The 112,156-nt window shown below is 71.8% G+C and carries 86 protein-coding genes and 2 pseudogenes; 36 read left to right on the forward strand and 52 right to left on the reverse strand.

What is annotated here, in order from left to right:
* Positions 1-14 precede the first annotated feature (14 nt).
* The 3 genes from ABZ642_RS39805 to ABZ642_RS39815 all read right to left on the reverse strand — a co-directional run bounded on the left by ABZ642_RS39805 (position 15) and on the right by ABZ642_RS39815 (position 2,261).
* Positions 15-389, reverse strand: a complete 375-nt coding sequence (locus ABZ642_RS39805) for a hypothetical protein (protein WP_360494343.1) — start codon at positions 387-389, stop codon at positions 15-17.
* A gap of 51 nt (positions 390-440) precedes the next feature.
* A complete protein-coding gene (locus tag ABZ642_RS39810) occupies positions 441-1,448 on the reverse strand; it encodes a zinc-dependent alcohol dehydrogenase family protein (RefSeq protein WP_360494346.1) in 1,008 nt (335 codons plus the stop codon).
* 384 nt (positions 1,449-1,832) lie between these two features.
* Entirely contained in the window at positions 1,833-2,261 is a 429-nt protein-coding gene (locus ABZ642_RS39815) for a secondary thiamine-phosphate synthase enzyme YjbQ (RefSeq protein WP_360494349.1), read from the reverse strand.
* Positions 2,262-2,346: 85 nt separating this feature from the next.
* Between ABZ642_RS39815 and ABZ642_RS39820 the strand changes: the two genes are divergently transcribed.
* Positions 2,347-3,423: an NAD(P)-binding domain-containing protein gene (locus ABZ642_RS39820; protein ID WP_360494352.1), complete on the forward strand. Its 1,077-nt coding sequence runs from the start codon at positions 2,347-2,349 to the stop codon at positions 3,421-3,423.
* Positions 3,424-3,568: 145 nt separating this feature from the next.
* Here the strand turns inward: ABZ642_RS39820 and mltG are convergent, their stop codons facing one another.
* Positions 3,569-4,501 (reverse strand): endolytic transglycosylase MltG, encoded by a 933-nt coding sequence (gene mltG, locus ABZ642_RS39825; RefSeq protein ID WP_360494355.1) that lies wholly within the window; start codon positions 4,499-4,501, stop codon positions 3,569-3,571.
* 234 nt (positions 4,502-4,735) lie between these two features.
* Positions 4,736-6,523: pseudogene (locus ABZ642_RS39830) on the reverse strand (ABC transporter ATP-binding protein); the annotation flags it as partial.
* A gap of 95 nt (positions 6,524-6,618) precedes the next feature.
* On the opposite strand from ABZ642_RS39830, the gene ABZ642_RS39835 reads away from it, so the two are divergent.
* Positions 6,619-7,071 carry a MarR family transcriptional regulator gene (locus tag ABZ642_RS39835; protein WP_360494358.1) on the forward strand — a complete coding sequence of 151 codons (453 nt, stop codon included), beginning with the start codon at positions 6,619-6,621 and terminating at the stop codon, positions 7,069-7,071.
* 60 nt (positions 7,072-7,131) lie between these two features.
* Here ABZ642_RS39835 and ABZ642_RS39840 read toward each other — a convergent pair whose 3' ends face one another.
* Together ABZ642_RS39840 and ABZ642_RS39845 are read right to left on the reverse strand one after the other, a co-directional pair.
* Positions 7,132-8,544, reverse strand: a complete 1,413-nt coding sequence (locus ABZ642_RS39840) for a cation:dicarboxylase symporter family transporter (protein WP_360494361.1) — start codon at positions 8,542-8,544, stop codon at positions 7,132-7,134.
* Between the two features lie 186 nt (positions 8,545-8,730).
* Positions 8,731-10,335, reverse strand: a complete 1,605-nt coding sequence (locus ABZ642_RS39845) for a peptide-N4-asparagine amidase (RefSeq protein ID WP_360494364.1) — start codon at positions 10,333-10,335, stop codon at positions 8,731-8,733.
* 130 nt (positions 10,336-10,465) lie between these two features.
* Between ABZ642_RS39845 and ABZ642_RS39850 the strand changes: the two genes are divergently transcribed.
* Together ABZ642_RS39850 and ABZ642_RS39855 are read left to right on the forward strand one after the other, a co-directional pair.
* Positions 10,466-11,986: a M1 family metallopeptidase gene (locus ABZ642_RS39850; protein WP_360494367.1), complete on the forward strand. Its 1,521-nt coding sequence runs from the start codon at positions 10,466-10,468 to the stop codon at positions 11,984-11,986.
* A gap of 214 nt (positions 11,987-12,200) precedes the next feature.
* The gene (locus ABZ642_RS39855) at positions 12,201-14,192 is read left to right on the forward strand and encodes a peptidoglycan recognition family protein (RefSeq protein ID WP_360494370.1); all 1,992 of its coding nucleotides are present in this window, start codon (positions 12,201-12,203) and stop codon (positions 14,190-14,192) included.
* A gap of 24 nt (positions 14,193-14,216) precedes the next feature.
* Here the strand turns inward: ABZ642_RS39855 and ABZ642_RS39860 are convergent, their stop codons facing one another.
* Positions 14,217-14,984 carry a L,D-transpeptidase family protein gene (locus ABZ642_RS39860; protein WP_360494373.1) on the reverse strand — a complete coding sequence of 256 codons (768 nt, stop codon included), beginning with the start codon at positions 14,982-14,984 and terminating at the stop codon, positions 14,217-14,219.
* Between the two features lie 196 nt (positions 14,985-15,180).
* On the opposite strand from ABZ642_RS39860, the gene ABZ642_RS39865 reads away from it, so the two are divergent.
* The 4 genes from ABZ642_RS39865 (at position 15,181) to ABZ642_RS39880 (ending at position 19,829) form a co-directional block, all read left to right on the forward strand.
* A complete protein-coding gene (locus ABZ642_RS39865; RefSeq protein ID WP_360494376.1) occupies positions 15,181-17,064 on the forward strand; it encodes an ABC transporter ATP-binding protein in 1,884 nt (627 codons plus the stop codon).
* Entirely contained in the window at positions 17,061-18,842 is a 1,782-nt protein-coding gene (locus ABZ642_RS39870) for an ABC transporter ATP-binding protein (RefSeq protein WP_360494378.1), read from the forward strand. The genes ABZ642_RS39865 and ABZ642_RS39870 overlap by 4 nt, the downstream gene beginning before the upstream one ends.
* 195 nt (positions 18,843-19,037) lie before the next feature.
* On the forward strand, positions 19,038-19,508 hold the full coding sequence (locus ABZ642_RS39875; RefSeq protein WP_360494381.1) for a DUF5709 domain-containing protein: 471 nt from the start codon (positions 19,038-19,040) through the stop codon (positions 19,506-19,508).
* A 60-nt stretch (positions 19,509-19,568) separates the two neighbouring features.
* A complete protein-coding gene (locus ABZ642_RS39880; protein WP_360494384.1) occupies positions 19,569-19,829 on the forward strand; it encodes a type B 50S ribosomal protein L31 in 261 nt (86 codons plus the stop codon).
* A 17-nt stretch (positions 19,830-19,846) separates the two neighbouring features.
* Here ABZ642_RS39880 and ABZ642_RS39885 read toward each other — a convergent pair whose 3' ends face one another.
* Entirely contained in the window at positions 19,847-20,641 is a 795-nt protein-coding gene (locus tag ABZ642_RS39885) for a metal-dependent hydrolase (protein WP_351698647.1), read from the reverse strand.
* Positions 20,642-20,786: 145 nt separating this feature from the next.
* On the opposite strand from ABZ642_RS39885, the gene ABZ642_RS39890 reads away from it, so the two are divergent.
* Together ABZ642_RS39890 and ABZ642_RS39895 are read left to right on the forward strand one after the other, a co-directional pair.
* Positions 20,787-23,300 (forward strand): DUF3516 domain-containing protein, encoded by a 2,514-nt coding sequence (locus tag ABZ642_RS39890; RefSeq protein WP_360494387.1) that lies wholly within the window; start codon positions 20,787-20,789, stop codon positions 23,298-23,300.
* A 34-nt stretch (positions 23,301-23,334) separates the two neighbouring features.
* Positions 23,335-24,201 carry an acyl-CoA thioesterase II gene (locus tag ABZ642_RS39895; protein WP_360494390.1) on the forward strand — a complete coding sequence of 289 codons (867 nt, stop codon included), beginning with the start codon at positions 23,335-23,337 and terminating at the stop codon, positions 24,199-24,201.
* Here ABZ642_RS39895 and ABZ642_RS39900 read toward each other — a convergent pair.
* Positions 24,138-25,067, reverse strand: coding sequence for a DUF6397 family protein (locus tag ABZ642_RS39900; protein ID WP_360494393.1), 930 nt, complete (start codon positions 25,065-25,067; stop codon positions 24,138-24,140). The two genes, ABZ642_RS39895 and ABZ642_RS39900, sit on opposite strands and share 64 nt — an antisense overlap.
* Before the next feature lie 126 nt (positions 25,068-25,193).
* On the reverse strand, positions 25,194-25,607 hold the full coding sequence (locus tag ABZ642_RS39905) for a roadblock/LC7 domain-containing protein (RefSeq protein ID WP_360494396.1): 414 nt from the start codon (positions 25,605-25,607) through the stop codon (positions 25,194-25,196).
* 95 nt (positions 25,608-25,702) lie between these two features.
* On the opposite strand from ABZ642_RS39905, the gene ABZ642_RS39910 reads away from it, so the two are divergent.
* Entirely contained in the window at positions 25,703-26,131 is a 429-nt protein-coding gene (locus tag ABZ642_RS39910; RefSeq protein ID WP_360494399.1) for a PPOX class F420-dependent oxidoreductase, read from the forward strand.
* Positions 26,132-26,134: 3 nt separating this feature from the next.
* Here ABZ642_RS39910 and ABZ642_RS39915 read toward each other — a convergent pair whose 3' ends face one another.
* The 5 genes from ABZ642_RS39915 to ABZ642_RS39935 form a co-directional block, all read right to left on the reverse strand.
* Positions 26,135-26,740 carry an ATP/GTP-binding protein gene (locus tag ABZ642_RS39915; protein ID WP_360494401.1) on the reverse strand — a complete coding sequence of 202 codons (606 nt, stop codon included), beginning with the start codon at positions 26,738-26,740 and terminating at the stop codon, positions 26,135-26,137.
* Between the two features lie 270 nt (positions 26,741-27,010).
* Positions 27,011-27,424: a DUF742 domain-containing protein gene (locus ABZ642_RS39920; protein ID WP_360494404.1), complete on the reverse strand. Its 414-nt coding sequence runs from the start codon at positions 27,422-27,424 to the stop codon at positions 27,011-27,013.
* 16 nt (positions 27,425-27,440) lie between these two features.
* Entirely contained in the window at positions 27,441-27,878 is a 438-nt protein-coding gene (locus tag ABZ642_RS39925; protein ID WP_360494407.1) for a roadblock/LC7 domain-containing protein, read from the reverse strand.
* Positions 27,875-30,376, reverse strand: a complete 2,502-nt coding sequence (locus tag ABZ642_RS39930) for a sensor histidine kinase (RefSeq protein WP_360494409.1) — start codon at positions 30,374-30,376, stop codon at positions 27,875-27,877. The genes ABZ642_RS39925 and ABZ642_RS39930 overlap by 4 nt, the downstream gene beginning before the upstream one ends.
* Before the next feature lie 89 nt (positions 30,377-30,465).
* Positions 30,466-31,239 (reverse strand): MHYT domain-containing protein, encoded by a 774-nt coding sequence (locus ABZ642_RS39935; RefSeq protein ID WP_360494412.1) that lies wholly within the window; start codon positions 31,237-31,239, stop codon positions 30,466-30,468.
* A 150-nt stretch (positions 31,240-31,389) separates the two neighbouring features.
* Between ABZ642_RS39935 and ABZ642_RS39940 the strand changes: the two genes are divergently transcribed.
* A complete protein-coding gene (locus ABZ642_RS39940) occupies positions 31,390-31,989 on the forward strand; it encodes a class I SAM-dependent methyltransferase (RefSeq protein ID WP_360494415.1) in 600 nt (199 codons plus the stop codon).
* Here ABZ642_RS39940 and ABZ642_RS39945 read toward each other — a convergent pair.
* Positions 31,986-32,735, reverse strand: coding sequence for an alpha/beta hydrolase (locus ABZ642_RS39945; RefSeq protein ID WP_360494418.1), 750 nt, complete (start codon positions 32,733-32,735; stop codon positions 31,986-31,988). The two genes, ABZ642_RS39940 and ABZ642_RS39945, sit on opposite strands and share 4 nt — an antisense overlap.
* Positions 32,736-32,852: 117 nt before the next feature.
* Between ABZ642_RS39945 and ABZ642_RS39950 the strand changes: the two genes are divergently transcribed.
* The 3 genes from ABZ642_RS39950 (at position 32,853) to ABZ642_RS39960 (ending at position 34,762) form a co-directional block, all read left to right on the forward strand.
* A complete protein-coding gene (locus ABZ642_RS39950) occupies positions 32,853-33,386 on the forward strand; it encodes a PadR family transcriptional regulator (RefSeq protein WP_360494421.1) in 534 nt (177 codons plus the stop codon).
* Positions 33,387-33,488: 102 nt separating this feature from the next.
* On the forward strand, positions 33,489-33,785 hold the full coding sequence (locus tag ABZ642_RS39955) for a hypothetical protein (RefSeq protein ID WP_360494424.1): 297 nt from the start codon (positions 33,489-33,491) through the stop codon (positions 33,783-33,785).
* 134 nt (positions 33,786-33,919) lie between these two features.
* Positions 33,920-34,762, forward strand: a complete 843-nt coding sequence (locus ABZ642_RS39960) for a hypothetical protein (protein WP_360494427.1) — start codon at positions 33,920-33,922, stop codon at positions 34,760-34,762.
* Between the two features lie 52 nt (positions 34,763-34,814).
* Here ABZ642_RS39960 and ABZ642_RS39965 read toward each other — a convergent pair whose 3' ends face one another.
* The 3 genes from ABZ642_RS39965 to xylA all read right to left on the reverse strand — a co-directional run bounded on the left by ABZ642_RS39965 (position 34,815) and on the right by xylA (position 37,110).
* Positions 34,815-34,997: a hypothetical protein gene (locus tag ABZ642_RS39965; RefSeq protein WP_181809683.1), complete on the reverse strand. Its 183-nt coding sequence runs from the start codon at positions 34,995-34,997 to the stop codon at positions 34,815-34,817.
* Positions 34,998-35,234: 237 nt separating this feature from the next.
* Positions 35,235-35,705, reverse strand: coding sequence for a hypothetical protein (locus ABZ642_RS39970; RefSeq protein ID WP_360494430.1), 471 nt, complete (start codon positions 35,703-35,705; stop codon positions 35,235-35,237).
* Positions 35,706-35,943: 238 nt separating this feature from the next.
* Positions 35,944-37,110, reverse strand: a complete 1,167-nt coding sequence (gene xylA, locus ABZ642_RS39975) for a xylose isomerase (RefSeq protein WP_360494433.1) — start codon at positions 37,108-37,110, stop codon at positions 35,944-35,946.
* A 232-nt stretch (positions 37,111-37,342) separates the two neighbouring features.
* Between xylA and xylB the strand changes: the two genes are divergently transcribed.
* From xylB to ABZ642_RS40015, 8 genes are all read left to right on the forward strand, one after another.
* Complete coding sequence (gene xylB, locus ABZ642_RS39980) at positions 37,343-38,788, forward strand: xylulokinase (RefSeq protein WP_360494436.1); 1,446 nt, start codon at positions 37,343-37,345, stop codon at positions 38,786-38,788.
* Positions 38,789-38,842: 54 nt separating this feature from the next.
* Entirely contained in the window at positions 38,843-40,051 is a 1,209-nt protein-coding gene (locus ABZ642_RS39985; RefSeq protein WP_360494439.1) for an ROK family transcriptional regulator, read from the forward strand.
* Positions 40,052-40,248: 197 nt separating this feature from the next.
* On the forward strand, positions 40,249-41,754 hold the full coding sequence (locus ABZ642_RS39990; RefSeq protein ID WP_360494442.1) for an APC family permease: 1,506 nt from the start codon (positions 40,249-40,251) through the stop codon (positions 41,752-41,754).
* On the forward strand, positions 41,751-42,764 hold the full coding sequence (locus tag ABZ642_RS39995) for an acetamidase/formamidase family protein (protein ID WP_360494445.1): 1,014 nt from the start codon (positions 41,751-41,753) through the stop codon (positions 42,762-42,764). Before ABZ642_RS39990 ends, ABZ642_RS39995 begins: the two co-directional genes overlap by 4 nt.
* Before the next feature lie 48 nt (positions 42,765-42,812).
* A complete protein-coding gene (locus ABZ642_RS40000) occupies positions 42,813-43,418 on the forward strand; it encodes an N-acetylmuramoyl-L-alanine amidase (RefSeq protein ID WP_360494448.1) in 606 nt (201 codons plus the stop codon).
* 52 nt (positions 43,419-43,470) lie between these two features.
* Positions 43,471-44,763, forward strand: a complete 1,293-nt coding sequence (locus tag ABZ642_RS40005; protein ID WP_360494451.1) for a GAF domain-containing protein — start codon at positions 43,471-43,473, stop codon at positions 44,761-44,763.
* A gap of 94 nt (positions 44,764-44,857) precedes the next feature.
* The gene (locus ABZ642_RS40010; RefSeq protein ID WP_360494454.1) at positions 44,858-46,381 is read left to right on the forward strand and encodes an aldehyde dehydrogenase family protein; all 1,524 of its coding nucleotides are present in this window, start codon (positions 44,858-44,860) and stop codon (positions 46,379-46,381) included.
* 177 nt (positions 46,382-46,558) lie between these two features.
* On the forward strand, positions 46,559-47,266 hold the full coding sequence (locus ABZ642_RS40015; RefSeq protein ID WP_360494581.1) for a phosphatase PAP2 family protein: 708 nt from the start codon (positions 46,559-46,561) through the stop codon (positions 47,264-47,266).
* Between the two features lie 7 nt (positions 47,267-47,273).
* Here ABZ642_RS40015 and ABZ642_RS40020 read toward each other — a convergent pair whose 3' ends face one another.
* The 26 genes from ABZ642_RS40020 to ABZ642_RS40145 form a co-directional block, all read right to left on the reverse strand.
* Complete coding sequence (locus tag ABZ642_RS40020) at positions 47,274-48,599, reverse strand: glutamate-1-semialdehyde 2,1-aminomutase (protein ID WP_360494457.1); 1,326 nt, start codon at positions 48,597-48,599, stop codon at positions 47,274-47,276.
* A gap of 7 nt (positions 48,600-48,606) precedes the next feature.
* Positions 48,607-49,158 (reverse strand): dTDP-4-dehydrorhamnose 3,5-epimerase, encoded by a 552-nt coding sequence (gene rfbC / locus ABZ642_RS40025; RefSeq protein WP_360494460.1) that lies wholly within the window; start codon positions 49,156-49,158, stop codon positions 48,607-48,609.
* The gene (locus tag ABZ642_RS40030; RefSeq protein ID WP_360494463.1) at positions 49,155-50,387 is read right to left on the reverse strand and encodes a polysaccharide pyruvyl transferase family protein; all 1,233 of its coding nucleotides are present in this window, start codon (positions 50,385-50,387) and stop codon (positions 49,155-49,157) included. Before ABZ642_RS40030 ends, rfbC begins: the two co-directional genes overlap by 4 nt.
* Positions 50,384-51,331, reverse strand: coding sequence for a glycosyltransferase family 2 protein (locus tag ABZ642_RS40035; protein WP_360494466.1), 948 nt, complete (start codon positions 51,329-51,331; stop codon positions 50,384-50,386). Before ABZ642_RS40035 ends, ABZ642_RS40030 begins: the two co-directional genes overlap by 4 nt.
* Complete coding sequence (locus ABZ642_RS40040) at positions 51,328-52,626, reverse strand: hypothetical protein (protein ID WP_360494469.1); 1,299 nt, start codon at positions 52,624-52,626, stop codon at positions 51,328-51,330. Before ABZ642_RS40040 ends, ABZ642_RS40035 begins: the two co-directional genes overlap by 4 nt.
* 5 nt (positions 52,627-52,631) lie before the next feature.
* Entirely contained in the window at positions 52,632-53,915 is a 1,284-nt protein-coding gene (locus ABZ642_RS40045; RefSeq protein ID WP_360494472.1) for a DUF4910 domain-containing protein, read from the reverse strand.
* The gene (locus tag ABZ642_RS40050) at positions 53,903-54,928 is read right to left on the reverse strand and encodes an SDR family oxidoreductase (RefSeq protein ID WP_360494475.1); all 1,026 of its coding nucleotides are present in this window, start codon (positions 54,926-54,928) and stop codon (positions 53,903-53,905) included. Before ABZ642_RS40050 ends, ABZ642_RS40045 begins: the two co-directional genes overlap by 13 nt.
* Positions 54,929-54,934: 6 nt before the next feature.
* Complete coding sequence (locus ABZ642_RS40055; RefSeq protein WP_360494478.1) at positions 54,935-55,582, reverse strand: PIG-L deacetylase family protein; 648 nt, start codon at positions 55,580-55,582, stop codon at positions 54,935-54,937.
* A complete protein-coding gene (locus ABZ642_RS40060) occupies positions 55,579-56,373 on the reverse strand; it encodes a sugar phosphate nucleotidyltransferase (RefSeq protein WP_360494481.1) in 795 nt (264 codons plus the stop codon). The genes ABZ642_RS40055 and ABZ642_RS40060 overlap by 4 nt, the downstream gene beginning before the upstream one ends.
* Positions 56,370-57,620 carry a class I SAM-dependent methyltransferase gene (locus ABZ642_RS40065; RefSeq protein ID WP_360494484.1) on the reverse strand — a complete coding sequence of 417 codons (1,251 nt, stop codon included), beginning with the start codon at positions 57,618-57,620 and terminating at the stop codon, positions 56,370-56,372. The genes ABZ642_RS40060 and ABZ642_RS40065 overlap by 4 nt, the downstream gene beginning before the upstream one ends.
* On the reverse strand, positions 57,617-58,858 hold the full coding sequence (locus ABZ642_RS40070; RefSeq protein WP_360494487.1) for a glycosyltransferase: 1,242 nt from the start codon (positions 58,856-58,858) through the stop codon (positions 57,617-57,619). Before ABZ642_RS40070 ends, ABZ642_RS40065 begins: the two co-directional genes overlap by 4 nt.
* A gap of 2 nt (positions 58,859-58,860) precedes the next feature.
* Positions 58,861-60,105, reverse strand: a complete 1,245-nt coding sequence (locus ABZ642_RS40075; protein ID WP_360494584.1) for an O-antigen ligase domain-containing protein — start codon at positions 60,103-60,105, stop codon at positions 58,861-58,863.
* Positions 60,106-60,142: 37 nt separating this feature from the next.
* Positions 60,143-61,681 (reverse strand): right-handed parallel beta-helix repeat-containing protein, encoded by a 1,539-nt coding sequence (locus ABZ642_RS40080; protein ID WP_360494490.1) that lies wholly within the window; start codon positions 61,679-61,681, stop codon positions 60,143-60,145.
* Between the two features lie 6 nt (positions 61,682-61,687).
* Positions 61,688-63,646, reverse strand: a complete 1,959-nt coding sequence (locus ABZ642_RS40085; protein WP_360494493.1) for an alginate lyase family protein — start codon at positions 63,644-63,646, stop codon at positions 61,688-61,690.
* Complete coding sequence (locus ABZ642_RS40090) at positions 63,643-65,829, reverse strand: bi-domain-containing oxidoreductase (protein WP_360494496.1); 2,187 nt, start codon at positions 65,827-65,829, stop codon at positions 63,643-63,645. Before ABZ642_RS40090 ends, ABZ642_RS40085 begins: the two co-directional genes overlap by 4 nt.
* A 15-nt stretch (positions 65,830-65,844) precedes the next feature.
* Positions 65,845-67,779 carry an asparagine synthase (glutamine-hydrolyzing) gene (asnB, locus tag ABZ642_RS40095; protein ID WP_360494499.1) on the reverse strand — a complete coding sequence of 645 codons (1,935 nt, stop codon included), beginning with the start codon at positions 67,777-67,779 and terminating at the stop codon, positions 65,845-65,847.
* A gap of 3 nt (positions 67,780-67,782) precedes the next feature.
* A complete protein-coding gene (locus ABZ642_RS40100) occupies positions 67,783-69,303 on the reverse strand; it encodes a Wzz/FepE/Etk N-terminal domain-containing protein (RefSeq protein WP_360494502.1) in 1,521 nt (506 codons plus the stop codon).
* A complete protein-coding gene (locus ABZ642_RS40105; RefSeq protein WP_360494505.1) occupies positions 69,300-70,670 on the reverse strand; it encodes a Wzz/FepE/Etk N-terminal domain-containing protein in 1,371 nt (456 codons plus the stop codon). The genes ABZ642_RS40100 and ABZ642_RS40105 overlap by 4 nt, the downstream gene beginning before the upstream one ends.
* Positions 70,667-71,932, reverse strand: coding sequence for a glycosyltransferase family 4 protein (locus tag ABZ642_RS40110; RefSeq protein ID WP_360494508.1), 1,266 nt, complete (start codon positions 71,930-71,932; stop codon positions 70,667-70,669). The genes ABZ642_RS40105 and ABZ642_RS40110 overlap by 4 nt, the downstream gene beginning before the upstream one ends.
* Complete coding sequence (locus ABZ642_RS40115; RefSeq protein WP_360494511.1) at positions 71,922-73,247, reverse strand: nucleotide sugar dehydrogenase; 1,326 nt, start codon at positions 73,245-73,247, stop codon at positions 71,922-71,924. The genes ABZ642_RS40110 and ABZ642_RS40115 overlap by 11 nt, the downstream gene beginning before the upstream one ends.
* A gap of 82 nt (positions 73,248-73,329) precedes the next feature.
* Positions 73,330-74,808, reverse strand: coding sequence for a sugar transferase (locus tag ABZ642_RS40120; RefSeq protein WP_360494514.1), 1,479 nt, complete (start codon positions 74,806-74,808; stop codon positions 73,330-73,332).
* Between the two features lie 824 nt (positions 74,809-75,632).
* A complete protein-coding gene (locus ABZ642_RS40125; RefSeq protein WP_360494517.1) occupies positions 75,633-76,505 on the reverse strand; it encodes a TauD/TfdA family dioxygenase in 873 nt (290 codons plus the stop codon).
* A gap of 134 nt (positions 76,506-76,639) precedes the next feature.
* Complete coding sequence (locus ABZ642_RS40130) at positions 76,640-86,005, reverse strand: amino acid adenylation domain-containing protein (protein WP_360494520.1); 9,366 nt, start codon at positions 86,003-86,005, stop codon at positions 76,640-76,642.
* A complete protein-coding gene (locus tag ABZ642_RS40135) occupies positions 86,002-89,991 on the reverse strand; it encodes an amino acid adenylation domain-containing protein (protein WP_360494523.1) in 3,990 nt (1,329 codons plus the stop codon). The genes ABZ642_RS40130 and ABZ642_RS40135 overlap by 4 nt, the downstream gene beginning before the upstream one ends.
* Positions 89,992-90,585: 594 nt before the next feature.
* Positions 90,586-90,948: a signal peptidase I gene (locus tag ABZ642_RS40140; protein WP_360494526.1), complete on the reverse strand. Its 363-nt coding sequence runs from the start codon at positions 90,946-90,948 to the stop codon at positions 90,586-90,588.
* Between the two features lie 144 nt (positions 90,949-91,092).
* Positions 91,093-92,301 (reverse strand): glycosyltransferase, encoded by a 1,209-nt coding sequence (locus ABZ642_RS40145; RefSeq protein ID WP_360494529.1) that lies wholly within the window; start codon positions 92,299-92,301, stop codon positions 91,093-91,095.
* A gap of 307 nt (positions 92,302-92,608) precedes the next feature.
* On the opposite strand from ABZ642_RS40145, the gene ABZ642_RS40150 reads away from it, so the two are divergent.
* Complete coding sequence (locus tag ABZ642_RS40150; RefSeq protein ID WP_360494532.1) at positions 92,609-93,313, forward strand: hypothetical protein; 705 nt, start codon at positions 92,609-92,611, stop codon at positions 93,311-93,313.
* 158 nt (positions 93,314-93,471) lie between these two features.
* On the opposite strand, the gene ABZ642_RS40155 is transcribed toward ABZ642_RS40150, so the two are convergent.
* Complete coding sequence (locus ABZ642_RS40155; protein ID WP_360494535.1) at positions 93,472-94,989, reverse strand: FG-GAP repeat protein; 1,518 nt, start codon at positions 94,987-94,989, stop codon at positions 93,472-93,474.
* A 229-nt stretch (positions 94,990-95,218) separates the two neighbouring features.
* On the opposite strand from ABZ642_RS40155, the gene ABZ642_RS40160 reads away from it, so the two are divergent.
* The 4 genes from ABZ642_RS40160 to dhaK all read left to right on the forward strand — a co-directional run bounded on the left by ABZ642_RS40160 (position 95,219) and on the right by dhaK (position 98,694).
* On the forward strand, positions 95,219-96,079 hold the full coding sequence (locus ABZ642_RS40160) for a class II fructose-bisphosphate aldolase (protein WP_360494538.1): 861 nt from the start codon (positions 95,219-95,221) through the stop codon (positions 96,077-96,079).
* Between the two features lie 2 nt (positions 96,080-96,081).
* Entirely contained in the window at positions 96,082-96,945 is an 864-nt protein-coding gene (locus tag ABZ642_RS40165) for an HAD-IA family hydrolase (RefSeq protein WP_360494541.1), read from the forward strand.
* Between the two features lie 22 nt (positions 96,946-96,967).
* The gene (gene dhaL / locus ABZ642_RS40170) at positions 96,968-97,624 is read left to right on the forward strand and encodes a dihydroxyacetone kinase subunit DhaL (RefSeq protein ID WP_360494544.1); all 657 of its coding nucleotides are present in this window, start codon (positions 96,968-96,970) and stop codon (positions 97,622-97,624) included.
* A gap of 74 nt (positions 97,625-97,698) precedes the next feature.
* Complete coding sequence (gene dhaK, locus ABZ642_RS40175; RefSeq protein ID WP_360494547.1) at positions 97,699-98,694, forward strand: dihydroxyacetone kinase subunit DhaK; 996 nt, start codon at positions 97,699-97,701, stop codon at positions 98,692-98,694.
* Positions 98,695-98,764: 70 nt separating this feature from the next.
* Here dhaK and ABZ642_RS40180 read toward each other — a convergent pair whose 3' ends face one another.
* The 3 genes and pseudogenes from ABZ642_RS40180 to ABZ642_RS40190 form a co-directional block, all read right to left on the reverse strand.
* Positions 98,765-99,733 carry a D-2-hydroxyacid dehydrogenase family protein gene (locus tag ABZ642_RS40180; protein ID WP_360494549.1) on the reverse strand — a complete coding sequence of 323 codons (969 nt, stop codon included), beginning with the start codon at positions 99,731-99,733 and terminating at the stop codon, positions 98,765-98,767.
* A gap of 18 nt (positions 99,734-99,751) precedes the next feature.
* Positions 99,752-99,892: pseudogene (locus ABZ642_RS40185) on the reverse strand (hypothetical protein); the annotation flags it as partial.
* Between the two features lie 278 nt (positions 99,893-100,170).
* A complete protein-coding gene (locus ABZ642_RS40190; RefSeq protein WP_360494552.1) occupies positions 100,171-102,384 on the reverse strand; it encodes an MMPL family transporter in 2,214 nt (737 codons plus the stop codon).
* Between the two features lie 96 nt (positions 102,385-102,480).
* Between ABZ642_RS40190 and ABZ642_RS40195 the strand changes: the two genes are divergently transcribed.
* From ABZ642_RS40195 to ABZ642_RS40210, 4 genes are all read left to right on the forward strand, one after another.
* Complete coding sequence (locus ABZ642_RS40195; RefSeq protein ID WP_360494555.1) at positions 102,481-103,077, forward strand: TetR family transcriptional regulator; 597 nt, start codon at positions 102,481-102,483, stop codon at positions 103,075-103,077.
* Positions 103,078-103,376: 299 nt separating this feature from the next.
* A complete protein-coding gene (locus tag ABZ642_RS40200; protein WP_360494558.1) occupies positions 103,377-104,942 on the forward strand; it encodes a glutamate decarboxylase in 1,566 nt (521 codons plus the stop codon).
* Between the two features lie 165 nt (positions 104,943-105,107).
* The gene (locus ABZ642_RS40205) at positions 105,108-106,214 is read left to right on the forward strand and encodes an FAD-dependent oxidoreductase (protein WP_360494561.1); all 1,107 of its coding nucleotides are present in this window, start codon (positions 105,108-105,110) and stop codon (positions 106,212-106,214) included.
* Between the two features lie 336 nt (positions 106,215-106,550).
* Positions 106,551-107,174: a DedA family protein gene (locus ABZ642_RS40210; RefSeq protein ID WP_360494564.1), complete on the forward strand. Its 624-nt coding sequence runs from the start codon at positions 106,551-106,553 to the stop codon at positions 107,172-107,174.
* A 6-nt stretch (positions 107,175-107,180) separates the two neighbouring features.
* Here the strand turns inward: ABZ642_RS40210 and ABZ642_RS40215 are convergent, their stop codons facing one another.
* Entirely contained in the window at positions 107,181-107,303 is a 123-nt protein-coding gene (locus ABZ642_RS40215; protein ID WP_360494566.1) for a hypothetical protein, read from the reverse strand.
* A 249-nt stretch (positions 107,304-107,552) separates the two neighbouring features.
* On the opposite strand from ABZ642_RS40215, the gene ABZ642_RS40220 reads away from it, so the two are divergent.
* The 3 genes from ABZ642_RS40220 to ABZ642_RS40230 all read left to right on the forward strand — a co-directional run bounded on the left by ABZ642_RS40220 (position 107,553) and on the right by ABZ642_RS40230 (position 110,747).
* A complete protein-coding gene (locus ABZ642_RS40220; RefSeq protein ID WP_360494587.1) occupies positions 107,553-108,470 on the forward strand; it encodes an NADP-dependent oxidoreductase in 918 nt (305 codons plus the stop codon).
* 184 nt (positions 108,471-108,654) lie between these two features.
* Positions 108,655-110,079 carry an MFS transporter gene (locus tag ABZ642_RS40225; protein WP_360494569.1) on the forward strand — a complete coding sequence of 475 codons (1,425 nt, stop codon included), beginning with the start codon at positions 108,655-108,657 and terminating at the stop codon, positions 110,077-110,079.
* A 71-nt stretch (positions 110,080-110,150) separates the two neighbouring features.
* On the forward strand, positions 110,151-110,747 hold the full coding sequence (locus ABZ642_RS40230) for an isochorismatase family cysteine hydrolase (protein WP_360494572.1): 597 nt from the start codon (positions 110,151-110,153) through the stop codon (positions 110,745-110,747).
* A gap of 72 nt (positions 110,748-110,819) precedes the next feature.
* Here the strand turns inward: ABZ642_RS40230 and ABZ642_RS40235 are convergent, their stop codons facing one another.
* On the reverse strand, positions 110,820-111,269 hold the full coding sequence (locus tag ABZ642_RS40235) for a MarR family transcriptional regulator (RefSeq protein ID WP_360494575.1): 450 nt from the start codon (positions 111,267-111,269) through the stop codon (positions 110,820-110,822).
* Between the two features lie 83 nt (positions 111,270-111,352).
* Here ABZ642_RS40235 and ABZ642_RS40240 point away from each other — a divergent pair.
* A partial coding sequence (locus ABZ642_RS40240) for an ATP-binding protein (RefSeq protein WP_360494578.1) occupies positions 111,353-112,156 on the forward strand: 804 nt, incomplete at its 3' end.

The raw sequence follows: 112,156 nt of genomic DNA on the forward strand, positions 1-112,156 counted from the left end.
CGCCGAAGACGCACTCATGGCGCAGGCCGCCCCAGAGCACGCCCCGAGGGCCCCGGGGCACCCGGATCGGGACGGCGAAGGAAGCGCGGATCCGTTCCCGGCGCACGGCCTCGTCGTAGTCGTGGGTGATCCCGCTCCCGACAGTAGTCCTGGACCTGTACCGGTCTGGCCAGCAGCATCGCCTTGCCGCCCAGCCCTGCGCCGACGGAGATGCGCAGGTCGCGCAGGCCCTCGGTGGTCACACCCACGAGCCGGTCGATGACGAAGTGGTCGGCGTCGGCGACCATGAGTGCGCCCACGGCGAGGTCGACGCCCGACACGCGGCGCACGTCGTGGAGGAGTATGGTGAACGCTGACGACTGCGCTGCGGTGATGGCGGGATCGGTCATGTACTGCGCCTCCCGGACAGCTCGGTTCGGGCCCCCCTGATGCGGCCGGATTCACGCCTTCGTGTCGTCGTGGGTGACGGTGACGACGATCTTACCGACGTGGCCGTTGGCCGCCATGTAGCGGTGGGCCTCAGCGATGTCCGCGAGGTCGAAGGTGCGGTCCACGACCGGCGTGAAGGAGCCCGAGGCGAGACCGGCGTTGACGAACGCGACGGCGAGGCGCAGCCGCTCGGGGTCCGTGGTGATCTCGAAGAGGGTGTACGTGCTGCTGGTCAGCGCCGGGTAGGAGTGCGCGTTGGGCAGCGGGGTGGGGCGCGGGTCGAGGGCGCCGTAGACCACCAGGAAACCGCCGGGGGCGATGCCCTGGGCGAGGGTCTCGACGCCGGGGCCGGCGACCGGGTCGAAGGCCAGGCGGACGCCCTCGCCGTCGGTGATCTCCTTGATCCGGGCGGGCAGGTCCTCCTCGTCGGTGACGATCACATGGGCCGCACCCGCGTCCAGAAGACGCTGCTTCTTGTCCGCGCCGCGCGTGGTGGCGATCGGGATCGCGCCGACGTGGCGGGCGATCTGGAGGGCGGCCAGGCCGACACTGCTGGAGGCCGCCGCGATCAGGACATGGTCCCCGGGCCGCACCCGGCCGCTCTCGGCGATGGGGCCGTAGGCGGTGATGTAGGCCATCCACACGGCTGCCGCCCGGTCGGGGGCGAGGTCCGCGGCGCGCGGCACCACGGCCGAGGCCGGAACGACGACGTGGTCACCGTAGGTGCCGTACTCGCTCTGCAGGAACGCCGGCACGACCGCGACCGGGTCGCCCTCGGTGAAACCGTTCACGCCCTCGCCGACCGCGTCGACCACGCCCGCGGCCTCATAGCCGAGTGTGGAGGGGAAGCGCGGCCGGTCGAAGTAACTGCCCTCGCGGAACATGATCTCGGCCCGGTTCAGGCCGATCGCGTCGACGCGGATCCGTACTTCCCCCGCGCCGGGGGCGCCCACTTCGACGTGCCGGAGGGTCAGGACCTCGGGGCCGCCGAGCCGGTCGAACTGTACGAGTTTTGCCATGACGTATCCGTCCTGGGAGCGGGAATGGGGACGTGCACCGAACCTGCCCGGTGCCGATGTTCACCTTGCCCCAAGGTTCGATGACCGTCAAATCTTGATGGTCATCGAAGTAATCATTCGGCGGAGGCAGCCATCACGGCCGACAGCAGGCCGGGGAACCGCTCCTCCATCAGGCCTCTGGACCGACACGGGTCAGGACGCGGTGGCCCTCGCACAGCGCGCCCTGGCACGCGGAATCCGTCTCACCGCCGGACCGGCGTTCTCTCCGCACGGCGGGCACCGCACCTTCGTACGACTGCCCGTACGGCACCCGCAAAGCCGCTTCGCGGATGCGGCCCAGGTCATCGCCGACCTTCACAGCACACCAAGCGATCAGGGATGAGGTCAGGAACCCGCGAGAAAGGTGAAACGAACCTGTCGTGACGGATTGTCCGTGTTCGTGTCGACCAGGCACACCGACTGCCAGGTGCCCAGTGCCAGGTGGCCGTCGATCACCGGAAGGGTGGCGTGCGGGGGTACCAAGGCCGGGAGGACGTGGTCACGGCCGTGGCCGGGACTGCCGTGCCGGTGCTGCCAGCGGTCGTCGGCGGGGAGCAGGGTGTGCAGGGCGGCCAGCAGGTCGTCGTCGCTGCCGGCGCCGGTCTCGATGACCGCGATCCCGGCCGTCGCGTGCGGCGTGAAGATGTTCAGCAGGCCGTCGCGGCCGGCCGCGGCCTCGCGCAGGAAGGCCTCGCAGTCGGCGGTCAGGTCGACGACCCGCTCGCGGGTGCCGGTGGCGACTTGGAGCACTCGTGTGGTGAAGGCATCCGACATGCCCCCATCCTCGCCCATCCGCCGGGCCGCCGGCGCTGGCGGCCATGCCGGGAAGATCCCCGCCCGGCCCCCTGTTAGTGGAAGCGTGAACAACTTGGGCGAGGTCGAGGTAGTCGTCATAGGCGCTGGTCAGGCAGGTCTGTCCAGCGCCTATCACCTGCGCCGCACCGGTTTCGAGCCGGACCGCGACTTCGTGGTCCTGGACCACTCCCCCGCCCCGGGCGGCGCCTGGCAGTTCCGGTGGCCGTCGCTGACGTACGGCAAGGTCCACGGGATGCACGCGCTGCCGGGCATGGAGCTGACCGGGGCCGACCCGGCGCGGCCGTCCGCCGAGGTCATCGGTGAGTACTTCGCGGCCTACGAGCGCACCTTCGACCTACGGGTACGGCGCCCCGTGAACGTCCGCGCGGTACGCGAGGGCGAGGGCGGACGGCTGCTCGTGGAGACGGACGCCGGGGACTGGTCGGCGCGGGCGCTGATCAACGCCACCGGTACCTGGGACCGGCCGTTCTGGCCACGTTATCCGGGCCAGGAGACATTCCGCGGGCGGCAGTTGCACACCGCGCAGTACGCCGGGCCCGAGGAGTTCACCGGGAAGCGGGTGGTGGTCGTGGGCGGCGGGGCCTCCGGCACCCAGCATCTGCTGGAGCTCGCCCCGTACGCGGCCGCCACCACCTGGGTCACCCGGCGGCCGCCGGTCTTCCGTGAGGGGCCCTTCGACGAGGGCGTGGGCCGGGCCGCGGTGGCGCTGGTGGAGGAGCGGGTACGGCAGGGGCTGCCGCCACGGAGCGTGGTCTCGGTGACCGGACTGCCCCTCAACGACGCCATCCGGCAGGGCCTGAAGGACGGTGTCCTGGACCGGCAGCCGATGTTCGACCGCCTCACTGCGGACGGGGTGGCATGGAACGACGGCCGGCACGTCGACGCCGACGTCATCCTCTGGGCGACCGGTTTCCGCGCCGCCCTCGACCATCTGACGCCGCTGCGGCTGCGCGAGCCGGGCGGCGGGATCCGCGTCGAGGGGACCCGTTCGGTCGTGGATCCGCGGGTCCACCTCGTGGGGTACGGACCGTCGGCCAGCACCATCGGCGCCAACCGCGCGGGCCGCGCAGCGGTCCGGGACATCAGGCGACTGCTCGCGGGGGAGCCGGTCGCCGCGTGAGGCGCGCGGCCTTGTGCGTGACGCGTTACGCCTTGTCCGTGGCGCGCTGCACCCGACGCCTTGCGCCTTGCGCGTGACGCGTTACGCCTTGTCCGTGACGCGCTGCACCCGACGCCTTGCGCCTTGCGCGTGACGTGCCGGCGCCTCAGCCGGACGATGGTGAGGCCTGCGGCGACTGCGTCGACGGCTGGGCCTTGTTCTTCCGCTCCGCGTTGAACTCCGCGACATTGCGCTGGTGCTCGGCGTAGTCGGCAGTGAACCGCGTGTCCCCCGGCTTGACCGTGACGAAGTACAGCCAGTTCCCCGGCGTCGGGTTCATCGCGGCACGCATGGCGTCCTCACCCGGGTTGTCGATCGGGCTGGGCGGCAGACCCATGCGCTGGTAGGAGTTGTACGGGTTCTCGACACGGGTGTCGTTCGCCGTGGTGTCGAGGGTGCTGCGGTTGAGGCCGTAGTTGAGGGTGGAGTCCATCTGCAGCGGCATGCCGCTCTGCAGCCGGTTGAAGACGACCCGGGCCACCTTCCCCATGTCGGCCTTGTTCGCCGCCTCGGCCTGGACGATGCTGGCGATGGTCACCGCCTGGTAGACGTTCATCGCGTCGCGCTGCGCACCGGCCGCGACGGGCGCGCTGTCGAACCGCTGGTTGGCGGTGTCGACCATGAACCGCAGCACGGACTGCGGGGTCGCGTCCTTCTCCAGGGGATAGGTGGCCGGGAAGAGGTAACCCTCGGGGTTGCCCCCGGCGTCGCCGGGCAGCTTCAGGCCCGCGGTGCCGAGGGACCGCCTGGTGCTGCCGGCGGGCAGGGCGAGCGCCTTGTCGACGGCGTCGTAGACCTGGGACGCGCGCCAGCCCTCCGGGATGACCAGGGAGGCGGACCTGACGGCCGCGCCGTGGGCCAGGAACAGCAGCGGCACCGTCACGGCGGCGCCCGCCACGACGGCGCCGGCCGCGACGAGGAAGAGCCTGCCCCGACGCGTCAGCCGGATCCGGTTCCGCCGGATCACCCCCGGCCTGATCGTGTTCCGTCGGGCCGCGCTCCCTCGGACCGCTTTCCGTCGCGGAGTGTTCATCTGCATGCAGGAACGTTAGCCCGCACACAGCCGCAAACCCGACATATCGTCAGCTTGTCGGCCCCATCTTGCCGACTGCGGCCTGCCGACTGCGGCCTGCCGACTTCAGCCCGTCGGCGGAGTCACCGACTGACGACCCCGGTCGCCCCGTCGGCGCCCCGGCCGTCTCGCCGTCTCCCACTGGGCCGCGTCGTCGGTTCCGGCCGGCCCCTCCCCCGCCGTCTCCGCTGCCGCCGCCGTCTCCACTCGGGCGTCCCGGCGCACCAGCGCCGCGTACCGTCCGTCGAGTTCCAGCAGCTCCTCGTGCGTGCCCCGTTCGGTGACCTGGCCGGAGTCCAGGACGACGATCTGGTCGGCGCCGCGGATGGTGGACAGCCGGTGGGCGATCGTGACGGTCGTCCGGTTGGCCGACAGGGCGTCGATGGCCTCCTGGACGGCGTGTTCGGTGCGGTTGTCCAGAGCGCTGGTCGCCTCGTCGAGGAGGAGGACCGGCGGGTCGCGCAGGATGGTGCGCGCGATGGCCAGCCGCTGCTTCTCACCGCCGGAGAAGCGGTGACCGCGTTCGCCGACGACGGTGTCGTAGCCGTCGGGCAGGGCGGCGATGTGGTCGTGGATCTGGGCCGCGCGGGCCGCCGCGTGGAGTTCCTCGTCGGTGGCGTCCGGCTTGGCGAAGCGCAGGTTGTCGGCGACCGAGGCGTGGAAGAGGTACGTCTCCTGGGAGACGACGCCGACCGCGCGGGCGAGGGTGTCGAAGTCGAGGTCACGGACGTCGACGCCGTCCAGGGTGACCCGGCCGCCGGTGACGTCGTAGAGCCGGGGCACCAGGTAGCCGAGCGTGGACTTGCCGGCGCCGGTCGGGCCGACGACCGCCAGGCTGCCGCCGGCCGGGACGGTGAGGTCGATGCCGTCGAGGACGGGGCCGCTCTTGTCGTCGTAGCGGAACTCGACCTTCTCGAAGCGCACCTCACCCTTCACCCGGTCGAGGTGGACCGGCTCGTCCCGCTCGGTGATGTCGATGGGCAGGTCGAGGTACTCGAAGATGCGCTGGAAGAGGGCGAGCGAGGTCTGGATCTGGACGCCGGTCTGCAGCAGGCTCACGGCCGGGCGGAACAGGCCCTGCTGGAGCGAGACGAAGGCGACGATGGTGCCGAGCGAGATCTGCGGGCCGCTCAGGTGGAGGGCCATGCCGGCGGTCCAGTAGATGACGGCGGGCATCGCGGCCATCACGATCGTGATCACGGCCATCCGCCAGCGGCCGGCCATGTTGGAGCGTACTTCCAGGTCGACGAGTTGCTCGGACTCGTCCGAGAAGGAGGCGGTGAGCGAGTCGGCGCGGCCCATGGTCCGGCCGAGCAGGATGCCGCTGACGGAGAGCGACTCGGTGACCGTGGCGGCCATCGCGGCCATCTGCTTCTGGCGTTCGGTGGTGATCTTCTTGCGCTCGTTGCCGACCCGGCGGCTGATCCACACGAAGGCCGGGAGCAGGACCATCGAGACGACGGTGAGCCGCCAGTCGAGGGCGATCATCGCGACGATCGTGGCGACCACGCTGGTCAGGTTGGAGACCAGCGAGGTGGCCGTCGAGGTGACGGTGGCCTGCATGCCGCCGATGTCGTTGGCTATGCGGGACTGCACCTCGCCGGTGCGGGTGCGGGTGAAGAAGGCGAGCGACATACGCTGGAGGCGGCCGTAGACGGCGGTGCGCAGGTCGTGCATGACGCGCTGGCCGACGGTGGTGGATATCAGCGTCTGCAGAACGCCGAAGATGCTGGTGAGGACGGCACTGAGGATCATGCCCAGGGCCAGCAGGCTGAGCAGTCCGGTGCGGCCCTGCGGGATCGCGGTGTCGAGGATCGCCTTCAGGAGGAAGGGGGTGGCGACCGAGACCAGCGAGGCGGCGCCCACCAGCAGGCCGACGATCGCGAGCCGGCCGCGGTAGGGACGGAAGAGGCTGAGGATACGGCGCACCTGGCGGGGTTGTCCGGCCGAGGTGCCGTCGGGGGTCCAGTTGATCTCGTCTCGGGGCATGGCTCCTACGGATGGGTGTGGTGTGTACGGACTCACGGAGCATAGCTCACTGTTACCTATACTCACAATGAACATGGTCCTGATATTGTTCCCGTATGAGCACCCCCGACTCCGACGGCCCGCTCGCCGAGCAGTTGCTACGCCTGACACGCCGGGTGTGGCGTATCCAGAAGCGCCATCTGCAGGCGCGGGATCTGGGCGTCACCCCGGCCCAGTCTCGACTGCTGCGCACCCTCGCGCACTACGACACCCCCCCGCGCATGGCCGACCTCGCCGAGCGGCTGGAGGTGGTGCCGCGCGCGGTGACGACGCTGGTCGACGGCCTGGAAGCGAGCGGCAAGGTGTGCCGGGTGCCGGATCCGACGAACCGCCGGGTGACCCGGATCGAGATCACGGACGAGGGGCACGAGACCCTGCGCGGACTGCGGGCGGCCCGGAGGTCCGCGGCCGAGGAGATCCTGGCTCCACTGTCGGAGGAGCAGCGGGAGGTGCTGGGCGGCTTGCTGGACACGCTGGTCGACGGGGCGGCGGTCGCGAAGCACTGCTGAGACGCGACACGGAGCGGCTCCCCTCCGGAATCCGGAGGGGAGCCGCTCCGCTTCCGCACGTCAGCGTTCGGACACGGACTCCTTGTCCGGCACCTGCGCGGGCACCTCGGCCTCGGTGACCGCGGCGCCGGCGACCGCGTCCTCGGCAACCCCGTCCTCGACGACCGCGACTTCGGTGACCGCGACCTCACCGCCCAGCACCTTCTTCGCCCGCTCGACATCCAGCGCGCCCTCCCAGCGGGAGACGGCGAAGACGGCGACGCAGTTGCCGAGCAGGTTGGTGACCACGCGCATCGAGTCCATGATGCGGTCGACGCCGAGCAGCAGGGCGACGGCACCGGCCGGGATCGCCCCGAGCGAGGAGGCGGTGGCGGACAGGGCGAGGAAGGCCGAACCGGGGATGCCGGCCATGCCCTTGCTGGTGAGCATCAGCACCAGGACCACGGTGATCTGCTGACCCAGGCTCAGGTCGACTCCCACGGCCTGGGCGATGAACAGGGTGCCGATGGACAGGTAGAGCGAGGCACCGTCGAGGTTGAAGGAGTACCCGGTGGGCAGCACCAGGCCGACGGCGTCGTCGCGGGCGCCCGCCTTGCGCAGCTTCTGCATCACGCGCGGCAGCACGGACTCCGTGGAGGCGGTGCCCAGCGCGAGCAGCAGCTCCTCCCGGATGTAGCGGACGAACTTCCAGAGGCTGAGCCCGGTCAGCGCCTTCAGGGCTACCGCCAGCAGGGCGACGAAGAGCGCGGCGGCCACGTAGCACAGGACGATCAGCTTGGCGTAGGTCTCGATGACACCGAGGCCGTACTGGCCGATCAGCACGGCCATCGCGCCGAAGACGGCGATCGGGGCGAGGCGCATCACGAAACCGACGATCGCGAAGATGATCTCCTGCGCCTGCTCGATGGCCGGCAGCACCTGCGGCACCCTGGTGTGGCCGAGGTGGAGCAGGGCCGCGCCCACCAGGCAGGCCAGGACGAGCACCTGGAGCAGGGAGTTGTCGGCGAAGGCGCCGATGAAACTGGTGGGCAGGGCTTCGAGGACGAACTCGGCCGTCGAGGGCAGCGAGCCGCCACCCGTCTTCGCGTCGACCGCCTTGGCGCTCAGCGTGGCCGGGTCGACATGCATTCCGGAGCCCGGTTGGACGACGTTGGCGGCGACCAGGCCGACGACCAGCGCGAGCGTGCTCGCCGCCTCGAACCAGATCAGGGCCTTGAGCCCGATCCGCCCGAAGGCCTTGAGATCACCGGCCTTGGCGATGCCGACGACGACCACGCAGAACACCAGCGGGGAGATGATCGTCTTGATGAGCCGGGTGAAACCGTCGCCGAGCGGCTGCAGGTCCGAGGCGAAGCCGGGCCACAGCTTCCCGACGACGATTCCGAGCACGAGCGCGCAGGCGACCTGCGCGAAGAGAGAGGTACGCATGATGCGTGCGACGCGTCGCGGCAGGGACGGTACGGACTGCGGCACGGGCACTCCTGGTGTGGGGGTTCGACTCGCGGAAGCCGAGCGGGACTTCCGCGACAGCGGGACTTCTGCCATACGGAAAGCGGTTTCCGTGTCGATCACTCTGGAGGCCTTCTTGATCCCGTTCGAAACCACCGTGTGTCAGCCGCGTAAATCACGCGCCTGGTGACGCATCGCACACAACTCGGCTCAGCAGCCGCGGCGGTCCTCCGTCAGCACCCCCTGTTCGGTGGCCAGCGAACGGTCGTAGCATCCGCCGGACCCGTACAGCCGGTACCGCTCGCCAGACGTGCCGACCGCGTGACGCTGGTCGCGCGGCACATTCAGGGTGTACGCCGCGTCACCGCGGTAGATGTCGTCCAGCCGCGACCACCCGCGGCCGGGCCGGCTGACCGCCGCCCGGTCGCCGAGGGTGAGTTCGGTACGCAGGCGGTCGTCGGTGCCGACGGTGATGGCGCCGTTCATCGTGTACGTCCGGTCGGTGCGTGTCGTCCGGGACACCCCGGCCGCCCTCACCGTGACGTTCTGGTCGTCCGTCCAGACGGCGTCGAGCGCGTCCGTCGTCTCACCGTCGTTCCAGCGGTGCGCGGAGGTGTTGGCCAGCGTCCGGCTGACCGTGGTGGTCACCCTGCCGTGCGAGGTGTCGACGTAGCCGGAGACGGTCAGCCGGTGCCCGGCGTCGGTGTCGACCCGGTACTCCCCCGAACCCGGCGTGTACACCGATGAGTTGACGGGGTCGGAGGCCGTGGCCGCGGTGAGCCTGCCGGTGACGTGGGCGCGGTGCGCGTCCTGCCAGACCAGCACGTTCACGGGGGCGCTCCAGCCGGCCTGGCCCTCGGGCACCCCGGCGACGGAGACCTCGACCCGGTGCGGGCGGCCGTCGTCGAGAAGCCCGGCGAACGGCGTCAGGTCGTATTCGATCGGCTTGACGTCGAAGGCGCGGGGGCCCGGAACGACATACCAGAGGAAGGGGTTGGACCAGCCGCCGGTCCACACGTTCGGGAACGGCGCGGCGATTCCGGCGAGTCGGCCGTCCACCTCGATCTGCACCTCACGGTACGGCCCCTTGTCCGCCTTGCAGGAGTACGACGCCGGGTCGGCGACCGTCAGATACCAGAACTCCTCGCAGCCGCCGCCGGATCCGGTGGCGTACACCTCGGCGACGATGCGCTCGCTGTTGCGCGGGGTGGTGAGGGTGGTACCGCCGTCCAGGGTGAGCACCTTGTCGGGGACCGTGGCCCGGGGGCGCCCCGCGTAGAACGTGAGCGTGACCTTGACGTCGATGACGCCGGTGTACGTGTCGTCGACGACGTTGCCGATCAGCATCTCGACGTCCCGCGTGCCCCGGAAGGTGTCGCTGTAGCGGGTGACGTCCTTCTCCACGTGCCACTCGATGCCGTCGGGCGAGGGCTCGGGGGTGGAGGTGCGCAGCACCTCGACGCCTCCGACGTGCAGATAGCCGAGCCGGTCGTACTGACGGCCCTTCACCTTGCCGTCGAGCCGGAGCACCACCTTGCTCCACCGGTCGCCGCAGCCCCGGGGCGGCGTGTAGGTGCCCCGGTACGGTGTGAAGTCACGGAACTGGGCCTCGGCCAGGGTGACTTGGCAGGACTTGGCGCCCTTGGGCACGGACACCGGCGGGGCGGCGGTCACCGGGTCGTGCCAGTCGGTGCCGAACTCCGCCGGGACGTCGGCGGCTACGGCGGCGGAGGCAGCCGTACCGAGGAGCGCGCTCACCAGGAGGGGCACCCCGGCCAGCCCGGCAAGCATGGACATGACGATCCGTCTTCTCATGGCCGGTGTTCTACGGGGAGTTGACCGCCGACCGCAATGAGGAGATCGGCCGACCGCTCCGCGACCCGCGGGAACCCGTACCAGAGGAACAAAAAGTGCTATAAGGGGATCTTACTGCCACAGTGCTCCCATGGAGATCACGACCGCTCACGTCCGTCGCGCGGCTCTCGCCCTCGCCCTCGGCGGTGCCGTCGCCCTCACCTGCGACGCCGTGCTCGCCGACCTCCCACAACGGAGCCACGGCTCCCCCGCCCCCGGCCCCTCGGCCGCCGCCTCCGAACCGGCCCCGGCCCCCGGCGCCCCGGGCATCGGCGACCCGCTGATGCCGCTGGACGGCAACGGCGGCTACACGATGCGCCGTTACACGCTCGACTTCGACTGGCAGGCGCCCGGGACGCCGTTCGAGGCCGGCACCACCATCAGCGCCACCGCCACCCAGGCCCTGTCCCGCTTCGACCTGGACTTCGCCGGCAACACCCTGCACAAGGTCACCGTCGACGGCACACCGGCCATCGCCGTACGGGACGGCGACGAACTCGTCGTCACGCCCGCGCGACCGATCCCCCGCGGCCACGCGTTCGCGGTCCGCGTCACCTACACCGCCGACCCCACCCAGCGCCGTCGGCGCGGCGACGCGATCCGGGAGTACGGCTGGGTGCCCACCGCCGACGGAACCCTGCTCTGTGCGCAGCCCGACGGCGCCAAACTGGTCTTCCCGGTGGACGACCATCCCAGCCTGCGGGCGCCGGTCACCTTCCGCATCACCACCCCCGCGGGGCTCCGCGCGGTGGCCAACGGCCGGCTCGTCGACCGTGTCCAGCGGCCGGGCGGACGGGTGCGCTGGACTTACGACTCCGAGGAGCCCATCGCGGCCCAGCTGATCCAGGTGGCGATCGGGAAGTTCACGGTCGTCGACAGCACGGGCCCGCGCGGGCTGCCCGTGCGGGACGTGGTGCCGGACGGCCTGGTCGCGGACACCGAGGCCGACCGCGCGCTCACTCCGGAACACCTCGCCTGGCTGGAACGGCGGCTCGGCCCGTACCCGTTCCGCCGCTACGGCGTGCTGGTCGGGGACACCGACCTGCCGGTGGCGCTGGAGACGCAGTCGCTGTCCGTCGTACCCAAGGACGACCTGCTCGGCGACCGGGTCGACGCCGAACGCAATCTCGTCCACGAGCTGACCCATCACTGGACCGGGGACAGCGTCGCCATCCGGCGGTGGTCCGACCTGTGGCTGAGTGAGGGTCATGCCCGGTTCTACGAGCGGCTGTACTCCGACGAGCACGGCGGCGTCCGCATGGAGGACGCCATGCGGGACGCGTACGAGCAGCACGACCAGTGGCGCCACGACGACGGAGCCCCCGCCGAGCCGACGGAGCCGACGTTGTTCAAGGTGATGCGGTACGACGGCTCGGCGCTGGTGCTGTACGCCCTGCGGGAGAAGGTCGGTGACGAGACGTTCGACCGGATCGAGCGCACCTGGGTGACCCGGTACCGGGGCCGCGCGGCCGGCACCAAGGACTTCGTCGCGCTCGCCTCCGAGGTCGCGGGCGAGGATCTGACGCCCTTTCTGACGCCCTGGCTGTACGGGCCGGACACCCCACCGATGCCCGGGCATCCCGACTGGCGGGTGGACCCGGTCGAGGACTGAGTCCGCACGGTGTGCGGCCGCCCCTCGGATGCCGATCCGCTGCCGCCGACCGGGTGGCCTCTGCCGGACCGCTGGTCCACCCGGTTGACGTTCGGCGCGCCGTGCCGCGCCGGACACGGAAACGTACAGGGGGTGACGTTAAGGGCGATCCATTCGCCCTGGTTGCGACGAGCGTGGTTGGAGACCCTCAGCAAGCGGTTGGAGACCCTCCGGTATGAGAAGAACTGTCGCTCCACGTGTGCCCGGCGCCCTGCGGAACTGCCGGCTGACGGCCTGTCTGCTCGCGACGGCCGCGCTGCTGCCACCGCTGCTGATCCTCCCGGCGTCGGGCGCCGACGAGGCGGAGGACCAGCGTCTGCAGAACGCCTTCACCGATGCCGCCCGCGAGTTCCACGTGCCGCGCAGTGTGCTCCTGAGCGTGTCCTACATGCAGTCGCGCTGGGACTCCCACCCGGGCACCCCCAGCGTCGCGGGCGGCTACGGGCCGATGCACCTGGTGGAGACCGGCGGCGGCCGCGCCCCCGCACCGGGGGCGGCACCGACGGCGCCGGACGGCCGTAAGAACAGCCCCCTCGCGGGGACGGTGTTCGCCGCGGGCGGGCACGCCGTGCAGCCGGCGGACCTGGAACGCGCCGCACGGCTGATCAAGGTCCCGCCCGCGGCGCTGCGGACGGACGCCGTCGCCAACGTGCGCGGTGGCGCGGCCCTGCTGGCCGCCGCACAACGGCATCTCGGCAAGCCGCTCAGCAACAACCCGGAGGACTGGTGGCAGGCGGTGGAACGTTTCCCCGGCACCCGTGACGTCACCACGGCGACGACCTACGCCGACGACGTCTTCACCCTGATCCGCCGGGGAGCGCACCGCACCACCGCCGAAGGCCAGGAGGTCACGCTCTCCGCCTCCCCCGGCGTACGCTCGCACCCCGGCCCGCAGGTCCCGCACCGGCCCAAGGAGGTCGAGTGCCCTCGGGAGCTGTCCTGTGACTGGCTCGCCGCGCCCTACGAGGAGATCGACGAGGACGGCGACTACGGCAACCACGACCTGGCCGACCGACCCCGGGACCAGAAGATCGAGTACATCGTCATCCACGACACCGAGTCGACACTGCCGAACATGTTCAAGACCGTGCAGGACCCGACCGAGGCGTCCTGGCACTACTCGATCCGCTCCAGCGACGGCCACGTCACCCAGCACGTCAGGACCAAGGACGAGGCCTGGCACTCGGGCAGCAAGTTCGTCAACGGCCGTTCGATCGGCGTCGAACACGAGGGGTTCCTCGCCCACCCCGGCACCTGGTACACGGAGCAGATGTACCGGTCCTCGGCCCGCCTGGTGCGCTTCCTGGCGAAGAAGTACGGCGTCCCGATGGACCGGCAGCACATCTTCGGCCACGACAACGTGCCGGCCCCCACCGGCGACAGCATCCCCGAGATGCACGAGGACCCCGGTCCCTTCTGGGACTGGCAGCACTACTTCGACCTGCTCGGCGCGCCGTTGAAGGCCACGGCCGGACCGAACAGCGACATGGTGATGATCCTGCCGGACTACGCGACCCACAAGCCGCGGTACACCGGGTGCGACGGCGCCGGGAAGCGGTGCCAGCCGCACGGCTCCAGCGCCGTCCGCCTGCACACCCGGCCGGCCGACGACGCCCCGCTGATCCAGGACCCGGGCCGCAGGCCGGACGGCGACGAGTCCACCGAGGACGTCAGTGACCTCGGTTCGCGTGTCTCCACCGGCCAGACCTTCGCCGTGGCCGACCGCCGGGGCGAGTGGACGGCGATCTGGTTCCAGGGCAACAAGGCCTGGTTCAAGAACCCCAAGGACCACCCGACGGCGGTCGGCGCGAGCGGCCGCATGGTGACACCGAAGGAGGGCCTGGACGAGATCCCGGTGTACGGGCGTGCCCTGCCCGAGGAGGAGGCCTACCCGGAGGGAATGGAGGAGGAGACCGACTCGCCGCTCCCGTACACCCTGCGGGCGGGCCAGCGTTATGTGACACAGTCCGGTGTCGGCAGTTCCTATGTCGACAGATCGACCTTCTCCGGTACGCCCCAGCCCGTGGTACTGGGCCAGGAGAGGTACTACGAGATCCAGTTCGGCCACCGGCTGGCCTACGTCCGGGCGAACGACGTGGACCTGGTGCACGCGAGCACCGGCTCGGCCGGGGCACCCGAGCAGCAGCCCGGCGCGGCCGGCCGGTGACCCCGCGCGACCCCCGGGGTCTCGCTAGGCAAGCAGGTCCGTCCTGTCCCCCATCACCACGACGGGATCGCGGTGGGGGTCGAGCGTGCGGAGCAGGAACCGCATGGCCTCCTCGGAGAGGCCGATGCAGGCCGAGGTGCCGCTGCCGTGGTCGAGGTGCAGCCAGATCTTGCCGCCCCGTTCGGCTCCCCAGGGGCGGGTGACGTCGTGCGGCGGTGCGCCTCGCAGCCGGTTGTAGTCGATGGCGATGACGTAGTCGAAGTCGTGCCGGTACGCCGGGCTCCAGTACGACGGGGGCGCGTAGGCGGTCTCGTCATGGGTGTAGGAGAGCCGGGTGCCCGGGTCGGGGAGCACACCGCCCGCGTCGGTGACGGTGAACACGCCGACCGGGCTGCGCCCGTCGCCCGCGTAGTGGTCGGTGGTCCAGCCGTTCCGCCCGTTGTGGGCGGGCCAGCTGCCCACCGGGTGCCAGCCGTCGCCCCGCAGGCTGTAGAGCACGGCCGTGGCGTCCGCCGAGTCCCCGCCCTCGCCGTACACGGCCAGGACCTGGCCGGAGTCGGCGGGGATCGCCGCGTGCAGCCGTTCGCCGACACCGGGCAGCGCGGTCGCGTCGCCGACGGAAACAGCCGGCCACGGCCGCGGGACCCCGCTCGCCCGGGCGGCCGCGCCGGGCACCCCTGATACGCCGTTCTTCGCACCGCCGCCGCTCTCCGGTCCCCCACAGCCGGCCAGGGCCATCAGGACGGTTGCGGAGGCCACCGCCGTCGCACACCGAACGCTCTTGATCTGCACCCGGACATCCTGACATCACATATAGACACATTGATTGACTTTACGAACATAGACCGCGTGTTGGACGGCGAGCCCTGACCGGAAGGCGGCGGATTTCACCGACCGTCCGGGAAAACCGTTTGATTTCGACCACGCTGCGACGCGAACCTTTCACGGCTTGTCGCCACCTTCCCCCGACACGAGCCGCTGGGACGTCATGCAAATTCAAGATCTTCCGTATTCCGATCCGGGCGTGCCGGACGCACGTTCGGGTCCTCGATTCCTGTGGTGGCTCGGGCGGAACCAACTGGGTGGCCAGCTCAAGGCGCTGGCCTGGGGACTGCTGCACTTCACGGCCGTCTCCGCGCTGCCCTTCTGTGTGGGGTTCGCCGTCCAGGCCGTCGTGGACCGCTCCGGCACCCGTCTGGCGCTGACGGGCGGTCTGCTCGTGCTGTGCGGTGCGGCGATCGCCGTCGGCGACACCTTCCTGCACCGGGCCGCCGTCACCAACTGGATCACCGCGGCCGCCCGCGTCCAGCAACTGCTCGCCCGCAAGGCCGCCCGGCTGGGTTCGGCGCTGACCCAGAGGGTGGCGGCCGGCGAGGTGGTCGCCGTCTCCACCGGCGACGTCGAGAAGATCGGCTGGTTCGTCGAGGCGGTCTCCCGGTTCACCGCGGCCGCCCTGACGGTCGTCGTGGTCGGCGTCGGCCTGCTCTTCTACCAGCCCGCACTCGGCTGGGTGGTCGCCGCGGGACTGCCGCTGGTGGCGCTGGCCGTGCTGCCGCTGCTGCCCCGGGCGACCCGGCGCGCCGACTTCCAGCGCGCCAAGGCCGGCCGGGCCACCGAGTTGGCCTCGGACACCGTGGCGGGACTGCGGGTGCTGCGCGGCATCGGCGGCGAGGACCTCTTCCTCGACCGCTACCGCCGCGCCTCCCAGGAGGTGCGCCGGGCCGCCGTGCGCAGCGCCCGGATGTGGTCCCTGATCGCCGCGATCCAGGTGCTGGTGCCCGGGCTGCTGCTGATCGCGGTGGTCTGGCACGGCGTCCACCTCGCCCGGCAGGGCCGGGTCACCGTCGGCGAACTGGTCACCGTCTACAGCTCGGTCATGATCCTCAACTACCCGTTGCAGCACTTCACCGAGATCGCCATGGCGTACTCCTTCTCGCGCCCCTCGGCGAAACGGGCCGCCCGGGTGCTCTCCCTGGAGCGGGCCACCGACACCGGCGGCTCGCGCGCGGACGCGATGCCGGACGGTGACCTGTACGACCCGGACACCGGTCTGCTGGCGCCCGCGGGCCGGCTGACCGCCGTGGTCTGCGGCGACCCCGACGCGGCCGGCCACCTCGCCGAACGGCTGGGCGGCCACCCCGCCGAGGCCGCCACCTCCGTGCTGCTCGGCGGTGTACCGCTCGACGAACTGCCCCTGGAGACCGCCCGCACCGCGGTGCTCGTCCAGGACAAGGACCCGGTGCTGCTCTCCGGTTCGCTGCGCGACCTGCTCGACGTGCCGGCCTCCGGCGCCGTGCGGGCCGAGGAGGCGCTGGCCGCCGCCCAGTGCGCGGACGTCCTGGAGGCCCTGGTCCAGGGCTCGTTGGACGTCACCGACCCGCTGGACGCCCGGATCACCGAGCGGGGCCGCTCCCTGTCGGGCGGCCAGCGCCAGCGGCTCGCACTGGCCCGGTCGCTGATCACCGACCCCGAGGTGCTCGTCCTGGACGAGCCGACCTCCGCCGTCGACTCGCACACCGAGGCGCGGATCGCGGAGGGCATCCGCGAGGTGCGGTCCGGCCGTACGACCGTGCTGTTCACCTCCTCGCCGCTGCTGCTCGACCGGGCCGACCGGGTCGTCCTCGTCCACGAGGGCGAGGTCGAGGCGGTCGGCGTGCACCGCGAACTGGTGCGCACCGAGCCCCGGTACCGGGCGGTGGTGACCCGGGAGACCGACGACGAAGCCGCCGTGCGGAACACGAGGGACGCGGACGTCGCCCTGCCAGGCGGCACGCTCAAGGAGAGAGAAGCCGCCCTGCGAGGCGGCGCGCCCGAGGAGAAAGAAGCCGCGCTGCGAGGCAGTGCGCTGGAAGAGATCGAGGAAAGCGCATGATCGGCGTCGCTCCACCGGCGTACGACCCGGCGGCCCCGACGACGGCCACCACCCTGCCCGTCGGCGCCACCTCGACCGTGCGCGCCTACGTGGCCGAACTGTTCCGCCGGCATCGCCGGGCCTTCTCCGTCCTCGTCCTGGTCAACACCGTGGCCGTGATCGCTTCCATGGTCGGCCCGTACCTGCTCGGCGGCCTGATCGAGCGGGTGTCGGACGGTGCCCGTGACCTCCATCTGGGCCTGACCATCGGCCTGTTCGTGCTCGCGCTCGCCGTCCAGGCCGTCTTCGTGCGCGAGGTACGGCTGCGGGGCGCCATGCTCGGCGAGCGGATGCTGGCCGACCTGCGCGAGGACTTCCTCGTCCGGTCCGTCGGATTGCCGCCGGGCGTCCTGGAGCGGGCGGGCACGGGTGATCTGCTGTCCCGGATCACCACCGACATCGACCGGCTCGCCAACGCCATGCGGGAAGCCGTGCCACAGCTGTCCATCGGCGTCGTGTGGGTGGTGCTGCTGCTCGGCGGTCTCGTGGTCACGGCGCCGCCGCTGGCCGCCGCCGTGCTGCTCGCCCTGCCGATCCTGGTGATCGTCTGCCGCTGGTACTTCAAGCGGGCGCCCGCCGGCTACCGCTCCGAGGCCGCCGGGTACGCGTCGGTGGCCGCCGCCCTCGCGGAGTCCGTGGACGCCGGGCACACCGTCGAGGCGCACCGGCTCGGCGCCCGGCGCATCGCCCTGTCCGAACGCCGGGTCAAGGAGTGGACGGCATGGGAGCGCTACACGCTGTGGCTGCGCTCGGTGCTGTTCCCGGCCATGAACGCCACCCACACCACCGTGCTCGGCTCGGTGCTGATGATCGGCGGCGCCCTCGTCATCGACGGCCGGCTCGACGTGGGCCAGCTGACCACGGGCGCCCTCATCGCCCAGATGCTCGTCGAGCCGGTGAACCTGATCCTGCGCTGGTACGACGAGGTCCAGGTCGCCCAGGTGTCGCTGGCCCGGCTGGTCGGCGTCCGGGACATCGAACCGGACGCCGGTGACGCCTCGCTGGCTCCCGAGGGCCGCGAGGTGCACGCGGACGAGGTCCGCTTCGGCTACCTGCAGGGCGTCGACGTGCTGCGCCAGGTCTCCCTGGAGGTCGCGCCCGGCACCCGCCTCGCCCTGGTGGGGCCCTCGGGTGCGGGCAAGTCCACCCTGGGCCGGCTGCTCGCCGGGATCTACGCGCCCCGCGACGGCCGGATCACCCTCGGCGGCGCCGAGCTGTCCCGGATGACCGCCGAACGGGTCCGCTCCCATGTCGCCCTCGTCAACCAGGAGCACCACGTCTTCGTGGGCTCCCTGCGCGACAACCTGCTGCTCGCCCGGACCGGCGCCGAGGACGCCGAGCTGTGGGCGGCCCTGGGGGCGGTGGACGCGGACGGCTGGGCGCGAGCCCTGGAGCAGGGTCTGGAGACCGAGGTGGGCTCCGGCGGCCTCACGCTGACCCCGGCGCAGGCCCAGCAGATCGCGCTGGCCCGGCTGGTCCTGGCCGACCCGCACACTCTCGTCCTGGACGAGGCGACCTCGCTCCTGGATCCGCGCGCGGCCCGCCATCTGGAGCGTTCCCTGGCCCGGGTCCTCGACGGCCGCACCGTGGTCGCCATCGCGCACCGGCTGCACACCGCCCATGACGCGGATGTCATCGCCGTGGTCGAGAACGGCCGGATCAGCGAGCTCGGCAGCCATGACGAGCTGGTGGCGGCCGACGGCGCCTACGCGGCGCTGTGGCGGTCGTGGCACGGGTGACCGGCCGTGGCACGGGGTGCGCGCCGCAGGTCGAGCCCCGTGCCGTTGCGCGGGTACGAGCAGGGGTGGAAGGCTGGAGAGCGGCACCGGTTCGGGGACGGGCCGGGAACCGGAGGGTTCGCGGCGCGTGAGGCCCGTGCCGAGCGTGCCGGCGGCCCGCCCCTCGGACCGCCGCCTCACCCCCTGGAGGTAGCCGTGACCACCGCCGACGGATGGGGGGACGACGTCTACCAGCCCGACGGATCCGAGATCCGCGAGGACACGGGACTGCTCGACGTGGAGGACACGCTGGAGTCCGACGGCGTCAGCGATCCCCTGGACCGGGGCTGGTCCCCGCCCGAGCGGCCCTGGGCCGTGGAGCACACCGGGGTCACCGCGGCGGAGGGCCACCGGGGCGAGACCCTGGACCAGCGGCTCGCCGAGGAGCTGCCCGATCCCGCCGCGCCCGACGGCGACGGCATCGGCGACTGTCAGGGCAGCGACGGTGAACTCCTGGACAACGAGGTCGGCGATCTGCGCTCCGGCCGCCTCGTGGCACCCGACGAGGGGGCGCACGAGGACGACGAGAACGGTCTCGTCGCCACTGACGTCGGCATCGACGGCGCCGGGGCCTCCGCCGAGGAGGCCGCGATGCACATCGTCGACGAGGACACCGCCTACGGCTGACGCCGCATCGACCGCCCCGACCGCCCTGTCCGCCTTGTCCGCCTTGTTCGAGGAGCCGCCATGCAGCAGGACAAGCACCCCGACTACCACCCCGTGGTCTTCCGCGACCGCGCCGCCGGATACGCCTTCCTGACCCGGTCCACCGCGACCAGCGACCAGACCATCGACTGGGACGACGGCGAGACCTACCCGGTGGTCGACGTGGAGATCTCCTCGGAGAGCCACCCCTTCTACACCGGGAAGGCCCGCACGGTGGACACCGAGGGCCGCGTCGCCGCGTTCGAACGGCGCTACGGGGGTGGCTCGGGGCAGACCGGCTGACCCCGGAGCCCCCGCGGTCAGATCACGTTCAGGGCGGCCGCGCAGCCTATGCCGCCCAGCACCATGAACACGGGCATCAGCACCTTGAGCTCGACCCAGCTGCCCGCGCGGAACCGCATGACCTTCGGCGGGCCCAGCGGGTACCAGCGCTTGCGGCCGATCGGGATGGGCCACAGGATCGGGCAGCCGGAGACGGTCAGCGCGTCCCCGATGTCGTGCACCAGCGCCCCCAGCACCACCGGCAGCCCCAGCCACAGGTACTCCTGGCCGGGCTGGGTGAACAGCCAGTCCGAGCCGTTGCCCGGCTTGTCCAGGACGCCCGCCAGGATCCAGGCGCTGGTCCCCGCGAGCAGCCACACCAGTATGTCGCTGCTGGAGCCGCGGGCGGCCCGCCACAGCAGGCCCTCGATCGCCAGCACCATGTGCGCGAAGAGGATCGCCAGCACCGCCCAGCGGCCGCCGAGGATCGCCGCGGCGGAACAGCCCCCGCCGATCAGCACCGCCCACACCCAGGTGTGGGTCAGCGTCCGGTGCCCACCGTTGCGGCGCGGGTCGCCCGGCTTCCGGGTCGCCTTGTAGACGGCGTAGGAGAGCTTGTCGACGATCTCGCAGACCCAGCGTGACAGCGGTCCGAAGGCGCGCGAGATGGTGGCGGCCTTGTGGTCGAGGTCCGGGGCGAGCGCGGCGCCGGCGCAGATCAGTGCCCCGACCAGGAGCACCGGCCAGGGCATCCCGTGCCCGGCCGCGGCGGCCGCGGCTCCGACGCCGAGCCAGGCGGCGGCTCCCGACAGTGAGTGTGCTGGTCCCATCATGGCCGCTGTGCGCCCCATTCCTCGTGTGCCGCTGTCCAGTTGACCGGGTGCGATGACGCTCCGTCGGCGACACAGCATAGGGGTCGTGATCATCGGCGTCGTAGCCGATTCCCCCCTCGGGGGTCGGGCCAGGCAAGATGGGTGCGTGACCCTCATCGATCGACTGCCGCCGACCGCCGACCCCGACGCCCTGTACGAAGCCTTCGAGTCGTGGGCGCAGGAGCGCGGTCTCACGCTCTACCCCCACCAGGAGGAGGCGCTGATCGAGGCGGTCTCCGGGGCGAACGTGATCGTGTCGACACCGACCGGCTCCGGCAAGAGCATGATCGCCGCGGGCGCGCACTTCGCCGCCCTGGCCCGGGACGAGGTCACCTTCTACACGGCGCCGATCAAGGCGCTGGTGTCGGAGAAGTTCTTCGAGCTGTGCAAGATCTTCGGCACCGAGAACGTCGGCATGCTCACCGGCGACGCCTCCGTGAACTCCGACGCGCCCGTCATCTGCTGCACCGCCGAGGTGCTCGCCTCCATCGCCCTGCGTGACGGCAGGCAGGCGGACGTCGGCCAGGTCGTCATGGACGAGTTCCACTTCTACGCCGAGGGCGACCGCGGCTGGGCCTGGCAGATCCCGCTCCTCGAACTGCCGCAGGCGCAGTTCATCCTGATGTCCGCCACCCTCGGCGACGTCTCCTTCTTCGAGAAGGACCTCGCCCGCCGCACCGGCCGTCCCACCTCGGTGGTCCGCTCGGCGACCCGCCCGGTGCCGCTGTCCTACGAGTACAAGTTCACCCCGCTCACCGAGACGCTCACCGAACTGCTGGAGAGCAGGCAGGCGCCGGTGTACATCGTGCACTTCACGCAGGCGCAGGCGGTGGAGCGGGCGCAGGCGCTGATGAGCATCAACATGTGCTCGAAGGAGGAGAAGGAGCAGATCGCCGAGCTGATCGGCAATTTCCGCTTCACCACCAAGTTCGGCCGCAACCTCTCCCGGTACGTCCGGCACGGCATCGGCGTCCACCACGCCGGCATGCTGCCCAAGTACCGGCGGCTGGTGGAGAAGCTCGCGCAGGCCGGTCTGCTCAAGGTCATCTGCGGCACGGACACCCTGGGTGTGGGCGTCAACGTGCCCATCCGCACGGTGTTGTTCACCGCCCTCACCAAGTACGACGGCAACCGGGTGCGCACGCTGCGCGCCCGTGAGTTCCACCAGATCGCCGGCCGGGCGGGCCGGGCCGGATTCGACACGGCCGGTCTGGTGGTCGCGCAGGCGCCCGAGCACGTCATCGAGAACGAGAAGGCGCTGGCGAAGGCGGGCGACGACCCGAAGAAGCGCCGCAAGGTGGTGCGCAAGAAGGCGCCGGAGGGCTTCGTCGCCTGGTCGGAGACCACGTTCGAGAAGCTGATCGCGTCCGAGCCGGAGCCGCTGATGTCGCGTTTCCGGGTGACGCACACGATGCTGCTGTCGGTGATCGCCCGCCCGGGCAACGCCTTCGACGCGATGCGTCATCTGCTGGAGGACAACCACGAGCCGCGCAAGCAGCAACTGCGGCACATCCGCCGGGCGATCGCCATCTACCGTTCGCTCCTCGACGGCGGCATCGTCGAGAAGCTGGACGAGCCGGACCCGACCGGCCGTATCGTCCGTCTCACGGTCGACCTCCAGCAGGACTTCGCGCTCAACCAGCCGCTGTCCACGTTCGCGCTCGCCGCGTTCGAACTCCTCGACCCCGAATCGCCGTCCTACGCCCTCGACATGGTGTCCGTGGTCGAGTCCACCCTGGACGACCCGCGGCAGATCCTGGTCGCCCAGCTGAACAAGGCGAAGGGTGAGGCGGTGGCCGCCATGAAGGCGGACGGCGTCGAGTACGAGGAGCGCATGGAGCGCCTCCAGGACGTCACCTACCCGAAGCCCCTGGAAGAGCTGCTCTTCCACGCGTACGACACCTACCGCAAGAGCCACCCCTGGGTCGGCGACCATCCGCTGTCGCCGAAGTCGGTCATCCGGGACATGTACGAACGGGCGATGTCCTTCACCGAGTTGGTGTCCTTCTACGAACTGGCCCGCACCGAGGGCATCGTGCTGCGCTACCTGGCGAGCGCGTACAAGACGCTGGACCACAACATCCCCGACGACCTCAAGTCGGAGGATCTGCAGGACCTGATCGAGTGGCTGGGCGAGATGGTCCGCCAGGTCGACTCCAGTCTGCTGGACGAGTGGGAGCAGCTCGCCAACCCGGAGGAGATGACGGCCGAGGAGGCCCAGGAGAAGGCCGACGAGGTCAAGCCGGTCACCGCCAACGCGCGCGCCTTCCGCGTGCTGGTCCGCAACGCGATGTTCCGCCGCGTGGAGCTGGCCGCCCTCGACCACGTCGACGAACTGGGCGAGATGGACGCGGAGTCCGGCTGGGACGCCGATGCCTGGGGCGAGGCCATGGACAAGTACTGGGACGAGTACGAGGACCTGGGCACCGGTCCCGACGCGCGCGGCCCGAAGCTGCTCGTGATCCAGGAGGAGCCGCAGAACGCGCTGTGGCGCGTCCGGCAGATCTTCGACGACCCGAACGACGACCACGACTGGGGCATCAGCGCGGAGGTCGACCTGACGGCCTCGGACGCCGAAGGCCGCGCGGTCGTCCGCGTCACCGATGTCGGTCAGCTCTGACCCGGCCCGTTCTGACCACAGGAGAACCCCACCCATGACGAACCCGGCCGAGAGACTGGTCGACCTGCTCGACCTCGAGCAGATCGAGGTCAACATCTTCCGTGGCCGCAGTCCCCAGGAGTCCATCCAACGGGTCTTCGGCGGCCAGGTGGCGGGCCAGGCGCTGGTCGCCGCCGGCCGCACCACGGAGGGCGACCGCCCGGTGCACTCGCTGCACGCGTACTTCCTGCGCCCGGGTCGGCCCGGCGTGCCGATCGTGTACCAGGTCGAACGGATCCGGGACGGGCGGTCGTTCACGACGCGCCGGGTCACCGCCGTGCAGCAGGGCCGCACGATCTTCAATCTGACCGCCTCCTTCCACAAGCCTGAGGTGGGAGCTTTCGAGCACCAGCTGCCGCCGGCCCGCGAGGTGCCGCACCCGGAGTCGCTGCCGACACTCGCCGAGGAGATCCGCAAGTATCTGGGCGAGCTGCCCGAGCAGTTGGAGCGGATGGCGCGCCGTCAGCCCTTCGACATCCGTTATGTCGACCGGCTGCGCTGGAATCACGAGGAGATAGCGGGCGCCGAGCCGCGCAGCGCGGTGTGGATGCGCGCGGTCGGTCCGCTGGGTGACGATCCGCTGGTGCACACCTGCGCGCTGACCTACGCCAGCGACATGACCCTTCTGGACGCGGTACGGGTCCCCGTCGAGCCCCTGTGGGGGCCACGGAACTTCGACATGGCCTCGCTGGACCACGCCATGTGGTTCCACCGGCCGTTCCGTGCCGACGAGTGGTTCCTGTACGAGCAGGAGTCCCCCATCGCCACCGGTGGCCTGGGCCTGGCCCGCGGGCGGGTCTACGATCTGGAGGGGCGGCTGCTGGTGTCGGTCGTCCAGGAGGGGCTGTTCAGGGCCTTGTAGTGCAGACGCAGCCAGCCGCGCAGGCCGCGCGGCTGCACCGGTGGTGCCGGTGCCGGGTGCTGCGATCGCGCGGCGGCGGTGAGCGGCTGCTCGGCAGGGCGGGGCGCGGGCCGGAACGTGCGGGCCTCCGCCACGGCCCGTGCCAGGTCGTTCCGGAACCAGTCGATCTCGTCCGGCTCGTCCGCCGTCATCAGCTCCCCGGCGAGCAGCGCGGTGGGCGAGCCCGGTGCGCCGTGGGCGGGCGGGGCCGGCCGGAGGGCCTTCACATGCGCACGCTCGTGAGGATCCGTCAGAGCGTCGTCGATCTCGTCGGGGTCCAGAAAGCCGGCCGTCGCCCCGGCCCGCTCCCACGGCCCGTCCGCCTCCCTCAGCAGGAAACCGAAGTGGCGTCCGCGCCAGTTGCGCGCCCGCTGGTCCGCTCCCGCCCTCAGCCGGTCACGCAACTCCTCGGGCGTACGGCCGGTGAGCAGCGGTGCGTTCTCCTCGTCGGCCGCGAACTGCCGTAGTTCCTCGGCCAGATAGAGCCAGACCACGGCCCGATAGCGGTTCGGGTACCAGTTCACGGGGGTCACCAGGCCGAGTTTCGCGAAGCGGGTGAACCTGCCCGCCGGGATCTTCATCAGGGCCGCGCCCTCAGTGGTACCGACGGCTCGCACGCTCGCGCGGAGGGATTCCGCCCGGTCCTGGAGCCGCTCGATCTCGGCCCGGGTGACGCGGCGGCCTCCGCCGCCCTCGTCGGGCACTGTGCGGATCCGGCCAAGATGTACCGCGAGGTCGAACTCACCTCGCCTGAGGCCCAGTTCGCGGGCGGCGCGGCTGAACGTGCAGCTGAGCGGGCGGGGTCGGGCGATGGTGGTGCCGGCCATGGTCGTACTCCCCCGTGGAGCGGGTGGCTCGCGCCGGATGCGCTCGCCGTGGAAAAACCGTAGCCGCTCCGGCGGATCTCTTGGCGGGCCTGTGGACAACTCCGCGAGAGGGGGTGAAACAGCAGGTCAGAGGTCCACTGTGGAGGGACGCTCCGGTTGCCGGGCGTCCACGCCGAGGTGTTCGCCGACCCGGTTGACGAGCAGCGTCATCTCGTAGGCGATCTGGCCGATGTCCGCCTCCGCGCCGCTGAGCACGCACAGACAGCTGCCGGTTCCGGCGGCGGTGACGAACAGGACCGCGTCGTCGTACTCGATCATCGTCTGGCGGACCTGGCCCGCGCCGAAGTGCCGTCCGGAGCCCTTGGCGAGGCTGTGCAGCCCGGAGGCCACGGCGGCCAGATGCTCCGCGTCCTCCCGGCGAAGGCCGGTGCTCGCTCCCGTGACCAGCCCGTCGTTCGACAGGACCAGCGCGTGCCGTACGTGCTCCACGCGCTCGGTCAGGTCGTCGAGCAGCCAGCCGAGTCCCTGGTTCTGCGCCATGTCGTAGCGTCTCCCCGTGTGCCGTCTCCCCCTGGCTGGAGGATCTCCCCGCCAGCCTTCCCCACCACCGGCGTCCGGGCAAGGAGGATGGGGACATGGCACAGAAGATGACCGACGAGGAATGGCGGGCGTTCGTCTCGCACGGCACCCGCACCGGCAAGCTGTCCACCGTCAACGCCGACGGCAGCCCGCACGTGGCCCCCGTCTGGTTCCTGCTGGACGGGGACGACCTGGTCTTCAACACCGGCAAGGACACGGTGAAGGGGCGCAATCTGACCCGCGACGGGCGGGTCGCCCTGTGCGTGGACGACGACCGGCCCCCCTTCCATTTCGTGGTGCTGAACGGGCGCGCCAGGCTGTCGGAGGAACCTGGTCCGTTGCGTGACTGGGCCACCCGGATCGCGGCCCGTTACATGGGAGAGGACAGCGCGGAGGAGTTCGGTGCCCGCAACGGCGTCCCGGGCGAGCTGCTGGTCCGGGTCACCGTCGAGAAGGTGGTGGCGCTCAAGGACCTCACGGGCTGACGCTCAGCCCACCGAGTCGAGGAGCCGGGCTGTGTGCATCCGCCCGGCGTACTCGACGAGTCGGATCAGCACCTCCTTGCCGGAGTCCCGGTCGCGGGCGTCGCACAGCACCACGGGCGTGCCCTGGTCCAGGTCCAGGGCGCGTGAGACGTCACGCGCGCCGTAGTTCCGGGCGCCGACGAAGCAGTTGACGGCGACGACGAACGGGATGTGCCGGTGCTCGAAGTAGTCGACCGCCGGGAAGCAGTCCTCCAGGCGGCGGGTGTCGGCGAGGACGACGGCGCCGAGGGCTCCCTGCGACAGTTCGTCCCAGAGGAACCAGAAGCGGTCCTGGCCCGGGGTGCCGAAGAGGTAGAGGGAGAGCCCGGAGCGGATGGTGATGCGGCCGAAGTCCATGGCGACGGTGGTGGTGACCTTCTGGTCCACGCCGTCCGTGTCGTCCACCAGCTGGCCCGCTTCGCTGAGCATTTCCTCGGTGCGCAGCGGCCGGATCTCGCTGACGGCTCCGACCAGGGTCGTCTTCCCGACGCCGAAGCCGCCGGCGACCAATATCTTGAGCGCCATGGCCGACGTGTCGTCGTCGGCGGGCTCGGAGTACTCGGAGACCATGATCACTTCTCTCGTGAGGGCCGGCTATCGGACGGCATGCTCAGAAGGCTCGGAGGGCCAGGGACACCGCTCGGGCTTCGCGAGGCGCTGCTCGGGCTTCGCGCAACGCCGGTCGGGCTTCGCGCGACGCCGGTCGGGCTTCGCGCGACGCCGGTCGGTCCGGTCGGGACGCGAAGCCAGCATCATGACAACCGTCGGCCCTTCACGGGCGGTTGGACCGGAACGCGTCTGTTCCGACCGGCGCGCGCCCGGTTGGTTCCGGATACTCATCTACAGTGCCCGCAATCCCGCGATGACCTCGCGCAGAATCCGTTCGTCGGGAAGCTGGGCCGGTGGCACCGGACGGCTCACGGTGACGCAGCCCAGTTCCAGCAGATCGCCCAGGAGCACCCGGACCACGCCCACCGGAAGGTCCGTGCCGGCGGCGAGTTCGGCGACGGACTGCGTCTCCACCCGGCACAGGTCGATCAGCGCCCGGTGTTCGGGGCCGTGTGCGGTGTCGTCGTCGACGCCGGGCGCGCCCGGGTCCAGCGTGACCAGGGCGATCAGGTCGAACCGCACTCCGGTGGGGCCGGGTCTGGTGCGGCCGCCGGTCATGGCGTAGGGACGGACGAGAGGCCCGGCCTCGCCGTCGTACCACTGGCTGCCTGGCTCGCGCGCGGCGTCGGTCGTGTACTCGGTCATCGGTGACGCTTCCGGCTCATCCGGCGGCGGGCGGCCGGGAGGCGACCCGCGGCGCTGTGTAGAGGTGCTCGCCGACGCGCTTGACCAGGCGCGCCATCTCGTAGGCGACCAGGCCGATGTCGGCGGTGACGGCGGTGAGAACGGCGAGGCAGGAGCCGTCGCCGGCGGCGGCCACGAAGAGGAAGGCGTCGTCCATCTCGACCATGGTCTGGCGCACCCCGCCTGCCCCGAAGTGCCGTCCCGTGCCCTTGGCGAGGCTGTTGAAGCCGGAGGCGACGGCGGCGAGGTGCTCGGCGTCCTCACGCCCGAGGGCGGTCGAGGCGCCGACGGCGAGGCCGTCGTTGGACAGCACCACCGCATGCCGGACTTCTTCGACACGCAGCACCAGGTCGTCCAGCAACCAGTCGAGTTCGCCGGAGTGGCGGTCGGCCCTCATGCTCGGGTCCTGGATCATGCGCGGTCTCCTTCGGTGCTGTCGGTGCCCTCGTCGGGTTCCGGAACGGCTGTGCGGCCGGGTTGCCTGCCGCCGCCGCGCGCCCAGCCGTCGCGGTAGGCCGTCATGCGGTCGCGGACGAGTTCGGGGGTGCGCTCGTCCTCACGCCGGGCGGGCGGGGGTTCCTCGGTGCGTGGATCGCGCAGTTGGGGAGCGAGGCTCGCCTGCCGCACCCGGCGCGGGAGGTCGTCGTCGTTTAGTTCGGAGTCGTGCGGTGGGCGGTGCGGCCTCAAGGTCGTGACTCCGGGGGGTGGTGGCTCGGGTGCCGGGTGCGGGGTGGAGCGGGTGGTGGCGAGGGCGGGACGGGCAGCCGGGCCGGCGGCCTGTGGCAGGGCGGTGCCCGGCACGCGCGCGTACTCGCGTTCCGGTGCCTGTTCGATGCCGGCCGCCGGGCGGCCGGAACGTTCCGCCGTGCCACCGTGCAGCAGGGCCTTCGGCAGCAGCACCACCGCGGTGGTGCCGCCGTAGGGAGAGGTGCGCAGGTGCACCTTGATGCCATGGCGGGCCGCGAGCCGGCTGACGACGAAAAGGCCGAGCCGGTCGCTGTCGAACAGATCGAGGGCCTCGGACTGCTCGATGCGCCGGTTGGCCTCGGCGAGGGTCTCCTGGCCCATGCCGAGTCCGCGGTCCTCGACCTCCAGGGCGTAGCCGTTGCCGACGGGTTCCCCGGAGACGCGCACGCGCGTGTGCGGCGGTGAGAACTGGGCGGCGTTCTCGACGACCTCGGCGAGCAGATGGGTGAGGTCGGCCACGGCCGCGCCGATGACGGCCGCCTCGGGGAGCTGGCGTACCTCCACGCGCGCGTAGTCCTCGACTTCCGACACCGCGGCCCGTACGACGTTGGTCAGGGAGACCGGCATGCGCCAGGCCCGGCCGGGGGCCGCCCCGGAGAGGATGATCAGGCTCTCCGCATGGCGGCGCATACGGGTGGTGAGGTGGTCCAGCCGGAAGAGGTCGCTCAGCTCGTTGGGGTCGTCGGAGCGGCGTTCCATGCTGTCCAGCAGGCTCAGCTGGCGGTGGACCAGGACCTGGCTGCGACGGGCGAGGTTGACGAACACGCCCGAGATGCCGCTGGCGAGTTCGGCGCGCTCCACGGCGGCGCGCAGGGCGGCGCGGTGGACGGTGCCGAGGGCCTCCGCCACCTGTCCGGTCTCGTCCTCCGCGGGCGGCCCCGCGGGTGCCTCCGCGCGGATGTCGATCTCCTCGCCGCCGCGCAGTCTGCGCATCGCCTCGGGGAGCTTGCGCCGGGCGATCTCCAGAGCGCTGTTGCGCAGGCTCACCAGCTCGACCACGAGGCCGCGTCCGATGCGTACGGAGATGACGAGCGAGGCGGCCACGGCGAGGAGGCCGAAGAGGACGGCCGCTCCGGCCGGGGTGAGCAGACCTCGTGCGAACGGATCGGCCCGGCCCGCGACCACGTGTGCCGTGCCGGTCTGGATGGTCAGCATCGCGTCCTGCACGCGCGCGTGCGCGGTGTTCCAGGCCGCTTCCGGGGCCGCGTCGAGCGCCTTGGCTCCGGGTTGGCTCGTGAGGATCCTGTCCTCGGCGGCGCCCAGCGCGGTGTAGTCGTCGCCGCCGGCGAGCCGTCGCCAGGCGGTCCGCTGTGCGCCGGGCAGGTCGGCGACGGCCGCGTCGGTCAGGACACGGCGGGTGCCGACGGCGGCGGAGAACAGGCGCAGCCGCGCGCCGTCCAGGCCGCCGGTCTGCCGGGCGCCGGCGAGGACCGCGTCCTCCTGGGCCAACGCCTCTCCCGCGCGGGAGAATTCGAGCAGCACGCGTGCGTCGGCGCCCATGTCGTCGGCCTGGACGCCGGCGAGGGCACCGTCCACGGCGAAGGCCGTGTCGATGGTCTTCGTGTACCGCTCGTAGGTCTCGTCCCAGCCGGCGCCCCGGTTCCGTACCGCCGTCCGCAGGGTGCGCAGTTGCTCGGCGCCGGTGACGAAGGTCCGGAGGCGCCGGGCGACACCGGAGGGCAGTTCCTCGCTGTCGGCGACGGTGCTGCCCCTGCCGAGCCGCAGTTCGGCAACGGCCTGGTCGGTACGGGCGCCGAGGCTCTTGAGGTCGCCGGCCGGTTCGGCGGTGGGGTCGGTCGCGTACCTGACGGCTGCGGTGCGCTCGGCCTGGAGCGCGGCGACGGCGGCGGCGACCGGGGTCCGCAACGCGGCGTCGACACGCTGGGACTGGCGCAGCCGGGAGACGTCCTGTGCGGTGGTGACCGTGGCGTACGCCCACAGGGCGAGCAGGGACATGACCGGCACCATGAGCAGGCAGACGACCTTGGCCCGCACGGTCCGGGGGCGGATCCGCCAGCCTCCGCCGGGCGCGTTGTCGGCCGCGGTGGCGACGACGTCGTCGACCGGTTCTTCGGCGGGTGGTCCGGCGTGCGCGCGACGGCCGCGCGGCGGGCGCGCGGACGGTGTCTGCGGGCCTGCTGTCGGGGTCCTACGGGGTGTACGCATGGCCTCCTCGCTCGGGAGTGGGTCGGGGCGCATCGGAGCCGGGCCGGCCGGCGTGCGGCGCTCGGCGGGGGCGCCACGGGCGGGCCGGGTCAGCGTGCGGCGCTGGTGACGGGCCGCTGGGCCGAGGCGGACGCCTCGCGCTCCCCGGCCGTGGGCGAGAGTGCGACGAAGGCCGAGGTGAGGAACAGGTAGGACCCGAGGCCGACGGCGAGGGGGAAGATGAACTGCATCGCCGTCGCCCCGGGCAGGGGGGTGCCGGAGGGCGTGACGTGCACGCTGACCGCGAACATCCCGGTGTAGTGCATGCTGCTGACGGCCGCTCCCATGACCAGGGAGGCGAAGGTGACCGCCACGGGTGACTTGATGTTGAGCCCCGCCCACAGGGCCGCGGTCGCGGCGACCACCGCGATGAGCACGGAGAGCCCGACGAGCATCGGGTCGTAGTGCACGTCACCGTGCAGCCGGACCGCCGCCATGCCGAGGTAGTGCATGCTGGCGACGCCCAGGCCGGTGGTGAGCCCGCCCAGCAGAAGTGCTCGGGTGCGGTCACGGCTGTAGCCGACGGCGAAGACGCCGGCGGTGACCACGATGACGGCGACGAGCAGGCTGAGGATGGTCAGCGGCACGTCGTAGCGGATGTCGGTGCCGCTGACGCCGAAGCCGAGCATGGCCACGAAGTGCATGGTCCAGATGCCGGTGCCGAGCGCGGAGGCCGCGGTGAGGAGCCAGTTGCGGCGCGCACGGCCGGTGCTGCCGAGCGCGCGGACGGTGCAGCGCAGACCCAGTGCGGCGCCTATGCACGCCATGACGTACGACAGCACGGGGGTCAGCCAGCCGAAGGTGGCGTGGTCCAGGTGTCCCATGGCCAAGGGACGCTAGGGGGCACGGAAGCACAAAGGGGGCGCATTTCGAAAGGTGTTGCAATATGACCCGGAGATGTGTCGGAACGATCGGGTCCGGCTCGAACGTGCGCGCAGGTTCGTCCTCCGTGACGGTGAGGGAACATGCGGAACATGAGCGACGACCACACGTACGTCCAGGAGTTCTTCACCGCGCGAGCGGCCGACTGGGACACCAAGTTCCCGGACGACGGTCCCGCGTACGCCGCGGCCGTGACCGATTTGGGGCTGCGCGCGGGCGACCGGGTGCTCGACGCCGGCTGCGGCACGGGCCGCGCGCTGCCACCGCTGCGCGCGGCCGTGGGGCCCTCGGGCGCGGTCCTCGGGATGGACCTGACCCCGGCGATGCTCCAGGCCGCGGTGCGGGCAGGGCGGCACCGTGACGGGCGCTTGCTGCTCGCCGACGTGGCCGCGCTGCCGGTGCGCTCGAAGTCCCTCGACGCCGTGTTCGCCGCGGGTCTGATCGCTCACCTGCCCCGACCCGCCCGGAACCTGCGGGAGTTGGCGCGCGTGGTCCGCCCCGGCGGCACGCTCGCCCTCTTCCACCCCATCGGCCGGGCCGCCCTGGCGGCGCGCCAGGGACGGCGGATCACATCCGACGACCTGCGCGCGGAGGGCAACCTCGGCCCGCTGCTCGCCGGTTCGGGCTGGCACCTGGCCTCGTACGTGGACGAGGACGCCCGATTCCTCGCGCTGGCGGTCCGCGGGGGCTAGCCGGCGACCGCCGCGGCGAAGGCGTCGGGACGATCGAACATGATGTTGTGCCCGGCGCCGGGCACCGTCACCACCCGCACTCCGGACGCCTCCAGCCGGTCCCGCCCGGCGAGTTCACCGCTGAGCTCGCCCTGGAGGTAGACCCGGTCGACCGTCAGCCCCTCCAGGAGGGTGCGCATGACCGGATCCGAGCCGCGCCGGAGGCCCACGGCGCTGCGGTGCAGGGCGCGCGGGTCGGCGAGCCGCATGGTCGCCGACCAGACGGGCCCCACCGTGTCGAGCACGCGCGCGTGGCCGCTGTCGACGAACTCGTCCTCCTCATAGGCGGCGATTCCGCTGCTGCCCGCGGTCAGCGGCGGATACGCGTCCAGGTTCGCCTCCGTGAGCACCAGTCTCGAGACCAGGTCCGGGCGCCGGTGGGCCAGCACGACGGCGACGGAACCGCCCATGCTGTGCGCGATCAACTCGGCCCCGGCGACTCCCGCCGCGTCCAGGGCGGCGGCCAGCGCTGCGGCATGGCAGTCCAGCGTGTACCCGAAGTGGGCAGGCCGGTCACTGGTGCCGTGTCCGGGCAGATCTACGAACAGGCTGCGCCTGCCGGAGAGTTCGGGCCGGGCCGCGATATGCGCGTGGTACACGGCCGATGCCGCCCCGAGCCCGTGGACGTACACGCGCGCGGGTTCCGCACCGGGCGACTCCGTCCAGCGGATGTAACTTCCCCTGCCGTCGAACTCTGCCTGCCGCACAGCACCCTCCCCGATGACGTCACCGCGCACACCTCAGACAATACATCGACTCCGATGTATTACAAGTTCGATGTATGCGAGGAGGGATGTACAGCGGGAGTGCGGAACAATGCCCGCATGCTGGAACTCGCCATCCTCGGATTCCTGTACGACGCCCCCTTGCACGGCTATGTCCTGCGCAAGCACATCGCGGCACTGACCGGGCATGTGCGGCCCGTCGCCGAAGGCACGCTGTATCCGGCGATCAAGCGCCTGGAGAAGGCGGGCCTGCTGGCCCGGGCCACCGAGCCCGGCTCCGTGGCCGCACCACGTCATGTGCTCACACTCACCGAGGAGGGCAGGAGCGAGCTGCGCCGACGCCTGGCCGAACCGGCGGAGCGCGACATCACCGACGAGAACCGCTGGTTCACGGTGCTCGCCTTCCTCCGTCACCTCGACGACCCCGCCGCCCAGGCGGCCGTACTGTGCCGGCGGCTGGCCTTCCTGGAGGAACCCTCCAGCTTCTTCTACGACGGCGACCGGCCGGTGCGCGCGGAGGAGCTGGACGATCCGTTCCGGCGCGGCATCCTCACCATCGCGCGCGCCACGAGCCGCGCCGAACTCGCCTGGCTGCGCGCCACCGTCGCCTCCCTGGAGGCCGAGGCCGGCTGAGGCCTCCCGACGGGCCCTCTTCTGTCGCCGGGACTTCGACTCTACGTTCGGTAGGGAACGACGAGTGTTCGCAAGCGACAGCCGACAGGAAAGGTGGCCGGCGTGTTCGACCGGATGCGCAAGTACGCGGACCGTTTTCGTGGCACCGGGGGCTCGGAACCGCCGGAGCGGCGCAAGAGGCGTGCGCACAACTTGTTCGAGGCCGCGGCCGCCTATGTCGCGGCCCGCGCGGAGGACGACCAGGACCGGATCGAGGAGGCGGCGGGCTGTGTGTCGCCGGAGGCGCTGTCGTTCGGGGTGAGCGAACTGGCCTGCCGTGCCGTCGTCGCGCTGGCGCGGGAGCGCGAGGAGTCGCCGCGGACGGTGGCGCGCGACCTCCTCGGGCTGCCGGTCGCCTGAAGCTTCGCCCCGCCGAGGTCGTTTCGTCCCCTCCCGGTGGAAAACTGCAGCTCCGGGTGTGGTGGCCGGTCGTGACAACGGCCTTCCGCTCACACTAGGGTGCGCGCCGTTGGACGAACGACTGGGAGGCAGGCATGGCCGGGACGGACGAGGAGGCCCTCGCCGCCGCGGACGAGGCGCTGTACGTGCTCACAGCGGTGCTGCTGACGCCGGCGCAGTTTCCGAGCGTGCTGGGCGACGACTACCCGGAGGCATGCGCGGCGCTGGAGCTGGCGCCGCGCGCCGACGGCTACGGTCTGGTGCTCGGCCAGGACGGTGGCGGGGCGCGCTGGACGGTCGTCGTCGACGACGTCTCGCTGGTCGCCGTCGCGATCGCGTCCTGGGACTGCGGCATGGAACACGACCTCTCCCCGGACGAGCGCACGGTGGTCGCCGCCCTGCCCGGCTGGCCGCTCGCGGTCGCCGTGGCGGCCCCGAACGTGCCCGCTCCGCACGACCCGGGCCCGGAGACGGCGGACCGTGTCCCGCTGACCCCGCCGGACACCAGCTCCTGGGGCCCGGCGCAGCGGCGGCTGGGCGCGGACGAGATCGCCCTCCAGTGGGCGGTCTGGCGGGAGCAGATCGGCGACGACCACTTCCCGGCACCGACAGCCGCAGCGCCGGAAGCCACCGAGGACGCCCCTGGGGAGGGCGAGGCGACCCCGAAGGGCCACCTCGGGATCCGGCGGGTACTGGCCGAGGCGCGAGCCTATGTGGACACCCCTCCGCCGCTCGGCCGGGTCCGCTCGTCGTTCGCCCCGGGCGACGCCCGTACGCTGCGCGCCGACGGGCCCGGCTGGTCGATGGTGGCCCGCACCGACGACATCGCCTTCGTGCTTCTCGACGAGGAGCCCGGCGAGGTCCTGCCCGTCGGCCGCGGCCCCGAGCTCCCCGGCCTCCTGGAGGCCCTCGACAAGATTGCCGTACGGCCTCTGTGAGCCCTCCCGGGCCGCGTCCCCGCCGAGGGGGCCGCGGCCTCGGGAGGAGGCCTCAGCGGCCGATCTCCTTGCGCGTGACCCTGCGCAGCCTGCGCCGCTGCGAGGGGTCGAGGGTGAGGTAGGCGGCCACCGGGACGCCGACCACGATCAGGAACGTCACCCACCAGGGCAGCCATATCAGCAGGATGAGCCCGACCGCCACACCTCCTGCGGCGATCTTCGCGTTCTTCGACATCAGCGTCGCCTCCTTCGCGGCCACTGCCGCTCTCTGATCTGAAAACGGGCCCGCGCCTCCCGCGGTTCCGGACCGTGCCCCTGAGACATCCCTGACGAGCGACCCCTACTGGTCCCTGATACCGGGTCGAACAGTTTGTGAAGCAGTCCCGCTTCAGCGTAGCCACTCCCGGTCGGCTGCCGGGATGGGCCGGTTCCCCGATTGCCGGTCCGCGGAGAACGATGACGCCGGCTGCGGTCATCCCGGCAGCGAGGGCAGCAGTGAGTCCAGACCGCTCGGCAGCCGGCTGGGGAGTTCCGACGGCCAGTCCGTGGGGAGGTTGCTCGGCAGTCCCGACGGCAGGCTGCTGGGCAGCTCCGTCGGGAGGCTGAAGGAGGGCCGCGGGGTGCCGGATGCGGTGGGGCTGCTCGTGGTGGACCTGTCGCCGGGCGAACCGTCGCCGCCGGACGTCATCAGGACGACGGCGGCGACGGCCACGGCGGCCACCAGCAGGACCAGGACGGCGTACAGCGGGCCCCTGCGTCGGCGGGGCGGCTCCGGGGGCGGCCCCGGCGTCCAGCCGACGGCGGTGGGCGGGTCGTGGTCCCCGAAACCCCCTCCCGCGGGTGGTCCGAAACCTCCGTACGGGGGCGGGTCGTAGCCGCCGTCCGGGGACGGGGTGCCGTTCGGCGGGCCGGGCGGGCGGGGCGGTACGGGTGGCATGGCCATACCGCCAAGAGTCACCGCGTACCGGTCACCGCGCGAGCCCCGCGCGGGAGTTGATACGGACTCATGCAACGGACCGCACGATTCCGGAGCATTTCCCGCGCGGACGGTCGTGCCGGTGCGGGCAACTCGTACAGCTGCGGGCAACTCGTACGCCTGTCGGCAACGCAACGAGGGCAACGCGACGACGCGCGCGTGCGGGCGTTCGCTCCGAGAGCCGCCCCCACGCGCGCGTACGTGTTCAGCCCCGGGCGCCCAGCAGGTGGTCCATCGCCAGCTGGTCGAGCTGCTCGAAGGCCATCCCGCGCGCGGCGACCGCGTCCGCGTCGAACTCCTCGAAGGCCGTGCGGTCGGCGAGGAGCGCCTGAATGCCGTCGGCCGCTGTCGGCTGGGCCAGCTGGTCCAGGCGGGAGGCGCGCAGGGCCTCCTGAACCTCCGGGTCCGCGCGGAACGCGGCCGCGCGCTCCTTGAGGATCAGGTAGTTGCGCATGCAGCCGGCGGCGGAGGCCCACACGCCGTCGAGGTCCTCGGTGCGCGGCGGCTTGAAGTCGAAGTGCTTCGGCCCCTCGTAGCCGGCGCTCTCCAGCAGGTCGACCAGCCAGAAGGCGGCCCGCAGGTCACCGGCGCCGAACCGCAGGTCCTGGTCGTACTTGATGCCGGACTGACCGTTGAGGTCGATGTGGAAGAGCTTGCCCGCCCACAGGGCCTGCGCGATGCCGTGCGGGAAGTTCAGGCCGGCCATCTGCTCGTGGCCCACCTCGGGGTTGACGCCGTACAGCTCGGGGCGCTCCAGGCGCTCGATGAAGGCGAGCGCGTGGCCGACGGTGGGGAGCAGGATGTCGCCGCGGGGCTCGTTCGGCTTGGGCTCGATGGCGAAGCGCAGGTCGTAGCCCTGGGAGGTGACGTACTCGCCGAGGAGGTCGAAGGCCTCCTTCATGCGGTCGAGAGCGACGCGCACGTCCTTGGCGGCGCCGGACTCCGCGCCCTCACGACCGCCCCAGGCGACGTACGTCTTCGCGCCCAGCTCAGCGGCCAGGTCGATGTTGCGGACGGTCTTGCGCAGCGCGTAACGGCGCACGTCACGGTCGTTCGCGGTGAACGCGCCGTCCTTGAAGACCGGGTGGGTGAAGAGGTTGGTGGTGGCCATCGGCACGGTCATACCGGTCGCGTCGAGGGCCTGGCGGAAGCGCTTGATGTGCGATTCGCGCTCGGTGTCCGAGGACCCGAAGGGGATCAGGTCGTCGTCGTGGAACGTCACACCGTAGGCGCCCAGTTCGGACAGGCGCTGCACCGTCTCGACCGGGTCGAGGGCGCGGCGGGTGGCGTCACCGAACGGGTCCCTTCCCTGCCAGCCGACGGTCCACAGGCCGAAGGTGAACCTGTCCTCGGGGGTGGGCTGGAAGCTCATGCCGCGGCTCCTTGCTTGATGCCTGTGCTTGATGAGTGTGTGCGACGTCGGTCGGACACACGGTCGGGCCGACTATTTCGTCATGGCCGTTTACAAATTAGTATGCCGACGCATCCCTGGGAAGGGTCACCCTGTCCCCGAGGGATGAATTCCGGGTCGCGACACCCCGGTGAACCAGGAAAACTGCAGGTCAGGCCAGACCGCGAGACGCGGAAAAAAGGGAGAGAGCCCGATGTCAGCAGCCGAGGGTCCGCTCGTCGTCGGCGTGGACACGTCCACCCAGTCCACCAAGGCGCTGGTGGTCGACGTGTCCACCGGTCAGGTCGTGGCCAGCGGCCAGGCGCCGCACACCGTGTCCTCCGGCGCGGGCCGGGAGAGCGATCCGCGTCAGTGGTGGGACGCGCTGTGCGAGGCACTGCGCCAGTGCGGGGACGCGGCGCACGAGGCGGCGGCCGTGTCGATCGGCGGGCAGCAGCACGGACTGGTCACGCTCGACGAGCGGGGCGAGCCGGTGCGGCCGGCCATGCTGTGGAACGACGTCCGTTCGGCGCCCCAGGCACAGCGGCTGATCGAGGAGCTGGGCGGTCCGAAGGCCTGGGCGGAGCGCACCGGCAGTGTTCCGGGCGCGTCGTTCACGGTCACCAAGTGGGCCTGGCTGGCGGAGCACGAACCGGAGTCGGTCCGTGCGACCAGGGCCGTGCGGCTCCCCCACGACTACCTCACCGAGCGCCTCACCGGACAGGGCACGACCGACCGCGGTGACGCCTCCGGCACCGGCTGGTGGGCGTCGGCGACCGAGGCGTACGACGAAGAGACCCTCGCGCACGTGGGCCTGGACCCGGCGTTCCTGCCCCGGGTGGTCCGCCCCGGCGAGATCGCCGGCACCGTGCGCGACAGCCACGAGCTGCCGTTCTCCAAGGGCACCCTGGTCGCGCCGGGTACGGGCGACAACGCGGCGGCCGCGCTGGGGCTCGGGCTGCGTCCGGGTACCCCGGTGCTGAGCCTCGGCACCTCGGGCACGGTGTACGCCGTCTCGAAGCACCGCCCCGCCGACCCGACCGGTACCGTCGCGGGCTTCGCCGACGCGCACGGCGACTGGCTGCCGCTCGCCTGCACGCTGAACTGCACCCTCGCGGTCGACCGGGTCGCGGCGCTGCTCGGCCTGGACCGCGAGGCCGTCGAGCCCGGCACCTCGGTCACGCTGCTCCCGTACCTGGACGGTGAGCGCACCCCCAACCTGCCCAACGCCTCCGGGCTGCTGCACGGCCTGCGCAACGACACCACCGCCGGACAGCTTCTGCAGGCCGCCTACGACGGCGCCGTGCACGCCCTGCTCGGCGCCCTGGACCTGGTACTCGACACGGACGCCGACCGGACCACGCCGCTGCTGCTGATCGGCGGCGGCGCCCGGGGCCGGGCCTGGCAGGAGACGGTACGGCGGTTGTCGGGGCGCCCGGTGCAGGTGCCCGAGGCGAAGGAGCTGGTCGCCCTCGGCGCCGCCGCGCAGGCGGCCGGGCTGCTGACCGGCGAGGACCCGGCGGCGGTGGCCCGGCGCTGGAACACGGCGGCCGGACCGGTGCTGGAGGCGGTGGAGCCGGACGCGGCGACGCTGGCCAGGATCTCCGGGGTACTCTCCGACGCGGCCCCACTGCTGGAGCGGGCGCCGGAGGACCGCTGACCGCACGGGAGGCAGGTCGCAGGACCGTCCAGGGGACTGAGGATTGATCAACGCATGACCGCACCGCTGCACGAGGCCCGCCCGACGGCGACCGGCCGTGCCCTGCCGGACACCCAGCAGGGCATGCGCCGGCGCAACCTCGCGCGCGTGATGCACGCGGTCAGCGCCGAGGGTTCGCTGTCGCGGGCCGCGGTCGCCTCCCGCATCGGCCTCACCAGAGCGGCCGTGTCGACCCTCGTCGACGAGCTCATCCGCTGGGGGCTCCTGGAGGAACTGGGCCCCGAGCGGCCCAACCGCGTCGGACGGCCGGGCTCGGCGCTCGCGGTGAGTCGGCGCGGCCCGGCCGGTATCGGGGCGGAGGTCGGGGTCGACCATCTCGCCGTGTGCGCGGTGGATCTGCGCGGCGAGGTACGCGCGCGTGCCGTGCGGCACGGCGCGAACCGGGGCCGGGCGCCCGAGCCGGTGATCGAGGAGCTGACCGAGCTGGTCCGACGGGTCGTGGCGGACGCGGAACGGGAGGGCCTGTGGCCGGCCGGTCTCGCGGTCGCCGTCCCCGGCCTGGTGGCCCGTGACGGGCACACGGTCGTCCACGCCCCGAACCTCGACTGGCACGACACCGACCTCGGCGCGCTGCTGCCCGCGGAACTCCCGCCGACGGTGGACAACGAGGCCAACTTCGGCGCCCTGGCGGAGCTGTGGCTCGGCGATGCCACCCCACCGGACTTCCTGCATGTGTCCGCGGAGATCGGTATCGGCGCGGCGGTCGTGGTGGACGGCCAGTTGCTGCGTGGGAAGCGGGGTTTCGCGGGCGAGCTCGGCCATGTACCGGTCCACCCCGACGGGCCGCACTGCGCCTGCGGCGGGCGCGGGTGCCTGGAGCAGTACGCCGGCGAGGAGGCGGTGCTGCGCGCGGCCGGTCTCGAACCCCGCGAGGACGCGGTGGGCCTGCTCGCGCAGCGGGCGGGCGAGGACCACGAGGGAGTACGGCGCGCCCTTCACGACGCCGGTACGGCGCTCGGTATCGCCCTGACCGGCGCCGTCAACCTCCTCGACCCCGAGTCGGTGGTCCTGGGCGGAGCTCTGGCCGGCCTCGCCCCGTGGCTCCTCCCGTCCCTGGAGACCGAACTGGCCGACCGCACAACCGGCTCGGCCTGCCCGGTCACCGTCTCCCGCCTCGGCCCCGAGGGCCCCCTTCTGGGCGCCGCCCACTCGGTGGTCCGCGCCGTACTGGACGACCCGGCGACGGTGGCGGAACGCGTCTGAGGACCGGCTGCCCCAGCCGATCCGGACACGGGCCGCCCGACCGTTGCCTCACCCGTTCGGGTGGCGAGGTTTTCCACAACCGCCGCCCCGTCCACGGAATCACTCGGCGCTCTTCTGCCCAACCCGCCAGCGCCGTACCGTGATTCACGCGAAGCGGTCCGTGGGACCGATGGGTTCACGCACGTCGGGGGGTGTGTATGACCGAGGAGATGGCCGGAGCGCCGGACGCGGGGCTGCGGCGGGACGCGGTCGGGCTGCGGGAGGTTCTGTTCCAGAGCGTCACGGCGATGGCGCCCGCCGCTGCCGTCGCCGCGTCCATTCCGTCGGGGGCGGCCTTCGCCGGAGGCAGCCTGCCGCTGGCGGTGGTGATCGCTCTGGTGGCCTGTCTGTTCACCGCGTCCTGTGTGGCCGAGCTGGCCCGGGAGTTACCGGCGGCGGGCTCCGTGGCCACGTACGCCGCGCGCGGGCTGCATCCGGCCGTGGGGTTCCTGGTCGGCTGGGGCTATGTGTTCGTGGAGGCGCTGGTACCGCCGTTGCTGCTGCTCCAGCTCGGGTTCACCGCGGCGGGCACCCTGCACGAGGAGTGGTCCTCCTGGCCGGCCGATCTGTGGTGGCCGTGGTCGCTCGCCGGCGCCGCCGTCATTGCCGTCACCGGGTATCTGGGCGTGCGTGCCTCGGCGCGTTTCGGGACGGTCCTCGGGGTCTTCGAGATCGCGGTCTTCCTCGTCTTCGCCATCTGGCTGATCGGTAAGGCCGGTTCACACAACACCCTCTCCGTGTTCGGTACGTCGCACACGGCGAAGGGGTACGGGGGCGTCAGCGGGGTGTTCGCCGGTTCCGTCTACACCGTGCTGGCGTTCGCCGGTTTCGAGGCGGCCGCGCCGCTTGCCGAGGAGACCCGCGACCCGCGCCGCACGATGCACCGCGCGGTGCTCGGCGCGGCCCTGGGGATCGGCCTGTTCTACGTGGTGACGACCTATGCGATGACCGTGTACTTCGGGCCGGACCGGTTCGCCGGCTTCGGCGCGGCGGGCGACGCGTCCTGGGAAGGCGTCGCCCGGGCCTCCTTCGGGCTCTTCTGGGTGCTGGTGTTCCTCGCCGTGGTCAACTCGACGATCGCCAACGCCAACGCCTGTGCCAACGTGTCCACGCGGACGGCCTTCGCCCTGGCCCGCATCCGGGTGCTGCCGCGCGTCCTCGCCACGCTCCACCCCCGGTACCGCTCCCCCGTCGCCGGTATCGCCGTCCAGACGGTCGTGGCGGTCGGCGCCGTGCTGGGGCTGGGCTTCGGTTACGACCCGGTGACCGCGTTCCTGCTGCTGGCCACGGTGATCGTCACGGTGGTCATCGGCGTCTACATCGTCGTCAACCTCGCCTGTGCCGGCTACTTCCTGCGCCGCGGCCGCGAGTCCCTGCGACCGGTACGGCACCTGCTCCTGCCGCTGCTGGGCATCGTGGCCTTCGTGCCCGCCCTGCTCACCGCCGCCGGTCTGCCCGTCTTCGACTTCGTGACGAAGCTGACCGCCCCGGTGTCGTACGCCGGTCCGGTGGTCGGCGTCTGGATGGCGGCCGGAGCGGTCGTGCTCCTGGTGCTGATACGCCGTCACCCCGAGCGCATAGCCGAGACGGCGCGTGTCCATCTCGAAGAAGGCGACGGCCGAGCAGACGCCGTCCACCGGCGGAACGGAGACCTCCCACGATGACCGACCCCCTCATCCTCACCGTCCGGCCCGGACCGGGCGAGTACGCGTGGACGTTCGGCGGAGCGCCGCCGGTGGCGCGGATCGCGCCCGGCACCGTACTCGACCTGTACACGGAGGACTGCTTCGCCGGACGGGTGCGGTCCGAGAAGGACCTGGTGTCCGAGGTGTGCGAGTTCCCGTTCCTCAACCCGCAGACCGGGCCCTTCCACATCGAGGGCGCGGAGCCCGGGGACACCGTCGCCGTGCACTTCGTGTCCATCGAACCGGCGCGGGACTGGGCGGCGTCCACGACGGTCCCCCTGTTCGGCGCGCTGACCTCGACGCACACCACGGCCACCCTGCAGCCGCCGCTCCCGGAGAAGGTCTGGATCTGGCAGCTGGACCGGACCCGGCGCACCGCCCTGTTCCGGGCCCACGAGGGCGATATCGAGCTGGAGCTGCCGCTGGATCCGATGCACGGAACGGTCGGCGTGGCCCCCGCCAACCTGGAGGTCCGCTCGGCCCTGGTGCCCGACGCGCACGGCGGGAACATGGACACGCCCGAGATGCGGGCCGGTGTCACCTGCTACCTCGGGGTGAACGTGGAGGGCGCGCTGCTCAGTCTCGGCGACGGGCACGCCCGGCAGGGCGAGGGCGAGACCTGCGGGGTGGCCGTCGAGTGCGCGATGAACACCGTGGTGATCGTGGAACTGCTGAAGGGGATCGCGACGCCCTGGCCCCGGCTGGAGTCGGACACGCACATCGTCTCGACGGGGTCGGCGCGTCCGCTGGAGGACGCCTTCCGGATATCGCAGCTCGACCTGGTGCAGTGGCTGGTGCGCGACTACGGATTCGCCGAACTGGACGCCTACCAGTACGCGACTCAGACGGTGGAATCGCCGTTGGCCAACGTGTGCGACACCAACTACACGTGTGTGGCCAAGCTCCGCAAGGAGTGGCTGCCCGCGCGCGAGACTTACCGCGGACTGCACGCGCGGCTGCGCGAGACCGCGGCGGCCCTGCACCGCTGACCGCGACTCCCCCATGCTTCAGGCACGCTTCCGAAAGGCACCTCATCCATGGACCGGGCACGACCGCTCCCCAGCAGGCGACTGCTCCTGAAGGGCGCGGCCCTCGCCGCAGTCCCTTACGCGCTGCTCCCCGCGGGCCGCGCGGGCGCGTACACCGGAGTCGTCGACTACCCGAAGGCCGAGTGGCAGGCGGCGAGCGGTGAGAACGGTACGCCGGCCCAGCGCCCCGACGAGTACGACATCGACCGGGTGATCATCCATGTCACACAGCAGTCGTACGCCGGCACCCTGTCCATCTTCCAGAACCCGAAGAAGCGGGTGTCCGCGCACTATCTGGTGCGTTCGGCCGACGGCCATGTGGCGCAGTGTGTCCGGGAGTCGGACGTCGCCTGGCACGCGGGGAACTGGGACTACAACACACGCAGTGTCGGCATCGAGCACGAGGGCTGGGTGACCAAGCCGGAGTACTTCACCGACGCCCTGTACACGGAGTCGGCGCGGCTGACGGCGTCGATCTGCGACCGATACGGCATCCCGAAGGACCGCGCCCACATCATCGGCCATGTCGAGGTGCCGGGGACCGACCACACGGATCCGGGAAAGTACTGGGACTGGGTCCGGTACATGAGACTGGTCGGCCTGTCCTCGGAGTGAGAGCGAGTCAAGGCGGTCGAAACGGTTGTCGGAGCGAACACCCCGAGTGACGATGTCCCCAGCCGCATCGCCGTCCGGGGAGGCCGAGTTGACCGATCCGTGGGTGGCCCTGGAGCCGGGGGCCGACCCTGCCGAACGCGTCCGGGTGCTGCGCCGGGCACACGAGACGTTCACCACGGCGGGTACCGTGCCGCGCCCGGTGCGATCGGTGGTGGCCGAGTCGTGGCGGCGTTCGGCACGGGCCGGGGTGGGACCGGACGGCGCGGCACGGGTGGAGCTGACGGACGGCGACCTCGGGGCCTATCGGGCGGAGCATCCGCTGGCCAGAGTGATGCCGCTGGTCCGGGAGCTGATGGGCACGTTCGCCGCGGACGGCGAGCATCTGCTGGCGGTGTGCGACGCGGACGGCAGGCTGCTGTGGGTGGAGGGGCATCCGGCGACCCGGCGCCGGGCGGACCTGATGAACTTCGTGCCGGGCGCGCGCTGGTCGGAGACCGCGGTCGGCACCAACGCGCCGGGGACGGCGGTGGCCGTGGACCGGCCGGTGCAGGTGTTCGCCGCGGAGCACTTCATCCGCCAGGTGCAGCCGTGGACGTGTGCGGCGGCGCCGGTGCACGATCCGCGCACCGGGCGGGTGCTCGGTGCCGTCGACATCACCGGCGGCGACCGGCTGGCGCATCCGCACAGCCTGGGCTTCGTACAGGCGGTGGCGCGGGCCGCCGAGTCGCAGCTGGCGCTGCTGGATCCGCCGACGCCCGCCGCCGAGGCGCCCGCGCTGACGGCGCTCGGCCGTGACGAGGCCGAACTCCGGCTGGACGGGCACCGGATCAGGCTCGGCCGCCGGCACAGCGAGCTGCTGGTGCTGCTGTCCCGCCACCCGGAGGGGCTGACCGGCGACGAGCTGCTGTGCGCGCTGTACGAGGACGAGTCGGTGACGCCGGTGACGCTGCGGGCCGAACTGGCCCGGCTGCGGCGGCTGCTGGGGCCCGGGCTGCTCGCCTCGCGGCCGTACCGGCTGACCGGTCCGGTCGAGTCCGACGTGAGCGTCGTGGAGCGGCGGCTGGAGGCGGGGGCGGTGACGGCGGCCGTGACGGCGTACCCGGGTCCGTTGCTGCCCAGTTCGCAGGCGCCGGCGGTCGTACTGCTCAGGCAGCGGCTGGCGGACGGGCTGCGGGCCGCGCTGATCGCGCGCCGTGACCCCGATCTGCTCGCGGACTGGGCGCACGCTCCGTGGGGCGAGGACGATGTCGAGGTGTGGCGGGCCCTCGCGGCGGTGCGGCCGACGGCGGTCGTCCGCAGCCGGTTGACCGCGCTGGAGTCCGAGTTGGCGTCGCCGGCGCGCTGACCTGCGGTGCAACGTGGGCGCAACCTCCGCCTGTCTAGCCTGCGCGCGGAGCTGCCCAACGGCGGGCAGCGCATCTGCAAGGAGGCAGGCCACCATGACCCGTTACGCGGCGCCCGGCACCGAGGGCGCGATCGTCTCCTACCAGGCGCGCTACGACCACTTCATCGGCGGCGAGTACGTGCCGCCGGCCCGCGGGCAGTACTTCGAGAACCCGTCGCCGGTGAACGGACAGCCGTTCACCGAGGTCGCGCGGGGCACCGCCGAGGACGTGGAGCGGGCGCTGGACGCCGCGCACGCGGCCGCGCCGGGCTGGGGCCGTACGTCGGTGACCGAGCGCTCCGACATCCTCCTCAAGATCGCCGACCGGATGGAGGCCTACCTCGAACCGCTCGCGGTCGCCGAGAGCTGGGAGAACGGCAAGCCGGTGCGGGAGACGCTGGCCGCGGACATCCCCCTCGCCATCGACCACTTCCGCTACTTCGCGGGGGCGATCCGTGCGCAGGAGGGTTCGCTGAGCGAGATCGACGACGACACGGTGGCGTACCACTTCCATGAGCCGCTCGGGGTCGTGGCGCAGATCATCCCGTGGAACTTCCCCATCCTGATGGCCACTTGGAAGCTGGCGCCCGCGTTGGCGGCCGGCAACGCCGTCGTCATCAAGCCGGCCGAACAGACCCCCACCTCCATCCACTACTGGATGAGCCTGATCGCGGACCTGCTGCCGCCGGGCGTGGTGAACATCGTCAACGGCTTCGGCGTGGAGGCGGGCAAGCCGCTGGCCTCCAGCCCGCGGGTGGCGAAGGTGGCGTTCACCGGGGAGACCACCACCGGGCGGCTGATCATGCAGTACGCCTCGGAGAACATCAAGCCGGTCACCCTCGAGCTGGGCGGCAAGTCCCCGAACATCTTCTTCGAGGACGTCTGGGCGCACGACGACGACTTCCGTGACAAGGCCCTCGAAGGCTTCACGATGTTCGCGCTCAACCAGGGCGAGGTCTGTACCTGCCCGTCCCGGGCCGTCGTCCAGCGCGGCCACTACGCCGAGTTCATGGCGGCGGCGGTCGCCCGCACCCAGCAGATCAAGCCGGGCCACCCCCTCGACACCGACACGATGATCGGCGCGCAGGCCTCCAACGACCAGCTGGAGAAGATCCTCTCCTACCTGGACATCGGCCGGCAGGAGGGCGCGAAGATCCTCACGGGCGGCGAACGCGTGGAGTACGACGGCGAGTTGAAGGGCGGCTACTACGTCCAGCCGACGATCTTCGAGGGCGACAACCGGATGCGGATCTTCCAGGAGGAGATCTTCGGCCCGGTCGTGTCGGTGACGTCCTTCGACGACTTCGACGACGCGATCAAAATCGCCAACGACACGCTGTACGGCCTCGGCGCGGGCGTGTGGACCCGCGACGCCAACACCGCGTACCGCGCGGGCCGCGCGATCCAGGCGGGCCGGGTGTGGACGAACTGCTACCACGCGTACCCGGCGCACGCGGCGTTCGGCGGCTACAAGCAGTCCGGGATCGGCCGCGAGACCCACAAGATGATGCTGGACCACTACCAGCAGACGAAGAACATTCTCACTTCGTACAGCCCGAAGAGGCTCGGGTTCTTCTAGAGCCCCAAGTCGGTTGCCTGGAGGGAGCTTTGCCCCTCCGGGCACCGCGGAGCCGTTGCGACACTGCTCGTATGTCCCGGCGGATTGTTGGTTAGGGTGAAGAGCAGAGCCTGACGCGAGGCGGTTGTGGTCGCTGGAGGGTGAGTCGGAGACAACGGGGGGCTCGCGTTGGATCGCCTGGCAGGAGCGGCGCGCGCGGTGCTGCCCCCGTCGTCGCGCGGATGGTTCGGGCTGATCGCGGCGCTCGCCACCCTGGTGGTCGTCGCGCTCGGGGTCCTGTTCGCCGGCCACGGCGAGCCCAGCGGAGTGGACAGGTGGCTCATCCGGCCGACGGCGGACAGTGTGCCGCCGCCGTGGCGGCACGTCGCTCTGGCCTTGGACTTCTTGGGGGAGCCCGCGGGATCGGCGCTGCTGATCGTGGCCGGCGTGGCGGGCTGCCTGCTGCTGCGGCGTCCCCGCGCAGCGGTCCTCGTCGTCGCCGGCGCCGGCCTGACCGTGGGGACGACCACGCTGCTCAAGCACCTGGTGGGACGCACCATCCACGGCGCCGGCAACCTGTCCTACCCGAGCGGGCACACTGCCTTCTTCACCGCGCTCGCCCTCGTGGCGGCGCTGCTCGCGGCCGGTCGGCTCGGCCTCGGCAGGGCGGCCGGCATGTCACTCGTGGTCGCCGCGGCGCTGGTCGCCGGCGCCACCATGGGCTGGGCGGAGGTCGGCCTGGGCGCGCACTACCCGACCGACGCCCTCGGCGGCTGGTGCACCGCGCTGGCGGTGACACCGGCGACCGCGTGGCTGGTCGACCGGGCGGCCGACCGGGTGACCCACCGGACGACCGACCGGGTGACCGACCGGACGACCGACGCAGGCCGGCGCACGCGCCGCTGACGTCGCGTCACGCCAAGCGGCGGAACACGGGCTTCACCGCTCGCCCGGACACCCAGGGGGTGGGGTCGGCGGCGTCCAGTGCCTTCCGGTACACCCCGCATGCCTGGGCCACCACGTCGATGGTGCGGTCGAGGTCCGCGTCGTCGAGGGCGCTGCTCACCACGAACGACGGGGCCAGCACCCCGCCCGCGAGGAGCCGCCGCAGGAACAGGGTGCGGTACCGCTGTGACGGCTGCAGGTTCTCGTCGAGGGTGGCGAAGACCAGGTTGCTGGCCCGGCCCCGGACGACGACGTGGTCGCCGACGCCCATGGCGGCCGCGGCGTCGCGGACACCGGCGGCCAACCGCTCGCCGAGGGCGTGCAGCCGCGCGGTGACGCCCTCTTCGACGTAGACGGTCTGCACGGCCATCGCGGCTGCCAGGGAGTGCGTCTCCGCACCGTGCGTGGTGGACAGCAGGAACACCCGCTCGCCGGAATCGCGCAGTCCGCCCCGTTCCATCAGGTCACGGCGGCCGGCCAGCGCGGAGACGGCGAATCCGTTGCCCAGCGCCTTGCCGAACGTGGAGAGGTCGGGGACGACGCCGTACAGGCCCTGGGCGCCCGCCTCGGACCAGCGGAAGCCGGTGATCATCTCGTCGAAGACCAGAACGCAGCCGTGCCGGTCGGCCAGCTCGCGCAGGCCGGCGAGGTATCCGGGCGGCGGCTCGGTGTGGGTGGCGGGTTCCAGGATCAGGCAGGCGATCTCGTCCGGGTACCGGGTGAGCAGTTCCTCCGTGGCGGCGAGGTCTCCGTAGGGGAACGCCACGGTGAGCTCGTTGGTCGCCGCCGGAATGCCGGCGGACATCGGCGTGGTACCGATGAACCAGTCGTCGACGGAGAAGAACGGATGGTCGCCACAGATGGCCACCCGCGGGCGCCCGGTGACGGCGCGGGCGAGGCGTACCGCGGCGGTGGTGGCGTCGGAGCCGTTCTTCGCGAACTTCACCATCTCGGCGGTCGGCACCGTGGCCAGGAAGCGCTCCGCGGCCTGGACCTCCACGATGGACGGCCGGACGAAGTTGCTGCCGCGGTCGAGTTCCCGCCGTACCGCCTCGAGCACGCGTGGGTGGGCGTGGCCGAGGCTGACCGACCGCAGGCCGGAGCCGTACTCGATGTAGCGGTTGCCGTCGACGTCCCACACGTGGGCACCGCTGCCGTGGCTGATGACCGGGGCCAGGTTCTCGGGGTACTGGTCGTCGCCCTTGGCGTAGGTGTGCGCGCCCCCGGGGATCATGGCGTGCAGCCGCTCGTTGGCTGTCCGCGACAGGGGCAGGTCAAGCACTTGGGTGTCCACGGGGACCTCAGCTTTCTCTGTGCTTCAGGACTTGGGCGAGGCTCGGCGCCTCCCGGTCCCGTTGGGACATCAGGGCGACCGGCAGCGGCCAGGGGATGGCGAGCTCGGGGTCGTCGAAGGCGATGGTCACGTCCTGGGCCGGATCGTGCGGGCGGTCGATCCGGTACGAGGTGTCGGCGGTGTCGGTCAGTGCCTGAAAACCGTGCGCGCATCCCGCCGGAATGTAAAGAGTTGGTTGTGTTTCGCCGGACAGTTCGAAGGAGGCCCAGTTGCGGTAGGTCGGCGAGTCCGGCCGTAGGTCCACGACGACGTCGAAGATCCGCCCGTACGAACACCGCACCAACTTGGCCTCGCCGGCGCCGGAGCGCAGGTGCAGGCCGCGCAGCACGCCCCGGACCGAGCGCGACACGCTGTCCTGGACGAAGGCGTGCGGGTCGAGGCCCACCGAACGGACCACGTCGGCGTCGAAGGTGCGGCAGAAGAAGCCGCGTTCGTCGGCGTACGGCGTCGGCTCGAAGAGGTACGCGCCGGCGATCTCCGGGACTTCGGTCGCTTTCATGGAGACTCCTGCCGGGCGTGGGTGTGGTCGGTCGCGGGGAACACGGCCGCGGTCAACGAGGTGAACTGGTCCTCCAGTTGGCGGGCGGCGGCCAGGTTCCGTTCGGCGAGGGTCTGCCGCAGTTCGGGCGATCGCTTCTCCAGCGCCCGGAACTGCTCCAGCAGCCGGCCGGCGTCGACCTCGCGCGCCGGGTGGCAGTACGCGCCGAGGCCCATCCTGGCCATGAGCGCGTCGCTCTTCGCCGCATAGCTGAGAGCGAGCACCGGCGTTCCGGTCTTCAGCGCGCAGATCAGGTTGTGGTAGCGGACCGCCACCACGGTGTCGGCGGCCACCATCTCCTTCATCAGGTCGGCCAGTGAGGCCGGTTCGGCGGCGGTGACCAGCGGTGAGTCCACCGCGTCGAGGATCGCGGCGACCACCGACGCATCGCATTGGTCGCCGGTGAGGAGCCGGACCGGCCGGCCTTCCTCGACCAGCGTGCGGACGAACCGGATCGTCCCGTCGAGATAGCGCCGGTATATCTCCTCGGCCCGGGCGCGGTCGTCGTTGCCGCCGTGGAAGTCCATGACACCGACGCAGACCGGGCCGGGCGCACCCGTAGGCGCGCTCGCCGGCGGTGTCGGCAGGGCGAACGCCAGATCCGGGTAGACCTCGTCGCGCGCGGTGTCCACGCCCATCGCCCGCATCGCGTCACGGGACTGGGGGTCCCGGTACGACCGGTACGCGGCCAGGCGCCCCGACCATCGGACCAGGGCCCGGGTGGGCCGGTTGCCGATCTCGGCGGCGCCGACGCTGACCAGCGCGACCCGGGTACGCAGCAGCCGGCCGCTCGCGCAGAGCAGGAACAGGGAGTACGGGAAGCCCCACGGCCGCAGCGGCAGGGTGGCCTCCAGGACGCCCATGCCCGGCACGATCACCACGTCGTGCCGGCGCACCCAGGCGGCGGTGCGGAAGACGTCGACGAGTTTGCCTAGCCCCTTCGCCGTGATCGCGCCCGCACGTGACGCGGTCCGGTATTCCGCGCGGTTCCAGTGCAGCCGCGTGGCGGGGATCCCGAACCGGGCGGTCACGGCCTCGGGTCCGCCGCACAGCGCGTCCACGACCGCCTCCGGGTGCTCGGCGCGGAGGTACCCGAGGACGGCCTCGAGCGACCCGTCGTTGCCGAGGTTGCCGGAGCCGAGCAGGCCGAACACCCCGACGCGCACCGGGGTTTCGTCCGCGGACGTCATGCCTGCCTCCCCTCTCGGCCGGCGACGAGGGCGTCGACGGAGACCGTGAGCAGGGCCGGGTCGACCGGGGCACGGTCCTCGACCCGCTCGCCGGCGCCCGGCCGGACCCGGCTGGTCAGCCACCCGGCCAGGTGGCGGTAGCACGCACGCCGGTCGGCCGGGGACAGGGGCGCCCGTCGGATCGCCGAGGCGAAGCCCCAGACGTACTCGGCGAGCAACCGGGGCGTCGGGTGCAGCGGGCCTGCCCGGCGCGGGTCCAGGTTGACGCACCGGGAGCGCTTGGACGGGTTCGCCCGCTCGGCGCGGGTGGGGTGGTCGCGGCGGAAGTACAGCAGCTCCGGCACCTGGTGGAAGGGCCCGTGCAGGGTGATCTCGGCGACGTACGTGCGGTCCGCGTGGTGGTAGCTGTCCATCGGTCTCACCCGGCGCAGCATGTCGGCCCGCATCACCCCGTAGAAGTCGTCGCCGCCCGGCTCGAACAGGAGACTGCGGAAGCGCTCCGGTGCGTGCGGCGAGTCGGTGGCGAGCGTGTACTCGTAGGGGACCGTCACCTGGCCGTCGCCGTCGATGACCGCCTGGCCGGTGTGCGCGAGGATCACGTCCGGCCGCTCGTCCAGCGCCTCCACGCAGCACCGCAGCAGGTCGCGGCCGTACAGGTCGTCGTGCGAGGCCCACTTGAACAGCTCGCCGCGGGACTCGGCCAGCACATGGTTGTGGTTCGGCGTGGCACCGATGTTCCGGGGCAGCCGGAGGTAGCGGATGCGTGAGTCCTGCGCTGCGTACTTGCGGCAGATGTCCTGGGTCCCGTCGGTCGAGGCGTTGTCGGAGACGATCAGTTCGAAGTCCTCGTAGGTCTGGCCGAGCAGGGCGTCGAACGACTCGGCCAGGTACTCCTCGCCGTTGTACACGGGCAGGCCGATGCTCAGCCTGGGTCGGGCGGTCATGAGGTCCTCACTTCGGGGATGGGGTTGTGGTGGTGCTCGCGCAGGGCGGACCGCAGTTGCAGCCACCACACGGCCGAGCCGCTGACGGTCGCGGCGGCGACGCCCCAGGCCGAACCGGCCGTGCCGGCGACGGCCGCCCCGCCGAGCCCGCCGCCGACATAGCAGGCGGAGGCGAACAGCTGGCAGCGCAGGCTGCGCCGGGCCGCGCCGAGCGCGCGCAGCCCGGCCGCCGCGCCGGTGCCGAGGCCCGCTCCCGCGACGCTGAGGGTGATCTGCACGATGAGGTGCGAGGAGGAGTGCCAGACGTCGCCGAGCGCCAGTCCGCCGAGCCGGTCCGGCATCAGCAGCAGCGCCGAGCCCCAGAGCAGCGCTCCGGCAGCCTGTCCCCCGCCCAGGAGAAGGCAGAACCTGCCCAGTTGGTGCGGGGCCCGCCGCAGCACCCGTGCCGCCTCGGGGACGGTGACCAGCGAAAGACCCATCAGCACGGCGAGGAACGGGCCCATCAGGAGCTCGGCGCCCCGCACCGCGCCCACCGCGCTCACCCCGACGATCGCGCCGAGCCCGTACGCCCGTACCTGACTGGCGCCGCTGAGGCTGACGTTCTCGACCAGGTACCGGTAGCCGAGGTCGCGCTGTTCGCGCAGCCAGCCGCGTGCCTCGGTCATCCGGGGCCGGATGCCGGACTGGAGGTAGCCGTAGCCGGCGGCCACCGTGGCGGACGCGCCCCAGGCGAGCACGAAGGCGGCCACGCTGTCCACGTGGGCCGCCACCACCATGGCCGGGACGAGTGCGATGCCCCACACGACGTCGTTGACGAACGCCTTCCGCCCGGCGCCGGCGGCGAAGAACGAGAACCGCCAGGCGTCCTGGAGGAGCAGCCCCGGCAGCATGATGCCGAGGGCGGCGAAGGCGGGCCCCACCCGGCCGCCGAGGCCGAGCCCGGCCGCCAGGCACACCACGCCGAGGGCCGCGCCGACGCCGAGCGCGGTACCCGTCGAGCGGGCCACCGCCCCGCGCCAGGAGGCCTCCGGGACGCCGCTGAAGCGGACCACGAGCGGGTCGGTAGCCAGGCCACGGGAGACGTTGAGCACCACGCCGTAGGTCACCCAGGCCAGGCTGAAGACACCGAACGCGGTCACCCCCAGCGAGCGGGCCACGTAGATGCCCACCGCGAAGTTGCTGATGCTGGAGGCCGCCTGGTCGGCAAGTCCCCAGGACAGCCGGCCGACCAGGGCCCGCTTGGCCGACACGGCCGGTGGCGCCGTCTTCTGCGGATTCTCCCCCTCGGTGGTCATCCGTGTCATTCCTTGATCAGCCCGGCGCCGAGCAGCGCGCCCGCCGCGCCGGCGACGGTGTCGAACGGCAGCCCGGACCGCTCGGCGACGTCCAGCAGACTGTGCTCTCCGTCGGAGAGGTTGAGCACCCAGAGCATGGCCATCTGGGCCTGCTTGGTGTCGCTGCGGCCGCCGAGCGCGTCGTACAGCCCGCGTCGGCCCAGTTGCGGTTCGCCGTAGGGGCTGAGGTTGAGGTACCGCCGGTTGCGGTCGAGGACGGCGAACGCCTCGCGGCAGACGGCGAGGGTGTCCGCCATCGCCGCCGGGGAGACGAAGTCCAGGTTGTCCGCCGAGGTGTGGTACTCGGGGTAGCCGGCGTACGGGGTCCGGGTGAGCGAGCCCACGCCCAGATTGAAACCGGGCGAGCAGAACTGACGCTCGTCGTAGCCATACGGAGTGAACTCGGTTACCCGGTGCGGGCGTTCGGACGCGGTCAGCACGTGCCGCAGCACCCGGTCGATCTCCGCGTCGCCGCGCCTGCTCTGTTTGTACGTCAGTTGGCCCGGGTCCCCCGCGCAGGCCAGCACGAGGCCGTGCTTGACCCGGTCCACCCGCTCCGCGTTGCGGGCCAGCCAAGTGATCGCCCCGATGGTGCCGGGTGCGAACAGGAACCGGTAGGTGTAGTACGCCGTCTGCTCCGCAAGGGCCCGGGCCAGGAACGTCGCCACCGCGATGCCGGCCAGGTTGTCGTTGGCCAGCGACGGGTGGCAGACGTGGCAGGAGACGATCACCTCGTCGGCGACCTGCCCGGGGACCACGTACTCGGCGTAGGTGAGGTGGCCGTCCGCGAGGGTGGAGTCGATGCGTACCTCGTACTCACCGTCCGGCAGCGCGTCCAGGGTCTCCTGGGACAGGCAGAACCCCCATTCCGGCTTGTAGTAGCTGGTGCGGTACGGCACCCAACTCGGGTGGTCCGGCAGGGTGTGCAGGTGTCCGCGCAGTTCGGCGAGCGGCATGGTCGCCGACACCGGCACGCTGTAGCCGAGCACGTGCAGGCTGGACTCGGCGAAGTCGACGACCCGGTGGCCCGCGGTGTCGGCGATGTACGCGTCCCGGATGTTCCACTCCTGCGGAACCGTCCAGTCGAGCACCTGGGTCCCGGTCGGCACCTCGTACACCTGCAGCGGGATGTACTCCCCGACGATGTCCAGGGTGGCGCGCACACCGTCGCCGGTGATGCTGCGGCAGAGCGGGTACATTCGCTCCACCAGCGCGTACATCTCCTCGCTCACGTCGGTCACCGGCGCCACCTGAGGGTGTCGTCGACGGTGCCGGCGTCGGACGCCGCGCGCAGCACGGCGAGCCGGGTGAAGCGCTGCTCGAAGTCCTCCCGGGTCAGCCCGAACTTTCGGTAGGCGTCGGCGAGTTCGAGCGCGCCCTGCTTCACCGTCCACTCGCAGTCGAAGCCGGGAATCGCGGCGCGGAACCGGGAGAAGTCCACCCGGTACGACCGCGGATCGGCACCGTTCTCCCCCGTGATCACCACCTTCGCGCCGGACACCGCCTCGGCGACCTGCTCGGCGATCTCGGCGACGGTGACGTTGTTGACCTCGCTGCCGATGTTGAACGCCCGGTCGTGCACCGCCTCGCGCGGCGCGGTCAGCGCGGCCGTGAAGGCGCGTGCGATGTCGGCGGCGTGCACCAGCGGGCGCCAGGGGGTGCCGTCGGAGAGCACCAACACCTCGCCGGAAAGGAGCGCGTGGCCGACAAGATTGTTGAGCACGATGTCGGCGCGCAGCCGGGGCGAGTAGCCGAAGGCGGTGGCGTTGCGCATGAACACCGGGGTGAAGTCGCCGTCGGCCAGCGCGTGCAGGTCGTCCTCCACCCGCACCTTCGACTCCGCGTAGGGCGTCACCGGGCGCAGCGGGGCGTCCTCGGCCACCAGGTCGTCGCCGCCGGAGGCGCCGTAGACGGAGCAGGTCGACGCGTACAGGAAGCGCCGTACTCCGGCGTCGCGGGCCAGTCGGGCCAGCCGTACGGACGCGTGGTGGTTGATGTCGTAGGTGAGTTCCGGCGCCAGGGAGCCGAGCGGGTCGTTGGAGAGCGCGGCCAGGTGGATCACGGCGTCCACCCCGGCCACGTGGTCGGCCGTGACGTCGCGCAGGTCCACCCGCTCCCCCGGCGGGTCGGCGGGCTGCGGGCCAAGGACGCAGTCGGCGAACAGGCCGGCGTCGAGGCCGACGACCTCGTGTCCGGCAGCCTTGAGGACCGGGGCCATCACGGTGCCCAGATAGCCCTGGTGTCCGGTCAGTAGTACGCGCAAGGTGGTTCAACCCCCCAGGTTGAGCGTGAGTTTGGTGACGGCGAACGCCTCGGCGTAGCGCGCGTGGCATTCGATGCCGCGGATCCGGGCGAGGCCGAGGAAGGCCTCCCGGTCGTACCAGGCCCGGTGCCGCTGCGAGGGGTAGTGCTCCTGCAGCAGCCGCACCTTCTGTTCGGCGGTCTCCGGCGCCAGCGGCTGGTACGCCGCCGGTCGGCCGAGATCGCCGTCCCACTTGACGATCTCGTAACCGAGCACGAGGTGGTCACGGAACGCGGTGGTCATCAGCTTCGCCAGGCCGCGGTGGTCCTGGTGCGCGTCATCGGTGCGCGGCGCGAGGACCAGCTCCGGCTCGGTCTGCGCGCGCAGTTCCTCGACCGCGGCCTTGGCCTCCTCCCAGTGCGCGGGCAGCCGGCCGTCCGGCAGCTTGTGCACGGTCAGCCGCAGGTCGGCGTCCGGACAGAAGGCGGCGAGCGCGGCCTGTTCCTCCTGCTCCCGCTCACTGCCGCCGCCGGAGAGCACCAGCGCGTCGACGCGGACGCCCGGTCGGGCCTGACACAGCGTCAGCAGCGTGCCGCCGGCGCCGATGGCGATGTCGTCGCAGTGCGCGCCCACCGCGACGATCCGGTCAAGCCGACCGGCCCCGAGCCGGATCACGCACGCACCCCCGCGACGTCCTTTTCCCACACGGCCCACGGACGGTCGCCCCGGGAGTAGGCCTCGTCGAGCGCGGCCCGCTCCTTCACGGTGTCGGTCGGCTTCCAGAAGCCGCGGTGCTGATGGGCCACCAGCCGCCCCTGCTTGGCCAGTTGGGCGCATCCGTCGGCGACCAGGTCCCCGTTCTCCGGTATGTGGTCGAAGACCTCCTGGCGGAGCACGAAGTACCCGCCGTTCTCCCACAGCGGCAGTTCGCTCACCGCGGTGATGCCGCCCACCAGGCCGTCCTCGCCCAGCTCCACACAGTGGAACGACGACTGCGGCGGCACCACCATCATCGACGCCCCGGCGTCACGCCGGGCGAACCGGTCGATCATCTCCGGCAGCGGGGCGTCGGTGAGCACGTCGGCGTAGTTGGCGAGGAACATCTCGTCGCCGTCCAGGTGGTGCCGCACCCGGCGCAGCCGCTCCCCGATGGGTGACTCGATGCCGGTCTGCGCGAACGTGATCGTCCAGTCGGCGATGTCGGTGGACAGCAGCTCGGTCCGCCCGCCCCGCAGGACGAAGTCGTTGGACGTCGTCTCCTCGTAGTTGAGGAAGAAGTCCTTGATGTGGTGAGCCCCGTACCCGAGGCAGAGGATGAACTCCTTGTGCCCGAAGTACGCGTAGTAGCGCATGACATGCCAGATCAGCGGTCGCGGGCCGACCATCGCCATCGGTTTGGGCACGTCGTCGGAGGTTCCGTTGCGCATCCGCATCCCGTAACCGCCGCAGAACAGGACGACCTTCATGCTGTGACCTCTTTCAAGACGCCCTCGACGACGCTCAGTTCCGGGATGGGAAAGACGAGCCGGCCGCCCCACTCGTGGACGAAGGACAGCTGCTCGGCGAGTTCGGCCCGCAGGTTCCACGGGAGGACGAGGACGTAGTCCGGCTTGTCGGCGGCTATCTGCTCGGGCGCCAGGATGGGGATGCGGGTCCCCGGAGTGAACCTGCCGTGCTTGTACGGGTTGCGGTCGACCGTGTACGGGAGCAGGTCGGGTCGGATGCCGCAGTGGTTGAGCAGGGTGTTGCCCTTGCCCGGGGCGCCGTAGCCGACGACCGTCTCACCGCGCTCGGCCGCGTCGATGAGGAATCGCAGCAGGTCCCGGCGGACCTTGGCCACCCGGGCGGAGAACTCGGTGTACCCGGACAGCTCCTGCAGTCCGGCGGCCTTCTCGCGGTCCAGGACGTCTGCCACCCGCTGCGTCGGCTCGCCGGCCACCTCGGCCGGCCGGGCCCACAGCCGGATCGAGCCGCCGTGTGTGGGCAGCAACTCGACGTCCACGAGCGCGAGTCCGCCGCTGGCCAGGGCCCGGATCGCGGAGGCGACCGTGTAGTACTGGAAGTGCTCGTGGTAGATCGTGTCGTACTGGTTCTCCTCGATCAGGGTCAGCAGGTGCTGGACCTCGATGGAGACCCAGCCGTCGTCGGCGACCAGGGCGCGCAGCCCTTTGGTGAATCCGACCACGTCGGGGATGTGCGCGTACACGTTGTTGGCCACGACCAGGTCCGCCGGACCGTGCTCCTCGCGGACCGCGGCGCCGGTCTCCGGGGAGAGGAACTCCGTGAGCGTGGGCACGCCCGCCTCCCGCGCCGTGGCGCCGACGTTCACCGACGGCTCGACGCCGAGGCAGCGGATCCCCTGGTCCACCACGTGCCTCAGCAGGTATCCGTCGTTGCTCGCCACCTCGACCACGAAGGCGTCGGGGCCGAGCGGAAGCCGCTCGACGGCGCCGGCGACGAAGGTGCGCGCGTGCTCCACCCAGGAGGTCGAGTAGGAGGAGAAGTAGGCGTACTCCTTGAACGTCTCCTCCGGCGTGATCAGCGGCGGGATCTGCGCGAGCCAGCAGTCGGTGCAGACCCGCAGGTGCAGCGGGTACGCCGGCTCCGGCTCATCCAGTTGGTCCGCGGCGAGAAAGCTCTCACACGGCGGCGTCGCCCCCAGGTCGACGACGCTCGCCATCGCTTCCGAGCCGCAGAGTCGGCATCGTGTCATGTGCTGTCCCCATCCCCCCTGCTCGCGCGGGTGTCCCCGCCGCGAGTCTGTGCCGACCGTCCCGCGATCGCGGTGCGGTACTCCTCCAGCAGGCGCTCCAGGCCGACGGCCGGGCTGAATCCCTGCTCGTAGCGGCGGCGGGCCGCCTGGCCCATCTCCCGGTTGCGGTCCGGCTCGGCCGCGATCCGGCGTATGCGGGACGCGAGCGAGCCCGCCTCGCCGGGCTCGTGCAGCAGCCCGGTGACTCCGTCCTCGACGAGTTCGACGAAGGCGCCGTGGCCGGCGGCGACGGTCGGGACCCCGGCCGCCATCGCCTCGACGACCACCAGGCCGAACGCCTCCAGCCACGTCGAGGGAGCCACCACGGCCACCGACCGCTCGATGGCCTTCCGGCACTCCGCCGTGTCCAGCAGGCCGACGCAGCGCACGTCGTCCCGGCCCGCCGCCCAGGCGGCCACCGCCGGCTCCAGCGGCCCGGTGCCGGCGATCACGAGCGGCACGCCCACACCGCCGCTCGCCGTGATCTCGTCCCACGCGGCCATGAGCAGCCGTACGCCCTTGGCCTCCGCGAGCCGGCCCAGGTAGAGCAGATGTTCTCCCTCGCCTTCCCGGCAAGTGCCCGGGTCGGGCACGAAGTTGTGCTTCACCGCCAGTCGCTCGGCCGGCATGCCGGACCGCACCAGGACGTCGCGCTGTGCCGCGGAGATGCAGAGGAACCGCTCGACGCCGGACCACCACCGCCGCCGGTTGACCGACAGGCTGACCGCGAGCGGCACCGTCGCGAGGCGGGAGTTCCGGTAGCAGCCGTGCCGGACGGCGGGCAGCGGCGCGGATCCGACGCACTCGGTGCACGGGCGGCCGTCCCGCTGCAGCGTGCCGGGCGGGCAGACCTGGGTGTAGTTGTGCAGCGTGGCGACGGCGGGCACACCGGCGTCGGCGCACGCGGCCAGGACCGCGGGCGACAGGAGCGGGAAGACGTTGTGGACGTGCACCACGTCCGGCCGCTCGGTGCGCAGCCGGGCGGCGAGTTCCGTGCGGACCGCCGGGTTCCACGGCACCAGGAGCGGCACCGCGACCTTGCCGAGGAGGGACCGGCCGGCGATGTCGTCGCTGCGCCGCTCGAACACCTCGACCCGGTGGCCGGCCGCGCGCAGCAGTTCCACCTCCTGGTCGACGACCTTGTTCTCGCCACTCGGCTGTGCCGAGGCGTAGCGGTTGTGCACCACGAGGACGTGCATGCTCAGCTCACCTCCGATCCCTGGGTGTGTTGTCGGGGGAGTCCGGGCGTGGAGGGGAGTGTCGCCGCGGCGGGTGCCGCCAGCAGCGAGGCGGCCACGGCCAGGTGCAGCAGATACGGCGAGGCGTCGCCGAGACCGGCCTCGGTGTACGAGGCGACGGCGCAGTAGCTGATCAGGAAGATCGCGCAGGCCCTCTGCAGCGACGGTGGCCGCAGCAACGCGACGGCGCCCAGCACGGTGATGATCACCGCGACGAGGGTGACGCCGATCAGCCCCTGCTCGTTGTAGACGGCCAGCCAGCTGTTGTCGATCGGCAGCCCGCCGAAGGACTTGTCGCCCAGGCCCACGCCGAGCAACTGCTCCGAGGTCGACCGGGGCGCGGCAAGCAGGGCGTCCCAGACCTTGGCCCGGCCGGTGAGGCTGGAGAAGTTCTCCTTGGTCTGTCCGCGCAGGAACCACGTCTGCAGGGCGGAGGCGAACCCCACCCCGGCCACCACGGCGCACAGCACCGCCCAGGTGAAGAACCGGCGGGCGGCCGCGCTGGTCAGGATGAGCGAGCCGATCGCCAGCACCAACCCGATGAACAGGCCGAGCGTGGCCGTGCGGGTATGGGTCAGCGCGAGCAGCACGAAGGACGGCACGATGACCACCACGGCGCTGGTCCGGTCGGTCCGGCGGCCCAGTACGAGCAGCACGGTGAGCCCGATGATCACCGCCGCGTACTGCCCGATCTGCGGCGGGGTGAGCGGCCACAACGCGCCGACCAGGCGTCCGCCGTAGAGGTCGGGCAGGGCCGCGCCGGGTGAGACGACGAGGCCGGCGGCCACCGATCCGAGCACCGCGAAGTACGCCCGGATGTGGTGCCGGACGAACGTCAGGCTGCCGTCCCACCAGCGGCTGAGCAGCCACAGTGTGCCGATGAAGAGAGCCAGCCGGCCACACCGGAACAGCGCGCCGAACCCGGACTCCAGGTGGGCGCTGGAGACCACGCTCGTGACCAGCAGCAGGGTGAGCAGGAGCAGGTAGGCGCTGGCCCGGACGCGCAGCCGGAGATTGACCGCGAGGGCCAGCGCGAACGCGGCGACCAGGGCGCCCATGGTGACCATCTGGATGAGGGAGCGGGGCAGCGGGACGATGGTCTTCGCCCCGGCGGAGCCGAGCGTGTTGAGGACCAGCAGCCCCCAGACGACCCCGACGATCCTCGGTGTACCGGCGGCGCCCGGTTCGGCACCGGACTGCGTGTCCATCCGCGTGTCCGTCTGTGTGTCGGTCTGCGTGTCCATCTCAACCACCGGCCCGTGGGTCGAGGGTGCTGCCCGCATCCTGCCGGTAGTCCGCGCTCTGCCACTCCCCGAAGTCGAGCACCCGGCTCGGGTCGTAGGCGACGAACTTCCACGGTCCGAGGTAGACGTTGTCGTGCCAGCGGTTGTCCTGCTTGTGGGTGATCGCCTCAGCCACCTTCTCGCCCTTGTACGGCGACCAGTCCGGATAGGTGCCGTAGTTGGACAGCACCGCCATGCGGTCGCACATCTCCGTGCACCTGACCACGGACTCGTCGAGCACGAAGCGGTTGTCGTGGATGTCCACCCGCTGGGTCTTCCACCGGCAGTCGGCGTACAGCGGTGCCTTGTCGATCGCCGGCTTCGCGCAGCGGTCGGCGTTCTTCACCAGCAGCGTGCAGTCACCGGACGAGGTGTTGGCCGGACTGTTGCAGAACCGGTCGGCGTTCTCCCACAGGGTGATCCCGGACCAGTTGTTCTCCAGCAGGTTCCGGTAGATCTTGATCTTGTCGGTGCGGGCCCGGATCCGTGGTTCGCCGCCGGACTCGGACAGGTAGACGGTCGCGTACGGGAAGTTGTCGCCGCGGTCGGCGTACCTGCGGCCCTCGACCCAGTTGTTCCGCCGGATCGTGTTGTTCCGGATGACCGCGTTGTAGCTGGTCTCGTAGATCAGCGCGGCACCGTCGTTGGCCTCCAGCACGTTGTTCTCGATCAGGAAGTCGTTGTTGTCGGTGTCCGCCCACAACCCTGCTCCGCGGTTGTCGTGCACCCAGTTGCCGCGTACGTCGGCGCCGTCTACGGCCCAGAACTTGATGCCTCCGGTACAGCCGCAGCCCTGCTGCCGCCGCTCCCAGCCGTCGGTGTTGTTGCCCACGATCTCGTTGTCCTCGACCACCAGGCCGCTGATACCGCCGCTCTTGTAGGCGTTCATTCCGTACTGTCCGTTGTCGCGCAGGCAGTTGGCGCGGACCCGCTGGTGGGAACCGGCCATCAGCCCCGCTCCGGAGTTGTCCTGGATCGTCGCGTGCTCGATCACCCACCCGTCGGCCGAGTCGTGGTTGACCACGCCCTCGTTCTGCGGCGCGACGAAACGCTGCACGGTCAGGTAGCGGATGGTGACGTCGCGGGCGGTGCCCGCGAACGCGTACTGGTTCTTCTTCCCGCCGTCGAGCACCGCGCCCGGCGCGCCGAGGTAGCGGTCCCCCTTCTTGGGGATGACCTGGGCGTAGCGGTCCGGGTCGAGCCTGTGCTTGCCCGGTCGAAGCCAGAACGTGGTGTTCGCGGGGCTGCTCTTGGTCTTCGATGCCAGGTCACCGACGACCGCGGGGTCGACCGTCACCGCGCCCGCGGGCGCCTTCGCCGGCCCGGCCGCGGGGTTGGCGCACACCCGGGCCACGGCTCGGGCCGCGGACGTGGACGTGGACGGTGCGGCGGTCGGCGCCGCTGCCGGGGCGCCCGGCGTGCTGTCGCAGCCGGTCGCCGTCAGCAGGGCCAGCGCCAGCGGTGCCGCCGCGAGCGCCCAGTGCCGCCTCTTGATCACCACGTGCCCCTAGCCGCCGAACCTGAGCACGGTGGTGAACCCGTCCGCGCCGTCGGCGGTGCCGGTGCCGACCAGCGTTGTGGTGGGTTCCTTGCGCCCGAATCCCGCGGAGTACCAGCCCAGCGGCGGGTCGGTCTCGCCACGGTGCGCCCGCCAGGACAGCTGCCCGGGCAGGTCGAGCACTGCGGAACGCCCCTCGCCGTCCCGGATCCAGGTGAGTACCGCCCGGTTCCCCACCAGGTCCGCGGCGATCGCCGGGCCGAGGTGGAACGCCAGCCGCACGGCCCGGCGCGGACCGCGCACCTCGTCGACCACCTTCAGCTCCTGGCTCGCGGCCGTAAGCTCCACCCGGCGGCGGTGCACGGAGCCCTGGTACCCGTCGTGCTCGGCACACCAGCGCGCCACGCCCTCGCCGGATGTCTCCGCGGCCAGGACGCGGGTGCCGGCATGCCGGGTCCACAGGAACGGGCCGCCGGAGACGGACTGGTCGGTGCCGTCCAGCTGCAGCGTGTTGTGGCCGAGGGTGGACCGGAAGTACTGCCGCCACGCGGGCTGCCCGTGGTAGCAGAACGTCCCCGGGTCGGCGAGCACGTCGACCCCGTCGTGCCGGACCTCCACGGACAGCGCGTCCGCGTGGGCGTGCGCGGCGATGGACAGGAAGCCGTGCGGACCACCGTCGCAGCGGCACCAGATCTCTCCGGGGCCGCGCAGGATGGTGAGCCCCGCGTCGGCGAAGTGGGCCGGCCGGCGAGCCGGGCGGGACCCGGCAGGCGCGGTTCCGTCTTTCGGGTACGGCCGGATGAGCGCGGCCAGCAGCGGGGTGCGCACATCGGTGCCGGTCACCGCCGGCCACCAGGCGAGTCGGCCGAACACGGCGTCGCCGGTGCCCAGCAGCGAGGCCCAGCGGTCGGTGCCCGAGCCGTCCACGACCAGACCGTGCCCGTCGTCCGCGTCCCCCTGGCGCGGCGGCCGCAGCCGGCTGTCCACGACGGCCGCGAGCGCGTCGGTCATCCGCAGCAGCACCAGCCGGACCGACGGGGGGACCGGCACGCCCGCGGCATCCGCCTCGGCCACCGCGGCCAGGCCGAGTTCCAGCACGAGTCCGTGATACTCGGTGGCCAGCTCGCGGTTGAGGCCGGAGACGAAGGTGTTGCCGCGCAGGTGCCGCTCCAGGGACCGCAGCGCGTCGGCCCGCCAGCGTTGTGAGGAGGGGAACCAGCCGAACGCGCAGGCCGCCGCGAGCTGCCCGGCGGCCTCGGCGATGACGTGGTTGTTCGCCGAGGACCCTCGGCTGGGGAAGGCGGCCAGCCAGCGCTGGTGGTGCCAGATCTGGTTCAGCGCCACCGGGTTGTCCTCGAACAGTCCGGCCGCGCCCGGCCAGTCGTCGAGCAGCCGGCGGATCCACACCCAGGACAGCAGCCGGATGCCCAGTTCGATGCCGCTGATCCAGTGCACGCCCCGCAGCGGGGGATTGGCCGTCCACCACGACCGCAGGTGCTCGGCCACGCGCTCGGCGTACCGCTCGTTCCCGGTGACCGCGTAGGCGGCGGCGAGCACGGTGAGGTACTGGTGCCGGGACAGCTCCCAGATCTGCTTGATGTCCCCGACCGCGTCCTCGTTCCGGTACGGCACGTCGAAGGCGTAACCCCACGGCGCCCGGCGCCCGGTCCTCGGGTCGTACCACCAGTCCGGGTCGGTGAGGTCGTCGCGGACCACCCCGAAGTACTCGACGTGCCCGTACATCAGCCGGTCCGCCTCGGCGACGAGACGTTTCGCGGCGTCCGGTGACACCGCGGCGATCGTCCCGGCGGGCAGGACCGCGGTGAACCGGGCGCCGGTCACGCTCGGGCAGTCGGGCGGCGCCGACCGCCACCGCCGTCTGCGCACCGCGTCGCCCGCCCGGCCCGCGACCTCGCGCGGCCCCATCCGGGACAGCCGGCGCAGGTACCAGCCCGCGCTCATGGTCATCGCGTCCTCGCCAACGTCGCCGGCGCACCGCCGGTCAGGCCCGCCTGCACGGCGAGGGTGGCCGCCGTGGTCGCGACGAGCGAGTCGAGCGGCACCGGCATCGGCCCGCCGGTCCGTACGGCCTTGATGAACGCGGCCAGTTCGGCGTTCTGGCCCTTGTCCCGGGCCTTGGGCAGCCGCGAACTGACCCACCGCTTACGGCCGTAGACCGAGGCGCGCACGAAGTCGTCGAGCCGCAGCACCTTGCCGTCGGCGACCAGGTCCAGGGTCTCCTTGGGGAAGCCGGGCGCGCCGGTGGTGACGTAGCTGATGGTCGCCGTTGACCCGTCCGGGTAGCGCAGGACGACCTGGAGGTCCTCGTTGCCGGGCGCGGCCGTCGCGTACACGGAGACCGGGTCGGCCTCCAGCAGCCAGCTCGCCGTGTCGATGAAGTGGCCGCCCTCGCCGGCGAACCGCGAGCCCTCGGTGCCCTGTTGGAGGTACCAGCTGCCGTGCTGGAGCCGGCCCGCGTTGACCAGGTAGCGCAGGCTCGCCGGACCGGTCCGGACGCCGAACCGCTCCCTGGCCTCCTGCAGCAGCGGCGCGAACCGGCGGTTGAAGCCCACCTGCAGCCGGTCGTTGCCGGACTCCGCCACCGCCGTGAGTACGCCGGCCAGTTCGTCCTCGGTGAGGGCCAGGGGCTTCTCCACGAACACCGCCTTGCCGGCCAGCAGTGCCTTGCGGGTCAGTTCGGCGTGCGAGCTGTGCCGGGTGACCACGAAGACCGCGTCGACGGACTTGTCGCCGAGCACGGCGTCGAGGTCGGTGGTCGCCCCGGCGAAGCCGAACTTGCGCTGCGCGTTGGCCGCGGAGAGCGCCGTCGTGGTGACGACGGTCGACAACTCGACGCCCTCGCGCTGCGCCAGGTGCGGCAGCAGCATCGACGTCGCGTAGTTCCCGGCGCCCACGAACGCGAGGCGCACCGGTGACGTGGCGGCCCGGGCCGGGGCGGACGCTCCCCCGCCGCGACGCACCGCGGGCACGGCCACCGACGGGGCCTCCGGCTCCCCTTCCGCCGCCGCTTCGGCGTACCGGAACAGCACGGCCACGGCCTTCAACTCGCCGTCCTTCAGCCGCTGGTACGTCTCGACCGCGTCGTCGAAGTCGGCGACGTGGGAGACCAGCGGCTCCACGTCGACGCTGCCGCGGGCGACGAGGTCGAGGAAACACGCCAGGTTGCGGCGCTCGGTCCAGCGCACGTAGCCGATCGGGTAGTCGCGTCCCTCCAGCTCGTACTCCGGGTCGTAACGCCCGGGGCCGTAACTGCGGGAGAACCGGACGTCGAGCTCTTTCTCGTAGTACGCGTTCCACGGCAGGTCCAGGCGACACTTGCCGATGTCGACGACCCGGCCGCGGTCCCGGCAGAGCCGGGCGGCCAGCTCGACGGGCTGGTTGCTGCCGCCGCCTGCGGCCAGGTACACCTGGTCCACGCCGTGCCCGTCGGTGAGTTCGGCGACGGCGACTTCCACGGCCGCGGACGCGGGATCGCCGCAGGCCGCGGCGCCCAGCCGCTCGGCGAGTTCGCAGCGCGTCGGGTCGGGGTCGGCGCCGACGACGCGGACCCCGGAGGCGGCGAGGAGCTGGACCACCAGCTGCCCGATCAGGCCGAGGCCGATGACCAGGGCCACCTCGCCGAGCTGCGGCTCGCCCCGGCGGACGCCCTGCATCGCGATCGACCCGACGGTGCCGAAGGCGGCGTGGCTCGGCGCGAGGCCGTCCGGCACCGGGGTGTAGAGGTTCTTCGGCACCCAGTTCAACTCGGCGTGCAACGCGTGCTCGTTGCCGGCGCAGGCGACGAGGTCGCCGACCTTCACATCGTCGATGCCGGCGCCGACCTGCTCGACCACGCCGCACAGCGAGTAGCCCAGCGGCGTGTAGGAGTCCAGCTTGCCCATCACCTTGCGGTAGGTGGCGGGCACCCCGTTGGTGGCCACGCTCTGCATGACCTTGGCCACCTGGTCCGGCCGTGAGCGGGCCTTGCCCAGCATCGACATCCCGGCCTCGGACACCTTCATGAGCTCGGTCCCGGTGGAGATCAGCGAGTAGGCGCTGCGGACCAGTACACCGCCCGGTTTGCACCCCGGTACCGGAACGTCGAGCACCGCGAGCTCGCCGCTCTTGTAGTTCTGTACAACCTGCTTCACCAGAACTCCTGATTCCTAAGCCGTCGACCGAGTGCTCCGGGCGTGCCCGGAGGTCGCGTCGCGATACCAGTACTCGAGGGTCAGTACGTGCCACAGATGCTTGGAGAAGTCCCGCTGCCCGGCGGCGTCCTCGGCGACCATGCGCGCCAGCGCGTCGCGGCGCAGGAACCCGGAATTGACGAGCACACCGTCGTCGACCACCTCGCGCACCAGTGGTGCCAGGTCCCGGCTCATCCAGGCCCGCAGCGGGGCGCTGAACAGGCCCTTGGGCCGGTACACGATCTCCCGGGGCAGGATCGAGGTGGCCGCCTCCTTGAGGACGGCCTTGCCCTGCCGGCCGACGATCTTGCGGTCGCCGGGCACGGCGAACGCCGCCTTCACCACCTCGATGTCCACGTACGGCACCCGGACCTCGGTCGACGCGGCCATGCTGGAGCGGTCCGTGTAGGCGAGGTTCAGGCCCGGCAGGAACATCCGGGCGTCGGTCAGGCACATGCGGTTGACGAAGTCGTCGAGGTCGTTGTCCTGGTAGACGTCCGCGTGCTCGGTCAGCACGTCCTCGACCGTCCCGGCCAGGTCCGGATCGAGAAGGGCGAGCAACTCGTCCTGGTCGTACATGGTGTAGCTGCGTCGGAAGGCGGTCTCCTCCGGCAGATCGGCGAAGGAGAGGAACCGCTTCGCGAACCGCACCGACCGGTACCCCCGGCGGGCCGTGGCGACGGGGAGCCGGTCCACGGCCGCGGACACCCCGCGCCGCAGCGGCCGCGGGACGCGCTGGTAGCGCAGCGCGATCAGGTTGGCCAGGTGCTTGCGGTAACCGGCGAACAGCTCGTCCGCGCCCATCCCCGAGAGCATCACCTTCACCCCGGCCTCTCGCGCGGCCGAGCAGATCAGGTAGGTGTTGATCGCGGCGGGGTCGCCGATCGGCTCGTCCAGGTGGTACGTCATCCGGGGCAGCAGGTCGAGCACGTTCGGCGCGATCTCGATCTCGTGCAGGTCGACGCCGAACCGCTCGGCCACCTGCCGGGCGTAGCGCAGGTCGTCCGGCATCGCCTCGAACTTGGCGTCCTCGGCGCGGAACCCGATCGTGTAGGCGGAGATCCCTGGCTGGTGGCGGGCCGCCAGCGCGGTCAGGTAGCTGGAGTCGAGGCCGCCGGAGAGGAAGGTCGCCACGGGGACGTCGGAGAGCAGGTGACGCCGGGTCGACTCCTCGACGACGGCGGCCAGGTCCGGCTGCTCGCCGGCCAGGGCCCGGTCCCGGCCCTCGGCGGCGACGTCCTTCAGGTTCCAGAACCGGCCGCGCTCCACCCGGCCGTCGGGCCGGCACCTCAGCCAGCTGCCCGGCGGCAGCTTCTCCGCTTCGCGGAACGCGCACCGTGAGTCCGGCACCCAGTAGTACAGCAGCGAGGCCACCAGCGCCGCGTGGTCCACCTCCAGCGAGCGGCCGGTCGCGACGGCGAGCGCCTTGAGCTCGGAGGCGAACACCAGGCCCCCGCCGCGCCGGAGCAGGAACAACGGCTTGATGCCGAGCTGGTCGCGGGCGAGCACCAGGTCACCGGTGCGCTCGTCGAAGACGCCGAACGCGAACATGCCGCGCAGCCGGGGCAGACAGTCCGTGCCCCAGCGCCGCCAGGCCTCCAGGAGTACCTCGGTGTCGGAGGTACCGCGAAAGCGCACCCCGGTGGCCGCCAGCTCGGCACGCAGTTCGGGGGCGTTGTACAGCTCGCCGTTGTACGTCAGGACGAGGCCGTCCGAGACCATCGGCTGGGCGCCGGTGTCGGACAGGTCGATGATGGCCAGTCGGCGGTGCCCGAGGTGTACTTCGCCGTCACGTACGGGGTGGCTGTAGCGGCCCGCCCCGTCCGGACCGCGGTGGGCGAGGGTGTCGGTGAGCCGGTCGGTCACGACCTTTCCGTCCGGCCATCGGTAGGTGCCTGCGATGCCACACATGTCCTACCGCACCTCCTGGTCGTTCTCCGGGCCCCGGGCGGCCCACACCGGCTGCCGCTCCGTCCGCCGCCGGCCCGTCGCCGCCTGCCGGGCCGGCCGCTCGCTCCGGCCGCGCAGCGCGGTCTGCAGCCCGTCCCACAAGGTGCCGTCGGTCCGGTCACGCGGATCGGGGTCGATCAGCACCACACCGATCACCGGAATGCGCTGGTCCGCGAGCTGTCGCGCCACGGTGTGCAGCCATGCGGCGCTGCCGTGTCCGGCACGCACCACGAGCACCGTCCGGGTGCCGAGGTACTGGAGGTCGGTCCACGCCGTCCCGGGTGCCACCGAGCCGAGGCCGATCAGGCGTTCCTGATGCGACACGGTCGCGGCATGCTCGCCGCTGACCACGGTCGGGTCTCCCGGCTTCTGGCGGCGGCCTGCGAGCTGCGGGCGGGGCAGACCGTCGACGACGGTCACCGGTCCCTCCGCCGACATCGCCCTGGCGAGGTCCAGGGCGATCACGCCGGTGCCGCGCGCGCAGCCCAGTTCCAGCAGCGACACCGGTTCCGTGGAGCCGCGCGTGGCGCGGGCCAGGGTCGTGGTGAGCCGTTCGCGTGTCAACCGGGTGCGGCGGCGCTGCCAAGGCCTTCCCTTCCGGCGGGGCAGCTCCGCGATGACCGAGGCGCCCAGGTTCGCCGCGATGTCCCGGCGCAGCACGGGGCGGTCCGCCACCACCGTGCCGACCGCGGCCAGCGCGAGCCCGAGGACGAGCCCGAGGACGAGCCCGATCGCGGCGTCGGTGACGACGGCCTTGGGCAGGGAGTGTCGCAGCGCGCGCGGGTCGTCCACGATCTGCGTGCCGGCCACGACCTGGGGTGTGCCGGTCCGCGCGTCCGCGGCGCGCTCGTCGAAGTCGGCGATGCGGGAGTTGAGTTCGGCTCGGCGGGCGAAGAGCGACTCCAGGCTCGCCGACGCCTTCGGGTCGCTGTCCGCCGATTGGCCGCCGATCTCCTTGTTGACCTGGGTCAGCTCGTCCCGCATGCGGTCACGCTGGTCGAGCAGGGCCTGGGCTTCGGCCTGCGCGGTGTCCTTCATCCGCTGCACATGGTCCGCGACGAACGCGTCGGCCAGCGCCTTGGCGCGGGCCACCGCCTGGGCGTCGCTGTCGCCTGTCACGGTGATCTGCAGCAGGTTGTTGGTCAGCCCGGTGCCTCGGTAGTCCCGCATGAAGTCCTCGGGTTTCTCCGGGGACTTGAGGGACCGCAGGGCCTTGCCTGCGATCTGTGTGGTCTGCAGCAGCTGGACGTCGGTGCGGATCAGGGTTCCGGTGTCGTTCGGCTGGTCCTCCGCGTGCGCGACCAGCACTTCGGTCACCGCGGTCGGCGACGGCGGCATCAGGACCGCCAGCGCGGCGCCGGCCAGCAGGCCGAGGAACGCCATGGCGTACCAGAGGCGGCGGCGCCTGCGCACCGCCACCACCAGTGCCTGCAGGTCGAGAAGCGGAGTGGCGGCCGACGACTCCGCAGTCGTGCTCGTCGTCACGCTGAACCTCCCGTTGCCTGGCCACGGACCGCGAGCGCCAGAGTGGCGTCGTCCGGAGGAGGGCCGGCAGACCGCGTCTCACGGGCGCGGACCGTGTCGGCGACGACGATGCCGAGGACCTCGTGCCTGCCGTCCGCACACGCCTCGGCGATCCCGGCGAGTTCCTCCGCGGTCCAGCTGCCCGGGCTGAGGACGACCAGGGCACCGGACTCGGTGTCGCGGTCCGGCACGATCGGCCGGTCCACCGAAACCTCCACCACCCGCAGCCGCGGATCGTCCTTGGCCTCGGCGACGAGCTGTCCGGCGGCCCGGCGGGCGATCTCGTCGCCGTCCGGTACGACCACCAGCAGCCGTCGAGGGGCGGGCAGTCGGTCCCGGAGGCGAGCGCACACCCGTCGGTAGCGGATCCGTCGGCCGGCCTCGTCGTCGGACCTCTGCGGGGTCGGCAGGTCCCACCGGGTGTCGACACCGAGGAGTCGGCGGATCCAGCCCGGTCGGCCACTGCCTTCCGGCCGGTGCGCGCCGCGCCGTTCACCGGGCACCTCGACGGTGCCCAGCAGCGCCGAGCCCAGCGCCGCGGCGATCTCCGGTTCGGTGCGCAGTCGGCGGTTCATCCGTGCGGCGGCGAGATGGCCGATGACCGCGAGCAGGAAGAACAGCAGTGCTCCCGCGACGATGAGCTGGATCCTGGTCGGCGGCGCCTCGCCGGTCGGCCGGGCCGCCGGCCCCATGACGACCATGCCGGCCTTGTTGGTCGCCGGGTCGGCCTCGTCCAGCTTCGTCATGGCCTCCTCCAGCGAGGTGCTCAACTTCTCCAGCTCGGTCCGGGCCTGCACGCCCTCCACGGTCTGCCCCGGATCGGCCGCGTCGGCCAGGTTGGTGATGCGGCGGTTGGTCTCCTCGACCTGCTTCCGCAGTGCCTCGGACTCCGTGGCAGCCGCGGAGTCGGTGCCACCGCCCACGATCCGCGCGGCGAACTTGACGAACTGCTGGGCGACTTGGTCGGAGAGCTGCTGCGCGCGCTTCGGGGTGTCGGCCGTACCCGAGATCTTGATGATGTTCCCGTCGGCGGCCGCGGCGGTCACGCGGTCTTGCAGTTCGGCACCGCTGACGCCCTTCCAGCCGAGCGAGGCGGCCGCACGGTCGACGACCGTCGAACTGGTCGCGACGTCGACCTGGGTCAGCAGTTCACGCTCTTCCCACTGCCCCGGCAGCAGGACCGACGCCGACGTCGTGTACCGCGGCGGGAACACCACCGAGGCGCCGTAGCCGACGAGCGCGCCCACGACGGCGAAGACGGCGAGAAGCCGCCAGCGCCGGCGGAATATCCGCCCGATGGTGACCAGACGTATCGATTCCTCGCTCAACTGCGCTGCCTCTTCCCTGTTCGAACCGGATCGGCCGCCGACACCGGGGTGTGGTCACGGCAGGCGGCGGCGTAGGCGGCGAGCAGCGACGCTTGCGAGTTCTGCCAGGAGAGCGGCCCGCTGACCCGCTCCTGGCCGATCTTGCCCATCCGCGCCCGCTTCTCCGGATCGTCCAGGAGCAGCGCGATGAGCTCGGCGAACTCGGCCTCGTCGTTGGCAGGCGCGTAGAGGGCGGCCTCTCCGGCGGAGACGCGCGCCTCCTTCAGGTCGAACGAGACGATCGGCCGGCCCATCGCCATGTACTCGAGGACCTTGTTCATCGTCGACACGTCGTTGAGCGGATTGCGCGGGTCGGGGGAAAGGCAGACGTCCGCGGTGGAGAGGTAGCGCACCAGGTCGGCGTCCGGAATGCGCCCGGTGAACTGGACCTGGTCACCGAGCCCGAGCCGCCGGGACAGCTCCACCATCGCGTCGAAGGCGTCGCCGGAGCCGACGAACACCGCGTGCCAGTCGGTCCGCCCGAGCCCGTCGCGGAGCTTCGCAAGGGCCCGCAAGGCGTAGTCGACGCCGTCCTGAGGGCCCATCACGCCGAGGTAGCACAGCAGATGAGGCTTGCCATTCTTCAACTCCGGCTCCGGCAGCACCGGTTGGAAACGCTCGATCGCGGGCGCGCTGCGCACCACGAAGACGTCCTCCGGCCGCCGGCCGCCACGGCGCACCGCGACGTCCCGGTAGCTCTCGTTCGTGGCGAGGACGACGTCCGCGGCCCGGTAGGTCCGCCGTTCCAGTGCGCACACGGCGCGGTAGAGCAGGTCCTCGCCGCGGTCGAACCGGGAGAGGTACAGCTCGGGTACCAGGTCGTGCTGGTCGAAGACGAACCGTGCGCCGCGCCGCTTCAGCCACAGCGCCGGCAGGAACAACAGGTCGGGCGGGTTGCAGGCGTGGACCACGTCGACCGGGCCGACCTTGCGGGCCAGCCGGGCCGTGTGCCAGAGCGCCGATCCGTATTCCTTCAGGTAGCCGGCCGGCCCTCCGGTGGCCGCGCGCAACGGGTAGCGGTGGATCCGCACCCCGTCGATCTCCACCTCCGGCTCCGTGTCTCGTTTGCTCCCCTGCGGACAGATGACGTGCACCGTCCAGCCCGCGTCGCGCAGCGTCGTGCACTCCTGCCACACCCGCCGGTCGAAGGGCACCGACAGGTTCTCCACCAGGATCAGCGCGCGCCGGCCGGAACCGCCGCCGCTGATTGCGTTACCAAGCAAGGCCCATGTACCCCGGTTCGGTCCGGCGCGTCTCGGCGTCGGGAAGGCGGATGAGGTCGACGATCATCGGTCCTTCGCCGTGGGGCAGCGCCGAGAGCACGGCCGGGTCCCTGGTCCCCACCAGGCACACCTCGGCGTGTTCGAGCACCTCGTCGACGGAGTCCGCGAGCAGCTGCGCGAGGTGCGGCAGCCGGCTCTCGATGTACTCGCGGTTCGCGCCGAGCAGCCGGGAGAGGCTCACGTTGGCGTCGTAGATCTTGATGTCGTATCCCTTGCCGAAGAGCCTCTCCGCCAGCTCGACGAGCGGGCTCTCGCGGAGGTCGTCGGTGCCGGGTTTGAAGGACAGCCCGAACAGGCCCACCCGGCGCCTGCCGGTGCGCTCGACCAGGTCCACCGCGCGCTGCAGATGGTCGGAGTTGGAGGTCAGCACGTGGGCGAGGATGGGGACCGACACGTCGGCCCGTTGGGCCGCGTGGACCAGGCTGCGCAGGTCCTTGGGCAGGCAGGAGCCGCCGAAGGCGAAGCCGGGCCGCAGGTAGGCGGGGCTGATGTTCAGCTTGCGGTCGGCCAGGAACACGTCCATCACCTGGTGCGAGTCCACCCCGAGGGCCTGGCACACCGCGCCCAGCTCGTTCGCGAAGCCGATCTTGAGGCCGTGGAAGGCGTTGTCCGCGTACTTGATCGCCTCGGCCGTCGGGACCGGCACCCGGAACACCTCGCCGGGCAGGCCGTCGTAGAGCGCCAGCACCGCGTCGCCGCTTGCCGGGTCGAGTTCGCCGATGACGGTCTTGGGCGGGTCGAAGAAGTCCCGCACGCTCGTGCCCTCGCGCAGGAACTCCGGGTTGACCGCGACCCCGATGTCCACCCCGGCCAGACCGCCGACGTGCTTCTCCAGGATCGGTACCAGCAGGTTCAGGCAGGTGCCCGGGAGCATGGTGCTGCGGAACACGACGGTGTGCCGGCTCCCCTGCCTGGCCCCCTCGGCCAGCGCGGCGCCGATCTCCTCGGTGACCCGCTCCAAGTACGTCGTGCACAGGCTGCCGTTGGGCTCCGACGGCGTGCCCACGCAGACCAGCGACACCTCGCTGTCCATGATCGCCTCGCGGACGTCGCCGGTGGCGCGCAGCGCTCCGGTCCGCACGACCTCGGCGATGAGCTCGCCGATACGTTCCTCCACCACCGGGGCCTTGCCGTCGTTGACCAGGTCGACCTTCACCTGGTTGACGTCCACCCCGATGACCTCGTGACCCATGCCGGCCAGGCACGCGGCTGATACGCAGCCCACGTAGCCGAGCCCGAAAACGCTGATTCTCATGCCCCGTCTCTCCCCCCAGGCAGGCCCTTGTGGCCTGCGGTCCGCGCGTCGGCGGAACCCTTGAGCCGCAGCCCCCCGCGCATCAGTAGGCCCCCTGCCCATGGAGCACCGCACGCATCGTCTTCCACAAGATCACCGTGTCGAGGGCGAGCGACCAGTCCTCCACGTAGCGCAGGTCGAGGCGGACGGCCTCCTCCCACGGCAGGTCGCTGCGTCCGCTGATCTGCCACAGGCCGGTGAGCCCGGGCTTGACCAGCAGCCGCCGCCGGATGTCCGGGCCGTACTCGGCGCACTCCTCCGGCAACGGAGGCCGCGGCCCGACGAGCGACATCGCTCCGGTGAGCACGTTGAAAAGCTGCGGGAGTTCGTCGACCGAGTACCGGCGCAGCACTGCGCCCACCCGGGTCACCCGCGGATCCCGGCGGAGCTTGAACAGCAGTCCCGCGCCCTCGTTGCGGTCGGCGAGCTCGGCCCGTGCCCGGTGGGCCCCGACGGCCATGGTGCGGAATTTGAGAATCGTGAACTCCCGGCCGTTCTTGCCGACTCTGCGCTGGCGGTAGAAGGCCCCGCCCCGGCTGTCCACCAGCACGAGCAGCGCGGCGAACACCATCAGGGGCGCGAACAGCATCAGCAGGACCGCAGCGCCGACCCGGTCGACGACCTCCTTGATCGCCCGGCGGCCCCCGGTGAAGGTCGGCAGGCTGACCCGCAGCAGCGGGATCCCGAGCACCGCGTCGACGTGCAGCCGCGGACCGGCCACCTCCATCAGCACCGGGGCCACGACCATCTCGGCATCGCTGCCTTCGAGGTTCCAGGCCAGCCGCTGCAGGCGTTCCGGTGTCCAGTGCGGGTCCGGTGTGACCGCGACGACACGGTAGCCGTCGTGGCGGACGTGCTTGGCGACGTCCGACAGCCGGCCGACCACCGGCACGCCGTCCAGTTCGTCACTGTCGAGCCCGCGACCGTCCGTCGTGCACACCGCGTCCACCCGCCAGCCGATGTGCGGGTACTTGCGGGTTCGGCCGATCAGGTCGCACACGGTGGCCGGGCTTCCGGCAGCGAGCACCGGTCTCAGGCACCGCCCTTCCTTGCGCCGTTTGTGCAGACAGAGGCGGAGCAGATACCGCGCGGTCATGGTGACGAGCGCGATCGCGGGGATCGCGACGAAGATCCAGAGCTTGATGTTGCGCGAGGTGAGGGCGATCCCGCCGAGCGCCAGTACGACGGTCGCCGCGAACAGTGAGCGTCCGAGCCGGCGGAATTCCTCGGCACCCTGGCCGAGCACGGCCGGAGCCCACGACCGGCCCACCGCAAGCGCCGCCAGCACCAGCAGCTCGGTGCCGAATGCGAGAATCCCCCACTTCTCGTGCCAGTTGGCCGCGTCCCGGGCCCCGAAGAATTCGCCGATCCCCGCCACCACGAAGGCGGTGGCCACGGTGTCGCTGATGATCACGGTACGGCGGTACCGCTGCTCCCACTCGATCGCCGGCCTGCTGATCGCCTCGTCCGCCAGACGCCCTCGCGCCGGCGGAAAAGGGCCGACTAGTCCCCCCTGCCGCACAGAAACCCCCCGGTCCCCAGTGGTTCGACATGGTGCCCTGACACGGTTCCTACCGTCGGGAGGCCCCCTCCCCCCGCACGCTTCCGCCCCCGGAAAGCCCCCCGGCTCCCCGCGCCGCGCCGTTCCTCCCGCGGGTGGCCCCCGCCCCCCGCGTATGACATCCCGGCTACTTCAGCGCTACTTGAACAACCCGCCCTTGCCGCAGCGGACTTGCCTGCCGTGCCAGGCTCCCGAGGTGCGCGGGAGCCGGTCGAGACCTCGGGTGCTCCCCGCACCCGAAGCCCCTCTCGGGCCCCAGGAGTTGATCACCCCCACGTCTGGCGCCGGACACGCGGCCACTGGCCGTCTGTATCGACCGACCCATAGATCATCATTTGTCGCCTCGTGTCCCAGCATGCGAAGCACGGTCAATCTAGACCATCAAGGCCCGTCTGAAGAGGGGGCCGTGTGGAATTTGTGCTCAAGATTTGAAGCCGAGTCAACGAACGGGCGGCCGCCCGTGGGTGCCTCGGTGACGGAGGACATGCCGTGTGACCTCGGACGACGCGAGTTCTCCGAGCGATCGGCCCCGGCAACACCCCCGGGCGTCCCGGCACCGCCAACTGGGTTGTACTCAGCGCCTGTTCGGCGGATTTCCGTCGGTGAGCACGGGGTGGCGGTCGCGGGGCGGACGGTCGACGGCACATGTGAACCGATCTTCACAGCTCCGCTCGCGTACGCGGAGACCGAGGGCGACCTCGACCGGGTCGTCGCCGTCGACTCCGCGATCACGCACTCACCGGCACGCCGCCCGCGGTGGCACGACGCCGCCTCCGGTCGCGCCGTCAGCCCTTGACGGGGCCGCCGTCGATGGCGACGCGCTGGCCGTAGCGGGCGTAGGGGTAGTAGTCGTACGTCGCGTGGTGCTGAACGCACCGGTTGTCCCAGAAGACGAGGGTGCCCGGAGCCCAGCGAACCCGGCAGTGCAGGACCGGCCTGCAGGCGATGGTGTCGAAGAGCATGTCGAGCAGGGCCCGGCTCTCCTGGGCGGAGAGCTGCGGAACGCGGCTGGTGTAGGCCCTGTTGACGTAGAGCAGCTTGCGGTCGGTCTCGGGATGCCGGGCGACCAGCGGGTGCTCGCTCCTGGGGATGACGTAGTCCGCGGGCGGGGTGTAACCGGCCAGGGCCTGGGCGCCGTCGTGCAGGGCGGTGAGCGGGTCCAGCAGCGAGCGCATGGCCGGCGAGAGCATCTCGTAGGCGAGGTGCATGTTGGCGAAGAGGGTGTCGCCGCCGCAGCCCGGCTCGGGGATCTCGGTGATGTAGAGCATCGACCCCAACGAGGGTTCGGCGTCGGCGGTGCCGTCGGCGTGCCACCCGTTGCCCGCCACGTCCGCCGCGGCCGACGTCGTGCGGATCTCCAGGATGCAGGGATCGCCCTCGGGCGGCGGCGGGTTGACGGGACGCAGCTCACCGAAGGCGGCGGCGAAACGCTTGTGGTCCTCGGCGGTGATCGTCTGATCGCGGAAGACGAGGACGTGGTGATCGAGGAACGCGGCGCGTATCTCGTCGAGTTGCTCCGCCGGGATCTCCCGCGACAGGTCGACGCCCGAGACCTCCGCACCCAGGACGGGGGTGATCCGTTCGACCGTGAGCGTGCGGTGTGCGCGCAGGGGACGCGTGGTCACCGCTTCCAGTGCTTCGCGTTCGTATGACTCCATGACGTCCTCCAGAGGGGGGTGGGGTTACCGGCCGCGGCCGGGCGGTTCGGCAAGGATCGTTCGGCCGAGGGCGAGGTTGCCGTGGACCTCGTCGTCTGCCCCGCCGAGGGCGTCGGCACCGAGCCGGGGGAGGTTCACCGGACGCGCTCCGATCCCCGGTCGCGGCGGGTCCGGGCACCCGCCGCCGGGTCCGCCAGCGTTGCCCTGATGGTGTCGGCCACCCTGTGCACATGAGGTGCCGCGACGATGCCGTAGTGGTCGGTGGGCAGGGACCGCCGCACGGCGGAGGGGGGCAGACAGGCACTCCACTGCCGGTCCGTCTCCCGCGGGTCGCCGGGTGCGGGCATACCCGCCGTGGGCTGTCCGGCCAGCCACAGGAACGTGGGGACGAAGGCGAGCGGCCGCACCCGGTGCTCGCCCAGGCTGCGCAGGTTCGCCCGGCAGCAGCGGGCCAGCCTCTCCGCGTACGCCTGCGCGTGTTCCGCCGACATCGACGAGACACCGGTGCCGAGTTCGGCGGCGAACACCTTCTCGAGATGGGTCTCGTCGTAGGCGGCGACCAGCGCGTCCGCCTGCGGTGGCGGCGGGTCCAGCAGGTAGAGCGCCTCCAACGGCCGTCCGGCCGACTCCGCCAGGCCGGCCATCTCCATGGCCACCCGGGCGCCGTAGGACCACCCGGCCAGGTGCAGCCGGTGGTCGGAGCCGCCGAAGCGGTCACGGAGTTCCGTGTTGTAGTGACGGGCGCGTTCGGCCAGTGACCAGGCGGGCATCGCGGCGTCGCGCAGTGCCGGATCGGCGATGAGGCACACGGTCGGTGCCGGCCCGAGCGCCGCGACCAGGGACCGGTAGGCCTGGATGTCTCCGCCCACGGGGTGCACCAGGCACAGGACGGCCGGGCCGGTTCCCTCCTGCCAGATGTCGAGGACGACCCGGGAGGCCGTGTTCCCGGCCGTACCGGCGGTGGGCTCGGCACAGGCGAGGGCCGCCTCGATGTGTTTGAGGATCTCGGTGAGGCTGACCCGGTGGCTGAAGGAGCCCAGGTCGCACTCGACTCCGTACTCCTCCTCGATCGTGGCGATCACGCCGATCAGGGTCAGCGAGTCGGCGCCGAGGTCGTACAGCGAGTCGTCCGGGTCCAGTTCGTCCACGCCCAGCAGGTCCTGGAGCACGCGGGCCATGGCGTCCGCCCGTTCCCCGGCGCTGTCCGGGCCCGGGGAACCCGCCTCGCCGTCCGTGCGGGGCGCCGGCCCGGACCGCGGGGTGAGCGGTTCCGGCGGGTCGCCGGCGGAGGGGGCGTAGAACGCGCGGGAGACATCGATGTCGGTGGTGGAGACGAGAAGCTGCGGCAGTTGCAGGGCCAGGGCGTGGGCGAAGACCGCCTTGCCCTCCTCGACGGTCAGACCGACCGCCAGGTGGGCCTGATGACGGCTGTCCGTGTCCAGGACCCGGGCCGCCATTCCGGTCTCGCTCCAGATGTCCCAGTCGATGCCGATCCGGACGGTCGTCTCCGTCTCGCGGGCGCGATGGTGGGCGAAGCCGTCGAGGAGGCTCGCGCCGGCCGCGTAGTCGCTCTGGCCGACGCCGCCGAGCAGGGCGGACATCGAGGAGCAGTAGACCGCGGTCTCCGGACGGAAGGTCTCGATCAGGTGCTCCATGACGAGGGCGCCCCGCTCCCGGGCCGCGGCGGCGTCGCGCATCGCGGTGGCGTCGCGTCGGACGAGCAGCCCCCCGAATCCGAGGCCGGCCGCGTGGATCACGCCGTCCAGCCGCGCTGTGTGCCCGGCGACGGCCGCCGCCACTTCGTCGACGGGCAGCGCCGCCAGATCCGCCGGGACGAGGCCGACGCGATCGGCCCAGCGGGTCAGTTCCGCCGGCAGCCGCGGATTCCTCGACAGCAGCAGGACCCGGCCGTCGGTGTGCTCCAGCAGCCAGGCGGCGACGGCACGGCCTATGCCGCCCGTGCCGCCCAGTACCAGGTGGACGGTGTCCGCACCGGACGGTACGAGGGGCTCGGTGCCGGACGGCGCCGGCACGGGCGTGGTGCCCGGTCGCCACCAGTAGCCCTGCCGCAGCGCGAGCTGCCGGGGCAGAGCCGGGCCGCCGGGAGGCCCGGCTCGGCGTGCTCCGGCGACGACCGAGGCCACGTGTCCGGCCCAGCGGGTGAGGTCGCCGTCGGGGAGGTCCAGCCAGTGACCGTCCAGGGCAGCCTCCTGGGGGGCGACCTCGACCGGCCCGGCGAGGAGCGCCAGTTCGGGCCTGTCCACCCTGCCGGCCACGGGCCGGGCGCCGTACGACAGCCACCACACGCGCGGGGAGCCGGTCCGCCCGGACAGTGTCCGAGCCAGCGCCGCCGTGGTGTCCAGGCAGGCGTGGCGGGCGTGTTCCAGCGTGCCGGGGCCGACCGGACCCGTCACCTCCAAGGGCAGCGCGTGCACCCACTCCGCGTCGGCCAGGGCGTCGTCGGGACCGGCCCCGGACAGCGCGTCGCACAACAGGCGCAGCGACGCCGGGTCGGCCGGGTCGGCATCGAAGACGTCGGGCCCCCTGCGGGCGAAGGCGCCGGCCGGGTGTACCCGTACCACGCGGGACGCCACGGCCTCGAACGACGCGAACGCCGCCTGCGGCGTGCTCCCGGCGGCCACGACGACCACGAGGGACGCGCGGCCGGCCGGTGCGGTGGTACCCGCGACGGCGGCGCGGCGCAGCCGGACCCAGTGCGGCTGGTGCAGCCAGTCGGCCCGGGGCAGCCGGCGGGGTCGCGCGGCCGGGGCCTTGGGCGTGCGGTCGAAGTCGTACTCCGCGAGCGCGAAGGACGGGGGCGGGAAGTCCCAGGGCGCCGGGGCGGGGCCCTGCTGCCAGTCGACGGGTCTTCCGGCGGTCCAGTCCTCGGCGAGGTCGTGGGCCGTGCGGCCGACGGCGGAAACCGGCCCGGCGTCCGGGTCCGCGGTACCGTGCGGGACCTCTCCCGCGGCCACCGCACGCAGCCAGTGCTCGGCGGCGACGGCGTCCGCGACGGCTGCCGCGGTCCGCAGCCGCCGGGCCGCACGTCCGCTCTGCAGATGGCGCAGCACGGAGTCGTGGAGCTCGGGCCGCAGTCGGAGGTAGTCGGCGATCCGGGCGGCGTCGGCGGCGAGGGCGTCCGCGCTGGAGGCGGACAGCACCAGGCACTTCGGCACCGCGCCGGTCGCGGCGGTGCCGGTCCCGGTGTCCTGTTCCACGATGACGTGGGCGTTGGTGCCGCCGATCCCGAAGCTGCTCACCGCGGCCACCCGTCGGCGTTCCCCGGGCCAGGGCGTGGCCCGCGCCGGCACGTGGAAGGGGGTGGGGTCGGGGCCGATCTCCGGGTTGAAGGCGCGGAAGTTGAGGTGGGGCGGGACGGTCCCGTGGTGCACGGCGAGGACGGCGCGCACGAGGCCCACCACACCGGCGGCCGCGCCCATGTGGCCGAGCTGGCTCTTGACCGAGCCGAGCGCGCAGCGGCCGGACTCGCTCACGTCGAACGCCTGGCGGAGCGCGGCCACTTCGATCGGGTCGCCCAGCCGGGTGCCGGTTCCGTGCGCCTCCACGTAGCCGAGGTCGGCACCCGTGCGTCCGGCGCGGGCCAGGGCGGTCCGGATCACCTCGCGCTGCCCGGCCAGGGACGGCGCGGTGTAACTCATCTTCGCCGCGCCGTCGTTGTTGATCGCGGAGCCGGTGACGAGTGCGTAGACGGTGTCGCCGTCGCGCCGTGCCTGCCGCAGCGGTTTGAGGACCACGACGCCGACGCCGCTCGCGCCGACCGTCCCCGTCGCGTCGTCGCTGAACGGGCGGCAGTCGCCGTCCGCGGAGAAGATGTGCTGCGGGCGGTAGCGGTAGCCGCCGGTCAGCCCGGGGTCGACGAGCACTCCCCCGGCGAGCATCACCTCGGCCTCGCCCTGCCGGAGCAGGCCGGCCGCGAGGTGCACGGCGACCAGGGAACTGGAGCAGGCCGTCTGGGCGCTGAAGGCGGGACCGGTCAGCCCGAGGTGGTAGGCCACCTTGGTGGCCAGGAAGTCCTTCTCGTGGTGCAGGGCGAGCTCGAAGCCGTCGGGCAGCCGGCCGGGGTCCGCCTCGCGCAGCAGGGACTGGAAGTAGGTGTTCTCCCCGGCACCGGCCACCAGGCCCACGCGCGCGGCCGACGTGTCCGCGACTCCGGCGTGTGCCAGCGCCTGCACACTGGCCATCAGCAGATGACGCTGCTGGGGGTCCATCAGGCGCGCTTCCTGGGGGCTGATGCCGAAGTGGCCCGGGTCGAAGTCGAACATCCCGTCGAGCGTGCTGTGCGCGCCGATGACACCCTCCGGGGCGTCGACACGGCGGATTCCGGTGCCGCCGGAGACCACCAGGTCCCAGAAGGCCGCCAGGTCGGGGGCGCCGGGCACCCGCACCGCCATGCCGACGACCGCGATCGGTTCGCCGGGCTCCGGGGCCCCACCTTCTTTCCCGGCCGGCGCGGCAGGTGTCCGGGGGCCGGGGAGGCGGTCGGCGGCGAGGTGGCGGGCCAGGGAGCGGACCGTGACGTGCTCGAACAGGTCCGCGACGCCGAAGCGTAAACCGAGTTCCGTGGTGCAGCGCAGATGGAAGCGCATGAGGGCGAGACTGGAGGCGCCCGCCTCGAAGAAGGTCTGGTCCGGTTCGATCGCCGCGCCGGTGACCTCCTCGAAGGCCGCGGTGAGCCGCTCCTCCTCGGCCGACAGCCCGGTGCGGGCGCGGACCGAACGGCGTATCTCCTCCCCCGGTGCCCGGAGCACCGCCTGCCGGTCCAGCTTGCCGCTGGGGGTGCGCGGCAGCGCCCGCAGTCTCCGGAAGCGGTCCACGCGGACATAGGAGGGCAGCGACGCGGACAGATGCGCGCTCAGGTCGTCGGCGGTCGGGGACTCGCCGCGGACCTCCAGACAGGCCGTCAGCAGGCCGTCGTCCCGCACGACGACGGCGTTGACCACCGCCGGATGGCGCAGCAGGGCCGCTTCGACGGAGCCGAGTTCCAGCCGGTGCCCGCTCACCTTGATCTGCTGGTCGTCGCGGCCCGCGTAGTGCAGCAGGCCCTCGCTGTCGAACCACGCCCGGTCGCCACTGCGGTAGAACAGGCCCGCGCCGGGCACCTCGACGAAGCGGGCGTCGTCGAGAGCGGGTTCGTCGAGGTAGCAGCGGGTGGCCATGGTGCCGCCGATCAGCAGCTCGCCGCCGCACCGGGCCGGCACCGGGTCGCCCTGGGCGTCCACCACGCGCAGGTCGGCGCCGGCCACCGGGCGTCCGATGGCGGGCCGCTCGGGCCACCGCCCCGGGTCGCCTTCCAGGCACAGGGCACTGACCACATGTGTCTCGGTCGGCCCGTAGTGGTTGAACAGGCGGGCGCCGGGCAGTCCGGCGAACCAGCGACGGATGGTGTCGGTGCACACCAGCTGCTCGCCCGCGGTGACCACCTCACGCAGCCGGGAGGGGTACCTGCCCAGCCGGACCGCGTATTCGGCGAGCAGTTGCAGGGCCACGTAGGGCATGAAGATCCGCTCGGTGCCGGCGGATTCCAGGCGCTCCAGAAGCGCGGGGACGTCCTTTCGCCACTCGGGGCGTACGAGCTGGAGGCTGCCGCCGGTGCACAGCGTCCCGAAGATCTCCTGGAAGGAGACGTCGAACGCCAGCATCGAGAACTGCTGGGTGGCCGCCGGGGCGGTCAGGCCACCGGGACCGGACTGCCACCGGATCAGGTCGCACAGCGTGCGGTCGTGGATCTGGACGCCCTTGGGGACGCCGGTGGAGCCGGAGGTGAACAGGGTGTACAGCGGTCGGGCGCCGTCGTGCGTGCGGCCGTCGTACGGCGTGCCCGCGCCGTCACCTTCCCGCGGCGCCGGGTCCGCCGGGGCGACGAGGTGGCACACCAAGCCGTCCGGGAGCAGCGTCTCCAGTGCCGCCGTGCCGTCGGGCGTGGTCAGGACGCACAGCGGGTCGACCCGCTCCAGGACGCGGCGCAGCGCTTCGACCGGGTAGGAGGGGTCGAGGGGGACGGCGGTGACGTTCAGCCGCGCCAGTGCCAGCAGGGCCACCACGTGCTCGGCGGACGGGTCCAGGTACAGGGCCGCCCGGCAGGGGCTGCCGTCGGCAGGGATCGGGTAGCGGTCGGCCAGTTCCGCGGCGAGGCTCGCGGCGTGGGCGTCGAGCGCCGCGTAGCTCAGGGTGGTCCCGTCGGCGGTGATCACGGCGGGGGCGTCCGGGGTGCGGGCGACCTGCCGTGCGAAGCCCTCGGCGATCGTGGTGAAGCCCGGCTCCGGGGCGGGCCCGCGCCCGTGCCGCGGCAGGGACCGCCGGTACGGCGCGACCAGCTCCCGCGCGGTGGACCGGCCACCGGACCCGAGCGCGTCCACGCCCCGCCGGAAGAGCTCGGCCATCGCCTCGACGGCCTCGCCGGTGAACCGGTCCTCGGCGTACTCCCACAGCAGGTCGAGTCCGTCGGGATGCTCGACCACGGAGACCGTCAGCGGGCACTTGGCCTCCGGCGCGGCCCACCACAGGGGGCGCTGGGCGCAGCCGGGCAGCCGCAGCGCCCCGAAGTCGGTGTTCTCCAGGACGAACAGGAGATCGAACGGGGTGTCGTCGCCGACGGCCTCCCAGCCGGTCAGGACGTCCGCGAGCGCCACGTCCTGGCGGCGCAGCACCTGCCCCGTGCCGGTCCTCGCACGGGCGAGGTGCGAGCGCAGGTCCTCACCGGGCACCACGGTCACGGGCAGCAGCACGGTGTTCGCCATCATGCCCACGCTGTCCGCGAACTCGCGTACCGGGCGGCCCGCGACCGGGGCGGCGATACGCGGGCGGACCAGGCCGGTCACGCCGTACAGGCTCCAGGCGAACACGCACAGCAGCACCTGGAAGCGGGTGAGCCCCAACTCGGCGCAGAGCCGGTCCACCTGGGCCCGGCGTACCACGTCGAGCGACGTGTGCAGCAGTCGCGCCCGCGGTGCCGGGTCCGCGTCCTGGGCGGGCAGCGGTTCCTGGGGCTCCTCCAGGCCCTGGTAGTGGGCCAGCAGTTCGTCGCGCTGCGCCTGGTAGGCCGCACTCGCGAACCAGCCGCTCTGCCAGGCGGCGAAGTCCAGCGGGTTCGGAGCCGGGGCCGTGTTCCGGCCGGTTTCGGCGTCGGCTTCGGCATTGGCTTCGGCTTCGGCATCGGCATCGATGGCCTCGGCGTAATCGGCGGACAGGTCCCGCAGCAGGATGCTCAGTGACCAGCCGTCGACGGCGATGTGATGCAGGTGCAGCAGAAGCGTGCCGCCGCCGGCACGGGGCAGCCAGCAGGCCCGGAGCATGCGGGGGACGGCGAGGTCGAAGGGCTCGGCGAAGAAGGCCTCGGCGAAGCGTTGCGCTTCCTCCTCGTCCCACGCCTGTTCTCTGCCCGGCTCGTGCCAGGGGTCGTACGGTTCACCGACCGTCTGCCGGAGTCCCTGCTGCCCGAGGGCGAAGCCGGTCCGCAGTGCCGCGTGGCGTGCCACCAGGGTCCGCAGTGCCCGCCGGAGGGCAGCGGTGTCGACGGGCCCGTCGACGCGGAAGGCCTGGTTGACGGAGTACGCCCGGGAGCCCGGTGCGCGGCGCTGCAGGAGCCACAGCCGCTGCTGTTCGCTCGTGGCGGGCGCCGAGCGGGCGCCGGCGACCACCGGTGCCGGACAGGCGCCTTCCCCGCCGGGGCCGGCCGTGGTGACGGCCCGGGCGATCGCGGCCAGGTCGCCGTGGAGGACGACCGCCTGTGTCAGGTCGCGGCCCCACCGCTGCCGGACGGCGAAGCAGAACCGCAGCGCCTTCAACGAGTCGCCGCCGGCGGCGATCCAGCGGTCGCCGAGCCTGAGGCCGGTGGTGCCCAGGATCTCCTCGGCCAGCTCGACGACCTCGCGCTCCGTCTCCGTCGGGGCCGGTCCGTCGGAGACGGCCGGCCGCCAGGGCCGGTCGGCCTGCCCCAGCAGCGCGGCCTGGTCGACCTTGCCGTTGGCGTTGATCGGCAGCTCGGCCACTAGATGGATCTGGTGCGGGCGCATGTAGGCGGGCAGGTGGGCCGCCAGGTGGCTGTCGAACTTCTCGTAGGACAGCTCCTGTTGCAGGACGACGAACGCCAGCAGTTCGTTCGGCCCCTCCTGACCCGTGCGGCGGGTGCACACGTGGGCCCGCCGGACCGCCGGGTGGGCGAGAACGTGCCGTTCCACCTCGCCGGGCTCGATCCGGAAGCCACGGACCTTGACCTGCCGGTCGGTTCGCCCGACGTACTCCACCCGGTCCTCGTCGTCGGCCCGTACGAGGTCGCCGGTGCGGTAGAAGCGCTCCTTGCCGCCGTCGAGCCAGGCGAGCCGCACGAAGCGCCGCCCGGTCTCCTCGGGGAGGTTGCGGTACCCGACCGCGAGTCCGGCGCCGCTCAGCAGGAGTTCGGCGACCTCACCGGGCGCGGCGACCCTCTCCTGGCCCGGTACGACCAGGACGGCACCGGTCCCCGGCAGGGGCCGGCCGATCGGCACCACGTCACCGTCGAAGTCCCGCGGGATCGGATGGCACAGGGCGAAGGTGCTGGACTCCGTAGGCCCGTAGATGTTGAACAGACGGGTGCCGCTGTCGGCGTTGTCCCGGTACCAGCGGCGCATCACCCGGGGGTTGAGCTGCTCACCGCCGACCAGCACCTCGCCGGCCGCGGCGAAGCAGTCCGGCACGGCCGTGACCGTCGCGTTGAACAGGGCGGTGGTGACGAAGACGGTGTCCACGCGCTCGCGCCGCAGTGCCGCGGCGAGCCGCTCGGGGCTCCGTACGCCCCCGTCGCGCAGGACCACGCAGCAGCCACCGGTCAGCAGGGGTGCCCAGACCTCGAAACTCAGCGCGTCGAACGCCGGATTCGCCAGACAGGAGTAGCGCAGACCGGGCTCGACACGGATGTAGCCGGGTCGTGCCAGCCGCATGACTCCGGCGTCGCGGACCTCGACGCCCTTGGGCCGTCCGGTCGTTCCGGAGGTGTAGAACAGGAAGGACACCTCGCCTGCGGCGGCCGGCGCCCGCACGGCGGCCGCGGCGCACGGGAGTTCGGGCAGCAGAGTGTCCACGGGCAGCGCCTTGACGCCGTGCGGAGGCTCGGTGACGCTCTCGGGGGCGGCGTGCACCAGGGCGGCCGCTCCGGAATCCCGCAGGATGAAGCGGCGGCGTTCGGCGGGGCTCTGGGTGTCCAGCGGCACCACCTGGGCGCCCAGTCGCAGAATGCCCAGCATCACGCAGACCAGCCGCCATGAGCGCGGCAGCGCCACCGCAACGGCCTGCCCGGAAGTCACGCCCTGGCGGCCCAGGGCCTGGGCCACGGCGGCGGACGCGGCGTTCAGCGTGGCGTAGTCGAGCCGTACATCGCCGTCGGCGACCGCCTCCGCCCGTGGGGAGCGCAGGGCCTGGCGGTGTATCGCGAGGGCGAGCCCGACCGGGTCGCTCAGGTCCTCGGCCAGGTCGGCGGAGGAAGTTTCGACGCGCGGTTTCATCATGCCTCCGACGGGCCGGAAAGTGTCGTGCGCTCCGTCCCGGTGCCACCCGGGGCGGTTGCCGGCCGGTCCAGTTCCGCGGCGAGGACGGCGGCGACGCGTGGCAGTTCGTCGCTCTCCAACATGTCCCAGTGGCCGCAGGCCACCGGCTCGACCACGAAGTGACCGTTGACGCGGCGCCGCCAGAACGCGCGCAGGCGGGCCGCCGCATCCTCGCCGTCCTCGTCCTCCACGGCCGTCGCCTGCATCAGCACGACACGGGCCGGCGATTCGGGTACGACGTAGTCGCGTGCCGTCTCGCGGTGGTGGTTGTAGACGGTCAGGTACCGGGCCACCTGGTCGTCGTCGATGCCCGGGTACATGCCGTTGAAGCGCACCAGCTTCTCCCGGAACTCCGCCATGCCGACCGGCGCCATCGCGGCGTGCTGCCCCGCGTCCTCCGCGCCATGGGTGTCGAGCAGGACCACGCTCACCCTCTCGTGTCCGGCCGCCACCAGGTGGCGGCCCATCTCGTACGCGATCAGGCCCCCGTAAGAGAGCCCGCACAGCACCAGTGCCTCGTCCGGGCGGGGACCGACGAGCCGCAGATACTCCTGGGCCATCGCCTCGACACCGGGCAGGGTGGACTCGCCGGGGTTGATGCCGGGCGCCTGGAGTCCCACCACGCCGACGTCGTCGGGCAGTTCCACGGACAGCGGCAGGTAGCAGAACGCGGTGCCGCCGGCGGGATGCACGCACACCACGCGCTGTCCGCCGCTGCCGGCGCGGAACTCCACCAGGCTGCTGGACTCGGCGGACGGCGGAGCCTCGGCGCCGTTGCCGCGCACCCGCTCGGCGAGCGCCTCGATGGTGGGGTGCAGCATGACGTCCCGGACCGGCAGCGGCACGCCGAGTTCCTCCTGGACGGCGGACGCCATCTTGATCGCCGAGATCGACGTGCCGCCCAGCTCGAAGAAGTTGTCGCCGATTCCGACGTCCGGGTGCAGCAGCACCCGCCGCCAGATCCGGTACAGCGCCATCTCGACGTGGTCGCGGGGCGCGGCCGTGTTGACCCGCCCCGAGCGGGCTCCTGCCGCGGCGTGCAGCACTGCCGTCCGGTCCACCTTGCCGTTGCGGTTCGACGGCAGCCGCGGGAACTCTGCCACCACGACGGGGATCATGTAGTCCGGCAGGCGGTCTTTGAGGGCCGCGCGCCACTCGTACGCCGTCCGTGTGGCATCGGCGTCGCATCCCACGCCGGCGACCAGGTGGGGGCCGCCCGGTGTGTCGCGGTCGGCCAGCACCACGGCCTCCCGCACCCCGGGCACCGCCAACAGGGCTGCCTCGACCTCGCCGGGTTCGATGCGGAAGCCGCGCAGCTTGAGCTGGTCGTCCCGGCGGCCGACGTACTCGGCGTTGCCGTCCGGCAGCCAGCGCGCCAGGTCGCCGGTGCGGTAGACGCGTTCGCCCCGCACGAACGGGTCGGGCAGGAAACGCTCTTCGGTGAGGTCGGGCCGGTTCAGATATCCGCGGGCCAGGCTCGCTCCGCCGAGGTAGACCTCACCGGGAACCCCCACCGGTACCGGGCGCATACGGTCGTCGAGCAGGTACAGGCGTGTGCCGCGCAGCGGCCGCCCGATGGGACACGACCGCTCGTACGGCTGCGGGTCGGTGTAGGCGGTGGAGTAGAGCGTCGCCTCGGTCGGGCCGTAGCCGAAGCAGACGCGCAGGCCTGGCAGCAGCTCACGCATGCGGTGCAGGGCGCTCTCGGGCAGGGACTCCACTCCGGTGAGGAGCTGACGCAGCCTCAGTCCGGCCAGTCGCGTGGCCGGATCCTCGTCGATCCACAGGACGTAGGACGGAGGCAGGAACGCCTGGGTGACCTCACGTTCGCGCAGCCAGCCCATCAGCGCCCCGGGATCGCCCCGCAGCGCGTCGGGAACCATGTGGATCACCGCGCCGGTGGTCAGGGGCATGAGGAGTTCGTGGACCGAGGCGTCGAAGCCGATGCTCGACCAGGCCGAAGACGCCTCACCGGGGGCGTCTCCCATGAGTTCACGCCAGTGGTCGAAGAGATTGACGACGCTGGCGTGCGTCACCGCCACGCCCTTGGGGCGGCCGGTCGATCCCGAGGTGTAGATGACGTAGGCGAGCCGGGTGGGGTCCGCGTCGATGCCCGGCGCCTCGTCGTGCGTTCCCTCGGCCTCCACCTTCGCCAGGTTCTCCCACAGCTGCCGGTCGTCGCCCGCGGTGTCCGCCCGGTCGGTCAGCACGAGTACCGGTGCGGCGTCGCTCACCATGGCGGTGAGCCGTTCCAAGGGCTGTCCGGGGTCGAGGGGCAGGTAGGCGGCCCCGGCCTTGAGGATGCCGAGCACACCGACGACGAGTTCGGCCGTGCGTCCGGCGTGCAGTCCCACCACGCGGTCGGGCCCGGCGCCGCGGGCGATCAGCGCACCGGCGAGCCGGTTGGCCCGGCGGTCCAGCGTCGCGTAGTCCAGTGCCGCGTCGTCGGCCACCACGGCGGGTTGCCGTGGCCGTTCGCGCACTCGCGCCGCGAACCGCTCCAGCAGGCCGGGCGGTGCCGGTACGGCAACGGCGGGCCCGGCGCTGAAGGTGGCGAGGAGTTCGCGCTGTTCGTCCTCGTCCAGCAACGTCAGGTCGGCGATCGCGGCCTGGGGCCGTTCGGTCATGAGGCGCAGCACGCGGAGGAACTGGCGTACGTACCGTTCGGCGGTCGTGCGGTCGAAGAGCGCCACCGCGTAGTCGATCTCCCCGGTGAGGTGCCGGCCCTCGTCGGCCAGGGCCAGGACCAGGTCGAACTTCGCGGGGACGTGGGCGGCGTCCTGTCGTAACTCGACCTTCAGGTGCGGGAGTTCGAGTTCCTTACGCATGGAGGGGACCCAGGCGAACATGGTCTGGAACAGTGCCGTGTGGGCAGGGCTCCGCGGTGGGTTGACCAGTTCCACGACCCGCTCGAAGGGCAGGTCGACGTGGGTGAGGGCGTCGCGGATCCGCTGGTTCACCCGCTTCAGCGCGTCGCTGACGCTGGGCGAGCCGGACAGGTCCGCGCGCAGGGCGAGGGTGTTGACGAAGAAGCCGATCAGGCCCTCGACGTCGCCGCGACGGCGGTTCGACGTGGGGGCGCCGACCACGATGTCGTCCTGCCCGGAGAGCAGGGACAACAGCACCGACCAGCCGGTCAGAACGGTCGCGTACAGGGAGACATCGTTGTCGGCGGCGAGGTCGCGCAGGGCCCGCGTCAGCTCCTCGTCCACGGTCACGGGCAGCCGGTCGCCGTGGAAGACCTGCTCGGGCGGGCGAGGCCGGTCGGTGGGCAGGGAGAGCACGGCCGGGGTGTCGGCCAACGCGGCCGCCCAGTAGTCGCCGTGCGCGGCGGGCTCTTCCCCCGACATCCAGTCCCACTGCCAGCGGGTGTAGTCGCTGTACTGCCACGTCAGTTCCGGCAGCGACACGTCCTGCCCCTGCTGGAGCGCGGTGTACACCAGGCCCAGCTCGCGCAGCAGCAGGGAGCGGGACCAGCCGTCGAAGACGATGTGATGGACCGTCAGGAGCAGTACGTGGTGGTCCGGTTCGAGCGCCACCAGGCAGCCTCGCACCATGGGCTCCTCGCCCAGGCGGAACGGGGTGCCTTCCACCTCCTGCCGGATCCGCGACAGCCGCTCGGCCGCGTCACGCAGTCCCGTCAGGTCCTCGAAGGTCACCGGAAACCCGGCCTGCGGCGGATCGACGACCTGGAGCGCCGACCCGCCGGAGGGCACCAGCCGGGTGCGCAGGGCCTCGTGCCGGGCCGCGAGCAGGTGCAGCGCCTGGATGAGCAGGTCCCGGTCCAGCGGCCCGCGGATGTCGAAGGGCATCGGCTCGTTGTAGGCGGCGCTGGCGTCTCCGTCCATGCGCGCCATGACCCACAGTCGCTCCTGCGCCAGCGACAGGGGCGCGGGAGGTGTTCCTTTGTCCGGGTGACGGGTGACGGTGATTCGTGGGGAAGACACGGATTACCCTTCACGAGAAGAGAACGCGACGGAAATCGGATCCCGCGTTCCCGAAGGATCAATGATTCACGCAAATCGCGTGCGGGTATGCCCGGCATGGCCATTTTCGAGTGATTCGGCGCGGTCAATTCCCTTGCGGAGCCGATGTACGAAAAGTGCGGCGACCCACGCCGGGTCTCGGGTCGATATCCTCAGGGGTTCAGCGGCTCTTCGCGCGAGCTCAGGGCTGTCGCCTTTCCTTTGCCAGAACTCCATAAAACTGCGTCAGATGCATGCGGAGGAGTGGTTGAGGAAGTGTCCGTTTTTTTCCGGCCACCCCTGCGGTGGCTCATTTCCGCCGATATTAAATGGATACCGATTAGGTGGTCAACAGTGACCCGCGCCACACTCTTTCGACGGCACGGGACACCCATGTCCGGCCGGCGGCCGACATTAAGGGCCGACCCGAAAACAGCCGATCACAATCCGCTATTGACAAAAAATTTGGGTACCCTCAATGCCCGAACAGGCGTAAGCCCTCGGTTTCGCAAACGTTTGTGCGGAAGTGCGGCTTTTCGCTGTGCGATAGGACGCACGTGAGGCTCTGCCGGCCTCCTACGGTGCGGCGTATCCGGACACAGAAGGCCAGCGCACGGTCAGTACCACGGAGTCGTCCTCGGCGGCCCAGGAGTGATCCACTCCCTGGCCCCAGACGACGTAGTCGCCCTGCTCCTCCAGCAGCACGCTACGACCGGGGAACTCCACACGGAAACGGCCGGTGACGAGAACCAGGAGCGCTGTCCGCACCTCGCCCTCCACCCACTGGACTCGTCGCTCACCACGTGGGTGGACACCCCATTTGACCTCGACGGCCTGGCTGTGGCGAGGATCGCCGTGCTCCTTGAAGTGCCCGAGCAGCCATCCCCGGTCCACCGCCGCGTCCTTGCCCGCGTTGCCCACGTACACGCCGTCTTCCATGCGCCCGAACGCTAGCAGCCGTGCGCTGCGTCGGCCGCGGTGCGATCAACGCTTCCGGAACGGGGCGGTGTTCAGCACATGTCGACGCCCCGGCCGGTTCCGCCTCGCCCCGACCGGGGCTTCTTCCCGCCGGTCCGGCCTCCCCTACCGGAGCGCTTCGACCAGCAGGCTCGCGGCCACCTCCGCTCCGTCGGTACGGATCCGGTCCCCCAGAGCCTTCGCCCGCGCCCGGGTCTCGGGTGACAGGGCCGTCCTGAACGCGACGCCCAGGGATTCGACGGTCGGAGGCGGACCATCGAGTGCCGCACCGAGGTCCAGGTCCGCCACCCGGCCGGCCCAGTACGGGTTGTCCGACAGCTGGAGCGGTATCACCACTTGTGGCGTGCCCGCCCGGGCGGCTGTCAACGTCGTCCCCGCTCCGCCGTGGTGCACCACGGCGGCCACTCTGCCGAACAGGCGCTGATGGTTGGCCTCGCCGACGGCGAAGCAGTCGTCTCGGTCGTCGTCGATCAGATCCAGATCCGCCCAGCCGCGGGACACCAGCACGCGGTGTCCCTGCGCGCGGATCGCCTCGACGGCCATGCGGCCGATGTCCGGCGACGGCCGCATGCTGCCGAAGCCCACGTAGACCGGCGGCGCGCCCGCGTCCAGGAACGTCACCAAGTCGGCCGGGAGCGGGCGTTCGTCCGCCAGGTTCCAGGCACCTGTCTGTACGACGTCCAGGCCCGGGGTCTCCCGCCACGGTCCAAGGACCGGGTCCGCCGCCAGCCACGGCCGGTCGGTGAAGACGTGGTCGCGGACGTTGTCCACCGGTGGCAGACCGATCGCCGCCCGGTGGCCGTTGAGCGCCTCGCCGAACTGCGCGTTCACGTTGTCGGCGTCCAGCGCCCACAGGATCCGGTTGTCGTCGGCCTCCGGCTCCGGCCAGCCCGGCCGTGGTGGTGGCGCATGGTGCGGCGACGGCAGGTGGACCGCCGCATAGCTCGCGTACACGTAACGGATGCCCGCGGCCTCGGCCACGGACCGCGCGGCAACCTGCGCCAGACCGGCTGCCACCAGCGCGTCACATCCGTCGGCCGCCGCGGGGAACACGTCGAACTGTGCCTCGACCAGCTCCGTCCGGTACCGGGACAGGTCCGCCGCCGACGGCAGAGCCGCCCCGCGCATCACCTCCCGCACCGGTGGCCCGACCGGCACCAGTCGCACCCCGATACCCGCAAGCCGCTCGGCGAACTCCTCGTCCGGCGGGGCGCACATCCGCACCCCCACACCGAGCGCCCGTAACCGCACCGCGAGTGCCACCAGCGGTTCGACATCACCACGCGTCCCGTATGTGGACAACAGCACCCGCATTCCGCATCCTCCTTCGTCGTGCGCAGCAGTGTAGGTCGCGTGGTACTGATCACGACGGCGGGTCAACTCGCCCGTTCCGGCGGCGACTTGTGTCTCCGGGGGCAGCGGCGAGCGTCCACCGGGCCATATCGCGAACGGTCTGGTCGATCAACGCCGCGTTTCTCTCATGGGGACCGTCCTCAGTGGCTACGGTGAGCGCCAGAGTGCCTTGGGGGGCGGACGGTGCAGCGTCGGTTTGCTCGGGGTTGCCCGCGCCCGGCGAGGTGCGCAAGGTCCCCGCTCGTCAACACCACCGGAGAGCTCCTCGATGCGCAGTTCGTCCGTGCCCGTCCCTGATGTTTCGGTCATCCTGCCTTGCGCCGGATTCGGAACACGTTTCGGGGCGCCCTACCCGAAGGAGCTGCACTGCCTGGCTCCTGGGGTCACCGTGCTGGACCGCAGTCTGGAATCCGTCGTCGAACTGGCAAAAAGCGGACTCAAAGTGCGTCTGGTCGTAGTGTTCGGGACGCACAAGCTGGACACGGTGAGTCATCTCGCGCGCTACGCCGAGACCTTCCAGATGGTCTTCGTCTTCCAGGACGAGTCGTTGGGACAAGGTCTAGACGGAGCGATCCGGTCTGCCCTGCCGATGACGCACGGGCCGGTGGCCCTTGTCCTTCCTGACATCGTTGTTACCGGCTCGGACACGGCCGGCAAGCTCCTCGCCGCGTTGCGGCACATAGAAATGACGGGTTGGAGCGTAGTGGCCACCGAAGAGCAAGATCCCGACACGCTGCAGCAGATGGGCGCGCTGGCGGTGGCCGAGGCGGGCGGCGTCCTGACCGTGGGGGCGGCTGCCGACAAGCCGGCGGATCCTTCGGGATTCAACGCCTTCTGGGGGATGGTGGCAGTCACCGAGGGCGAGGCGCACAGGCTCCCCGACGTCGTGGCGAAGGGCACGGCCAGCCCGCTGACCGGTGCGGTCGCCCTCATGGTGGACGGAATCGTCAACTACAACACCCCCGCGGGCTGACTCCTCGCCCGGGGGCGATCGACGACTGGGGGAGGTGGCTCGCGAAGACTTCCCGTGGCGATGTGGACGAGGTGGCCTCCCGGGAACGCGACACGGGAGGCCGCCTCGTCACAAGGCTGTCGGCCCGAGTACGGTGTCGAATCGAGCTTCGGCCACCGCTACGGGGCCAGGGTCTCCCCGAACCGGGCGTCGGGCACGGGGGCGCTCAGGTTGCCGCCGTTGAAGGACCAGGATCCGCTGCCTGCGGGGCCGTTGCTCGTGCCGGGGAAGACCCAGGCGGCGCCGTCGTCGGTGTCCTCGCCGGGCGCGGAGGCGATCAGCTCGGCCTTGCCGTCCTTGTTGGCGTCGATGAGCCGAAGGGCGCCGCCGAACCAGTCGCCGGCCTCGTTGTCCCCGGGAACGGACGGCGTGCTCTGGCTGTAGCTGACGAGGCCGCGCGGGGTGAGTCCGTCGGCGGTACCGCGCACCACCCACGCCGTGCCCGGGTCGGTGAGGCTGTTGATGTCGTTGCCCGGTGCGCCGAGTGCGGCGTCGGCGTAGCCGTCGCCGTTCACGTCCGCCACGGTGACGGCACCACCGAAGCGGTCACCGATCTTGTCGTCTCCGGAGGCGCCGATGGTCGTCTGGTCGAAGTGCTGGTCGGCGTCCGGACCACTCAGACCGCCGGGCCCGCCGAGGAAGACGTCGACGGTGCCGCCGTCGACCAGGACCTCGTTGAGGTCGTCACTGTCGGTCGGGGAACCGAAGACCACGTCGGGGTAGCCGTCGTTGTTGATGTCGCCGGAGGCGCCCACCGGGCCGCCGCGCAGCCCGCGGCCGTACGTCAGCCCGTCGGGGCCGCCGCGCAGGTAGCTGGCCGCGCCGAACGTCGCCACGGGATTCACCGATTCGTAGTCGGTGAAGGTGCCGAGCAGGACCACGTCGTCGGAGCCGCTCTGGTCGTAGTCACCGGAGGTGAGGTCGGTGGGGGTGAAGTCCTCCGCCCACTTCCAGTCCATGGGAGTGGCCTGGAAGGTGTGTGTGCCGTCGGCGCCGGCCTCGAAGTCGTAGGTCTGCAGAGCCTGGCCGGTCAGGAGGGCGAGTTCGGTGCCGGAGCCGTGGAAGCGGCCGGTGGCCAGGCCCAGTCCGAAGTGGCCGCGCACCGACGGTGCGCTGTCCTGCAGCAGAAGGGCGCCGGTGGCCTGCAGCCCGTTCGCGGAGCCCCACAGCACGACCGCCGCCCCGGCGTCGGCGGTGGTCCCGATGTCCCTGCCGGGCATGCCGACGACGAGATCGGCGTAGCCGTCGCCGTCCAGGTCTCCCGAGGTGGTGGTCCGTCCGAAACCGTCGTCGGTCTGGGCGAGCCCCGGTATGCCGGGAGTGCTCAGGCTGAACGTCGCCCGGCGGGAGGTGGACAGGCCGCTCGCGGACCCGTACAGCACGGCGACGTAGCCGGCACCCTTCTGGGCACTGACGGTGCCGCCGGGGGCGGAGATCACGGCATCGGGGTAGCCGTCGCCGTTGAAGTCGTCATGGGCCGCCGCCACGGCCGCGGGAGCGGCGGGCGCCGGAATGGCCGTCGCGGTGATCGTGGCGCCGATGGTCAGTAGTACGGTCGCCGCGGCCGGCCCGGACAGCAGGCTCGCTCTGCCGCGGCTGGTTCCGGACCTTCTCGTGGTGGAACGTGTACTGCGCACTTCGTGGCTCCTGAGATCTCGGCATGGCCGGTCGGGATGGAGTCGCGGGGGTACGGCGAGGGCCCTTGCCCCACCGCCGCGATGTCGGACCGGGGACGGGCCCCGAGGGTTGTGCCCTGCCCCGCCCGAGAATCCGGAACCGGAGCCCCGGGGCGGGGACGGCCAAAAGTGGCGGCGGGTGAGGGGCTGACGTGGAATGGGAGAGCGGGGGCGAAGACGTGGAGGCGTCGTGGGTGTGACACCGCTGACCGAGATCCTCGCCAAGCCTTTCGAGGAGCGCTACGCCGTACCGGCCATCAACGTGTTCAACGACCTCACGCTGGAGGCCGTGCTGGCGGCCGCGGTGGAGAACGCGTCGCCGCTCATCGTGCAGACCTCGGTGAAGACGGTCAGGTCCATCGGCAGCGACGTGCTCTACGCCATGTGGACCTCGATGACCGCGGGCATCGAGGTGCCCGTGACCCTGCACCTGGATCACTGTCCGGAGCGCGAGGTCATCACCGAGTGCCTGCGGCAGGGATGGAACTCGGTGCTCTTCGACGCCTCCACGCTGCCGGTCGAGGAGAACATGAGGCAGACCGTCGAGGTCGTCGCGGAGGCTCGTGCGTTCGGTGCCGCGGTCGAGGGCGAGATCGAGTCGATCACCGGTGTGGAGGACGGGGTCGGCAGCGACACCGCCGCCGAGCGGCAGGACCTGGCGGTCGCTCTGGAGTTCCTGAGGACCACGCAGGTCGACGTCTTCGCGCCGGCGATCGGCAACGCGCACGGGTCGTACAAGCAGGCGCCGGTGCTCGACGCGCAGCGCGTGTCCGACATCGTGGCGGCCTACCCCGTGCCCATCGCGCTGCACGGCGGCAGCGGGCTCTCCGACGAGCAGTTCCGCGACCTGATCTCCCGGGGGTGCGCGAAGGTCAACATCTCCACGGCCCTCAAGGAAACGTACATGAAGTCGAACCTGGCCTTCCTGCGGACGGCGGAGGAGCGGCAGAAGTGGGATCCGCCGTCGCTCTTCCGGGACGTCCGCCAGGACGTCGTCGACCTGGCCGGTTCGCTGATGAGGCTCTTCGGCAGCGCCGGGCAGGCGAGGTAGCCGTGCCCGCGCTCGTCTTCGACTGCGACGGCGTTCTCGCCGACACCGAACGCGACGGTCATCTGCCCGCCTTCAACCGGACGTTCGAGGAGTTCGGCCTGCCGGTGCGGTGGAGCGACGAGGAGTACGCGGAGAAAGTGAAGATCGGCGGCGGCAAGGAACGCATGCGCACGCTGCTGACCCAGGACTTCGTCGCCGCCGCCGGTCTGCCCTCCGACCCGGCCGCACTCGACGAACAGGTCGCGGCCTGGCACCGGCGCAAGACCGAGATCTACACGGCCATCATCGGCGGCGGAAGCATTCCGCCCCGGCCCGGCGTACGGCGGGTCGCCGCGGCGGCACACGAGGCCGGGTGGACGCTCGCGGTCGCCTCCACCTCCGCGGAGGCGTCCGTCCGCAGCGTGCTCGAACTCGCCATGGGTCCGGAACTGGCCTCTCACTTCAGCGTGTTCGCCGGGGACGTGGTCCAGCGGAAGAAGCCGGCCCCGGACATCTACGAATGTGTCCTGCACCGGCTCGACCTGGATTCCGCGACCGTCGTCGTGATCGAGGACAGCCGTAACGGGCTGCTGGCCGCGCTCGGCGCCGGGCTCGCCTGCGCGGTCACGACCAGCGCCTACACGGGCCAGGAGGACTTCACCGGGGCCTCCTTGGTGGTCACCTCGCTGGGCGATCCGCCGCCGGACGAGGTCGTCAGCCGCGTGCTGAGTGATCCGCACGGTGTCCGCCCGGGGCCCCATGTGGTGCTCGCGGACCTCGCCGCCCTGCTCGGCACCGGTGGCGAGGCGGCCACCGCCTCAGGGAATCCGCCCGTGGACGGGCCGCCCGCCCCCGGGCCGCCCGGTACCCGTCCCCGACCGCACTGACGTCGCGGCAGTCAGGAGAGTCATGCCATCGTCATCGACGCCCGCCGACGACCTCGCCTTCGTCGTCCGTACCCTGGCCCGGACCGCGGTGGACAACGAGAGGGCCTTCAGTGACCTCGACGCCGTCGCGGGAGACGGGGACTTCGGATACTCGCTCGCCCGCGGTTTCGAGATCGTGCTCGCCGACTGGGACTCCCTCGTCTCGGAGACGCCGGCCGAACTCCTGAAGAAGGTCGCTCTGGTGATCTCCAAGCGGGTGGGCGGCACCTCGGGGCCGCTCTGGGGCACCGCCTTCCTGCGGGCCGCCGGGGCCGTGAAGGACCGGCCGGAACTGAACGCCGCCGACGCGGTGGCCATGCTGCGGGCCGCCGCCGAGGGAATCAAGGCGCGGGGCAAGTCCGACGTCGGTGACAAGACGCTGCTCGACGCGCTGATACCGATGACCGACGCCCTGGAGCGGCGACTGGCCGACGGGGAACCGACGGCCGGCGGTGCGGAGCTGGCCGCCCTGGCCGCCACGACCGCCCGTGCCGCGGCCGACGCGACGGCACCCATGCAGGCCCGACGCGGCCGCCAGAGCTACACCGGTGAGCGCAGTATCGGCTCGCCGGACCCGGGTGCGGTGGCGGTCGCGGTCATGGCGGAGCGCATAGCCGCCGAGTGGGACGCACGCGACTGACCGCGGGCACCGGACCCGGGCGCCCGGACCGCCGCCCGGCACCCGGGACCGGCAGGACCAGGAGGAGTTACGGCATGAAGAAGTTCGTCAACGACCCGAAGGACTACGTCGCGGAGATGCTGGAGGGACTGGCCCTGGCCAACCCCGGCACGCTGAAGTACGTGCCCGAGTACAACCTGATCATGCGTGCCGATGCCCCGCAGGAGAACAAGGTCTCGATCGTGCAGGGCTCCGGATCCGGTCACGAGCCGGCGCACGTGATGACCGTCGGCAAGGGGATGCTCGACGCCGCCTGTCCGGGCGACGTGTTCGCCGCGCCGCCCGCGGACTTCGTCTACGAGACGGTCAAGCTGGTCGCCTCCCCGAAGGGTGTGCTGCTGCTGGTCAACAACTACACCGGGGACCGCATGGCGTTCGAGATGGCCGAGGAGCTGTCCCAGGCCGACGGGGTGACCGTCCGTACCCTCTTCATCGACGACGACGTGGCCGTACAGGACTCGACGTACACCGTCGGCCGGCGCGGGGTGGCCGGCAACTTCTTCGTGATGAAGGCCGTCGGTGCGGCCGCCGAGCGGGGCGCGGACCTCGACGAGGTGTACCGGATCGGGGAGAAGGTCAACTCCGTCACCCGCACCATGGGCATGGCGCTCACCGCCTGCACACCGCCCGCGAAGGGCTCACCGCTGTTCGAACTGCCCGACGACTCCGTGGAGATGGGCGTGGGCATCCACGGCGAGCCGGGCCGCAGGCGCGAGAAGCTGCGGTCGGCGGACGCGATGGTGCACGAACTGGTCAGCGCGGTCGTGGACGACCTGCCGTTCTCCTCCGGTGACCGCGTCGCGCTGATGGTCAACGGCCTCGGCGGCACCCCGATCGGCGAGCTCTACCTGGTGTACGGCCTGGCCCACAAACAGCTGGCCGAACTCGGCATCGAGGTCGGGCGCAGTTACGTGGGCGAGTACTGCACCTCGCTCGACATGGCCGGTGCCTCCGTCACCCTGGTCCGGCTGGACGACGAGATCTTCGATCTGCTCACCGACCCCGCCGAGATCCCGATCCGGGTCTTCTGAACCCGCGCGGTCGACGACTGCGCCCACGACCTGATCCGGACCCACCGCGCCCCGTCCGGCGCCCGCACGGTCACACCGACGCCGTCAGCCGCCGGACGGGGGTGCCGGCGAGGAAGGCGGTGATGTCCTCCACCGCCTGCGAGTAGAAGGTGCGGTAGTTGCTCTCGCTGACGTAACCCAGGTGCGGTGTGGCGAGTACGTTCGGCAGGGAACGCAGGGGGTCGTCGGCGGGCAGCGGCTCGGTTTCGAACACGTCGAGCCCCGCCCCGGCGATCCAGTTCCCGCGCAGCGCGCGCAGCAGCGCCGCCCGGTCGACGATGGCGGCGCGCGAGGTGTTGACCAGGTAGGCGTGCGGCCGCATGGCGCGCAGCTCCGCCTCGCCGAGCAGGCCACGAGTCCGCTCGGACAGCACGAGGTGGACGGAGACGAAGTCGCTGCGGCCGAGCAGGTCCTGCTTGCTCCGGGCGAGTTGCGCTCCCGCGTCGACAGCGCGCTCGGCGGTGAGGTGCTCGCTCCAGGCGAGGACCTCCATGCCGAAGGCGGTCGCCACCCGGGCGACCCGCGTACCGATCTTGCCGAGTCCGAGCAGGCCCAGGGTCCGGCCGTGGAGATCCTGGCCCACGGTGGACTGCCAGGGGCCGTCGTCGCGCAGTGACCGGTTCTCGGCCGTGATGTTCCGGGCCAGGCCGAGGAGCAGGGCCCAGGTCAGTTCGACGGGCGGGGTGGGACTGCTCGCCGTACCGCAGACCGTCACTCCACGGGCCGCCGCGGCCGCCAGGTCGATGGCGGCATTGCGCATGCCGGTCGTCACCAGCAGACGCAGCCGGGGCAGCCGGTTCAGGAGGCCGGCGTCGAAGGGGGTGCGTTCGCGCATGATCACGGCGATCTCACAGTCCGTGAGTTCGGCGACGAGCCGGTCCCGGTCGGCGATGTGCTCGCGGACCGTCCGTACCTCGACACGGCCGTCGAGGGGGCTCCAGTCCGCCAGGGCGAGAGCGGCGCCCTGGTAGTCGTCCAGTACGGCACAGCGGAGGGTCATGCGGACGTTCTGCCTTTCCTACGGGTACACCGCCGGGAACAGGGTGTCGCCCGCGAGCACGGCGGGGCCGAACTGGCGGGCGGGGTTGGCGACTCCACCGAAGAGCGTGCCGAAGGCGATGATCTGCGCGGCGATCAGAGTACCCACCGCCCGTGGCGTGAACGGACCGAGCCAACGGCCGACCGGCCCCCGTCATGGCGGCCGGCCCGAAAGAAGTCCCGGCAACACCTGACGAAGTCCTGGGAACGCTGGGAACGCCTCGGAGTGCCGGGAAGGCGGGGAAGGCCGGGACGCCCAGGGTTCCGTCAGGACCGCGACGGCCATCGCCGAGCCCCACCGGCCCGACGTACCCATGGTGTTCGTCGGAGCCGGGCCGGTGGGGGTGACCGCCGCTCCCCTGCCGGTCCGGCGCGGGGTACGGACCCTCGATGCCCGGGTCAGCTCGCGGCCACCTCGTGTTCCTTGTGTTCCGGTTCCACCGGTGCGAGGCGCGGCAGCTTCGCGCCCTCGATGTCCACGTCGGGCGTGATGCGGTCGACCCAACCGGGCAGGCCCCAGGCGCGGCGGCCGAGCACGGCCATCACCGCCGGTACGAGCGTCATGCGGACCACGAACGCGTCGACCAGCACGCCGAACGCCAGGGCGAAGCCGATGGACTTGATGATCGGGTCGTGGTTGAAGACGAACCCGCCGAAGACGGCGACCATGATGAGGGCGGCGGCACTCACCACCCGGCCGCTGCGGGCCACGCCCTGGGTGACCGCCTCGGCGGCGTCTCCCGTGTGCTCGTGGTGCTCCCGCATGCGGCTGACCAGGAAGACCTCGTAGTCCATGGCCAGTCCGAAGAGCACGCCTATGAGCAGGACCGGCAGGAAGCTGGTGACCGGGCCGGCCGAGGGGATGTCGAGCACGCCGTTGAGGTGGCCCTCCTGGAAGACCCACACGGTGGCGCCCAGGGAGGCGGCGACCGACAGCAGGAAACCGAGGGCGGCCTTGACGGGGACGAGCAGGGACCGGAAGGCGACGGTCAGCAGGAGCAGCGCCAGGATCACGATGATGGCGACGAACAGCGGGAGCGCGTCCGCCAGTTTGCCCGCGACGTCGATCGCGGCGGCCGTCGTACCCGCGATGTAGAGGGTGCCGCCCGCCTTGCCGACGGTGGACGCGTTCTCGCGCAGCCGGTGCACCAGGTCGGTGGTCGCCTGGGCGTCCGGACCGGTCTTGGGGACCACGGCGACGACGGCGAGGGTCGAGTCGGCGTTGGTGACCGCCGGGGCGACGACGGCCACCCCGCGGTCACCGGCGAGGCTCCTGCTGAGCGACTTCACGGTGGACGTGCGGTCGGCGGCCGGGATTCCGTTCATGTCGACCACGGCGGTCAGCGTGGCGTTGAAGCCGGGCCCGAAGCCCTCCGTCAGCAGGTCGTAGCTCTTGTGCTGGGTGCTGTCGACGGGCTGCGAGGCGTTGCTGGGCAGGCCGAGGCGCAGGTCGCGGGCGGGCACGGCGAGCGCGAGCAGGCCGACCGTACCGGCCAGGAGGACGAGCAGGGGCCTGCGGGTGACCGCGCGGCCCCAGGCCAGACCCCAGGAGCCGGGGACGCGCTCCCGCCCCGGGCGGCCGTCGGCGGGCTCGGTCCGCCGCGCGCGGGGACGCAGCCGTTCGCCGAACAGGCTCAGGACGGCGGGTACCAGGCTGACGGCGACGAGTACGGCGAGCAGCACCGTGGCGGCCGCGGCCAGGCCCATGACGGTCAGGAACGGGATGCCGGTGACCGCGAGAGCGGCCAGCGCGATGATCACCGTCGCCCCCGCGAAGACGACCGCCCCGCCGGCGGTGGCCACGGCCCGCGCGATCGAGTCCGCCACCTCCTGTTCGGGGTCGGCGAGTTGCTCGCGGTGGCGGGAGATGATGAACAGGGCGTAGTCGATGCCCACGGCCAGCCCGATCATCAGGGCGAGCACGGTGGCGGTGCTGGTCATCTCCACCCAGCGGGAGACGAACTGCACGCCGAGGACACCGATGGCCACGCCCACCAGGGCGGTCAGCAGCGGCAGTCCGGCGGCGACGAGCGAGCCGAGTGCCAGGGCCAGTACGGCGAAGGCGACCACGACGCCGACCACCTCGGCCGGTCCGCCGACCTCGGTCTTGGCGTCCATCGCCGAGCCGCCGAACTCGACGGAGAGACCGGCGTGACGGGCCTTGGCCATCGCGCGGTCCAGGGCGTCCTTGGACGTCTGCGGCACGTCACTGGCCTGCTGGCGGAAGCGGACGTCCGCGTAGCCGATGCGCAGGTCCGCGGCGACCGTCCTGGCCTTGAGCGGGTCGGAGACGTCCAGGACGCCGGGCACCCGCGCCGCCTTCTTCAGGCTCGCCTCCAGGGCCGCCTGGGTCCCGGGCGCGGTGAGCCGGCCGCCCTCGGGGGCCGCGAAGACCACCCGGGCCACGCCGCCCGAGGCCTGCGGGAACTCCTTCTTCAGCAGCTCCTGGGCCTGCTGCGACTCGATCCCGGGCACCGAGAACTCGGTGGTCGCCTTGCCGTGCAGGGTGATTCCGAGACCACCGACGACAGCGAGCAGCAGTACCCAGACCGCGATGACCCGGCCGCGACGGCGTACTGCCCATCGCCCCCAGGTGTACAGGCGTGACGCCATGTTCCTCTTCCCTCTCCCTCGCCCACTCGGCCAGTGACAACGTACGGCATTTTTACAGCTGACTGTAAATACGCGCCCGATGGTAAAGTGCCGGCCATGATGAGCGAGGGTCTGCGAGAGCGTTCCAAGGCACGCCGCCGCGAGGCGATCCTCAGGTCGGCCTACCGGCTGTTCGCCGACCGCGGCTTCGAGGCGACGACGATCGCCGACATCGCCGAGGCGGCGGAGGTCTCGCCGCGCACGGTCACGCTGTACTTCCCCTCCAAGCTGGAACTGGCGACCTCGCGGTTCGACGCGTTCACCGACCGGCTGGGCACGGCGCTGCGGGAGCGCGCCGAGGGGCACACGATCGTGGACTCGCTGGAACGCTGGCTGCGGGCCGAGGCCGCCGACCACAGCGAGCTGGACGACCTCTACGACCGCATGCTCGATCTCAACCCGCAGGTCAAGGCGGTCGCCAACACCCGCCTGACGGAGGTCATCCAGGAGGGCACCCGCATCCTCGCCGAGGAGCGGGGGGACGCACCGGACGACTTCGGCCCGCGCATGGCGGCCGCCGCGGCGGCCGCCGTCGTCTGCGAGGTGATGTGCCACACCCCTCAGGAGCGCGACATCGAGACGGCGATGTCCTTCCTGCGCGCCGGACTCGCCGCCCTCCCCGCTCCCCGACGGGTCATCGACCCGAGTTCCTGAACGCCGACGCGGCGCGAACGCCCCGCCGGCCGGCTCCGGCCAGGGACCGGCCACGTCGCGTGACGGAGCGGTCCGCGGTGGACGGCCGGGCGTGCCGTGGCCGCGCCCCGGCGCCGGGACCGCCGTTCGGCCTGTCGGGGCACGCTGCCGGCCCGGCCAGTATGTGGATGGGAAAATCCAGTTCATCAGTCCGCAAATCGATCACTGGATCGGTGTAATCGGCACAGATGCCGGACCGAAAAGCGATCTAGCTTCGGAGTGCACGGGGCCGTACGGACCAGAAAGGCATCGAGACACTCATGCCCATCCCGCATACCGACGTCATGACCGCACCCGAGTTCGACACCCTGACCGCTTCCCCCGAACCCGAACCTGAACCCGAAACCACCCTCCCGACCGCCGCCCACCTGCTCCCGACCGCCAGCCGCCCGCTCCCGCACACCGACCACCAACTCCCGCCCGTGGACCACCAACTCCCGCCCGTCGACCACCAACTCCCGCCCGTCGACCACCAACTCCCGCCCGTCGACCACCTGCTCCCGCCCGTCGACCACCTGCTCCTGCCGGTCGACGAACTGCCCGCGAACGCGTCCTCGCCCGACCTGGTCGGGCGCCGAGTGCGCGACGAGCTCATGCTCGACGGCAACGCACGGCTCAACCTCGCCACCTTCGTGACCACGTGGATGGAACCGCAGGCACGGCAGTTGATGGCGGAGACCGCGGAGAAGAACCTCGCGGACCGCGCGGAGTACCCGCAGATCACCGCCATGGAGGAGCGCTGCGTACGGATGCTCGCCCGGCTCTGGCACGCGCCGTACCCGGAGCAGGTCCGCGGCTGCTCCACCACCGGTTCGAGCGAGGCGGCCATGCTCGGCGGCCTCGCGCTCAAGCGCCGCTGGCAGGACCGCAGGCGGACCCAGGGCAAGGACACCGCGCACCCGAACATCGTGATGGGCGCGAACGTCCAGGTGTGCTGGAAGAAGTTCGCCAACTACTTCGAGGTGGAGCCGCGTTACGTCCCGATGGAACCGGGCCGCTACCACCTCACGCCGGACACGCTCACCGCCTACTGCGACGACAACACGATCGGCGTCGTCACCGTCCTCGGGTCCACCTTCGACGGCTCCTACGAGCCCGTCTCGGACATCTGCCTGGCCCTGGACGGATACCAGGCCGCCACCGGCACCGACATCCCCGTCCATGTCGACGGCGCGTCCGGCGCCATGGTGGCCCCCTTCCTCGACCCGGGGCTGCTCTGGGACTTCCAGCTCGAACGCGTCGCCTCCATCAACACCTCGGGGCACAAGTACGGGCACGTCTTCCCCGGACTGGGCTGGGCCCTGTGGCGCAACGCCGAGGCCCTCCCCGACGACCTGGTCTTCGAGGTCGACTACCTCGGCGGCTGCTCCCCCAGCTTCACCCTCAACTTCTCCCGCCCGGGCGCGCACGTCGTCGCGCAGTACTACAGCTTCCTGCGGTACGGCTTCGAGGGGCTGCGCAACCTGGCGGCCCAGAACCGTACGACGGCCCGTGCCCTGGCCGTGCGCATCCAGGGCATCCCGCCCTACGAACTGGTCACCGACGGCTCCGAACTGCCCGCCTTCGCCTTCCGCCTGGCGCCCGGCACCGAGGGCCTGACCGTCTTCGACGTCTCCCAGGCGATGCGCGCCCGCGGCTGGCACCTGCCCGCGTACACCTTCCCCGCGCCCTGCCAGGACGTCTCCGTGCTGCGTCTCGTCGTGCGCACCGGGTTCACGGCCGAACTCGCGGGCATGTTCATCGCCGATCTGACCGAGGTCACCCGACGCCTGCACGGCGGCCGCCCGGCACCCGCGCCGCCGCTGACCGTGCCGACCGCCCCCTGACGATGGTTCGAGACGCGGTTCGAGACGGCGGGCGGACACCGCCGGACAGCCGGACCGCACCGGGCGCGGGCGCCTTTACAGCACTCTCACAGAACCCACCCTGCACTTGATGTTTCAACTGTTAGGCTCGCGGTCACTCCCCCCACCTGCCTCAGGAGAATCGCTGTGCGGGACGGCAACGTAGTGGTGATCGGCGGCGGTTACGCGGGCATACGACTGGCGAAAAAGCTGGACATGGCGGCACATGTCACGCTCGTGGACCGCAAGGAGGTCTTCTTCCACCGCATCGCCTCCCTGCGCGCGGGTGTACGCCCGGAGTGGACGGGCGCCCCGTTCATCCCGTACGACAGGCTGCTGGCCAACGGCCGTGTGGTGGTGGGCAAGGCGGTCCGCGTCGACACCGTCGAGCGCCGGGTCACCCTCACCACGGGCGACCGGCTGCCGTACGACGTGCTGGTCGTCGCCACCGGCGCCGACTACCCCGAACCCGCCCGCTTCGTCGGCTCCACCCCCGACGAGGCCGCGAAGTCCTTCGCCGAGCACCAGCACAACATCGCCGCCGCCGACCACATCCTGGTCGTCGGCGGCGGCCCCTCCGGTGTCGAACTCAGCGCCGAGATCCGGCTGGCCCGCCCGGACGCCCGGGTCACCCTCGCCCACTCCGGGCAGGAGCTGCTGCACTCCACGGGCAGCGCCCGCGCCGGCCGCAAGGCCAGGACCTGGCTGACGGCCCACGACGTGGCGGTCCGGCTGAACGCCTTCATGTCCCCCGGCACCGACTTCGGCACCTACCGCGACGCCCACGGCGAGGTCCTCGCCGCCGACCTCTCCTTCTGGGCGACCGGCACCACCCCCAACACACTCTGGCTGCGTCTGGCCGGGCACGGCGACTGGCTGACCGGGACGGGACACGTCAAGGTCGACCGGACGCTCCGGGTCGAGGGCAGGCCGGACGTGTTCGCGGTCGGTGACGTGAACGACGTCAGCGAGCTCAAGGTCACCCCGGCCGCGCTCGCCCAGGCCGAGGTCGCGGCCCACAACATCCTGTCCTACCTGCGCAGTTCGGGACGGCACAGCAAGAAGCCGCGCGCCTACCGGGCCGTCCGCCGCACCCCGCTGATCGTGCCCTTCGGCCCTGCCGACGGGGTGACCGTGCTGCCCGTGCCGCTCGGCGAGAGCGCGGTCCTCGGCACCCGGGCCACCGCCATGGCCAAGGCCAAGACACTGATGACCCCCTATATGAGACGCCAGCTCGGCTACCCCTCGACCTGACCGCGCTCGGGCGCCGGGCCGCGACCGACGGCATGCGCCCCACGGGCCGGGCACGGCCTTCGGCACCCGGAGGTTCCGGGTCGACCAGGGCTCGCCCACACGCCGTGCCGGGATCGGGACCGCCGGTGTCTCCGGTCCCGGTGCCCCTGCCGACCCCCGCGGTTCTTCTCGGCGGACGGCAACCTCGTCAGCGCGGGCGTCCGCGCCGCACCCGCCCCGCACTCACCGTGTGGACCTCGGCGGAGGCGGCCGCCCTCCCGTGTCCGGGCGCCCCGGCGGCCGGCACGTGACACTTGAGGGAAAGCGACCGGCGAACGGGACGGGGAGGCGAGGACGGTGATCGCCGTCAATCCGACGGACAGTGCCTCGTTGCTCGCTGCCTTCGGTGCGCTGGCCGTGCTGGTGGTGATCTTCGCCGAGTCGGGGTTGCTGGTCGTCGGGTTCTTCCTGCCGGGTGACACCCTGCTCTTCCCGGCCGGCGTGCTGTGCGCGGCGACCGCGGACCGGCCGCCCCGGCTGGAACTGTGGCAGGTGCTGGTCTGCGCGGCCGTCGGAGCGGTGGCGGGCGGCCAGGTGGGCTATCTGATCGGGCGGCACGGCGGGCGGCCGCTGCTGGCCCGGGCCTCCAGCCGGCGGGTGCAGTCCGGGACGGCCCGGGCGGAGCGGCTGCTGGCCCGCTACGGGTACGGCAAGGCGCTGGTGATCGGCCGCTTCGTGCCGCTGCTGCGGTCGGTGCTGCATCCGGCGGCCGGGGCGCTCGGGGTGCCGGTGCGGCCGTTCACCCTATGGCAGGCCGTCGGTGGTGTGCTCTGGTCGCAGACCTTCGTCCTCGCCGGGTTCGCCCTGGGCTCGTCGGTCTCGCACATCGACCGCTATCTGCTGCCGCTGGTCGGCGTGATCGTCGTACTGTCCCTGCTGCCCGCGCTGGCCGAGGCGCGTCGGGCGCGACATCCCCGGTGACCCGGCTCAGGGTTCCCAGCAGGTGATCCCGGACTCGCGCCGCCGGAGGGCCGGGGCCGGTTGCCGCTGGGTGATGCCGGGCGTGTCCGTGAGCGCCGGCAGGGCACCGAGCTGGGCCGCGGTGATCACGGAACGCGATGGCGTCCGCCGCCGGCACCGCACCCGGGAACCGGCCGCTCACCGCCGGGTGCACCGTCTCGTTCGCAATCGCGCCCGGCGGCACCGGGGCCTGACCGCGCCACCGCCGTGATCGGATCACCTTTCCGGGAAGACAGCTCCGCCCCCGGGCTGTTGTACGCGCCGGCGCGGTCGCTGTGCGGCATGCGGCACAGCGACCGTCGAGGCCTGTCCGAACGGATGGAGAGCGGTGATCACGCGATGAAGGCGGTGCGGTTCCACGCGTACGGCGGGATCGATGTGCTGCGGGTGGAGGAGGTGGAGCGGCCGGAGCCCGGCCCCGGACAACTGCTGGTCGCGGTCCGCGCGGCCGGGATCCAGCCCGGTGAGGTGATGATCCGCGAGGGCGCGCGGCACGGACGCTGGCCGGCGGCGTTCCCCTCCGGGCAGGGCAGCGATCTGGCCGGCGTGGTGACCGGGGTCGGCCCCGAGGTGCGCGGTTTCGCGGTGGGCGACGAGGTCCTGGGCTTCACCCACGGCCGGGCGAGCCACGCGGAGTTCGTCGTGGTCGACGACGTGAACGTGGTCTCCCGTCCGCGGGGACTGTCCTGGGACGTGGCCGGGTCGCTGTACGTGGCCGGCACGACCGCGTACGCCAGCGTGTTCGCGGTGGATCCAGGACCCGCGGACACGGTCGTGGTCTCCGGTGCGGCGGGCGGCGTGGGGTCACTGGCCGTACAGCTGGCGCGGCGGCGGGGTGCGACGGTGATCGGGCTGGCGGGCGAGCGCAACCACGCCTGGCTGACGGAGCGTGGCGTCGTCCCCGTCACCTACGGGGAAGGCGTGGCCGAGCGGATCCGGCGGGCCGCGGACGGGAAGGTCGACGCGTTCATCGACACCTTCGGCGACGGCTATGTGGAGCTGGCGGTGGAGCTGGGGGTGCGGCCCGAGCGGATCAACACGATCCGGGACTGGCAGGCCGCGGCCAAGGTCGGCGCGCGGACCTACGGGGAGGGTTCGGCGGCGTCCGCGGTCGTTGTCGGCGAACTCGCCCGGCTGGCGGCACGCGGGGAGCTGGAGGTGCCGATCGCCCGCGTCTACCCGCTGGAGCAGGTGCGGGACGCGTTCCGCGACCTGGAACAACGGCACACCCACGGCAAGATCGTGCTCCGGCCGTAGGGCCTGTCCTGCGACCTGGTCCGCCGGACCGGCCCTGACTCCGCCGGGACCCGGCCGGTACTCGCGGGTCCCGCGGACGGCCGGTCACCTTCCCCCGTCGAGATAGACAGGCAGCCTGCTATAGTTTGACAGGCAGCCTGCCTATCTGTGCGGGCCGCACATGCGGGACGGGAGGAGCAGCACCTTGGGAACCACCGCCGACGTCACCTCCGTACAGCAGGAGAAGGCTCCGCCGGGCAAGCCCTTCGGGGCCTCCTTCGTGACCCCGCTGTACATGGGCGCCGTACTCAACCCGATCAACAGCTCGGTGATCGCACCGGCCCTGGTGGCGATCGCGGCCGCGATGCACACCTCCGTGGGCGGCACCGCGATCCTGATATCGAGCCTGTATCTGACCAGCGCGATAGCCCAGCCGGCGGCCGGCCGGCTGGCCGAGGAGTTCGGACCCCGGCGGGTGTTCTTCGCCGGCATCTTCCTCGTCCTGGTCGGCGGTGTCCTCGGCGCGGCCGCCCAGAACATGCCGTCCCTGGTCGCGGCCCGGGTGCTCATCGGGGCCGGCACCTCCGCCGGCTACCCCTCCGCGATGCTGCTGATCCGCCGCCGGGCCCGGGACACCGGCATGCAGCAGCCGCCCGGCAACGTCCTCGGCGGCCTGGCGATCGCGGGCGCCGCCACCGTCGCCGTCGGCCCCGCCATCGGCGGCCTGCTGATCGGCCGGCTCGGCTGGCAGACGGCCTTCTGGATCAACGTCCCCGTGGCGGTGGCCGCCTTCGTCATGGCCGCGGTCTGGATCCCCAAGGACACCGACCGGGTGCGCGGGCGGTCGGCGCGCACCCTCGTCTCCCGACTCGACCTGGCCGGCATCGCCGGCTTCGGCGGGGCGCTCACCGCGCTGCTGGTGTTCCTCTCCTCGCTCCCCGCCCCGGAGTGGCCGGCCCTCGGCGTGTCCGTCGTGCTCGCGGCCGTCCTCGTGGCGTGGGAGCTTCGCGCCGCCAACCCCTTCCTGAACGTCCGGCTGCTCGCCTCGAACCTCGCGCTCACCCGTACCTACCTGCGCAACGGCCTCACCCTGCTGGGCACTTACGTGATCCTCTACGGGCTCACCCAGTGGCTGGAGACCTCCCGGGGCCTCACCGCCTACCAGTCGGGCCTGGTCCTCATCCCGATGGGTGTCCTGTCGGCGGTCTCCGCCCGGGTGGTGTCCCGGCGCGGCCGGGTCCGCGCGCCGCTGATCGTCTCCGCGGTGCTGCTGCTCGTGGGGGCCGTCGCCACCGTGTTCGTGGACGGCGGCACGCCCGTGGCCGTGGTGGTCGCGATCACCGCGGTGTTCGGCCTCACCTCCGGGGCCGGCACGGTGGCGAACCAGACGGTCCTGTACCAGGAGGCGCCGCAGGACAGCGTCGGCACCGCGTCCGGACTGCTGCGCACCTTCGGTTACATCGGCTCCATCGCCTCGGCGGCCATCACCGGCACCGCGTTCCACACGCACGTCGACGACACCGGCCTGCGGCACATCTCCTGGGCGCTGGTCGGCATCGCGGCAGTCGTCCTCGTGATGACGGTCCTCGACCGGCAGCTGGCGCACACCGACCGGCACCCCACCCCCTGACCACTCTCCCCGACCGTCCGAACCCTCCGGAACCATCCGGAACCATCCGGCAAGACAAGAAAGTTCAGGTAATGACCACCACCGCCCCGCACCTCGACCCCGCCCGCACGGCCCTGTTCCTCATGGACTTCCAGCCGGCCGTCCTCGCCGCCGTCCCCGACCCGGACCAGGCACTCGCCCGCGCCCACGCGGCCCTGTCCTGGGCCCGGTCCAACGACGTCCAGGTCGTCCATGTCCGGGTCGCCTTCGCCCCGGCGGACTTCGCCGCCGTACCCGAGCTCAACAAGTCCTTCGCCCCCGTCGCGCAGAGCGGGTTCCTCGCCGACGGCAGCCCCGAGGCCGCACTGCACGAGTCGTTCGAGGTGCGGGAGCGGGACATCACCGTGCGCAAGACCCGTATCAGCGCCTTCGCCAGCACCACCGACGTCCGTGAACTGCTGCGCGAGCAGGGCATAGACACCCTGGTGCTCGCCGGGCTGTCCACCGGCGGAGTGGTGCTGACGACCCTTCGGCAGGCGGCCGACGACGACTTCGGGCTCTACGTCCTCAAGGACGCGACCGGCGACCCGGACCCCGAGGTCCACCGGGTCCTGACGGAGAAGGTCTTCCCGAACCAGGCACACGTCATCGAGACCGGCGAACTGCAGGCACTGACCAAGTCCGCCTGAGGACGCACGGCAGAGGTGCCCCTCCCGTCCGGAGGGGCACCTCTGCCGTTTCCCGAACCAGCCGCTCGGCCGTCACCGCCCGCTGTCCGCGATCCTGTTCATGATCGCCGCGGCCTTCAGCAGGGTCTCCCGCTCGTCCGGCCGCAGATGCGCGTCGATCGCCGCGCCGAGCCAGGTCGCCCGTGCGACCGGGATCATCCCGAACAGATTCCGCCCCTCGGGCGTGGCGTGGATGAGGGTCTTACGGCCGTCGCCGGGGTCCTTGCTGCTGGCGATCAGGCCCCCGGCGCGCAGCGACGCGAGCGTCTCGGCCATCGACTGGCGACGCACATGCTCGGCCTGCGCCAGCTCGCTGGCGGTGACCGGGCCCTCCTCGACGATGCGGCCCAGCGTGGTCAACTGAGACCAGCTCCACCGCATGTCACTGGGGGCCGACTCGGTGCGCAGCCGGGCGCGCAGCCGGGTCATCGCCTTCATCAACTCGGCGGCGACCTCGGCCTCCGGCCTTGGGTCACTGGTCATCGCTCCACCCTACCCAGCGCCCACCCTGCGTCTTAATCAACTATTTGCGCCGACAAGCATTTTGCGGGGGCTATATTCAAACAGTGAGCACCTCCGAAAGGCGTCGTCAGACCGAGGAGCCGTCCCGATCGCCGTCGAGCGGGGCCCAGCTGCCGGGGCGTGAGGCCGACCTGGCACTGATCGACTCGCTGCTCGCCGGTCCCGGCCGGGGCAGCTCCGGTCTACTGCTGCACGGCGAGCCGGGGGTGGGAAAGACGGCGCTGCTGGACGCCGCCGCGGCACGGGCCACGGCGCACGGGATGCGGGTGCTGCGCGCCGCCGGATCACAGGCCGAGGCCAAGATCGCTTTCTCGGCGCTGCACCAGCTGCTCTACCCGGTCCGCCACGACGTCGACCGGCTGGCCGAGCACCATCGGGACGCCCTCCACCAGGTCTTCGACCTGACCCGGAGTCCGGCTCCCGAGCCCCTGGTGTCGACGGCGCTGCTCGCCCTCCTGGAGCTGACCACCGCGGAGCGCGCGCTGCTGCTGATCGCCGACGACGTGGCCTGGTTCGACGAGGCCAGCGCGGCCGTCCTGGGATTCGCCGTACGACGGATCGCGGATGCCCCGATCGTCTTCCTGGCCGCCTCCCGGACCGGGACCGAGGACCTCTTCCGCCGGTCCGGGCTGCCCGAGCGCACGGTCGAGTCGCTCGACTCCCGATCGGCAGGCGCCGTCCTGGACGCCTACGCCCCCGGGCTGGCCCCCGTGGTGCGCCGGCGGCTGCTTGCCGAGGCCGACGGCAACCCGCTGGCGCTCCAGGAGTTGCCCGTCCCGCTCACCGAGCGGCAGCGCGCCGGCCAGGATCCGCTGCCCGACCGCCTCCCACTGTCCCGACGCCTGGCG

This window comes from Streptomyces sp. NPDC007157 (assembly GCF_040634235.1).
Lineage (GTDB): Bacteria > Actinomycetota > Actinomycetes > Streptomycetales > Streptomycetaceae > Streptomyces.

Excerpts from the sequence above, each read along its gene's own strand:
- ABZ642_RS39805 (WP_360494343.1), bottom strand. The coding sequence starts at position 389 with ATGACCGATCCCGCCATCACCGCAGCGCAGTCGTCAGCGTTCACCATA.
- ABZ642_RS39810 (WP_360494346.1), bottom strand. The coding sequence starts at position 1,448 with ATGGCAAAACTCGTACAGTTCGACCGGCTCGGCGGCCCCGAGGTCCTG.
- ABZ642_RS39815 (WP_360494349.1), bottom strand. The coding sequence starts at position 2,261 with ATGTCGGATGCCTTCACCACACGAGTGCTCCAAGTCGCCACCGGCACC.
- mltG (WP_360494355.1), bottom strand. The coding sequence starts at position 4,501 with ATGCAGATGAACACTCCGCGACGGAAAGCGGTCCGAGGGAGCGCGGCC.
- ABZ642_RS39835 (WP_360494358.1), top strand. The coding sequence starts at position 6,619 with ATGAGCACCCCCGACTCCGACGGCCCGCTCGCCGAGCAGTTGCTACGC.
- ABZ642_RS39845 (WP_360494364.1), bottom strand. The coding sequence starts at position 10,335 with ATGAGAAGACGGATCGTCATGTCCATGCTTGCCGGGCTGGCCGGGGTG.
- ABZ642_RS39850 (WP_360494367.1), top strand. The coding sequence starts at position 10,466 with ATGGAGATCACGACCGCTCACGTCCGTCGCGCGGCTCTCGCCCTCGCC.
- ABZ642_RS39855 (WP_360494370.1), top strand. The coding sequence starts at position 12,201 with ATGAGAAGAACTGTCGCTCCACGTGTGCCCGGCGCCCTGCGGAACTGC.
- ABZ642_RS39865 (WP_360494376.1), top strand. The coding sequence starts at position 15,181 with ATGCAAATTCAAGATCTTCCGTATTCCGATCCGGGCGTGCCGGACGCA.
- ABZ642_RS39870 (WP_360494378.1), top strand. The coding sequence starts at position 17,061 with ATGATCGGCGTCGCTCCACCGGCGTACGACCCGGCGGCCCCGACGACG.
- ABZ642_RS39880 (WP_360494384.1), top strand. The coding sequence starts at position 19,569 with ATGCAGCAGGACAAGCACCCCGACTACCACCCCGTGGTCTTCCGCGAC.
- ABZ642_RS39885 (WP_351698647.1), bottom strand. The coding sequence starts at position 20,641 with ATGATGGGACCAGCACACTCACTGTCGGGAGCCGCCGCCTGGCTCGGC.
- ABZ642_RS39895 (WP_360494390.1), top strand. The coding sequence starts at position 23,335 with ATGACGAACCCGGCCGAGAGACTGGTCGACCTGCTCGACCTCGAGCAG.
- ABZ642_RS39900 (WP_360494393.1), bottom strand. The coding sequence starts at position 25,067 with ATGGCCGGCACCACCATCGCCCGACCCCGCCCGCTCAGCTGCACGTTC.
- ABZ642_RS39905 (WP_360494396.1), bottom strand. The coding sequence starts at position 25,607 with ATGGCGCAGAACCAGGGACTCGGCTGGCTGCTCGACGACCTGACCGAG.
- ABZ642_RS39910 (WP_360494399.1), top strand. The coding sequence starts at position 25,703 with ATGGCACAGAAGATGACCGACGAGGAATGGCGGGCGTTCGTCTCGCAC.
- ABZ642_RS39915 (WP_360494401.1), bottom strand. The coding sequence starts at position 26,740 with ATGGTCTCCGAGTACTCCGAGCCCGCCGACGACGACACGTCGGCCATG.
- ABZ642_RS39920 (WP_360494404.1), bottom strand. The coding sequence starts at position 27,424 with ATGACCGAGTACACGACCGACGCCGCGCGCGAGCCAGGCAGCCAGTGG.
- ABZ642_RS39925 (WP_360494407.1), bottom strand. The coding sequence starts at position 27,878 with ATGATCCAGGACCCGAGCATGAGGGCCGACCGCCACTCCGGCGAACTC.
- ABZ642_RS39930 (WP_360494409.1), bottom strand. The coding sequence starts at position 30,376 with ATGCGTACACCCCGTAGGACCCCGACAGCAGGCCCGCAGACACCGTCC.
- ABZ642_RS39935 (WP_360494412.1), bottom strand. The coding sequence starts at position 31,239 with ATGGGACACCTGGACCACGCCACCTTCGGCTGGCTGACCCCCGTGCTG.
- ABZ642_RS39940 (WP_360494415.1), top strand. The coding sequence starts at position 31,390 with ATGAGCGACGACCACACGTACGTCCAGGAGTTCTTCACCGCGCGAGCG.
- ABZ642_RS39950 (WP_360494421.1), top strand. The coding sequence starts at position 32,853 with ATGCTGGAACTCGCCATCCTCGGATTCCTGTACGACGCCCCCTTGCAC.
- ABZ642_RS39960 (WP_360494427.1), top strand. The coding sequence starts at position 33,920 with ATGGCCGGGACGGACGAGGAGGCCCTCGCCGCCGCGGACGAGGCGCTG.
- ABZ642_RS39965 (WP_181809683.1), bottom strand. The coding sequence starts at position 34,997 with ATGTCGAAGAACGCGAAGATCGCCGCAGGAGGTGTGGCGGTCGGGCTC.
- ABZ642_RS39970 (WP_360494430.1), bottom strand. The coding sequence starts at position 35,705 with ATGGCCATGCCACCCGTACCGCCCCGCCCGCCCGGCCCGCCGAACGGC.
- xylA (WP_360494433.1), bottom strand. The coding sequence starts at position 37,110 with ATGAGCTTCCAGCCCACCCCCGAGGACAGGTTCACCTTCGGCCTGTGG.
- xylB (WP_360494436.1), top strand. The coding sequence starts at position 37,343 with ATGTCAGCAGCCGAGGGTCCGCTCGTCGTCGGCGTGGACACGTCCACC.
- ABZ642_RS39985 (WP_360494439.1), top strand. The coding sequence starts at position 38,843 with ATGACCGCACCGCTGCACGAGGCCCGCCCGACGGCGACCGGCCGTGCC.
- ABZ642_RS39990 (WP_360494442.1), top strand. The coding sequence starts at position 40,249 with ATGACCGAGGAGATGGCCGGAGCGCCGGACGCGGGGCTGCGGCGGGAC.
- ABZ642_RS39995 (WP_360494445.1), top strand. The coding sequence starts at position 41,751 with ATGACCGACCCCCTCATCCTCACCGTCCGGCCCGGACCGGGCGAGTAC.
- ABZ642_RS40000 (WP_360494448.1), top strand. The coding sequence starts at position 42,813 with ATGGACCGGGCACGACCGCTCCCCAGCAGGCGACTGCTCCTGAAGGGC.
- ABZ642_RS40005 (WP_360494451.1), top strand. The coding sequence starts at position 43,471 with ATGTCCCCAGCCGCATCGCCGTCCGGGGAGGCCGAGTTGACCGATCCG.
- ABZ642_RS40010 (WP_360494454.1), top strand. The coding sequence starts at position 44,858 with ATGACCCGTTACGCGGCGCCCGGCACCGAGGGCGCGATCGTCTCCTAC.
- rfbC (WP_360494460.1), bottom strand. The coding sequence starts at position 49,158 with ATGAAAGCGACCGAAGTCCCGGAGATCGCCGGCGCGTACCTCTTCGAG.
- ABZ642_RS40030 (WP_360494463.1), bottom strand. The coding sequence starts at position 50,387 with ATGACGTCCGCGGACGAAACCCCGGTGCGCGTCGGGGTGTTCGGCCTG.
- ABZ642_RS40035 (WP_360494466.1), bottom strand. The coding sequence starts at position 51,331 with ATGACCGCCCGACCCAGGCTGAGCATCGGCCTGCCCGTGTACAACGGC.
- ABZ642_RS40040 (WP_360494469.1), bottom strand. The coding sequence starts at position 52,626 with ATGACCACCGAGGGGGAGAATCCGCAGAAGACGGCGCCACCGGCCGTG.
- ABZ642_RS40060 (WP_360494481.1), bottom strand. The coding sequence starts at position 56,373 with ATGAAGGTCGTCCTGTTCTGCGGCGGTTACGGGATGCGGATGCGCAAC.
- ABZ642_RS40065 (WP_360494484.1), bottom strand. The coding sequence starts at position 57,620 with ATGACACGATGCCGACTCTGCGGCTCGGAAGCGATGGCGAGCGTCGTC.
- ABZ642_RS40070 (WP_360494487.1), bottom strand. The coding sequence starts at position 58,858 with ATGCACGTCCTCGTGGTGCACAACCGCTACGCCTCGGCACAGCCGAGT.
- ABZ642_RS40075 (WP_360494584.1), bottom strand. The coding sequence starts at position 60,105 with ATGGACACGCAGTCCGGTGCCGAACCGGGCGCCGCCGGTACACCGAGG.
- ABZ642_RS40085 (WP_360494493.1), bottom strand. The coding sequence starts at position 63,646 with ATGACCATGAGCGCGGGCTGGTACCTGCGCCGGCTGTCCCGGATGGGG.
- asnB (WP_360494499.1), bottom strand. The coding sequence starts at position 67,779 with ATGTGTGGCATCGCAGGCACCTACCGATGGCCGGACGGAAAGGTCGTG.
- ABZ642_RS40115 (WP_360494511.1), bottom strand. The coding sequence starts at position 73,247 with ATGAGAATCAGCGTTTTCGGGCTCGGCTACGTGGGCTGCGTATCAGCC.
- ABZ642_RS40125 (WP_360494517.1), bottom strand. The coding sequence starts at position 76,505 with ATGGAGTCATACGAACGCGAAGCACTGGAAGCGGTGACCACGCGTCCC.
- ABZ642_RS40130 (WP_360494520.1), bottom strand. The coding sequence starts at position 86,005 with ATGATGAAACCGCGCGTCGAAACTTCCTCCGCCGACCTGGCCGAGGAC.
- ABZ642_RS40140 (WP_360494526.1), bottom strand. The coding sequence starts at position 90,948 with ATGGAAGACGGCGTGTACGTGGGCAACGCGGGCAAGGACGCGGCGGTG.
- ABZ642_RS40145 (WP_360494529.1), bottom strand. The coding sequence starts at position 92,301 with ATGCGGGTGCTGTTGTCCACATACGGGACGCGTGGTGATGTCGAACCG.
- ABZ642_RS40150 (WP_360494532.1), top strand. The coding sequence starts at position 92,609 with ATGCGCAGTTCGTCCGTGCCCGTCCCTGATGTTTCGGTCATCCTGCCT.
- dhaL (WP_360494544.1), top strand. The coding sequence starts at position 96,968 with ATGCCATCGTCATCGACGCCCGCCGACGACCTCGCCTTCGTCGTCCGT.
- dhaK (WP_360494547.1), top strand. The coding sequence starts at position 97,699 with ATGAAGAAGTTCGTCAACGACCCGAAGGACTACGTCGCGGAGATGCTG.
- ABZ642_RS40180 (WP_360494549.1), bottom strand. The coding sequence starts at position 99,733 with ATGACCCTCCGCTGTGCCGTACTGGACGACTACCAGGGCGCCGCTCTC.
- ABZ642_RS40190 (WP_360494552.1), bottom strand. The coding sequence starts at position 102,384 with ATGGCGTCACGCCTGTACACCTGGGGGCGATGGGCAGTACGCCGTCGC.
- ABZ642_RS40195 (WP_360494555.1), top strand. The coding sequence starts at position 102,481 with ATGATGAGCGAGGGTCTGCGAGAGCGTTCCAAGGCACGCCGCCGCGAG.
- ABZ642_RS40200 (WP_360494558.1), top strand. The coding sequence starts at position 103,377 with ATGCCCATCCCGCATACCGACGTCATGACCGCACCCGAGTTCGACACC.
- ABZ642_RS40220 (WP_360494587.1), top strand. The coding sequence starts at position 107,553 with ATGAAGGCGGTGCGGTTCCACGCGTACGGCGGGATCGATGTGCTGCGG.
- ABZ642_RS40230 (WP_360494572.1), top strand. The coding sequence starts at position 110,151 with ATGACCACCACCGCCCCGCACCTCGACCCCGCCCGCACGGCCCTGTTC.
- ABZ642_RS40235 (WP_360494575.1), bottom strand. The coding sequence starts at position 111,269 with ATGACCAGTGACCCAAGGCCGGAGGCCGAGGTCGCCGCCGAGTTGATG.